106 protein-coding genes and 1 riboswitch (2 of these 107 only partly in view) are annotated in these 113,149 nt (G+C 63.2%); of the genes, 56 read left to right on the forward strand and 50 right to left on the reverse strand.

The features are described 5' to 3' along the window. From AC6JA3_RS01360 to AC6JA3_RS01390, 7 genes are all read left to right on the forward strand, one after another. On the forward strand, positions 1-1,167 hold the 3' portion of the coding sequence (locus AC6JA3_RS01360; protein WP_347782400.1) for a fumarylacetoacetate hydrolase family protein. Its footprint begins 357 nt before the window's first position; 1,167 of the gene's 1,524 nt are visible here — the last part of the coding sequence; the start codon falls outside the window, past its left edge; it ends in the stop codon at positions 1,165-1,167. Beyond that, on the forward strand, positions 1,160-1,843 hold the full coding sequence (locus AC6JA3_RS01365) for a GntR family transcriptional regulator (protein WP_026548514.1): 684 nt from the start codon (positions 1,160-1,162) through the stop codon (positions 1,841-1,843). The genes AC6JA3_RS01360 and AC6JA3_RS01365 overlap by 8 nt, the downstream gene beginning before the upstream one ends. A gap of 28 nt (positions 1,844-1,871) precedes the next feature. Then, the gene (gene hpaE / locus AC6JA3_RS01370) at positions 1,872-3,383 is read left to right on the forward strand and encodes a 5-carboxymethyl-2-hydroxymuconate semialdehyde dehydrogenase (protein ID WP_026543055.1); all 1,512 of its coding nucleotides are present in this window, start codon (positions 1,872-1,874) and stop codon (positions 3,381-3,383) included. A 104-nt stretch (positions 3,384-3,487) separates the two neighbouring features. Beyond that, positions 3,488-4,585: a 3,4-dihydroxyphenylacetate 2,3-dioxygenase gene (gene hpaD / locus AC6JA3_RS01375; RefSeq protein ID WP_091553291.1), complete on the forward strand. Its 1,098-nt coding sequence runs from the start codon at positions 3,488-3,490 to the stop codon at positions 4,583-4,585. Between the two features lie 3 nt (positions 4,586-4,588). Next, a complete protein-coding gene (gene hpaH, locus AC6JA3_RS01380) occupies positions 4,589-5,374 on the forward strand; it encodes a 2-oxo-hept-4-ene-1,7-dioate hydratase (protein ID WP_347782401.1) in 786 nt (261 codons plus the stop codon). Next, positions 5,359-6,162 carry an aldolase/citrate lyase family protein gene (locus AC6JA3_RS01385; RefSeq protein ID WP_347782402.1) on the forward strand — a complete coding sequence of 268 codons (804 nt, stop codon included), beginning with the start codon at positions 5,359-5,361 and terminating at the stop codon, positions 6,160-6,162. The genes hpaH and AC6JA3_RS01385 overlap by 16 nt, the downstream gene beginning before the upstream one ends. A gap of 65 nt (positions 6,163-6,227) precedes the next feature. Then, positions 6,228-6,665 carry a hypothetical protein gene (locus tag AC6JA3_RS01390; RefSeq protein ID WP_155854171.1) on the forward strand — a complete coding sequence of 146 codons (438 nt, stop codon included), beginning with the start codon at positions 6,228-6,230 and terminating at the stop codon, positions 6,663-6,665. Between the two features lie 38 nt (positions 6,666-6,703). On the opposite strand, the gene AC6JA3_RS01395 is transcribed toward AC6JA3_RS01390, so the two are convergent. Both AC6JA3_RS01395 and AC6JA3_RS01400 read right to left on the reverse strand, forming a co-directional pair. Further along, complete coding sequence (locus AC6JA3_RS01395) at positions 6,704-7,060, reverse strand: nuclear transport factor 2 family protein (protein ID WP_347782403.1); 357 nt, start codon at positions 7,058-7,060, stop codon at positions 6,704-6,706. Between the two features lie 276 nt (positions 7,061-7,336). Continuing rightward, positions 7,337-7,906, reverse strand: a complete 570-nt coding sequence (locus AC6JA3_RS01400; RefSeq protein WP_347782404.1) for a hypothetical protein — start codon at positions 7,904-7,906, stop codon at positions 7,337-7,339. A gap of 307 nt (positions 7,907-8,213) precedes the next feature. Here AC6JA3_RS01400 and AC6JA3_RS01405 point away from each other — a divergent pair, with 307 nt between their 5' ends. Then, positions 8,214-9,422, forward strand: a complete 1,209-nt coding sequence (locus tag AC6JA3_RS01405; RefSeq protein ID WP_347782405.1) for an aspartate transaminase — start codon at positions 8,214-8,216, stop codon at positions 9,420-9,422. Positions 9,423-9,444: 22 nt separating this feature from the next. Next, entirely contained in the window at positions 9,445-10,119 is a 675-nt protein-coding gene (locus tag AC6JA3_RS01410) for a 4-carboxy-4-hydroxy-2-oxoadipate aldolase/oxaloacetate decarboxylase (protein ID WP_026548509.1), read from the forward strand. A gap of 337 nt (positions 10,120-10,456) precedes the next feature. Here the strand turns inward: AC6JA3_RS01410 and AC6JA3_RS01415 are convergent, their stop codons facing one another. Further along, a complete protein-coding gene (locus AC6JA3_RS01415) occupies positions 10,457-10,678 on the reverse strand; it encodes a hypothetical protein (protein WP_026543046.1) in 222 nt (73 codons plus the stop codon). A 123-nt stretch (positions 10,679-10,801) separates the two neighbouring features. Next, entirely contained in the window at positions 10,802-11,746 is a 945-nt protein-coding gene (locus AC6JA3_RS01420) for a LysR substrate-binding domain-containing protein (RefSeq protein ID WP_026543045.1), read from the reverse strand. Positions 11,747-12,079: 333 nt separating this feature from the next. On the opposite strand from AC6JA3_RS01420, the gene AC6JA3_RS01425 reads away from it, so the two are divergent. The 5 genes from AC6JA3_RS01425 (at position 12,080) to AC6JA3_RS01445 (ending at position 16,903) form a co-directional block, all read left to right on the forward strand. Then, positions 12,080-12,868 (forward strand): LamB/YcsF family protein, encoded by a 789-nt coding sequence (locus AC6JA3_RS01425; RefSeq protein WP_347782406.1) that lies wholly within the window; start codon positions 12,080-12,082, stop codon positions 12,866-12,868. A gap of 1 nt (position 12,869) precedes the next feature. Then, positions 12,870-13,664 carry a 5-oxoprolinase subunit B family protein gene (locus tag AC6JA3_RS01430; protein WP_347782407.1) on the forward strand — a complete coding sequence of 265 codons (795 nt, stop codon included), beginning with the start codon at positions 12,870-12,872 and terminating at the stop codon, positions 13,662-13,664. Next, positions 13,661-14,674 carry a 5-oxoprolinase subunit C family protein gene (locus AC6JA3_RS01435; protein ID WP_026543043.1) on the forward strand — a complete coding sequence of 338 codons (1,014 nt, stop codon included), beginning with the start codon at positions 13,661-13,663 and terminating at the stop codon, positions 14,672-14,674. Before AC6JA3_RS01430 ends, AC6JA3_RS01435 begins: the two co-directional genes overlap by 4 nt. Before the next feature lie 54 nt (positions 14,675-14,728). After that, a complete protein-coding gene (locus AC6JA3_RS01440) occupies positions 14,729-16,069 on the forward strand; it encodes an MFS transporter (protein ID WP_026543042.1) in 1,341 nt (446 codons plus the stop codon). Between the two features lie 84 nt (positions 16,070-16,153). Beyond that, positions 16,154-16,903: an SDR family oxidoreductase gene (locus AC6JA3_RS01445; RefSeq protein ID WP_026548506.1), complete on the forward strand. Its 750-nt coding sequence runs from the start codon at positions 16,154-16,156 to the stop codon at positions 16,901-16,903. Between the two features lie 224 nt (positions 16,904-17,127). On the opposite strand, the gene AC6JA3_RS01450 is transcribed toward AC6JA3_RS01445, so the two are convergent. The 4 genes from AC6JA3_RS01450 to purB form a co-directional block, all read right to left on the reverse strand. Continuing rightward, positions 17,128-17,562, reverse strand: coding sequence for an acyl-CoA thioesterase (locus AC6JA3_RS01450; protein ID WP_017198826.1), 435 nt, complete (start codon positions 17,560-17,562; stop codon positions 17,128-17,130). Between the two features lie 63 nt (positions 17,563-17,625). Beyond that, on the reverse strand, positions 17,626-18,129 hold the full coding sequence (locus AC6JA3_RS01455; RefSeq protein WP_035761242.1) for a GNAT family N-acetyltransferase: 504 nt from the start codon (positions 18,127-18,129) through the stop codon (positions 17,626-17,628). Between the two features lie 273 nt (positions 18,130-18,402). Beyond that, positions 18,403-19,065, reverse strand: a complete 663-nt coding sequence (locus AC6JA3_RS01460) for a histidine phosphatase family protein (RefSeq protein WP_026543039.1) — start codon at positions 19,063-19,065, stop codon at positions 18,403-18,405. Between the two features lie 183 nt (positions 19,066-19,248). Further along, a complete protein-coding gene (gene purB, locus AC6JA3_RS01465) occupies positions 19,249-20,682 on the reverse strand; it encodes an adenylosuccinate lyase (protein WP_397334607.1) in 1,434 nt (477 codons plus the stop codon). A gap of 140 nt (positions 20,683-20,822) precedes the next feature. Between purB and AC6JA3_RS01470 the strand changes: the two genes are divergently transcribed. Both AC6JA3_RS01470 and AC6JA3_RS01475 read left to right on the forward strand, forming a co-directional pair. Further along, a complete protein-coding gene (locus AC6JA3_RS01470) occupies positions 20,823-21,134 on the forward strand; it encodes a hypothetical protein (protein ID WP_026543037.1) in 312 nt (103 codons plus the stop codon). Beyond that, positions 21,134-22,477, forward strand: coding sequence for a hypothetical protein (locus AC6JA3_RS01475; RefSeq protein WP_347782408.1), 1,344 nt, complete (start codon positions 21,134-21,136; stop codon positions 22,475-22,477). The genes AC6JA3_RS01470 and AC6JA3_RS01475 overlap by 1 nt, the downstream gene beginning before the upstream one ends. A gap of 12 nt (positions 22,478-22,489) precedes the next feature. Here the strand turns inward: AC6JA3_RS01475 and AC6JA3_RS01480 are convergent, their stop codons facing one another. Then, positions 22,490-22,918, reverse strand: coding sequence for a phage holin family protein (locus tag AC6JA3_RS01480; RefSeq protein ID WP_026543035.1), 429 nt, complete (start codon positions 22,916-22,918; stop codon positions 22,490-22,492). A gap of 72 nt (positions 22,919-22,990) precedes the next feature. Between AC6JA3_RS01480 and AC6JA3_RS01485 the strand changes: the two genes are divergently transcribed. The 5 genes from AC6JA3_RS01485 (at position 22,991) to AC6JA3_RS01505 (ending at position 28,895) form a co-directional block, all read left to right on the forward strand. Continuing rightward, positions 22,991-24,109, forward strand: a complete 1,119-nt coding sequence (locus tag AC6JA3_RS01485; RefSeq protein ID WP_347782409.1) for a histidinol-phosphate transaminase — start codon at positions 22,991-22,993, stop codon at positions 24,107-24,109. A 150-nt stretch (positions 24,110-24,259) separates the two neighbouring features. Continuing rightward, positions 24,260-25,453 carry a pyruvate dehydrogenase (acetyl-transferring) E1 component subunit alpha gene (gene pdhA / locus AC6JA3_RS01490; RefSeq protein WP_026543033.1) on the forward strand — a complete coding sequence of 398 codons (1,194 nt, stop codon included), beginning with the start codon at positions 24,260-24,262 and terminating at the stop codon, positions 25,451-25,453. Next, positions 25,453-26,433: an alpha-ketoacid dehydrogenase subunit beta gene (locus AC6JA3_RS01495; protein WP_026548502.1), complete on the forward strand. Its 981-nt coding sequence runs from the start codon at positions 25,453-25,455 to the stop codon at positions 26,431-26,433. The genes pdhA and AC6JA3_RS01495 overlap by 1 nt, the downstream gene beginning before the upstream one ends. A 73-nt stretch (positions 26,434-26,506) precedes the next feature. Next, the gene (locus tag AC6JA3_RS01500; RefSeq protein ID WP_347782410.1) at positions 26,507-28,123 is read left to right on the forward strand and encodes a dihydrolipoamide acetyltransferase family protein; all 1,617 of its coding nucleotides are present in this window, start codon (positions 26,507-26,509) and stop codon (positions 28,121-28,123) included. Between the two features lie 88 nt (positions 28,124-28,211). Continuing rightward, positions 28,212-28,895: a phosphatase PAP2 family protein gene (locus tag AC6JA3_RS01505; protein ID WP_175493486.1), complete on the forward strand. Its 684-nt coding sequence runs from the start codon at positions 28,212-28,214 to the stop codon at positions 28,893-28,895. A gap of 57 nt (positions 28,896-28,952) precedes the next feature. Here the strand turns inward: AC6JA3_RS01505 and AC6JA3_RS01510 are convergent, their stop codons facing one another. The 3 genes from AC6JA3_RS01510 to AC6JA3_RS01520 form a co-directional block, all read right to left on the reverse strand. After that, on the reverse strand, positions 28,953-29,264 hold the full coding sequence (locus tag AC6JA3_RS01510) for a hypothetical protein (protein WP_035761329.1): 312 nt from the start codon (positions 29,262-29,264) through the stop codon (positions 28,953-28,955). 173 nt (positions 29,265-29,437) lie between these two features. Further along, complete coding sequence (locus tag AC6JA3_RS01515) at positions 29,438-29,866, reverse strand: universal stress protein (RefSeq protein WP_026543028.1); 429 nt, start codon at positions 29,864-29,866, stop codon at positions 29,438-29,440. Then, positions 29,863-31,170, reverse strand: coding sequence for an aminotransferase-like domain-containing protein (locus AC6JA3_RS01520; protein WP_347782411.1), 1,308 nt, complete (start codon positions 31,168-31,170; stop codon positions 29,863-29,865). The genes AC6JA3_RS01515 and AC6JA3_RS01520 overlap by 4 nt, the downstream gene beginning before the upstream one ends. Before the next feature lie 111 nt (positions 31,171-31,281). Here AC6JA3_RS01520 and AC6JA3_RS01525 point away from each other — a divergent pair, with 111 nt between their 5' ends. The 3 genes from AC6JA3_RS01525 (at position 31,282) to AC6JA3_RS01535 (ending at position 33,772) form a co-directional block, all read left to right on the forward strand. Continuing rightward, complete coding sequence (locus AC6JA3_RS01525) at positions 31,282-32,130, forward strand: isocitrate lyase/PEP mutase family protein (protein WP_223944030.1); 849 nt, start codon at positions 31,282-31,284, stop codon at positions 32,128-32,130. Between the two features lie 90 nt (positions 32,131-32,220). Next, a complete protein-coding gene (locus tag AC6JA3_RS01530) occupies positions 32,221-33,252 on the forward strand; it encodes a hypothetical protein (protein ID WP_347782412.1) in 1,032 nt (343 codons plus the stop codon). Beyond that, complete coding sequence (locus tag AC6JA3_RS01535) at positions 33,233-33,772, forward strand: hypothetical protein (RefSeq protein ID WP_347782413.1); 540 nt, start codon at positions 33,233-33,235, stop codon at positions 33,770-33,772. Before AC6JA3_RS01530 ends, AC6JA3_RS01535 begins: the two co-directional genes overlap by 20 nt. A gap of 115 nt (positions 33,773-33,887) precedes the next feature. Here AC6JA3_RS01535 and AC6JA3_RS01540 read toward each other — a convergent pair whose 3' ends face one another. Further along, the gene (locus tag AC6JA3_RS01540; protein ID WP_347782414.1) at positions 33,888-34,751 is read right to left on the reverse strand and encodes a hypothetical protein; all 864 of its coding nucleotides are present in this window, start codon (positions 34,749-34,751) and stop codon (positions 33,888-33,890) included. Positions 34,752-34,918: 167 nt separating this feature from the next. Continuing rightward, positions 34,919-35,485 carry an NAD(P)H-dependent oxidoreductase gene (locus AC6JA3_RS01545; RefSeq protein WP_026543022.1) on the reverse strand — a complete coding sequence of 189 codons (567 nt, stop codon included), beginning with the start codon at positions 35,483-35,485 and terminating at the stop codon, positions 34,919-34,921. Positions 35,486-35,605: 120 nt separating this feature from the next. On the opposite strand from AC6JA3_RS01545, the gene AC6JA3_RS01550 reads away from it, so the two are divergent. The 6 genes from AC6JA3_RS01550 to AC6JA3_RS01575 all read left to right on the forward strand — a co-directional run bounded on the left by AC6JA3_RS01550 (position 35,606) and on the right by AC6JA3_RS01575 (position 44,063). Then, positions 35,606-36,211 (forward strand): TetR/AcrR family transcriptional regulator, encoded by a 606-nt coding sequence (locus tag AC6JA3_RS01550; protein ID WP_175493479.1) that lies wholly within the window; start codon positions 35,606-35,608, stop codon positions 36,209-36,211. 527 nt (positions 36,212-36,738) lie between these two features. Beyond that, positions 36,739-37,722, forward strand: coding sequence for an ABC transporter permease (locus AC6JA3_RS01555; protein ID WP_026543019.1), 984 nt, complete (start codon positions 36,739-36,741; stop codon positions 37,720-37,722). Beyond that, on the forward strand, positions 37,722-38,681 hold the full coding sequence (locus AC6JA3_RS01560) for an ABC transporter permease (protein WP_026543018.1): 960 nt from the start codon (positions 37,722-37,724) through the stop codon (positions 38,679-38,681). Before AC6JA3_RS01555 ends, AC6JA3_RS01560 begins: the two co-directional genes overlap by 1 nt. After that, positions 38,678-40,843: a dipeptide ABC transporter ATP-binding protein gene (locus tag AC6JA3_RS01565; protein WP_347782415.1), complete on the forward strand. Its 2,166-nt coding sequence runs from the start codon at positions 38,678-38,680 to the stop codon at positions 40,841-40,843. Before AC6JA3_RS01560 ends, AC6JA3_RS01565 begins: the two co-directional genes overlap by 4 nt. Positions 40,844-40,922: 79 nt before the next feature. Further along, positions 40,923-42,650: an ABC transporter family substrate-binding protein gene (locus tag AC6JA3_RS01570; RefSeq protein ID WP_347782416.1), complete on the forward strand. Its 1,728-nt coding sequence runs from the start codon at positions 40,923-40,925 to the stop codon at positions 42,648-42,650. A 366-nt stretch (positions 42,651-43,016) separates the two neighbouring features. Beyond that, positions 43,017-44,063 (forward strand): Gfo/Idh/MocA family protein, encoded by a 1,047-nt coding sequence (locus tag AC6JA3_RS01575; RefSeq protein WP_347782417.1) that lies wholly within the window; start codon positions 43,017-43,019, stop codon positions 44,061-44,063. Here the strand turns inward: AC6JA3_RS01575 and AC6JA3_RS01580 are convergent. Beyond that, positions 44,035-44,529, reverse strand: coding sequence for a hypothetical protein (locus tag AC6JA3_RS01580; protein ID WP_026543014.1), 495 nt, complete (start codon positions 44,527-44,529; stop codon positions 44,035-44,037). The genes AC6JA3_RS01575 and AC6JA3_RS01580 overlap by 29 nt on opposite strands. Before the next feature lie 35 nt (positions 44,530-44,564). Beyond that, the gene (locus AC6JA3_RS01585) at positions 44,565-45,770 is read right to left on the reverse strand and encodes a WXG100 family type VII secretion target (RefSeq protein WP_139183515.1); all 1,206 of its coding nucleotides are present in this window, start codon (positions 45,768-45,770) and stop codon (positions 44,565-44,567) included. 298 nt (positions 45,771-46,068) lie between these two features. Between AC6JA3_RS01585 and AC6JA3_RS01590 the strand changes: the two genes are divergently transcribed. The 3 genes from AC6JA3_RS01590 to AC6JA3_RS01600 all read left to right on the forward strand — a co-directional run bounded on the left by AC6JA3_RS01590 (position 46,069) and on the right by AC6JA3_RS01600 (position 48,315). Then, positions 46,069-46,788 (forward strand): hypothetical protein, encoded by a 720-nt coding sequence (locus AC6JA3_RS01590; protein ID WP_347782418.1) that lies wholly within the window; start codon positions 46,069-46,071, stop codon positions 46,786-46,788. Between the two features lie 88 nt (positions 46,789-46,876). Continuing rightward, complete coding sequence (locus tag AC6JA3_RS01595) at positions 46,877-47,428, forward strand: RNA polymerase sigma factor (RefSeq protein ID WP_026543011.1); 552 nt, start codon at positions 46,877-46,879, stop codon at positions 47,426-47,428. Then, the gene (locus AC6JA3_RS01600; RefSeq protein WP_347782419.1) at positions 47,425-48,315 is read left to right on the forward strand and encodes a hypothetical protein; all 891 of its coding nucleotides are present in this window, start codon (positions 47,425-47,427) and stop codon (positions 48,313-48,315) included. The genes AC6JA3_RS01595 and AC6JA3_RS01600 overlap by 4 nt, the downstream gene beginning before the upstream one ends. A 125-nt stretch (positions 48,316-48,440) precedes the next feature. Here AC6JA3_RS01600 and ald read toward each other — a convergent pair whose 3' ends face one another. Continuing rightward, positions 48,441-49,559: an alanine dehydrogenase gene (gene ald / locus AC6JA3_RS01605; RefSeq protein WP_347782420.1), complete on the reverse strand. Its 1,119-nt coding sequence runs from the start codon at positions 49,557-49,559 to the stop codon at positions 48,441-48,443. A gap of 206 nt (positions 49,560-49,765) precedes the next feature. Here ald and AC6JA3_RS01610 point away from each other — a divergent pair, with 206 nt between their 5' ends. Continuing rightward, on the forward strand, positions 49,766-50,983 hold the full coding sequence (locus AC6JA3_RS01610) for a PucR family transcriptional regulator (RefSeq protein ID WP_347782421.1): 1,218 nt from the start codon (positions 49,766-49,768) through the stop codon (positions 50,981-50,983). A 220-nt stretch (positions 50,984-51,203) separates the two neighbouring features. Here the strand turns inward: AC6JA3_RS01610 and AC6JA3_RS01615 are convergent, their stop codons facing one another. Next, the gene (locus AC6JA3_RS01615) at positions 51,204-52,694 is read right to left on the reverse strand and encodes a hypothetical protein (RefSeq protein WP_347782422.1); all 1,491 of its coding nucleotides are present in this window, start codon (positions 52,692-52,694) and stop codon (positions 51,204-51,206) included. 2 nt (positions 52,695-52,696) lie between these two features. Further along, positions 52,697-52,841: riboswitch (cyclic di-AMP (ydaO/yuaA leader) on the reverse strand. A gap of 129 nt (positions 52,842-52,970) precedes the next feature. Beyond that, entirely contained in the window at positions 52,971-53,201 is a 231-nt protein-coding gene (locus tag AC6JA3_RS01620; protein WP_026548481.1) for a hypothetical protein, read from the reverse strand. 45 nt (positions 53,202-53,246) lie between these two features. On the opposite strand from AC6JA3_RS01620, the gene AC6JA3_RS01625 reads away from it, so the two are divergent. After that, on the forward strand, positions 53,247-54,311 hold the full coding sequence (locus AC6JA3_RS01625) for an ATP-dependent DNA ligase (RefSeq protein ID WP_347782423.1): 1,065 nt from the start codon (positions 53,247-53,249) through the stop codon (positions 54,309-54,311). Positions 54,312-54,432: 121 nt separating this feature from the next. Here AC6JA3_RS01625 and AC6JA3_RS01630 read toward each other — a convergent pair whose 3' ends face one another. From AC6JA3_RS01630 to ptsP, 8 genes are all read right to left on the reverse strand, one after another. Then, positions 54,433-54,696 carry a DUF6480 family protein gene (locus AC6JA3_RS01630; protein WP_026543004.1) on the reverse strand — a complete coding sequence of 88 codons (264 nt, stop codon included), beginning with the start codon at positions 54,694-54,696 and terminating at the stop codon, positions 54,433-54,435. Positions 54,697-54,856: 160 nt separating this feature from the next. Then, positions 54,857-55,687, reverse strand: coding sequence for an alpha/beta fold hydrolase (locus AC6JA3_RS01635; RefSeq protein WP_347782424.1), 831 nt, complete (start codon positions 55,685-55,687; stop codon positions 54,857-54,859). Beyond that, entirely contained in the window at positions 55,687-56,346 is a 660-nt protein-coding gene (locus tag AC6JA3_RS01640) for a maleylpyruvate isomerase family mycothiol-dependent enzyme (protein ID WP_347782425.1), read from the reverse strand. Before AC6JA3_RS01640 ends, AC6JA3_RS01635 begins: the two co-directional genes overlap by 1 nt. Further along, a complete protein-coding gene (locus AC6JA3_RS01645) occupies positions 56,333-56,725 on the reverse strand; it encodes a hypothetical protein (RefSeq protein WP_347782426.1) in 393 nt (130 codons plus the stop codon). Before AC6JA3_RS01645 ends, AC6JA3_RS01640 begins: the two co-directional genes overlap by 14 nt. Before the next feature lie 3 nt (positions 56,726-56,728). Further along, positions 56,729-56,980 carry a hypothetical protein gene (locus AC6JA3_RS01650; RefSeq protein WP_026543000.1) on the reverse strand — a complete coding sequence of 84 codons (252 nt, stop codon included), beginning with the start codon at positions 56,978-56,980 and terminating at the stop codon, positions 56,729-56,731. A gap of 80 nt (positions 56,981-57,060) precedes the next feature. Then, entirely contained in the window at positions 57,061-57,480 is a 420-nt protein-coding gene (locus AC6JA3_RS01655; protein WP_026542999.1) for a helix-turn-helix domain-containing protein, read from the reverse strand. A 122-nt stretch (positions 57,481-57,602) separates the two neighbouring features. Further along, on the reverse strand, positions 57,603-57,881 hold the full coding sequence (locus AC6JA3_RS01660; RefSeq protein ID WP_026548476.1) for an HPr family phosphocarrier protein: 279 nt from the start codon (positions 57,879-57,881) through the stop codon (positions 57,603-57,605). A 30-nt stretch (positions 57,882-57,911) separates the two neighbouring features. Continuing rightward, positions 57,912-59,612 carry a phosphoenolpyruvate--protein phosphotransferase gene (gene ptsP, locus AC6JA3_RS01665; protein ID WP_347782427.1) on the reverse strand — a complete coding sequence of 567 codons (1,701 nt, stop codon included), beginning with the start codon at positions 59,610-59,612 and terminating at the stop codon, positions 57,912-57,914. 129 nt (positions 59,613-59,741) lie between these two features. Between ptsP and AC6JA3_RS01670 the strand changes: the two genes are divergently transcribed. The 7 genes from AC6JA3_RS01670 to AC6JA3_RS01700 all read left to right on the forward strand — a co-directional run bounded on the left by AC6JA3_RS01670 (position 59,742) and on the right by AC6JA3_RS01700 (position 67,707). Further along, positions 59,742-60,464: a TetR/AcrR family transcriptional regulator gene (locus AC6JA3_RS01670; protein ID WP_014923084.1), complete on the forward strand. Its 723-nt coding sequence runs from the start codon at positions 59,742-59,744 to the stop codon at positions 60,462-60,464. 66 nt (positions 60,465-60,530) lie between these two features. Then, positions 60,531-62,621 carry a PTS mannitol transporter subunit IICBA gene (locus tag AC6JA3_RS01675; protein ID WP_347782428.1) on the forward strand — a complete coding sequence of 697 codons (2,091 nt, stop codon included), beginning with the start codon at positions 60,531-60,533 and terminating at the stop codon, positions 62,619-62,621. Further along, the gene (locus tag AC6JA3_RS01680; protein ID WP_026542995.1) at positions 62,621-63,769 is read left to right on the forward strand and encodes a mannitol-1-phosphate 5-dehydrogenase; all 1,149 of its coding nucleotides are present in this window, start codon (positions 62,621-62,623) and stop codon (positions 63,767-63,769) included. Before AC6JA3_RS01675 ends, AC6JA3_RS01680 begins: the two co-directional genes overlap by 1 nt. A gap of 171 nt (positions 63,770-63,940) precedes the next feature. Beyond that, positions 63,941-64,891, forward strand: a complete 951-nt coding sequence (locus AC6JA3_RS01685) for a siderophore ABC transporter substrate-binding protein (RefSeq protein WP_347782429.1) — start codon at positions 63,941-63,943, stop codon at positions 64,889-64,891. 26 nt (positions 64,892-64,917) lie between these two features. Next, entirely contained in the window at positions 64,918-65,925 is a 1,008-nt protein-coding gene (locus AC6JA3_RS01690) for an ABC transporter permease (RefSeq protein ID WP_347782430.1), read from the forward strand. Continuing rightward, on the forward strand, positions 65,918-66,952 hold the full coding sequence (locus AC6JA3_RS01695; RefSeq protein WP_347782431.1) for an iron chelate uptake ABC transporter family permease subunit: 1,035 nt from the start codon (positions 65,918-65,920) through the stop codon (positions 66,950-66,952). Before AC6JA3_RS01690 ends, AC6JA3_RS01695 begins: the two co-directional genes overlap by 8 nt. After that, the gene (locus AC6JA3_RS01700; RefSeq protein ID WP_347782432.1) at positions 66,949-67,707 is read left to right on the forward strand and encodes an iron ABC transporter ATP-binding protein; all 759 of its coding nucleotides are present in this window, start codon (positions 66,949-66,951) and stop codon (positions 67,705-67,707) included. Before AC6JA3_RS01695 ends, AC6JA3_RS01700 begins: the two co-directional genes overlap by 4 nt. A gap of 83 nt (positions 67,708-67,790) precedes the next feature. On the opposite strand, the gene cycA is transcribed toward AC6JA3_RS01700, so the two are convergent. The 5 genes from cycA to AC6JA3_RS01725 all read right to left on the reverse strand — a co-directional run bounded on the left by cycA (position 67,791) and on the right by AC6JA3_RS01725 (position 71,694). Further along, positions 67,791-69,251, reverse strand: coding sequence for a D-serine/D-alanine/glycine transporter (gene cycA, locus AC6JA3_RS01705; protein WP_347782433.1), 1,461 nt, complete (start codon positions 69,249-69,251; stop codon positions 67,791-67,793). Between the two features lie 175 nt (positions 69,252-69,426). Then, positions 69,427-70,188, reverse strand: a complete 762-nt coding sequence (locus AC6JA3_RS01710) for an ABC transporter permease (RefSeq protein WP_026548472.1) — start codon at positions 70,186-70,188, stop codon at positions 69,427-69,429. Further along, positions 70,185-71,000 carry an ABC transporter ATP-binding protein gene (locus AC6JA3_RS01715; RefSeq protein WP_043433473.1) on the reverse strand — a complete coding sequence of 272 codons (816 nt, stop codon included), beginning with the start codon at positions 70,998-71,000 and terminating at the stop codon, positions 70,185-70,187. The genes AC6JA3_RS01710 and AC6JA3_RS01715 overlap by 4 nt, the downstream gene beginning before the upstream one ends. Continuing rightward, positions 70,997-71,362, reverse strand: coding sequence for a DUF1048 domain-containing protein (locus tag AC6JA3_RS01720; RefSeq protein ID WP_026542987.1), 366 nt, complete (start codon positions 71,360-71,362; stop codon positions 70,997-70,999). The genes AC6JA3_RS01715 and AC6JA3_RS01720 overlap by 4 nt, the downstream gene beginning before the upstream one ends. A 2-nt stretch (positions 71,363-71,364) precedes the next feature. Then, positions 71,365-71,694, reverse strand: coding sequence for a PadR family transcriptional regulator (locus AC6JA3_RS01725; RefSeq protein ID WP_026542986.1), 330 nt, complete (start codon positions 71,692-71,694; stop codon positions 71,365-71,367). A 112-nt stretch (positions 71,695-71,806) separates the two neighbouring features. Between AC6JA3_RS01725 and AC6JA3_RS01730 the strand changes: the two genes are divergently transcribed. The 4 genes from AC6JA3_RS01730 to AC6JA3_RS01745 all read left to right on the forward strand — a co-directional run bounded on the left by AC6JA3_RS01730 (position 71,807) and on the right by AC6JA3_RS01745 (position 75,668). Continuing rightward, the gene (locus AC6JA3_RS01730; protein WP_347782434.1) at positions 71,807-72,313 is read left to right on the forward strand and encodes a GNAT family N-acetyltransferase; all 507 of its coding nucleotides are present in this window, start codon (positions 71,807-71,809) and stop codon (positions 72,311-72,313) included. A gap of 146 nt (positions 72,314-72,459) precedes the next feature. Continuing rightward, the gene (locus tag AC6JA3_RS01735; RefSeq protein ID WP_043433471.1) at positions 72,460-73,908 is read left to right on the forward strand and encodes an HNH endonuclease; all 1,449 of its coding nucleotides are present in this window, start codon (positions 72,460-72,462) and stop codon (positions 73,906-73,908) included. Between the two features lie 34 nt (positions 73,909-73,942). Beyond that, positions 73,943-74,383, forward strand: coding sequence for a MarR family winged helix-turn-helix transcriptional regulator (locus tag AC6JA3_RS01740; protein WP_026548469.1), 441 nt, complete (start codon positions 73,943-73,945; stop codon positions 74,381-74,383). 46 nt (positions 74,384-74,429) lie between these two features. After that, complete coding sequence (locus AC6JA3_RS01745) at positions 74,430-75,668, forward strand: MFS transporter (protein WP_026542983.1); 1,239 nt, start codon at positions 74,430-74,432, stop codon at positions 75,666-75,668. A gap of 97 nt (positions 75,669-75,765) precedes the next feature. Here the strand turns inward: AC6JA3_RS01745 and AC6JA3_RS01750 are convergent, their stop codons facing one another. The 3 genes from AC6JA3_RS01750 to rraA form a co-directional block, all read right to left on the reverse strand. Continuing rightward, complete coding sequence (locus AC6JA3_RS01750) at positions 75,766-77,235, reverse strand: sugar porter family MFS transporter (RefSeq protein ID WP_347782435.1); 1,470 nt, start codon at positions 77,233-77,235, stop codon at positions 75,766-75,768. Between the two features lie 361 nt (positions 77,236-77,596). After that, entirely contained in the window at positions 77,597-79,249 is a 1,653-nt protein-coding gene (locus tag AC6JA3_RS01755; RefSeq protein ID WP_026542981.1) for an MDR family MFS transporter, read from the reverse strand. Between the two features lie 132 nt (positions 79,250-79,381). After that, complete coding sequence (gene rraA / locus AC6JA3_RS01760) at positions 79,382-79,855, reverse strand: ribonuclease E activity regulator RraA (protein ID WP_026542980.1); 474 nt, start codon at positions 79,853-79,855, stop codon at positions 79,382-79,384. Between the two features lie 158 nt (positions 79,856-80,013). Here rraA and AC6JA3_RS01765 point away from each other — a divergent pair, with 158 nt between their 5' ends. After that, positions 80,014-81,318, forward strand: a complete 1,305-nt coding sequence (locus tag AC6JA3_RS01765; RefSeq protein WP_026542979.1) for an MFS transporter — start codon at positions 80,014-80,016, stop codon at positions 81,316-81,318. Between the two features lie 2 nt (positions 81,319-81,320). Here the strand turns inward: AC6JA3_RS01765 and AC6JA3_RS01770 are convergent, their stop codons facing one another. The 6 genes from AC6JA3_RS01770 to AC6JA3_RS01795 form a co-directional block, all read right to left on the reverse strand. Next, on the reverse strand, positions 81,321-82,574 hold the full coding sequence (locus tag AC6JA3_RS01770; protein ID WP_155854657.1) for an FG-GAP-like repeat-containing protein: 1,254 nt from the start codon (positions 82,572-82,574) through the stop codon (positions 81,321-81,323). A 35-nt stretch (positions 82,575-82,609) separates the two neighbouring features. Further along, complete coding sequence (locus AC6JA3_RS01775) at positions 82,610-84,442, reverse strand: FG-GAP-like repeat-containing protein (RefSeq protein WP_162150862.1); 1,833 nt, start codon at positions 84,440-84,442, stop codon at positions 82,610-82,612. Between the two features lie 67 nt (positions 84,443-84,509). Beyond that, positions 84,510-86,657, reverse strand: a complete 2,148-nt coding sequence (locus AC6JA3_RS01780) for an FG-GAP-like repeat-containing protein (RefSeq protein ID WP_051421686.1) — start codon at positions 86,655-86,657, stop codon at positions 84,510-84,512. 213 nt (positions 86,658-86,870) lie between these two features. Then, entirely contained in the window at positions 86,871-88,724 is a 1,854-nt protein-coding gene (locus AC6JA3_RS01785; RefSeq protein ID WP_051421685.1) for an FG-GAP-like repeat-containing protein, read from the reverse strand. Positions 88,725-88,739: 15 nt separating this feature from the next. Continuing rightward, positions 88,740-89,888, reverse strand: a complete 1,149-nt coding sequence (locus AC6JA3_RS01790) for an FG-GAP repeat domain-containing protein (RefSeq protein ID WP_347782437.1) — start codon at positions 89,886-89,888, stop codon at positions 88,740-88,742. A gap of 51 nt (positions 89,889-89,939) precedes the next feature. Then, positions 89,940-91,067 (reverse strand): FG-GAP repeat domain-containing protein, encoded by a 1,128-nt coding sequence (locus tag AC6JA3_RS01795; RefSeq protein ID WP_026542975.1) that lies wholly within the window; start codon positions 91,065-91,067, stop codon positions 89,940-89,942. A 219-nt stretch (positions 91,068-91,286) separates the two neighbouring features. Here AC6JA3_RS01795 and AC6JA3_RS01800 point away from each other — a divergent pair, with 219 nt between their 5' ends. From AC6JA3_RS01800 to AC6JA3_RS01810, 3 genes are all read left to right on the forward strand, one after another. After that, positions 91,287-91,895: a TetR/AcrR family transcriptional regulator gene (locus AC6JA3_RS01800; protein ID WP_026542974.1), complete on the forward strand. Its 609-nt coding sequence runs from the start codon at positions 91,287-91,289 to the stop codon at positions 91,893-91,895. 281 nt (positions 91,896-92,176) lie between these two features. Beyond that, positions 92,177-93,367, forward strand: a complete 1,191-nt coding sequence (locus tag AC6JA3_RS01805; protein ID WP_026542973.1) for an NAD(P)-dependent malic enzyme — start codon at positions 92,177-92,179, stop codon at positions 93,365-93,367. A 196-nt stretch (positions 93,368-93,563) separates the two neighbouring features. Next, entirely contained in the window at positions 93,564-94,067 is a 504-nt protein-coding gene (locus tag AC6JA3_RS01810) for a DUF456 domain-containing protein (RefSeq protein ID WP_026542972.1), read from the forward strand. Positions 94,068-94,177: 110 nt separating this feature from the next. Here the strand turns inward: AC6JA3_RS01810 and AC6JA3_RS01815 are convergent, their stop codons facing one another. Next, positions 94,178-95,137 carry a polysaccharide deacetylase family protein gene (locus AC6JA3_RS01815; RefSeq protein WP_026542971.1) on the reverse strand — a complete coding sequence of 320 codons (960 nt, stop codon included), beginning with the start codon at positions 95,135-95,137 and terminating at the stop codon, positions 94,178-94,180. Next, the gene (locus tag AC6JA3_RS01820; RefSeq protein WP_081733434.1) at positions 95,134-96,729 is read right to left on the reverse strand and encodes a purine-cytosine permease family protein; all 1,596 of its coding nucleotides are present in this window, start codon (positions 96,727-96,729) and stop codon (positions 95,134-95,136) included. Before AC6JA3_RS01820 ends, AC6JA3_RS01815 begins: the two co-directional genes overlap by 4 nt. A 107-nt stretch (positions 96,730-96,836) precedes the next feature. Here AC6JA3_RS01820 and AC6JA3_RS01825 point away from each other — a divergent pair, with 107 nt between their 5' ends. Next, positions 96,837-98,345 (forward strand): PucR family transcriptional regulator, encoded by a 1,509-nt coding sequence (locus AC6JA3_RS01825; protein ID WP_026542970.1) that lies wholly within the window; start codon positions 96,837-96,839, stop codon positions 98,343-98,345. A gap of 98 nt (positions 98,346-98,443) precedes the next feature. On the opposite strand, the gene purU is transcribed toward AC6JA3_RS01825, so the two are convergent. Genes purU through glyA form a run of 7 tightly spaced genes read right to left on the reverse strand, consistent with a single transcriptional unit; the run spans position 98,444 to position 107,412 of the window. After that, positions 98,444-99,343, reverse strand: a complete 900-nt coding sequence (gene purU, locus AC6JA3_RS01830; protein ID WP_347782438.1) for a formyltetrahydrofolate deformylase — start codon at positions 99,341-99,343, stop codon at positions 98,444-98,446. Between the two features lie 2 nt (positions 99,344-99,345). Next, a complete protein-coding gene (locus AC6JA3_RS01835) occupies positions 99,346-100,737 on the reverse strand; it encodes an L-serine ammonia-lyase (RefSeq protein WP_026548457.1) in 1,392 nt (463 codons plus the stop codon). Beyond that, positions 100,737-101,381 carry a sarcosine oxidase subunit gamma gene (locus AC6JA3_RS01840; RefSeq protein ID WP_026548456.1) on the reverse strand — a complete coding sequence of 215 codons (645 nt, stop codon included), beginning with the start codon at positions 101,379-101,381 and terminating at the stop codon, positions 100,737-100,739. The genes AC6JA3_RS01835 and AC6JA3_RS01840 overlap by 1 nt, the downstream gene beginning before the upstream one ends. Then, positions 101,374-104,319 (reverse strand): sarcosine oxidase subunit alpha family protein, encoded by a 2,946-nt coding sequence (locus AC6JA3_RS01845; RefSeq protein WP_347782439.1) that lies wholly within the window; start codon positions 104,317-104,319, stop codon positions 101,374-101,376. Before AC6JA3_RS01845 ends, AC6JA3_RS01840 begins: the two co-directional genes overlap by 8 nt. Positions 104,320-104,321: 2 nt before the next feature. Beyond that, positions 104,322-104,753, reverse strand: a complete 432-nt coding sequence (locus AC6JA3_RS01850; protein WP_026542965.1) for a sarcosine oxidase subunit delta — start codon at positions 104,751-104,753, stop codon at positions 104,322-104,324. Between the two features lie 29 nt (positions 104,754-104,782). Further along, the gene (locus tag AC6JA3_RS01855) at positions 104,783-106,003 is read right to left on the reverse strand and encodes a sarcosine oxidase subunit beta family protein (RefSeq protein WP_026542964.1); all 1,221 of its coding nucleotides are present in this window, start codon (positions 106,001-106,003) and stop codon (positions 104,783-104,785) included. Then, positions 106,000-107,412 (reverse strand): serine hydroxymethyltransferase, encoded by a 1,413-nt coding sequence (glyA, locus tag AC6JA3_RS01860; RefSeq protein ID WP_026542963.1) that lies wholly within the window; start codon positions 107,410-107,412, stop codon positions 106,000-106,002. Before glyA ends, AC6JA3_RS01855 begins: the two co-directional genes overlap by 4 nt. Before the next feature lie 152 nt (positions 107,413-107,564). Here glyA and AC6JA3_RS01865 point away from each other — a divergent pair, with 152 nt between their 5' ends. The 5 genes from AC6JA3_RS01865 to AC6JA3_RS01885 form a co-directional block, all read left to right on the forward strand. Next, positions 107,565-108,236, forward strand: coding sequence for a GntR family transcriptional regulator (locus AC6JA3_RS01865; RefSeq protein ID WP_026542962.1), 672 nt, complete (start codon positions 107,565-107,567; stop codon positions 108,234-108,236). A 1,155-nt stretch (positions 108,237-109,391) separates the two neighbouring features. Then, on the forward strand, positions 109,392-110,750 hold the full coding sequence (locus AC6JA3_RS01870; protein ID WP_223943963.1) for an MFS transporter: 1,359 nt from the start codon (positions 109,392-109,394) through the stop codon (positions 110,748-110,750). Between the two features lie 28 nt (positions 110,751-110,778). Continuing rightward, a complete protein-coding gene (locus AC6JA3_RS01875; RefSeq protein ID WP_026542655.1) occupies positions 110,779-112,035 on the forward strand; it encodes an aminopeptidase P family protein in 1,257 nt (418 codons plus the stop codon). Between the two features lie 85 nt (positions 112,036-112,120). After that, positions 112,121-112,942 (forward strand): IclR family transcriptional regulator, encoded by an 822-nt coding sequence (locus tag AC6JA3_RS01880; protein ID WP_026542656.1) that lies wholly within the window; start codon positions 112,121-112,123, stop codon positions 112,940-112,942. A gap of 203 nt (positions 112,943-113,145) precedes the next feature. Beyond that, positions 113,146-113,149, forward strand: partial view of a sensor histidine kinase gene (locus AC6JA3_RS01885; protein ID WP_081733411.1) — the start only. Its footprint extends 1,322 nt past the window's final position; 4 of the gene's 1,326 nt are visible here — the first part of the coding sequence; its start codon is at positions 113,146-113,148; its stop codon lies off the right edge, out of view.

A 113,149-nucleotide genomic window follows, 5' to 3' on the forward strand; every position in this document is an offset into this window, starting at 1 on the left:
AATGTCCGGTCCAAGGGCGGCGACGGTTTCACTCCCGTTGGTCCCGCGCTCATTCCCGCCGATGCTGTTGATCCCGCACAGCTGCGGATCCGTACCTGGCACAACGGAGACCTCGTCCAGGACGACACCACCGAGGACCTGCTCTTCCCCTTCGCCCAACTCGTCGCGGACCTCTCCCAGCTGCTCACGCTCGAAGAGGGTGACATCATCCTCACCGGCACCCCCGCCGGAGCCTCCGTTGCCAAGCCAGGTGACGTCGTCGAGATTGAGGTCACCGGAGGTGGCTTCAGCAGCGGCCGCCTGGTCACCAAAGTAACGGAAGGCACGACGCCGTTCGCGGACTTCGGTGCCGGGCCCAAGACTGATGACACCCAGCGGGAAGAGGCCTACGGTTCCAGGGAGGCCGCCGGGCTGCCTGCAGGACAGGAGGCTGCCGCGAGCGTGCTGACTCCTGAGCTGAAGGCGAAGCTTGAGTCCGTCGCTACCGCCACGCTCTCTTCCCAGCTCCGCAAGCGCGGGCTCAACAACGTGAGCATTGACGGCTTGCAGGCCACCCGCCCGGACCGCAAGGTAGTGGGCCTGGCCCGGACCCTCCGCTACGTTCCCAACCGTGAAGACCTCTTCAAGACCCACGGCGGCGGATTCAACGCCCAAAAGCGCGCCATCGATTCCGTGAACGAAGGCGAAATCCTGGTCATGGAGGCCCGCGGCGAGAAGGGCACAGGCACGGTGGGGGACATCCTCGCGCTGCGCGCCCAGGTCCGCGGGGCAGCGGCCATCATTACCGACGGCGGCGTCCGCGACTACTCTGCAGTGGCCGACCTGGAGATGCCCACCTACTTCGCCAACCCGCACCCGGCAGTGCTGGGCCGCCGCCACATTCCGTGGGACACCGACATCACCATCGCCTGCGGGGGAGCAACCGTTCAGCCCGGCGACATCATCGTGGCCGACTCCGACGGCATCCTGGTGATCCCCCCGGCCATCGCCGAAGAACTCGTGGATGACTGCATTCAGCAGGAAAAAGAAGAGACGTTCATTTTCCAGATGGTCCAGGAAGGCAACAGCGTGGACGGGCTGTACCCCATGAACAAGGAATGGCAGGCCCGCTACGCGGAGTGGGTAACAGCGGAGTGGCAGAGCAAGCAGGGAGCCTCAGGTGAGTGAAACCGCCGTCGGAAGTACCGCCGTCGACAACGCCGGTGCCCAAAGCAAGTCCCAGCAGGCTTATGCCGCCGTGAAGGCAAGGATCGTGGAGGGCACCTACACGCCGGGTTACCGGCTGGTGCTGGCCAAGATCGCCGAGGACCTGGGCTTCAGCGTGGTCCCGGTCCGCGAAGCGATCCGCCGCCTGGAAGCCGAAGGGCTGGTGAAGTTCGAGCGGAACGTGGGCGCCACGGTGTCCGGGATCGACCCCACCGAGTACCTGTACACCATGCAGACCCTGAGCATCGTGGAGGGCGCCGCCACCGCGTTGTCCGCCCCGCTGATCGATTCAATCTCCATTGCCCGGGCCCGTGCTGTGAACGAAGAGATGCGTGAGTGCCTGGAGCACTTTGATCCCGTGCGTTTCACCGCGCTGAACCAGGACTTCCACAGCGTCCTGTTTGAACACTGCCCCAACCCGCACATCCTGGACCTGGTCCACCGTGGCTGGAACCGGCTGGCCTCCATCCGGTCCTCCACGTTCCGGTTCGTTCCCGGCCGGGCGCAGGAATCGGTGCGCGAACATGAAGCCCTGCTGCAGCTGATCGAGAATGCAGCAGACGCCGACACCATCGAAAAAGCAGCCCGCCAACACCGCGCCGCAACCCTGGACGCGTACCTCTCCACTACCAACTAAAGCTTTGGATAAACAAAGGAAGACAACGATGACGACCTCAGTAGAGACCACCAAGCACTACATCCCCGAGAACCTGCCCTCCCACATCCAGCACTTCATCAACGGCGAGTTCGTTGACTCCATCTCGGGCAAGACCTTCGATGTCCTGGACCCGGTATCCAACGGCAACTACGCCACCGCTGCGGCCGGCCAGAAGGAAGACATCGACCTCGCCGTCGCCGCAGCCCGCGAAGCATTCGTCAACGGTCCCTGGCCGAAGATGAAGCCCCGCGAACGTGCCCGGGTGCTGAACAAGATCGCCGACGCCGTCGAAGCACAGGAAGCCCGCCTGGCCGAGCTGGAAACGTTCGATACCGGCCTCCCGATCACCCAGGCCAAGGGCCAGGCGCTCCGCGCAGCCGAGAACTTCCGCTTCTTCGCGGACCTGATCGTGGCCCAGTTCGATGACGCCATGAAGGTCCCTGGCTCACAGATCAACTACGTGAACCGCAAGCCGATCGGCGTCGCAGGCCTGATTACCCCGTGGAACACCCCGTTCATGCTGGAGTCCTGGAAGCTCGCCCCCGCCCTGGCCACCGGCAACACCGTAGTACTGAAGCCGGCCGAGTTCACCCCGCTCTCTGCCTCGCTCTGGGCGCAGATCTTCAAGGACGCAGGGCTGCCCGACGGCGTGTTCAACCTGGTGAACGGCCTTGGCGAAGAAGCCGGTGACGCGCTGGTGAAGCACCCGGACGTGCCGCTGATCTCCTTCACCGGCGAGACCACCACGGGCCAGACCATCTTCCGCAACGCCGCTGCCAACCTCAAGGGCCTGTCCATGGAGCTCGGCGGAAAGTCCCCGTGCGTCGTGTTCGCCGACGCCGACCTGGATGCCGCGATCGACTCCGCGCTGTTCGGTGTGTTCTCCCTCAACGGCGAACGCTGCACCGCCGGATCCCGCATCCTGGTGGAGCGGGCCATCTACGACGAATTCTGCGAAAAGTATGCCGCCCGCGCCAAGAACATCGTGGTGGGCGATCCCCACGATCCCAAGACCCAGGTGGGTGCCCTTGTCCATCCGGAGCACTACAACAAGGTGGCTTCCTACGTGGAGATCGGCAAGTCGGAGGGCAGGCTCCTCGCCGGCGGCGGCCGACCCGACCACCTGCCCGAAGGCAACTACATCGCACCCACGGTGTTTGCCGACGTCGCGCCTGACGCGCGGATCTTCCAGGAGGAAATCTTCGGTCCCGTCGTGGCCATCACGCCCTTCGAGAACGACGACGAAGCCCTCGCCTTGGCCAACAACACCAAGTACGGCCTGGCGGCCTACATCTGGACCCAGAACCTGACCCGGGCCCACAACTTCTCCCAGAACGTGGAGGCCGGCATGGTGTGGCTCAACAGCCACAACGTCCGTGATCTTCGCACCCCGTTCGGTGGCGTCAAGGCCTCCGGACTGGGCCATGAGGGCGGCTACCGTTCCATCGATTTCTACACCGACCAGCAGGCCGTGCACATCACGCTCGGTTCGGTCCACACGCCCAAATTCGGCGCCTAAACTCGGAGTTTTTGTACAGATAACGCCCCTAATACCCCTTCTAAAGGGCCGTATCTGTACAAAAACTCCATCCAAATGACCCCTTTCAACGAAGAGAGAACCCCATGAGCACCCCCTTCACTGGCCCCATCCCTACTCCCACAGTCCCGGCACCGGACATCGTCCGCTGCGCCTACCTGGAACTCGTGGTCACGGACCTGGCCAAGTCCCGCGCTTTCTATGTGGACCTCCTGGGCCTGCACGTCACCGAGGAAGATGAGAACACCATCTACCTGCGCTCCTTCGAGGAGTTCATCCACCACAACCTGGTCCTCCGCAAGGGCCCGGTAGCCGCTGCTGCAGCCTTCGCCTACCGGGTGAAGTCCCCGGCAGAGGTGGACGCCGCCGAGGCCTACTACCGCGAACTCGGCTGCCGGGTGGAGCGCCGGAAGGAAGGCTTCACCAAGGGCGTGGGCGACTCCGTCCGCGTGGAGGATCCGCTGGGCTTCCCGTACGAGTTCTTCTACGACGTGGAGCACGTCGAACGCCTCACGCAGCGCTATGACCTCTACTCCGCCGGCGAACTGGTCCGCCTGGACCACTTCAACCAGGTCACCCCGGACGTCCCCCGCGGCCGCAAATACCTGGAGGACCTCGGCTTCCGCGTCTCCGAAGACATCAAGGATTCCGACGGCGTCACGTACGCCGCGTGGATGCACCGGAAACAGACTGTGCACGATACCGCCCTGACCGGCGGCAACGGCCCCCGCCTGCACCACATCGCCTTCTCCACCCACGAGAAGCACAACATCATCCAGATCTGCGACAAGATGGGTGCCCTGCGCATCTCAGACCGCATCGAACGCGGCCCCGGACGCCACGGTGTGTCCAACGCGTTCTACCTCTACATCCTTGACCCGGACGGTCACCGCGTGGAGATCTACACCCAGGACTACTACACCGGCGATCCGGACAACCCCACCGTCACCTGGGACGTCCACGACAACCAGCGCCGCGACTGGTGGGGCAACCCCGTAGTCCCGTCCTGGTACACCGAGGCCTCCCTGGTCCTGGATCTCGACGGCAACCCGCAGCCGATCATCGAGCGCGAGGACAAGTCCGAAATGGCAGTCACCGTGGGCGCCGACGGCTTCTCCTACACCCGCCCCTCGGGCGACTCGGATGAAGCTGCCGAGGGCTTCAAGCTCGGAGCGCAGGTCTAAGCCATGCTGGACGCGAAGACGATCGAAGCCATTGCCGACGAGCTCCTTGAGGCCGGACGTTCCCGTACGCCCGTTCCTCGGCTGACCGCCCGCTATCCAGAGATGACGGTGGAGGATTCCTACGCCGTGCAGCAGTTGTGGATGCGGCGGAACGAGGAAGCCGGCCGCACGTTGGTGGGGCGCAAGATCGGCCTCACGTCCAAGGCCATGCAGGCCGCCACGGGCATCACCGAGCCGGACTATGGCGCCATTTTTGATGACATGGTCCTCGAAACCGGCTGCTCCGTGGAGTGGGACAAGTACACGCACCCCCGGGTTGAAGTGGAGTTGGCCTTCGTGCTGAAGTCAGGCCTCAAGGGTCCCGGCTGCACCATTTTCGACGTCCTCAACGCCACCGACTACGTGGTTCCGGCCCTCGAAATCCTGGACTCCAGGATCGAAATGGAGGCCCGGACCATCGTGGACACCATCTCGGATAATGCCGCGATGGGCGCCATGGTGGTGGGCGGCCGCCCAGTGCGGCCGGACGCCGTCGACCTCCGCTGGGTATCGGCCATCCTGTACAAAAACCAGACCGTGGAAGAGACCGGAGTGGCCGCCGGAGTGCTGGATCATCCCGCAAATGGCGTGCACTGGCTGGCCAACAAAATCGCCGCGCACGGGGACTCCATGAAGGCCGGAGATATCATCCTGGCGGGCTCGTTTACCCGCCCCCTCTGGGTGTACAAAGGTGATACCGTGCACGCTGACTACGGACCGTTGGGAGTTGTGACATGCCACTTCAGCTAGGCCCCACTTTCTACTCGGCGCTCACAGAGGCGGGCCGTCCACTCGCCGGCATGTGGGTGTGTTCCGGCAGCCCGCTGGTGGCGGAAATCTGCGCCGGCTCCGGGCTGGACTGGGTGCTGATCGACGCCGAGCACAGTCCCAACGGGCTGGAATCCATCCTTGCCCAGCTTCATGCGGTGAGCAGCTATCCGGTCCAGGCCATGGTCCGGCCTCCCGTGAATGACACCGTGGTCATCAAGCAATACCTGGACCTTGGAGTACAGAACCTGCTCATTCCCATGGTGAACTCGGCCTTCGAGGCAGCATCGGCCGTGGCGGCTGTCCGATATCCACCGCACGGGGTCCGGGGTGTGGGTTCGGCGCTTGCCCGGGCCTCGCGCTGGAACCGGGTTCCGGACTACCTGGCGTCCGCATCGGAATCCATCAGCCTCACGGTGCAGATCGAATCCGAGGCTGCGGCCTCGGCTGTGGAGGAGATCCTGGCCGTCGATGGCGTGGACGGCATTTTCCTCGGTCCTTCGGACCTTGCCGCCTCGATGGGCCTGCTGGGACAGCAGGAAAATCCGCTGGTGAGGGCCGTCGTCGAACATTGCCTCGCTGCCGCCAAAGCGGCCGGAAAGCCCGCCGGCGTGAACGCCTTCAACGAGTCAACCGCCCGCGCCTATCTCGACGCCGGTGCCTCCTTTGTGCTGGTCGGCGCGGACGTTGCTGTGCTGGCCCGCGCCTCCGAAGGGTTCGCCTCCACGTTCATTCCTGTGTCTGAAACGGCGGACCGCGAAAGCTACTGACGGACCCAGCCCGGGGTAGACAGTGGGCTAGGCTCGATTGAACGAGAGCCTGAGGGGGCAGTGCCGTGAATGGTCGTGTTGTAGCTGTAGTTGCCGTTGTTGCTGTGATGGGACTGGCTGGTTGTTCTTCGCCGGTGGGCCCGAAGGTCCTTTCCCGCGAGGCGACAGCGGAGGACGCACTTCCGGGGAACGTAAGCCTCACCGGTGTGGATCTTGAGGTCGAGCCCGGGTCGACACGTCTGTTGGCTGCGCATGACGACATAAAGTACTACGCGGCCAAGAGCAAGACAGGCGGATCCGCTTGCTTGTACGCGGTGCCTGTGGGACTCCCGGAACGATGGAGGGCGGGGTGCGCGGCGTTTGGCACAGGTGAGGAGATTCTCACCCTGACGGTCTTCGACGATTCCCAGGCGAAGCTCATTAACGACGACGTCGACGCCGGCCAGCCGAAGTACCAGGGGTGGACCGAGATCCACCCGAATGTGCTGATCCGTTCCCGCTGACTGGACTGGGTTCTGGCGCTGGGTGGGTTCTGGCCCGCCTACTTGCGAGCCATGTACCACTCGGTGAATTCGCGTGCGCGTCCGTCTTCGGCGAAGCGGATCACCCAGAGGTTGTCGTAGGTGGGCTCGCCGTTCAGGTACGTGGTGAGGCCCTGGACGAATGCGGTGTCACCGTCCTGGCCCAAGAGGGTCCATTCGAAGGTCCAATCCTCGGGCTTGTCGCCGGCGTCGGCCCACGCCTTCACGATCTCTTCGTGGCCGTTCCATGGTTTATCCGTGTTGGGTTTGTCGTAGTAGACCGCATCCTCGGTGAAGAGTGCGCGGACGTCGTCGGGCTCATTCGAGGTCCACGCGCGTTCGTACCGGTCCATCCAGGAGTTCACATCGTTGGTCATTTACCCGTTCTACCCTCCGGGGCCGGTGGGTTCAACGGTGGGCTTGCTGCTTTCACCGAACGTTCCTTCCCAGTTGGTGTGGGGCGTCCTGCGTTCCTTCCCAGTTGGTGTGCGGGCGTCCTGCGTTCCTTCCCAGTTGCCGGTCGGAATGTACGACGACGGCCGGCTGGTTTCCGCTGTTTGCTGCGTTTCGCGGGGGCCGGGTCAGTTCCAGGGAGTGGGTAAATGGGCAGGAACGCTGGCGGGGAGGGCTGTGCAGTTTGGGGGCGGGGCAGATCAGGCCGGGCGGGCGATTCCCCGCGATGACCGGCGGATGTGGTCCGGGGTGAGGCCGGTCAGTGAGGCGAGCTCCAGGTCGTCGCAGACGTGGTTACGGACGGCCATGACAATCAGGGCTTCGCGTCGTTCGGTGATCTGGGTCCGATGACGTTCGGCGGCCCTGAGTTCGTCGCTCTTCTTCTTTACTGCGGACAAGTGGACGCTGCGGGGGAGTCCGCTCGGGTGGAGATCGTCATAAGCCAAAGCGATGGTCCTGACCGCCTTCATGTTCTCCCCTGTAGCCGCCGAAACAGTGGCGATGGTGAGCCCATCCTCAATCGCCTGCGCAATCAGCTCGTTCCTGGCCGCGGTCAGGGTACGGATGGTGCTCGTTGCGTGGGACAGCAGTTGCCGGTGCACTCCGAGGGCATGCGCCAACTTGGCGTGATCCGTGTGATCCGTGCGGTCCTTGGGCTGCGGACGATCCGTGGGCTGCGGTCGCGGAGCCTTGGCCCGGTAGGTATACCGTCCGGTGGCCGAGCGGGCTTGGAGTGAAACAGTGAGGGCTGACCCGGGCTGGGCTGTCATTGGCTCCCTTTCAGTTTCGGAACAGCACTTCTGATCCCTCGAATCTAGGCAGTGTTCAGCGTTCCAAGGAAATACCAATACCGCGTGAACCCATAAGCAAAGTGCATGGAAGAAGTGCCCCAGAGCGTGTCCATGCGCTTTCTGGGCGTCGAAGGGGTGCTGAAAGCCCACTAAGGGGTCCACGTCATAAGACCCCCTTATAGATCCACGCACATTAGGTCTTATCCACAGCGCCCACGGATCCCTAGTCTCGAAAAAGGGGATACGCGAATCCGCGCGTCCCGAGTTCCACATTCCTGGAGGAGACATGTCCGACTATCTGCCGGCGTCGAGGGTCACCCGCATCAAGTCCTCAGCGAGCGTCGCCGCGGCCGCCCGCGTCCGTGAACTTAAGGCTGAAGGCATCCCGATCATCGACCTGACCGTTGGCGAGCCGGACTTCGACACCCCGGACCACATCAAGGAAGCAGCAGTCGCTGCCATCAGAGATGGCGAGACCAAGTACACCTCGGTGACGGGTACGCCTGAGCTGCAGACCGCCGTCCTTCGCAAAATCGAGGGTCATACCGGACACCACTATGAGCGCAACCAACTGACCATTGGCGGCGGCGCCAAGCAAGTCCTCTACGTCGCACTGATGGCCTCGCTCAACCAAGGCGATGAGGTCATTGTCCCGGCACCGTATTGGGTTTCGTACCCGGACATGGTGCTCGCCAACGACGGCACCCCGGTGATCGTCCCGTGCGGTGAGGACACAGGCTTCAAGCTCACCCCGGACGCCCTGGACAAGGCCATCACGCCCAAGACCAAGTGGCTCATCCTCAATGCCCCGTCCAACCCGACCGGCGCGGTGTACACCCGCGAGGAACTCCAAGCCCTTGGCGCAGTCCTGGAGCGGCATCCGCAGGTGTACGTCCTCACCGACGAGATCTACGACGAAATCCACTTCGGTGATGGCCGGGTCACCAGCCTGGTCACCGCCGTGCCAACGCTCAAAGACCGCATCCTGCTGGTCAACGGTGTCTCCAAGGCCTACGCCATGACCGGCTGGCGGCTCGGCTATGGCGTGGGACCGGTCCCCCTGATCGCGGCCATGAACAAATTGCAGTCGCAAACCTCGTCGTGCCCGTCGTCCATCAGCCAGGCCGCCGCCGTCGCGGCACTGAACGGCGACCAATCCTTCGTCCGGGACAGCGTGGAGGTGTACCGCAAACGCCGGGACGCCGCCGTCGAGGGTTTGAACGCCATCAATGGATTGTCCGTTGCGCCGGCGGAAGGCGCCTTTTATGCCTACGTGAACTGCAGCGGCGTGATCGGCAAAACCGCACCTGACGGCACCGTCATCAGCAATGACCAGGACTTCACGCTTTACCTGCTGGACGCTGCCCGCGTCGCTGTCATCCAGGGCTCGGCTTACGGCCTGGGTCCCTACTTCCGGATCTCCTTCGCCACCTCGCTGGAGACCATCAACGCCGGCGTGGACTCCATCCGCGACGCCGTCAACGCCCTGTCCTAAGCCCCACAGAAAGATTCCCACCATGATTCATGTCAAGACCAAATTCGAACGCCCGGACGCCGACGTCGTCAGTCGCCTCGCCGCCTTTTCCTCCGCCACGATCCACGAGGCCCAAGGCCGCCGCGGCGCACTGAGCTCGAAGATCAAGCCGATCGACCGTTCCATGTCCTTCTGCGGCCCGGCCGTCACCGTAGCCTGTGCCCCGCAGGACAACCTCATGCTCCAGGTGGCCATCCACTACGCACAAGCCGGTGACGTGGTGTTGGTCGGTGCGCAGGAAATGGCCGAGGCCGGCACGTTCGGCGATGTCCTGGGCAACGCCATGAAAGCCAAGGGCATCGCAGCGATGGTCACCGACTCCGGGGTCCGGGACACCCAGGACCTGATTGAACTGGGCCTGCCCGTGTTCTCCGGCAGCGTCAGCATCAAGGGCACCGTGAAGGAAACGCTCGGGCCCATCAACCACCCGATCGTCTTTGGCGACGAGATCATCTACCCCGGCGACATCCTCCGCGGCGACGCCGACGGTGTGGTGGTGGTCCGTCGCGAAGAAGCCGAGGAAGTCATTGCCCTCTCACAGGCCCGCGACGACCACGAGCGCGAACTCATCAAGCTCTACCACGACGGCGGCAACACCATTGAGTTGTGTGGACTGACGGAGAAGCTGAAGGAGAAGGGCCTCCTGGTCGAGGACTAGGGCCGCTCCGGGGCCGGCCACCGTCCTGGACGGCGGCCGGCCCTTTGGCGTGCTGTTTGCTTCCTGGGTGGGCGGGGGGTGTGGGCGCGCGGGGGTTGGGGTTTGGTTTCTTGGGTTTGGGATTGGGCACAGGAAAGGCGCCTTGCCGGTGGCAAAGCGCCTTTGGTGCGTGCAACTGTGGGCGGTGAACGACGGCTGTTGCTGGACGACGTCGGCTATTGTTCGACGTCGGCTATTGATGGACGACGACGGGTGTTGATGGTCGACGGCGGGTGGCCGGGTTTGCGGGGCTGCGGTTTGTGCGGAGGTGGCTTGGTCCGGCGGGCGATTGGCCTGCTCAGTCGAGGCCGGAGTGCCCCGGGCGCGTGTCCACCAAGTGCCATTCGATGCTGTTGCCGGCATGGGCCGGCATCATGCTGCCTTCGAAGACGAACAAGGGTTCGCCAATTCCGCCTGAAGGCCGCCAAAAACCATTTCGCGGACAATGAAATCCGGTTCGAGCGCTGATGGTGCCGCGGGTCGGATTCGAAACCCATCCCACTGTGCTGATCTTTTTCACCGTATTCTCCTTTACCCTGCCTGCGGAATCTGCAGGCCGTTATCAAATGTCTTTCTCATTCGATGGTAGGAAATTAAAACGGTCCTGAATAAGACCAAAGCTGTCTGTCCGGATAAGGGATTGTTATGGATGGGCCGGCAGTTGCACGGGGTCGGTCCCGTACTTGTTGATCAGTTGTTGATGCAGCATTTCCTTGACCACCAACAGCACGGCGGACGCGGCCTCGGACAAAGGCTCGTGGTCCGGAGTGCAGAGGGCGATCTTGCTCTGCAGGCCGGGTTCCACGATCCGCAGCACTTTGAAGTCCTGGTCCGGGAAGAGGGCATCGGCGGCGGACTTGGGCAGCACCGTGCCGCCAAGGTTGGCGCGGATGAGCCGGGTCAGCGAAGGGACGGACTCCACTTCGCCCACCAGTTTCAGCGGGAGGTCCTGGTCCGTCAGGCCCTTCTCGATGAGCTGGCGAAGTGTGTGGTTCTTCTCGGGGAGGAATAGTCCCACCGTGCTCGCTTCGGCAAGCGTTATGGTGTCCTTCCCGTGGTTGACGTCGACGTCCGGGTGAACCACCAGGTGGAGGTCCTCCACGATCATGGTGGTGAACTGGACGCCCCGGATCTTTCCGGGCTCGTAAATGAGGGCCATATCGAGGCGGCCGTTCTTGATGGCTTCACTCAACACGCCGCCGAAAATCTCTGTCAGGTGGACCACGATGTCCGGGTAGCGGCGGCCTACTTCCCTGATGATCTGGGGCGTGAGGCTCGAGGCCATGCTGTAGGGCGCGATTGCGATGGATACCCTTCCGGAGGGCGCGGCACCTGAGGAAGCAACATCCTGCCTGGCCTGCTCCACAAGCCTCAGGATCGACTGTGCATGGCGGTACAAGGTGTGCCCGGCTGCCGTTGGTTCCACACCTTGCTTGCTGCGGATGAGCAGGCGCTGCTTGAGGTCGTTCTCCAGTGCCGAGACCTGCTGGCTGAGGGCCGGCTGGGCAACATGGAGGGCGGCGGCGGCCTTGGTGATGCTCCCCGAGTCAACAATTTGCACGAAGTATGAGAGCTTCCGCGTGTCCATGGATGTACCTTCCTGGAGAGCCGTGCCCCACGGGTGGGAAGTTCCCTTCGGTGGCAGGTCCCGATGTTCAAATATAGACGCATCGCCCAGCGGGCAGCTGCTGGGACCCACGCCACAGGGCGTGGTGGTGCAGGTCATAACGGAGACCTATCACGGGATAACTATTAGGTCTTTGTGCGGGGGTCTGTGGGAGTGCGAGACTTTTGGAAAGAACTTCAGGAAACGCTCCGGATTCAATCCAGCGTCCATGAATTTTCGGGAAATTGATTTTCGCCTCCAAGGGGGAGATTCAATATTTCCGCCACTAATTCAAACCCACGGAAAGAGAACCACGTGAACCCGGTTATTGATCTTGTAGCGGATCTTGGAGAGGGATTTGGCGCCTACACCATGGGCGACGATTCCGACCTCCTTGAGATCGTAACAAGCGCCAATATCGCTTGTGGTTTCCACGCCGGTGATCCGGACATCATGGCTGCCACCGTGGCTGAATGCGTCCGCCGCGGAGTCGGCATCGGAGCGCACCCCAGCTTTCCGGACCTGAGGGGTTTCGGCCGACGCGACATGGGCCTTTCTGCAAGCGAGGTTCAGAACGACGTCGTGTACCAGCTGGGTGCACTTAATGGCTTTGCAGCATTCCACGGAACCAAGGTCTCCCACCTCGCGCCCCACGGCCGGCTCGGCAATCTTGTGGCTGTTCGCGCCGATTATGCCCAGGCTGTGGCTGACGCCGGTGCAAGAGTGGACAGCGAACTCATCGTCGTGGCGCAGGAAGGTGAACTGGCCACCGCATCCCGCGCCGCCGGACTGGACGTTGCCATCGTAGGAATCGTGGACCGCGCTTATCAGGAAGACGGCACCCTGGTTCCACGCAGCCAGCCCGGCGCCGTGCTCCACGATCCCTCGGAGATCGTTGAAAGGACCCTGCGCATGGTGGTCGAGGGCAAGATCCGCTGTGCCAACGGCAAGGAACTCGCCATCGACGTCGATACCCTCCTCCTGCACGGAGACAACCCGGGCGCCGTGGAGCTGGCACGCCGGATCCGTTCGGAACTCGTCGCCGCCGGTGTCCACATCGCGCCCTTGGCTGAGGTCATGCACGCAAAGAAGAAGGCGGCCTGACATGGTGCGCCCAACCGTTCCCACCGAGGTCCACGAATCCGGTGACTCCGCACTCCGGGTGGTAGCAATCTCCGAGGTCAGCGAAAGCAATTGGCTCACCGTCCACGGCCTGGCCGACTGGCTGGAAAACTGTGGTGCAGAAGGTCTCCACGGCGCGGTTCCCACGTACGATTCCGTCTTGGTGGAGTTCGATCCCGTCCTAGTTTCTGCACGCCAAGTACGCGCTTTTGTGAAGCTCGGGCTGTTGGAACTCGCCCACGCCGGTGAATCCGCCGCAGCACCACGTGAGTTCGATATTCCTGTTGCCTACGGCGGCGAATACGGGCCTGATCTGGAGCGCGTCGCTGAGCACCAGGGGATTTCCGTGGAGGAGGTCATCCGCCTCCACACCGAAAAGACCTACACCGTTCGTTGCCTGGGTGCGCCCGCTGGATCCCCCATGATGGACGGCCCCGCCTTCCCCAAACCGGTGCCCCGCCTCAAGGATCCCCGGCTCAGTGTTCCGGCAGGTGCCGTGGCAGTTGCCGGTCGCCAGGCAGTCATCGCTCCGGCCACCGCCCCGGGCGGTTGGTGCGTCATCGGCCAAACCCCCTTGTCCCTCCTGAACATCCGCCGCGAACCACTGGTCCCGTACAAGCCAGGTGATATCCTGCGGTTCCGCCGGATCAGCACTGAGGACTTCGGCTTGTACGCCGGTGCCGAACTCGAGCCGCTGGAACTGGATCGCGCGGAACTGGATCGCGCGGAGTTGAGTCCTGCGGCGTCGGGTCCTGTGGATTTGGGAGCGCAGCCATGACCGGCGGCATCCTGATCCAGCAGCCAGGAAACTCGGTGGTCACAGACCTTGGCCGGACCCGCGGCCCCCGCTTCGGCCTTCCCGTCAACGGTGCTTTGGACCAGTACTCGGCCCGTGCGGCCAACATCCTGGCAGGAAACCTGGACAACGATCCCCTGGTGGAGGTCACGGCCCTGGACTTCCGGATGACGGCCACCACCGACATCCTCATCGCCGTCACCGGTGCCCCGCTAACACTTACCGTTGGTGGCCGGCCGGCCACCCAATGGGAACCGGTCTCGGTGCGTGCCGGAGAAACAGTCTCCCTCCGGGGAATCCACCTGGGCCTTCGCGCCTACATCGCCGTCCATGGCTCCGTCGAGGCAGAAACACTGCTGGGCAGCGTAGCTCCGGACACCGTAGTGGGCTTCGGACTTCAGCTCAAAGAGGGCACCTCGCTCCTCACCAGGACGAGCGTCAGCCCGGTCCGCCAGCCCTACTTCGACCTCCCGCTTTTCCGGCTGGGCCTTGAACGCCCCAGCATGGACTCAAACCTGTTGGTCGATGTGACCGACGGGCCGGACGTTGCCGGATTTGGCACGTCCGGTGACCTGCTCTTCACCTCGGAGTACACCGTGAGCGGCCGCAGCAACCACATCGGCCTGCGGCTCGGCGGAGAACTTCCGGAAAGAACCTCAAACGGCGAAGTCCTTTCCCGCGGCGTGCCAGTGGGCGCCGTCGAGGTTCCCTCCAGGGAAGAACTGCTGGTTCTCCACCGGGGACGCGGCGTCACCGCCGGGTATCCCGTTCTTGCAGTAGTCACCAGCGCCGGACTGGATGTCCTGGCCCAAGCGCGGCCAGGGGACAAAGTCCGTTTTCGGAAAACCACAGTGGCAGAAGCTACTGCCGCCCATAGGCGCTCGCGGGCCCAGCTTGAAACACTCCGCGAATCCGTCAACACCGTCTTCGGACTCCTCGGCATCGGATGCCGTCCCCAGTGGCAGGACCTACCGGTTGCGGCATGCAGCTAAACCCTGTCGTCACACCAGTAGGCGTTGCTACGCTCATCCCAGTAAGGAAAAGTCATGACCGCAAGCACCAACGCTGCGCCAGTGCAGCATGAGCGGCTTACGAGCCGCCAAACCCGCAAGGTTGTCACCGCAGGTTGTGTTGGCATCTTCGTGGAACTGTACGACAACGGCATTTTCGCCTTCATGGCGGGAACGCTGGCGCTCGTCTTCCTGGCGCCGGGCAACCCGGACAACGCCCTGCTCTTCGTGTTCGCCGGTTACGCGGTCTCGTTCTTCGTACGGCCGCTCGGCGCGGTGGTTTGTGGCTACCTCGGCGACAGGATCGGCAGGCAAAAGCTCCTCGTCTTTGTCATCCTCCTGATCAGTGTGGCCACTGCCGGTATCGGACTGCTGCCTCCCTACGCGGCCATCGGCATCGCAGCTCCCATCCTCCTGGTCCTCCTCCGCCTCCTTCAGGGCTTCTCCGTTGGCGGCGAGGCTGCCGGCGCCATGACGTTCCTCGCTGAGCATGCTCCCGAAGGCAAGCGCGGCATCATTACCTCCTACGCCCAGATCGCTTCCTTCGCCGCTTTGCTGACCGGTACTTTGGTTGCCTTCTCCATGTCGCCCTGGCTTACCCAGGCAGCGATCGACGGCGGCGGCTTCGGCGCGTTTGCCTGGCGCATCCCGTTCCTGGTCGCCATTCCCATGGGCATCATCGGCTGGTACATCCGCAAGGCCATCAGCGATACCCCCAACTTCGAAAAACTCAAGGAAGAGGGCGGCCTCTCCAAGAACCCGCTCAAGGAAGCCTTCCAGTCCAAGGAGCACCGCCGGGCCATGCTCCTGGCCCTCTTCATCCCGCTGATGAACGGCTCGGGCTACTACGTCCTGTTCTCCTACATGCCCACGTTCCTCAAGGGCAAGCAGCTGAACTTCACCATCGGTGAAGCCCTCCTGGTCACGGCATGCAGCCTGGTGGTCATCTGCATCGCCATCCCGTTCATGGGTGCACTCTCCGACCGTGTTGGCCGAAAGAAAGTCATTGCCGGCTCTGCGATCGCCATGGCTGTGCTGGGCATCCCGTCATACGCACTCATTGCCACGGGCCAAATGGGCCTGGCAATCCTGGGCGCTTGCATCATGGCCATTGTCTTCGCCGGTCACACAGCAGTTATCCACATCCTGATCGTCGAACTCTTCCCCACCCGCGTCCGCTACTCCGCTTACGGCCTCGGCTACAACATCTCCTCCGCGCTGTTTGGTGGCACCGCCCCGCTGCTCATGACCTGGCTGATCGGCAGCACCGGAAACATCTACATGCCCGCCTTCTACGCAGTGATCACGGCGCTTGGCACCCTCATCGCGGTCAGCACGGTCAAGGACCGCGCCCACGAACCACTGCGCGACGCCTAGCCTCCACCAACCTCCGGCAAGTGCGCCGGGCTTCCAAGCCTGGCGCACTCTGCCCCACCGATTCCCCACCTTTTGGAGAACCCAATGTCTTTTTCTGACTACACCACCGCCCTCGTCACCGGAGCATCAACCGGTATGGGCGCAGCCATTGCCGAGCGGCTTGCCAAGCGCGGACTGACCGTTCACGCCGTGGCCCGCAACGAGGAACGCCTTGCCGAGTTGGCCGACCGCACCGGAGCCATCCCGCACGTAGTGGACCTGACCGACACCGCCGCGCTGGCCGCCGTCGTGAATGACCTCAAGGTGGACGTCCTGGTCAACTGCGCCGGGGTTTCCCGGCCGGGCAACATCCTGGACTCGTCCGAAGAGGACATTGACGAGCTGGTGGACGTGAACCTCCGCGGCCTGCTGCAGCTCACCCGTCTGGTCCTGCCGGGCATGGTGGAGCGCGACCTCGGGCACGTCATCAACATCAGCTCCATCGCCGGCGTGTACAACTTCTACGGCCACACCGTCTATCACGCCACCAAAGCCGCCGTGCACCAGATCTCCCGCCAGCTCCGCAATGACACCGTGGGCAAGCGCATCCGTGTCACTGAGATCTGCCCCGGACGCGTGGAGACCGAAATTTTTGGTCGCAACCTGGGTGGAACGCCCGAGGCCATGGAAGAAGCCTGGAAGACCTACTACGAGGGCTACGAATCCCTCACTACCGACGACATCGTGAACGCCCTGGACTACGCCATTGAAACGCCCCGCCACGTCAACGTGGGCATGCTTGAGCTGATGCCCACATTCCAAGTCCCCGGCGGGCTGACGTTCGACCGGCGCTGACGTCCCACCGGTGCCGGTTTTCGGATCGGCACCCCACAGATTCCGGTGGCATCACTCCCGTCACCGGAAATACAAGCCGGCGGCCGCTTTACGCGGCCGCCGGCACCCGCGCAAGGCCACGTTCAGCGCCCGGCATGCCTCAGGCTGCCGCCTGAAATCCCGTACCTGGACCGTCTTCCGGTACTTGCAGTAGCGTCCGGATAAAGCGCACGACGCCGGCTGGTTCAGTCTTCGTCGAGCGTTTCAGTCAGGTGATGCGTGGGGATCCGGTCCCGGTCGTACGTGATTTCCGTGTAACCGTGTGGTTGCGGACGTCCGTCGGCCCCGAGGTTGACGAAGACAATCTCCTCGATGGTCAGGATGGCCTCGCGGGTGATCATGTTGCGGACCTCGGCGCGCATGGTCAAGGACGTGCGCCCGAAGCGTTTCGCCGTCAGGCCCATCTCCACCAGGTCGCCCTGAACCGCGGAGCTGACAAAGTTGATCTCGGAAATGTACTTGGTCACGGCGCGGCCGTTGCCCAGTTGGAGGATGGCGTAGATCGCGGCCTCTTCATCGATCCACTTCAGCAGGCTGCCACCGAAGAGTGTGCCGTTGGCGTTAAGGTCCTCGGGCCGCACCCATTTACGGGTGCGAAAGGTGATGTCTGCTTTTTCCATAATCCGAGATTATCGAACTGTGGCGGCCCGCGCTTGATGTTTCAGGGGAGAGATCATGCGCCATCACGCCATAGCGGTGTGCGACGCGCTGTGTGAATCGATCCGCTTGGAGTAGCAATACGATTCCTCCACGCCGATGTAGGGGCCAAAATTAGGAACAAGGGCGAAACCGGAACTCTCGTAGAAACTCCGGCCATCCGACTGTGCGGAACCTGCCTCCGCCGCGATGACGCTGAACCCGTGGGAATGCGCCTGGGCTTCCAAGGCCGCCAAAATGGAGCTCGCCACTCCTGAACCACGGGCATAAGGGACCACGTAGAGCCTTTTGATTTCTGCTGTCTTCTCATCGAGCATCCTCAGGCCACCGCAACCCAGCGGTTGTCCGGAGCATTTCTCATAGGCCACCACGAACACAGCAGTGTCCGCTTCCGAGGGAGACGGCCCGGGCTCATGGTCCGTGCTGCCGAACCGTGCATCCAGTTCGGCCTGCTGTGCGGCACGGAGGTCAGAGCCCACGGGGTTGGCCCAGGTGACCTGCCGGATGTTGAGCCGTGGATTGGTCTGCATCGTGCCTCGTTTCGCCGCGTTTCCCAGGAGGTGTCTATGCCTCTCAAGCCTAGTGAGCTGTGGTTACCGCGGTGTTTCCTGCGCGTAAGCGTCGGGAGAATTAGCAAGCGCGACCAGCGTTGCAGAGGCTCCGATACGTTCCCGGGGCCTCCCCGCAGCCTCCCTGTCCTCGTCCTCGCAAGACCGTAAGTGAACCCGGCGTCGCGGGGCTTTGCTCCGGAGTTGGGGTGCAGAGCGGCCCGGCTAAGTCCCGGTTTAACGTTTCTCCGGGGTTCAGGGCTGAAGTGCCTCGCCCGTGGGGTCTTCTGCGGTTTGGTCTGCCAGGGCCATGCCGCCCACAGGAACCTGGTCCCAGTGCAGGACCTTCCAGCCGTTCGCGGGGTCGCCTTCCAGGGCCACAATTCCGGTGTTGGGCAGCTGATGGGTCTCGGCGAACACGGTGTCGATGTCGGTTGCCCGGCGGCCTGCCCAACACCGGATGGCTGCGCCGTGGCTGACAATCGCGGCCGTCCGGTGTCCTGCCGCCACTACCTGTTCAACCGAGGCATCGAACCGGGCAAAGAAGTCGTGGCCGTTGAAGGCCCCAGGCATCCGAACGTCCAAGTCGCCGTCAGTCCACGCAAACACTGTGCTCATGTACCGGAGATGTGACTCGTGGTCGGTCTTCTTTTCCAGCGCACCCGCCTCGATTTCGTGGACCCCATCCAGAATCACCGGCTCCAAGGCCGTAGCCTTCGCCAAGGGAGCGGCAGTCCGCTGGGTACGCAGCAACGTTGAGGTGTAAAGAGCTTCAATGGCTTCATCGGCCAAAGCGTCCGGGAGGGCCGATGCCTGGCGCTCACCTAGTTCCGTCAGCCCCGGGCCTGGGTAGGCGGTGTCGAGTTGGCCTGCCACGTTGCCCGGTGTTTGTCCGTGCCTGATCAACAGGAGCTTCATGGCCGCTCCACTCCTTACGTCGTTGGGATGCTGTCCAACCGCCGGGCGTGGGCGATCACTCGTGCCCGTGTTTCGCTGCCCTCGCGTCCGTGATGTCCCATCCAGCTTAAACGCCGACGGCGGGCCGAGGCACCCAGCCCCGGCCCGCCGTCGTCGGGCATTTGATCCTGCTGCAGGTGGTTGTTACCGCAGGTGGTCCACCAACTTGTCGGCGATGCCCGTGTACTTGCCAGGGGTCAACGCGAGCAGGCGTGCTTCGGCGTCGGCGGACAGGCCGAGTCCCTGAACGAATTCCTGCATACGGGCTCCATCCACGCGCTGGCCGCGGGTGAGGTCCTTCAGCCGCTCGTAAGGGTTTTCCATGCCTTCGACGCCGGCAATGGCTTCTGCGCGCATCACCATCTGGATGGCTTCACCCAGGACTTCCCAGTTGGTGTCGAGGTCGCCGGCAAGGACTTCCTCGGCGACGTCCAAGGCTTTGAGGCCCTTGGCTACGTTGGAGATGGCCAGCAAAGAGTGGCCGAAGGCGACGCCGATGTTCCGCTGGGACGAGGAGTCCGTGAGGTCGCGCTGCCAGCGGGAAGTAACCAGGGTGGCACCCAGAGTGTCCAGGAGGCCGTTGGAGATCTCCAGGTTGGCTTCCGCGTTCTCGAAGCGGATCGGGTTGACCTTGTGCGGCATGGTGGAGGAACCCGTGGCACCGGCAACCGGGATCTGGCGGAAGTAGCCGATGGAGATGTAGCTCCAGATGTCAGTGCAGACGTTGTGCAGGATGCGGTTGAAGCGGGCGATGTCCGCGTAGAGTTCCGCTTGCCAGTCATGGCTTTCGATCTGTGTGGTGAGCGGGTTCCACGTGAGCCCAAGGCCTTCTACGAATGTCTTGGCTACGGCTTCCCAGTCAGCACTAGGGACGGACGCTACGTGTGCCGCGTAAGTGCCCGTGGCGCCGTTGATCTTGCCCAGGTATTCGGTCTTGGCGATGCGCGCCAGCTGGCGGTTCAGGCGGTGCGCAATGACGGCCAGTTCCTTGCCCAGCGTGGTGGGTGTGGCGGGCTGGCCGTGCGTGCGGGACAGCATGGGGACAGCGCGGTTCTCCTCCGCCATGGCCTCGATCTGCTTGACGAGGGCGGCAGCGTTGGGAAGCCATACGTCTTCCACGGCGCCCTTGATGCCCACGGCATAGGAGAGGTTGTTGATGTCCTCGGACGTGCAGCCGAAGTGGACCATGGCCGTCAGGTTCTCGATCCCAATGGCCGGCAGGCGACGGCCGATGTAGTACTCCACTGCCTTGACGTCGTGGACAGTGACGGCTTCGATCTCGGCGAGCTCATTGACCGATGCGGCGTCGAAATCGGTGACGATGGCCCGCAGCTGGGCAATTTGTTCCTCGGACAGCGGGCCGGCGCCGGGCAGCACGGACTGGCTGGTCAGGTGGATGAGCCACTCCACTTCAACGTGTACGCGATCGCGGTTGAGGGCAGCCTCGGACAAGTAGTCAACGAGGGGTGCGACGGCGGCACGATAACGCCCGTCGAGGGCGCCAAGGGCGAGAGGTTCGGAAGCGAGGGACACGCGAGGGGATTCAGCCATGGTGCCTATTCTTTCATGTTCCGGCATAGGGCCCGAGTCGATGACGGCGGCTATGTGGACATGGTCCTGCGTTATCCACATACGCGACAACGACGCTTCCTTGGAGGTCTACGGCTCCGTAGCGTCGGACCTACCGATCAGCAGAACAACCAACGGAGTAAACGGACATGAGCGTCGGCTTGATGCCTGCAGCCAACCCGCCCACTTTCGACCCCCTGGAGTGCGCTTCCCGAAGCCACGACGTCCAACGGCTCGCCTGGCGTATCAAAACGTGCGTGGACCAAACAGACGCCGTTCTCGCGTCCTTGCGCAGAATCCAATTGGACGATTGGCAGTCTCCCGCAGGTCGGGCCTACCGGACCACAGTCGCCCTGCACGCCTCTGCGCTGATGCGTGCCCGTCAGTCCCTGGATGCTGCGGCTGCCTTGATCCTGCGCCATTCCCAGAGCGTTTCAGTTTCCGCAGGGAAGGGGCAGTAATGGCCGATGCAGCTCCCGTGGGAGCCGGAGGAGCGCCCCGGCCACTGCCGCCGGCGGCGGACGGAATTCTCACGATACGCGGCGGCGTGGGAGGAATGTCATTTCAGTTGGAAGAGCTTCTACGGGGCGTCGCGCAACTGGATGACGTGATTGAGCAGCTTCAGGGAATCGAGGACGAAACCCGCCGCGTCCAGGACGAGCTCGAGTCGTTTCTCTACGACTCCTACGAAACCGGCTGCAATGCCTTCAACTCCGTTGCAGAGAGCGGCAAGGGCGTGGCCAGGGTGCGGCAGGATCTGGTGGAGGTCAGCGCGGGTGTCCGCGCCAGCCATCGTGACTACCAGCTGGTGGAGGCGCGCAACGGGCTCCCGCAGAAGCTGGGTTTCGATCAGCTGCGGCTCTCCGGGGTTGGGTTGCTTCCCGGCCGTGACATGACGCACAACTTCCTCAGGGGAGTCCTGGTTCCACCTTGGGCGGAAACAAGGGACATTCTTCACGGCATACTGGAGTCGCCGCTCCTTGGAGCGCTTCAACCCCGGAACGTCAGTATCGGTGGAATGGAGCAATCCACTGAATATGTGGATCCCTCCATGGCGGAAAGCCTGAGGCGTCTCGAGGCCCTGCACGCCCGCAACAGCGGTGAGATCGAGGTTATTGAGTTCGAACAAAACGGTGCCTCCTCCTGGATGGTGCTGATACCCGGCACCCAACCGAACTCGCCCAACACCAACCCCCTCGACGTCCCTGGCATCGGTGACGCTGTTGCCTACGACTCCGAAGAAGTCGTCCAGGCGGTTGGCGAGGCCCTCCATGCGGCCGGAGCGGAAGCTGGAGACAGTGTGGTGGCGGTAGGGCACAGTCAAGGAGGCGTCCATGCCATGAACCTCAGCCGGAACAAGGCGTTCCTCAGCGAATTCGACCTCAAATACGTGCTGACGGCCGGAGCCCCTGTTGGTGGAATTACCCCGGAACCGGGCATCAGTTCACTCCACTTGGAACATGTTCAGGACTGGGTCCCCGGAACGGACGGCCGCGTGAACAGTGACACGAAAGACAGGGTGACGGTATCGCTGACAAACGAGGTCAGGACACCCGAAGGTCAGGATCCCGGCCTGGGCCCGGGCCACGATCAGGAGAACTACGCCGAAGGGGCAGAACTCGTTGCCGCAAGCCATGACGAGTCACTCGTTGCTTCCACGGCTGTCTTCACAGGTGTGGTTGGTGCCGGTGGGGTAGCCACAATTTCCCGGTTCAAACTGGAGCGGGTGCCATCGCCGCCTTCTCCGCCGGCCCTGGAAGCTCCAAGCGTCCGGGAAACCAAGCGGGATGCTGGAACGCGGTAGGGGCCGCTGCTCCTACCTCTTCCGGGTTCCAGGGATCAGCCCGGCCACCATCGAGATGATGCTGATAATGAGCGATGCCAGGATGGCCGTCCAGAAGAACGAGTCGAGGGTGAGGTGTACGGGCGTGAATGAGCTCAGCCAGGCGGTGAGGTACAGCATGGCTGCATTAATCACGATAGTGAACAGGCCAAGCGTCAGGATGGTGACCGGAAGGGACAACAGCCGGACCAAGGGACGCACCACTGCGTTCACAACACCGAAGATCAGGCCGATAAACAGATACGCCAGGATGATTCCCGCCGTGTCTGCGCCCTGGGTCAGTCCTGCATTGGTGGCGGCTTTTTCGGTGGCGCTGGTGGTGATGTCCATGCCTTGCAGCAGCCAGGTGGCCACCCACAGGGCAAGGCCGTTAATGAGGACGCGAATGATGAATGAACCCATGGGCCCATGGTTACACACGCACCTGATAATCAGCCCAGCGGCAGGCATGGACAGGCAAGTAGGCTTGAAGCCATGACTACTACTGACAACGCACCGGAGGGCGTACTCCCTCGCCCGGTCGTGGACAGGCTTCCTAAGTATGCGGCTGGCAAACCCCCCGCTGCGATCGAGGGCCTCACCAGCTACAAATTGTCGTCCAATGAGAACCCGCTGCCGCCTATTCCTGCAGTGTTGCAGGCAATTGCCGACCAGTCCGATATCAACCGCTACCCCGATCCCCTCGCCACCAAGCTGAGGACGGCTTTGGCCGGCTTCCTTGATGTCCCCGCTGACGACGTCGTCACCGGAGCAGGCAGCCTCGGTGCGTTGAACCAGATCCTCGCAACCTTTGCCGGACAGAATGACGACGGCAAACAGGACGAGGTCATCTACGCGTGGCGTTCGTTCGAGGCATACCCCATCTGCGTCGGTCTTGCAGGGGCCGCCAGCGTCCAGATCCCGTTGCTGGCCGACGGGCGCCATGACTTGGCGACCATGGCCGCGGCAGTCACGGTGCGCACCAAGGTAATCCTCCTCTGCACTCCAAACAACCCCACAGGGCCGATTCTCACTGCGGAGGAAACTGAGCGCTTCATCCAGTCGGTTCCCCCCAACGTGGTGGTGGTTATCGACGAGGCTTACCAGGAATTTGTCCGGGACGATGCTGCAGTGGACGGGATCAAGCTTTACCGCACGTATCCCAATGTCGTGGTGCTGAGGACCTTCTCCAAGGCCCATGGGTTGGCCGGACTGAGGGTCGGATACAGCGTCTCGGGTCCGTTGCTCACCCAGCACCTCAGGGTTACCGCCACCCCCTTCGCCGTTTCCCAGATCGCTGAACGCGCCGCCGTAACCTCCATCGAGAATTTTGATCAGGTTGTGGAAAGGGTACAAAGCCTCGTGGACGAAAGAGACCGCGTGACGGCTGGCCTTCGGGAGCTTGGATGGTTCGTTCCAGAGGCGCAGGGAAACTTCATTTGGCTGAACCTCGGACAGCACAGCGGCGAGTTTGCGGCCTTGGCAGCGGAACGCGCGCTCTCAGTCAGGGCCTTTGCCAATGAGGGCGTCAGGGTAAGCATCGGCGAGGTGGAAGCCAACACAAGGTTCTTGGAACTCTGTGCAACTTATACAAAGGCACCGCTGCGTTCCTAGCGGTTAACAAATGCGCCAACCCAACTTACTGCCGATAAAGTAAGGGACGAAAGCCAATAATATGCCCGTTCCGGAATACATTCCGGAACGGGCATATATCCCAGCGACAGACACTGCCCGGCGCCCCGCCGCGGTAAGCAAGGAGACGGAATGGGCTCGACACAACTGCCCCCCGGGACGGAAGAAACTCTCGCGGCAACCTCCGCGGCAGCAGCCGCGCCAGGGGAACCGGTGGAAATGGTTCAGTTGCTGGGCCCTGACGGAAAACTGGGCTCGGATCCTGTCTTCTCGGACTATGCCAAGCGCATCGACCCGGAGAAGCTGCGCGTGTTCTATACGGACATGGCCAGGATCCGTCGTTTCGATCAGGAAGCCACCGCCTTGCAGCGTCAGGGTGAGCTCGCTCTCTGGGTGCCGTTGACCGGCCAGGAGGCGGCCCAGATCGGTTCGGGGCACGCCAGCCAGGCCCAAGACTATATCTTCCCCACCTACCGTGAACATGGCGTTGCACTTGTCCGCAACGTAGACCTCGCTGAGCTCCTCAAGCAGTTCCGGGGTGTCTCCAACGGTGGCTGGGATCCTCGCGAGAACAACTTCCATTTGTACACGCTGGTCCTGGCGGCCCAAACGCTCCACGCAGTTGGCTATGCCATGGGCATCCAGAGGGACCAGAAGCTGGCAGCGGCCACCGATTCCACGGATCCCAAGGCCGCCGTCATCGCATACTTCGGAGACGGTGCCAGCTCGGAAGGCGACGTCCATGAGTCCATGGTCTTCGCTGCTTCCTACGACGCGCCTGTGGTGTTCTTCTGCCAAAACAACCACTGGGCCATTTCGGTACCCACCGAAGTCCAAACCAAGGTTCCACTGGCCAACCGTGCCAAGGGCTACGGATTCCCGGGAATCCGCGTTGATGGGAACGACGTCATCGCCGTCCATGCCGTCACCGAGTGGGCTCTGGAGCACGCCCGTGAGGGCCGCGGTCCTGTCCTGATCGAGGCCTACACCTACCGGGTTGGCGCGCACACCACTGCTGACGACCCCACCAAGTACCGCGAATCCGCCGAGGAAGCTGCCTGGCGCGAGAAGGATCCGCTGGACCGCCTGGAGAAATACCTGCGCGCCGAGGGGCTGGCGGACGAGGCCTTCTTCGATCAAGTCAAGGCCGACGGCGATGAGCTGGCCAAGTACGTCCGCAGCACCACGCATGGCCTTGAGGTTCCCGACATCAGGGATGCCTTCGCCAGTGTTTATGCCGAACAACACCCGCTGATTGCGGAGGAACTGGCCTGGTTCGAGGAATACTCGGCCGGCTTCGAAAGTGACGAGGAGACAGCTCACTGATGGCAACCATGACCATTGCGAAGGCCATCAACGAAGGTCTCCGCGCATCGCTGACCAACAATCCCAAGTCACTGCTCATGGGCGAGGACATCGGGCATCTTGGTGGTGTCTACCGCGTTACCGACGGACTCATCAAGGAGTTTGGTGAAGAGCGTGTCCTGGACACGCCCTTGGCGGAATCGGGCATTGTGGGCACCGCAATCGGCTTGGCCCTGCGTGGGTATTCCCCCGTATGCGAGATCCAGTTTGATGGCTTTGTCTACCCGGCTTTCAACCAGATCACCACCCAGCTGGCCAAGATCCATGCCCGCAGCCTCGGCAAACTCACCGTTCCGGTCGTCATCCGCATTCCCTATGGTGGCGGTATCGGCTCGATCGAGCACCACTCCGAGTCGCCGGAAGCACTGTTCGCCCACACGGCGGGATTGCGCATCATTTCCCCGTCCAATGCCCACGATGCCTATTGGATGATCCAGAAAGCCATTGAGTGCCAGGACCCGGTCATCTTCTTCGAGCCCAAGCGCCGCTACTGGCTCAAGGGTGAAGTGGATGTCCAGAATGCCGGCCTGTCCGAGGATCCCTTCAAGGCACATGTAGTCCGCGAGGGCACGGATGCCACCATCGTGGCCTACGGACCGCTGGTTCCCGTAGCCCTGGCCGCAGCCAACGCTGCTACGGAGGACGGCCGGAGCATTGAGGTCATCGACCTCCGCTCCATCTCGCCCCTGGATTTTGACACCGTGGAAGCCTCGGTCAAGAAGACAGGGCGCCTGATCGTCGCCCACGAGGCACCCACGTTCGGCGGCATCGGAGGCGAGATCGCGGCTCGTATCAGTGAGCGGGCGTTCCTTCACCTCGAGGCCCCCGTGATCCGCGTTGGCGGGTTCCACATGCCGTATCCCGTTGCCAAGGTGGAAGAGGACTACTTGCCGGACATCGACAAGATCCTGGAAGCACTCGACCGCTCGCTGTCCTACTAGCGCCTGCTGGCCCACTCAACCGCCCTGATCCTGCCCGGCTTCGTTGCCTGGTAACCGGAAATCGAGGACCACTGTGACTGTAAAGAAATTCAACCTGCCGGACGTCGGCGAAGGCCTGACCGAGGCCGAGGTAGTGGCTTGGAAGGTCAAACCGGGCGACGTCGTAGCAATCAACGATGTCCTGTGTGAGATCGAAACGGCCAAATCCCTGGTGGAACTGCCATCTCCCTTCGCCGGCACAGTGACTGAGTTGCTGGTGGAAGAGGGCATCACTGTGGAGGTCGGCACGGCGATCATCGCTGTGTCCGAAGGTGCGGAAGGACCTGCGGCTTCAGGCAGTTCCGGGGGTGCGGTGGCCGAAGCGGCTCCGGCGGCTACCGCCGTCGAGATGCCGTTGTACGGCAAACTGAGCGTCGACGAGGACCATGATGACAACCGTCCTGCCGGCGGTCCGCTGGTCGGTTCGGGTCCGAAGGCCGACGCCGTCAAGCGCCGCGCCCGGAAGCGTCCGGCCGGTTCGGTCGAAGCGGCCACGGTCGCCGAAAACGCCGAGGGCACGGTCCAAAACCACCAAGCGGTAGTGGAAGCCAAAGCGGACGAAGTGCCCGTTTCCCACCGCACGACGCCGGTGCGCCCCACTGCTGCACCCGGCAGCCAGCCTCCGGCTGCCCAGGTGGCAAGCACCCAGGTGCCGGCTGCTTCGGCTCCTGCCTCAGCAAGCAACGCCGCGGGTACGCCGATTGCAGCTTCCCGGGGTGCGGCCATCAGCGGCACCATCAGCGGCTTGGTCAACAAGGTTTTGGCCAAGCCCCCTGTTCGGAAGTTTGCCCGCGATCTGGGAATCGACCTCGCGGACGTCGTGGCCACGGGCCAGCGGGGCGAGGTCACCCGCGAGGACCTTGTGAGCTACCAGGCGCAGCGCGATGCCGAGCACGATCAAGCCGACTCCTTCTGGGGCGCCTCCAAGAAACCGCAGGACCAGCGCATCGAGCGCCTTCCAGTAAAGGGGGTTCGGAAGGCCACCGCCAAGGCAATGGTGGAGTCGGCATTCTCCGCGCCGCACGTCAGCATCTTTGTGGACGTCGATGCCAGCCGCACGATGGAGTTCGTCAAGCGGCTCAAAGTCTCCCGGGACTTTGAAGGAATCAAGGTCTCGCCGTTGCTGATCCTGGCCAAGGCCGTGATCTGGGCGGCGGCCCGAAACCCCAGCGTCAACGCCACGTGGGTGGAGAACGCAGACGGAAACGGAAACGCTGAGATCCAGGTCAAGCACTACATGAACCTGGGCATCGCAGCTGCGACTCCCCGGGGCCTCATGGTCCCCAACATCAAGGACGCCCAGGACCTGTCCCTCAAGGAATTGGCCTTGGCCCTGAACGATCTGGCCACTAAAGCACGTGCAGGCAAGACCCAGCCGGCGGAGATGCAGGGCGGAAGCCTGACTGTCACCAACATTGGTGCACTTGGCATCGACACCGGAACCCCCATCATCAATCCGGGTGAGGTCGCAATCATTGCGTTCGGAACCATCAAACAGAAGCCATGGGTTTTGGACGGTGAAGTCATTCCACGCTGGATCACCACCCTTGGCGGATCCTTCGACCACCGGGTGGTTGACGGCGACTTGTCGGCCCGCTTCATGGCTGACGTAGCGGCCATTCTTGAAGAACCGGCGCTGTTGCTTGACTGACCGGCAAACAACCCCGGGTCCCGGGACGGATTCCCACCCGGAAGGTGCCTCCCGCGCGGCAGGCGCCCCTAACTCGGGTGGCGCTTCGATGGCCGGACCGGACGGTGCTTCCGCGGCTGCACCGGCCGGGGCTGGGCTGGCGGTTGCCGATGCCGGCCATGTTCCCCCGCAGCTTGTAACGGGCCACTGGCGCACGTTTGCCCGGGTTCTGACGGAAGTATTCCAGCCGCCGGTTGTGGTGATGGTGCTGCTGTTGATCAGCCCCGCAATCGAACCCGGGTTTCCTGGAACCATGTGGTTCGGACTCCTGGCCGCAGTGTTCGTCTGCGTCTTGCCGCTGGCCTACGTGCTGGTGATGGTCAAACTGGGCAGGATCACAGACCACCATGTCAGCGACCGACGCCAGCGCCCGGCGTTGCTGCTGATGGCCCTGGTCTCAGTGGTGGCCGGGCTGGGCGTATTGGAGCTGTTGAACGGCCCTGCCAGCGTCTCGGTGATGATCATTGCGCTCATCGGAGGCATCGCCATCTTGGCCGTGGTGAGTGCCTTTTGGAAGATGAGCGGCCACGCCTCTGCCCTGGCCGCGGCGGCTGTCATTGTGGTGGCCATGTTCGGAGCTGCCTGGTGGCCGGTGTTGCTTCTGGTCCCGGCAGTGGGCTGGTCGCGGTTGGTCCTGCGCGCTCACACCCTGGGCCAGGTCATTGTGGGCTCGCTGTTCGGCGGAGTGGTGATCGCCGGATTGTGGTGGCTGCTGCGCGAGTGGATGCTGTAGCGGCACAGCGGCACAGCGGCACAGCGGCACAGCGGCACAGCCGCGCAGTTTCGGCGCCTAGAACGCCGGGTAGCTGACCAGAAGAGCCTGGAGTTCGGTGGTGGACATGTTGTTTGCCATCTCCACGCTGATGCCCATGGCGACGGCGGCGATGGTTACCATGGCCACGCACGCCACGGACAGGAAGCGCCAGTCCTTGCGGAACACGCTGCCGAAAGTCTCGGGCATGTCCAGGCCTGGGGTGATCATGTTGGGCGCGCTGTCCCAGGAGCCGTCGTCGAGCATCGCGATGACGCGGTCGTTGCTGCGGTCAAAACGCATGGTGCTGATGTTGTTGCCGTGGCGGGCAAGAAGGATGTCGTGTCCCACGCGCTGGCGCGGCTGCAAAGTAAGCAAGAAAATGATCCCCTGAAGTCAGTAAGTGGAGGTGGCACGCGCCATTGGGGGCATTTCGATTTTATAACGATGACTTCAGGAGCCCGGCCCAAAAGACGCCAAATGCCGGGTGAGGCTCCCCACCCGGCGGCGTGATTCAGCTCGCTTTACGGCTGGTCGGTCTTGGCGATGTAGACGTCGCAGGGGGCCGTGTGCGCCACTGTGTTGGCTACGCTGCCAAGGACGCGTCCCAGGCCCTGCATGCGCCGGTTACCCACCACGATCAAGCTGGCGTCCTGCATTTCGGCTTCCTTCACCAGTGCTTCACCAGGCTTTCCGCGCGCCGCGGAGTAGGTGATCTCGAGGCCTTCCTGCGCCAGGCGTTCTGCCACGGTGCGTGCCACGGTTTCTGCTTCGGCGGCGTCGGACACGATCCACTTGTCGGTGCCGATCTCCACCACTTCTGTGCGGTTGCTGTCGAATGCACTGACAACGCGCAGGCTGGCTCCGAGGCCAATGGCCAACTGCCGGGCGGCTTGGGCTGCCCTCATTGCCGTCTCGCTGCCGTCTACTCCGACAATCACAACTCCGGTCATTGTGTTGCTCCTTCATTGATGGCTGTGATGGCTTCTGCCAAAACTGGTGCCAGGCGGCGGACGCCTTCGGTAATGGTATCCGGCGGTACCGCGCTGAACGCCAGGCGCAGCTTGTTGGAGGGGCTGTCCGCGGGTGAGAAGGCTGCTCCGGGAATGAAGACGACTCCGGCGTCGATCGCTTTGCCCAGCAGGGGATAGGTATCCACGCCGTCGGGCAGCGTGACCCACACGAAGAAGCCGCCGTCCGGCCGCGTCCAGGTCAGGCCTGCCGGCATGTACTCCTCAAGTGCCGAGAGCAAGGCCTGGCAGCGCTCAGCGTAGAGCGTGCGGTAAGTGTCGATCTGGCCTTGCCAGTCGTATTCCCGGAGGTATGCCGAGACCAGCATTTGGTTCAGTGGCGGTGGGCAGAGCGTCACTGCCTCGGACGCGAGGTAGAAACGGCGCTGGAGGTGGGCAGGAACCAGCGCCCAGCCAATCCGTAGTCCGGGAGCGAAGATCTTGGAGAACGAGCCGAAATAGATGACGTCGTCCGGGTTCGCGGCACGCATCGGTGCGATGGGATGCCCGTCGAAGCGAAGGAGTCCGTAGGGGTTGTCTTCCAGGACAATAATATTCGCCTTGCGGCATATATCGACGATCCGTTGCCGGCGCTCTGCTGCCAACGTGATGCCGGAGGGGTTGTTAAAGTTGGGAATGGTGTAGAGGAACTTGATGTTCTTGCCCTCGGACTGGAGCGCCGCGATCCTGGCCTCAAGAAGCTCCGGCACCAGGCCGTCGCCGTCCATGTCGATCGGCTCCACCTCAACCTGGTACGCCTCGAACGTGTTCAGCGCGCCGACGTAGGTGGGGTTTTCCACCAAGACCACATCACCGGGGTTGCAGAAGACCTTGGTGGCTACGTCCTGCGCCGACTGCGAGCCTGCGGTGATGACGACGTTTTCCGGCAGGGCGTCGGTAATGCCCTCGGCTGCCATGACATCGCAGATCTGCCGGCGGAGTTCCTCTGTACCTTGGCCTCCGCCGTATTGCAGGGCGGTCATGCCTTCCTCGGCGATGATCCTGGCGGCGGTCTGTCCCAGCTTTTCCAGGGGCAGCGACTGCAGGTACGGGTTGCCTCCGGCAAGGGAGACGAGCCCCGGGCGCATGGAGATGTCGAAGACATCCCGCACGGCGGACTGTTTGATATTGGCGGCCCGCGCGGAGAAGAGTTCCTCGTGCGGGTGGGCGGCCGTGGCGGCACGCTCAATGGCGTCGATGGCTTCAGCGGGCAGCGTTGCGCCGGCATCCAATGTTTCGTGGGTCACAGTGACAGGATACTCCTCGATGTTGCTAAAGAGGCAACATCTGTTTCCCAAATTCTTCGAGTGTGGCTCTCCGCGCTTTACGCATCCATCCGGAACGGCTGGAATGTAGCTATGACAGCGCATCAGGCATCCGTGACCAAGGCCGAACAGTTCCACAAACTCCACGACGCCGGGCCCACGCCGCTGGTGCTCGTCAACGTTTGGGACGCGGCGTCCGCACGTGTGGTGCAGGAAGCAGGAGCGACGGCGATCGCCACGTCGAGCTCCGCGGTCTCCTGGAGCCTGGGGTTCCGGGACGGCGACCACGTTCCGTGGGGTCTGGCCATGGCTGCGCTTGGCCGCGTCGTGGGCGCTACAACGCTGCCCGTCACCGCAGACATAGAAACCGGTTACGGGCGCACCGACGACGAACTGAGGGCCACCGTTCACGCCGTCCTTGATGAAGGCGCCGTAGGCATCAATATCGAGGACTCCGGCGAGGAACCACTTACCGACACCGCCGAACAGTCACGCAGGATCGCCCTCATCCGGGCCGCTGCCGACGACCGCGGGATTCCGCTGTTTATCAATGCCCGCACCGATACGTTCCTGTCGGGACGATTCGGGGACTCAGCTTATGAGGAGACGCTGCGTCGTGCGGACTCCTATGTCGCCGCCGGTGCCGACGGCGTCTTCGTGCCCGGCGTCGTGGATCTCCATGTCCTCCATGAACTGTCAGGCCGGATACCGGCTCCGCTGAATGCGCTGGCGGGAGTCGGTGCGCCGTCGCCGTTGGAACTGCACGACGCCGGAGTGCGTCGCGTCAGCATCGGCGGCAACACTGCCAAAGCCGCATACGCCAAGGTCGCCCGGGTGGCGACGGAGATTCTGGGGGACGGCAACTGGGCAGGGCTGGCAGGCACGCGCAGCCACGACGAGATGGACGCACTCTTCGAGGAGGGGCCTCGTTACGGCGGGTGAACCATGCGACGGCGGCGCCCGCCTCAAAATGTCGGACCCCGCCGGTAGCTTGGGATCAGAAACAAAAGCCACCACGGCAGGGGAGTACGGATGGCACGACGCAGTGTGCAGTTCTGGCGCATCGAGCAGCTGAACGGTGAAGGGCTGAACCGTCCATTTCCTGCGCGCCGCGTCGCGGAGGTCCTGAAGAAGGCCCAGGACTCCGGGATTGACCGGCATTTCACCAGCGTGGACGGAACTGTCTTGCTGGCGCAGGCCGTGGCGTCCTCGCCCTTTCCCGTGGTGTTGCTGGACCGGGTCCGGGACACCAACCTGCCAAGTGTCGGCGACGCCCTTGGCCGGCGTAAACCGCTCCCGTTGGCTCCCGGTGACCACCTTCTGGAAACCACATACTTCGCGTTCCTGAAGAGGAACGTCGTTGCCGTGCTCACCAGCGGCAACGGTCCCCGGGCGTCCCGGATGGGGGATTACCTCGGTGGAATGCTGGGGCTCGAGCCTGTCCTGGTACCTGTGGTGAGGGAGGACATCGAGGAAATTCTTGCCAGGCTCGAAGTGAGCCGTTTCGAATTCGCCCTTCCCGCTGAGCGTCTCACGGGAAAGCTGATGGAGGGCGAGTGGGCTGACGTCCTGGACAGTGCCTCGCGCCTGATGAATGAGGGCACGTTCCGCATTTCGCTCAGTGTTGGGCGGGCAGGAAATGCCGAGGACAAGCAGCGGATCAGGGACCGCATCCAACACCTCATCGACCTCTTCCGCAGGGCCGGTTCCGTGGAGCACTTTGACTACGTGGTGGCCGAGGGCAAGGATTCCCTGACGGGGGACAGGGAAGTGGTCGATCTGCTCAAGGAACGTTTCATCTCGCACATCGAGGTTGACCCGGATGTTTTCAACGATCCCCAAAAGTCGGTGGCCGAGGCCGTTGCCATCCTCAACAAGCAGGCCAGGGACAACGAGGCATTCTTCGCCAGGACCCTCCCGGACGTCAAAGGCTCTCCTGACAGCGGCCTGGTGCCGGACATTGTCGCCGGCGGAATGGCCGCCGTACGGGAAGCCCTCGCTGCGGCCATAGCCTCTGAGGAAGCCACAGCAGGCGGTGCGGGCCATGAGCTTGTACGAGGTTGATATTGAACGCCCCGGGCGGCGGCGGACTGTCTGGCGCTGGTTCCTTCTCCATCCCACTGCCGATTATCTGTGGGCAGCGCTCGCCGTCCTGATCTGGCTGGGGATCGCGCTGCTGGCACATCAACCCTTGATGCTTGAAGGGGCCGACGCCGGGACCCGCCGCGCTCTCTTCCAGACTCTCGCCACCTTGGCAGGAGCAACGGCCGGTCTGACCCTCACCAGCGTTTCCATGCTCATCAACGTGCTGGGCAAGAAGGCCGCGCCGGGTCAACGCGAGCTCCCGCTTGAGAGACTCTCGGCAACGCATCGGCGGCAGATCGGTGAAGTATTCCTGTTTGCCATCCCGGGGTTGGGCCTGCTGGTGGTCGCTGCGCTGGTCACGATGGTACTCGAAGGAGGCGGACCTACGGGGCTGTGGATTCCTGAAGCAGTGGTTTTCGTACTGGCCTTCGCCTCCGTGCTGGCCCTGTTGCGGGTGGCGTGGGCCTTGCGGCGGGTGCTGGCCATCGCGACAGCGTGAGCAGCTCCGGGCTCGTCATGCGGCGTTCTCCCACGTTGTTCCCCATCGTTTCTCTGAGTCATTCTGCCAAGCTGCCGTGACGTTGCCGGTCGGCAACGGAATGGCAATCGTGAGCTCACCTTACGCTCAGGGCCTCCGTCAGGGTCCTGCCATTGACGTAGATTTCAGCGCGCGACGCACCGCTGGCCGCGACGATTGTCTGGGTCAGTTGAGCCTGGATGCGCGGGATGTCGCATACGCCTCCGGGCCGCAGAGATCCGCTGAGGTTCACTATCACCGTGGAACCGCTCATGTAGCCCGAGAGATAGCGCAGCGAAGAGTCAGCCAGTGCGTCGTAAAGGGCGGCATTACTGTCCACAGGGATGCCGGCTTCCAAGAGCCGTCCGAGGGCGACGCTCAAGGGGTCCCCGGGCCCGGCCACGCCGCGGACAGGAACCAGGCTGTCGTTGCAGCCGAACCGCACGCCGCGCGAGCCGCCGTCGTCGATTGCCACGTAGTAGACCGCGGGACCGGAGGTATCCACTGTCACCACCGTGCCGGTTTCGGAAGGCTCCGGAGCGCTGGTCCCCGGTTCGGGGGAAGGCGCGACGGCGGTGCGCGCCTGCGTGGGGACCGCCTCGGAGGGAGCCGGGCTGGCGGAAGGCGCGGCACTGGGTGCAGAGACTATGGGTGCCGGGTAAGAAGAAGCGGAGGCCGGCGTGGAAGTGGGCGAGGGGTCGGCGATCGACGGAGTGCCTTGGGCGGAAGGTGTCGGGGCGGCAGACGTGGAAAGAGGCGAAGCGGCCGGTGGGCTGACGAAAACGGTCGGCAAAGGAGCCGCGCTTCCGGCTTCGGTTCCCGTGGGACTGCCGGTGCCACCAGGACCGGCAGTGCAGCCAACCAGCCCCAATCCGAAGACGAGGCAGACAGCTGCGATCGTCGTCGTGCCCTTGATTCCCCGTCCGGCATGCATGACAGCCCCGCGCTCCTGTCCGTCCACCTGTATCTCCAACGTTAGGACGGGTTGGCCCCGGACAACATCCCGCTTGGGTGACGGTTCGGACAAGAGTTGATCACGCCGGGACCGTCAAGCGATTAGGAAGGTGCCGGATACGCGAATGCCCCCGCCCCGCGGAAAGCGGAACGGGGGCATGGGCGGCGAAATGGCTAGGCTGCTGCTTCTTCGTCCTGGACGGCGGTCAGCGGCTCAAAGATGGCCTTGATCTGCTCTACGACCTCGGCGTCGTCCTTCGGGTGCAGTTCAGCGAAGCGGATCATGGAACCCGGAACGGCCAGCTTGACGTCTTCGAGGACCTTGGCGCCGGCAATGCCGGCAGCCTTGCGGGCCTCGTCCTGGGCCCATACGCCACCGAACTGGCCAAAAGCGGTACCGACGACGGCGGTCGGCTTGCCGGAGAGGGCGCCGGCGCCGAACGGGCGGGACAGCCAGTCGATGGCGTTCTTCAGCGATGCAGGCATGGTGCCGTTGTGCTCGGGGGTGACCAAGAGGATGGTGTCGGCATCGGCTGCTGCGGCGCGGAGGGCGGCGGCTTCGGCGGGGACCTGGCCTTCGACGTCGATGTCCTCGTTGTAGAACGGGATGGTGCCCAGTGAACCGTGGATCTGGACGTCAACGTTCTCCGGAGCGTTCAGCTGGATGGCCTCGGCGAGCTTCTTGTTGTGGGAATCGGCGCGAAGGCTGCCGACGAGGGTAAGAACGGTGCTCTTGGACATGGTGTCTCCTTGTGTCTGGCCGGTAGTAGTGCCGGCCGTTCGATGTCTTGGCTTTGTGGCCTTCATCGATACTAAACGGACTATGGTCCGCTTTCTATTCCCGGGGTCTAGAATATTTCTGTGAGCTCGATCCCCATGAGGCCGGACGTGCCCCTAGGCGCCCCCCATGAGCGCAGTGACGCAGCGAGGAATCGCGAGCGCCTCCTCGTTGCTGCCCGGGATCTTGTGGCCGAGTTCGGCGCCGAGGCGCTGACCATGGACGCGCTCGCCTGCAAAGCGCAGGTGGGCAAGGGAACTGTCTTCCGCAGGTTCGGCAGCAGGGCCGGGCTCATGATGACCCTGCTCAGCGACTCCGAGTCAGAGTTCCAGCGCGGCTTCATGTTCGGGCCGCCGCCGCTGGGGCCCGGTGCTACGCCGAAAGAACGCCTCATTGCTTTTGGCGAGGGGCGGATCTACTTCGTCCTGGAAAACGGCGAACTCCTGAAAGCGGCCGGCGCCGCCACCCGCAACCGCTTTGATGTACCGGCCACCAAGCTTTCGCACCGCCATATGGAAATCCTGCTCCGGGAGGCTGGAATCGCAGACCCGTGGGTCATGGCCATGTCCCTGACCTACGCGCTGGACCCCGAGCGGATTGTGGACGACGTCCGGGTCCGCGGCATTTCGCCTACGCGGCTGAGCGACTCCTGGCGTGAGCTGATCACCCGGCTGCTGCCCGCGGCCTAGCGGCACCCCTGGTGGCGCCCGGATGCTAGCCGCGGCCTTAATGGCACCCGAAGGCTGCCCGCGGCCTAACGGCACCCCCTGGCGGCGCTCGGATGCTGCCCCGCCTGTCGGAACAGCCCCGCCTGTCGGAACAGCCCCGCCTGTCGGAACAGCCCCGCCTGTCGGAACAGCCCCGCCTGTCGGAACATCCCCCGCTGTGCCTCCCGCCGTTCCCGCGCCACTGTTAGCGCCCCCATTCCCGTCATTGACGCCGCATTAGTACCCTTGGCGTCCGCATCGTGACGCAGTCTGCACATAACAATCTGGCTGCAAGGCGCGAATCTGGAGGCCAGCTGGCAAAACGTGAAGCAGTTATTGTGGTAGTTTCCTCTTGAATGTGACGCATGCCATACACGGCTGGTGATCACTGAATGGGTGCGGGGGACCCAACAACCCACTGCATCAATTCGTAGCTGACGCCGGCCACAGCCGGGAACCGCGGAAGGACGAGCTTTGAGTTTTGCCACGATTCGGGGCAGCCACCCGACATGCTGAAATATCTGATGAAGCGGTCGGGCATTTACCTGATCATGATCTTCCTGACCACAAGTGCCGGCTACTTCCTGGCGGTCTCATCGCTCAAGCCCGCAGTTCTCGAGCAAGAGAAGATTCCGCGGCCAACCCCTGAACAGGTCAACGCCTCGTTCCGGGGGCTGGGCCTGGACCCGGAGAAGAATGCCTGGGAACGCTACATTGAATGGCTCGGTGGCATCATCACCCGCTGGGACTGGGGACGCAGCCCTAACGGCGCCTTCGTCAACGCCGAGTTCGCCGACCGCGTCTTGGTTTCCACCAGGCTGTTCATCGCCTCGATCATCCTGACCCTGGTCATCGGCGTCGCCCTTGGTGTCTATTCCGCCGCCCGGCAGTACAAGTTCCAGGACCGGGTCATCACGTCCTACAGCTACCTGGTCCACATCCTTCCCGCTCCGATTGCCTACTTCCTGGTGCAGCTGGGCGCGATCAGCATCAACGAAAGCGTCGGGCAACGGATCTTCTTCGTGACCGGAATTTCGACGCCGGGAATCGAGCCAGGCTGGCCGGCGTTCATTGACCTTGTGGCCCACTACGCCGTGCCCACCTTCGCGATGACCATCTTCGGTTGGGCCGGTTACCAGATCGCCCAGCGCCAGTACCTGCTGGACAACGTCAATGCCGACTTCGTCCGCACGGCACGGGCCAAGGGACTGACCCGGAACCAGGCCATCAGGAAACACGCATTGCGCGTCTCCTTCATTCCGGTGGCCCAGAGTATTGCCTTCACCATTCCGGCGATCTTCACCGGCGGCTTCTTCGCTGAGGCCATCTTCGCCTGGCCCGGCATCGGCCTCTGGAGCATCCAGGCCATCAGCCTTCAGGACGTCAACGTCGCCACCGCAACGCTTGCGTACGGCTCGGTGATCTTCGCGATCGGCGCCATCCTTGCCGACTTCGCCACCACACTGGTCGATCCACGAGTGAGGGTCCAGTAATGACCAACATCATCGATCCCATCGCGGAAATCGACGAGTCCCGGGTGGGCGACCAGGACGTCGTCATCGGGAAGTCCCGCATCATCTTCCGTCGCTTCATGCGGAACCGGACCGCCGTCGCAGGTTTGTTCATCTTCGTGGCGTTGTTCCTCTTCTCGATCTTCGGCGGGTTCCTGACGCAATGGGACAAGGACACCCTTGATCCCTTGAATATCGGCATGCCGCCATCACCGGACCACCTGCTCGGAACCACGCAGGCCGGCATCGACCTCATGGCGCTCATTGTGGACGGTACCCGGACATCGATCCTGATCGGCCTGATCGTTGGCGGCCTGTCCGTGCTGATCTCCGCTGTGTACGGCTGCACCATGGCCTTCTTCGGGGGCAAGGTGGATGCCACCATGCTGTTCATCCTCGAAGCCCTCATCATGATGCCCGCCATCCTGGTGGTTGCCGTGGCAACCAGCGGCAGCGGAGGCCTCAAGAACCTTCCCAGCTGGCTCCTCCTGGTGGTTGTCCTGCTGTTCTTCAGCTGGATGGGAACCGCCCGCCTGGTGCGCTCGCTTTCCATGTCCCTCATGCAGCGCGACTACGTCAAAGCCGCCAAGTACATGGGTGTCCCTTCCCGCCGCATAGTATGGCGCCACCTGGTTCCCAACATCGGCTCGCTCCTGGTCCTGGACTTCACCCGCGGCATCACCGGTGCCATCCTTGCCGAAGTTGCGTTCTCCTTCATCGGTATCGGAATCAAACTGCCGGACGTCAGCCTCGGTGTCCTCATTGGCCAGGCAACGGGCCAGGTGTCCTCCTTCCCATGGATGTTCTGGGTGCCGCTGACCGTCATGTTCCTGCTGACCGGCTCGCTCGCCATGATGAACGACGGACTCCGTGACGCCTTCGACCCCAGCTCCAGCTCCATTGGGCGGGCCAAGACCAAGACCGCAAAGGCTGGCAAATGAGCACCAACACTTCCCAGACTCCCGCCGAACGGCTCCGAGATGCCGGACTTTATGCCCCCGGCGAAGCAGTCCTCAGCGTCCGCGACCTCAACGTCCGCTTCAACTCCGAGAATGGCGTGGTCCACGCCGTCCGTGGCGTGGATTTCGATCTCATGGCCGGCAAAACCCTGGGCATCGTGGGTGAATCCGGGTCCGGCAAGTCCGTGACCTCCATGGCCATCATGGGCCTCCTGCCCGAGACCGCTGACATCACCGGCTCCGTCAGGTACAAGGGCAAGGAACTCCTGGGCCTCAGCGACAAGGCCATGTGCAAGCACCGTGGCAGCGATATCGCCATGGTGTTCCAGGACCCGCTGTCCTCGCTGACGCCCGTCTACACGGTAGGCACCCAGATCATCGAGGCGCTGACCGTCCACAATCCCACCATGAGCAAGCAGGCCAAAGAAGCCCGCGCCGTCGACCTCTTGCGGATGGTGGGCATCCCCAGTCCCAAGGACCGGCTGAAGGCCTTCCCGCACGAATTTTCCGGCGGCATGCGCCAGCGCGTCATGATCGCCATAGCGATCGCCAACGATCCGCGGGTCCTGATCGCTGATGAACCCACGACGGCGTTGGACGTCACCATCCAGGCACAGGTACTGGAAGTCCTGCACACCGCGCAGGAGGAGACCGGCGCCGCCGTCGTGATGATCACCCACGACCTCGGCGTAGTGGCAGGCATGGCGGACGACATCATGGTGATGTATGCGGGCAAACCGGTTGAAACCGGCACTGTGGAGGACATCTACTACAACCCGCGGATGCCCTACACGCTGGGGCTGCTCGGTGCCGTTCCCCGCGTCGACACCGCCACCAGGCAGTCGCTGGTGCCAATCGAAGGAACCCCGCCCAACCTCGCCCTGCCCGTCACCGGATGCTCCTTCGCGGCCCGCTGCCCCATGGTCAGCGACGCCTGCCTGCACGGCGAGCCGGAACTGTTTCCGGTGCCAGGAGTTGAGGGCCAGACTCTGGGACACAAGGCTGCCTGCATCAAGGCGGAGGAACTCTCCGGCAACGCCGACGCGCACAAGATCTTCCACGCGCCGCCCAAGCCGGTTTCAAAGTTCGACGGCGTCCCCCGCGTCGAGCGCGACAAGGTCCTGGAACTCAAGGACGTGAAAAAGCATTTCCCGCTGCTCAAGGGTGCTTTGATCAAGCGGCGGATCGGCACGGTCAAGGCCGTGGATGGTCTGAGCTTCGACATCCGCGAAGGCGAGTGCGTCTCGATCGTGGGCGAGTCCGGCTGCGGCAAGACCACCACGCTCCTGGAAATCATGGAGTTCCACCCGGACCAGGTGGGCGAAGTGGTGATCGGCGGCGTCAGCAACAAGGTAGCCACGGACCACAAGACCAAGATGGCCATGCGCAAGGAAATGCAGATGGTCTTCCAAGACCCCACCGGAGCCCTGGACCCGCGCTTCACCGTGTACGAGGTCCTGGCCGAGCCGCTGGAAAACCTGGGCATGCCCAAAGCGGCCATCCGGAAACGCATCATGGAACTCATGAAGCTGGTGGGCTTGCAGCCGGACCACGTGAACCGCTTCCCCAACCAGTTCTCCGGTGGCCAGCGCCAACGCATCGGCATCGCCCGGGCGCTCGCGGTCAACCCGAAGCTGGTGGTTCTGGACGAACCGGTCTCTGCACTGGACGTTTCCGTGCAGGCCGGAGTCATCAACCTGCTGGACAAGCTCCGCGCCGAGTTGGGCCTCAGTTACCTCATGGTGGCCCACGACCTCTCCGTCGTCCGGCACATCTCGGACCGCGTGGCCGTCATGTACCTCGGCAAGATCGTGGAAACCGGCCACGTGGACGACGTCTTCGATAACCCGCGCCACCCCTATACCCGGGCCTTGCTGTCCGCGATTCCGGTGCCGGACCCCCAGCTTGAACGCACCCGTGAACGCATCATCCTGCAGGGTGACCTTCCAAGCCCGCTGGATGCTCCCAAGGGATGCAATTTTGCCACCCGCTGTCCTGTCTTCGCCGCGCTACCTGCCGCGAAGCAGGAGAAGTGCCTTACTCTGGAGCCGCCACTGGCTTCCGAGAAGGAAGGCGCACAGGATTTCGCGTGCTTCTTCCCGGACGGAGAGATAGACGCCGACATGCTGGTGGTGCATGCCTGACGACATATGACGCATTTGAAATGAATCCCTGGTCTCAACTCGCAAATGAATTTCCAGTCGTAAACATGAAGGGCAAACCATGAAGAAATACACGACGATCGGTGGCGTAGCACTCGCAGCAGCGCTCATGCTGACCGCTTGCGGCGGGGGAACGCCGTCGGGTCCGGCCTCACAGAAGGCCGAAGAAAGCGGAGGCGACATCAGCAAGCTGATCAGCGTCAACGCCAAGGAAGCAAAGGATCTTGAGCAGGGTGGCACACTCACCCTGGGCGTGGGCAGCATTGGACCGGACTTCAATGGTTTCTCCAATGTCGGCAACAGCGCGGATACTTCCGCCCTGCTGACACCGGTCAACCCGGCTGCCATCAGCAGCGGCGGCATCGGTGGCTGCTGGAAACTGGACTTCAGCGGCAAGGCCGAGCCCAACAAGGACTTCTGCGAAGAGGTCAAGAGCGAAGTCAAAGATGGCAAGCAGACCATCACCATCAAGGTCAATGACAAAGCCACCTGGAACGATGGCACACCCATCGACGTGAAGACGTTCCAGAACACCTGGAACATGCTGAAGGGCGAAGACAAGGCCATCGACATCGTCACGGCGGGCAACTATGCCTTCGTTGACTCCGTCAAGGCAGGCGCCAATGACAAGGAAGTCATTGTCACCACCACCCAGCCCGTCTACCCGCTGGACTCACTCTTCTTCGGTCTGATCCACCCCTCCAACAACTCCGCGGAGACCTTCAACACCGGTTTTGCGGGCAACATGCACCCCGAGTGGATGGCCGGCCCGTTCAAGGTGGAGAACTACGACACCACCGCAAAGACCGTCACCATGGTTCCGAATGAGAAATGGTGGGGCCAGAAGCCGGTCCTCGAAAAGGTCATCTGGCGCCAGATGGAGCCGAGCGCAACCATCGCTGCTTTCAAAAACGGTGAAATCGACGCAGCCAACGGCCGCACCCTGGGCCGCTACAAGCAGCTCGAAGGTACCACCAACTCCGAGATCCGCCGCGGCCAGCGCCTGTTCGCCGGTGGCTTGAACCTGAACGCCAAGCGCCCTGCCCTCACTGACGTTGCCGTACGCAAGGCGATCTTCACCGCCGTCGACCGCAAGGCTATCCGCGACGTCCGCTTCAACGGCCTGAACTGGTCCGAAGAGAGCTCGGGCTCCATGATGCTCATGCCGTTCTCCGAGTACTACCAGGACAACTACCCCGTGAAGGACACCGGCGCCGAGGCTGCCAAGAAGGTCCTGACCGACGCTGGTTACGCAGCCAACGACAAGGGCATCATGGCGAAGGACGGCGTCCCCGTCTCCTTCAAGATCACCAACTTCGGTGACGACCCCACCACAGCGGCAACCACCCAGACCCTGCAGAAGCAGCTCCAGGCCGCCGGCATGGATGTTGGCATCGATCAGCGCGGTGACGCTGACTTCGGCAAGGTTGTTGGCTCCCGCGAGTTCGACGTCACGATCTCCGGTTACACCGTGGGTCCGGATGCTACCGACGCTGTGAAGCAGTACTACGACTCCGAGACCAACGAAAACGGCCTCGGCGACGCTGAACTCGACGCTGAAATCAAGCGCCTCTCGTCCATCGCCGATAACGCCGAGCGCAACAAGGCCGCCATGGAGGTAGAGAAGAAGCACATGGAGAAGTACTTCTCCATGGGCGTCGTGATGAACGGCCCGGAGATCCAGTTCGTGCGCAAGGGCCTGGCCAACTACGGCCCGTCCCTGTTCCAGAGCCTCTCCAACGTTCCGGACTGGACCACCATAGGCTGGGAAAAGGGCGCCAAGAAGTAGCCCCTCAGCTGTAAATTCCCAAGAGTAGTTTCCTGAAGGCCGGGAGCTTCCCTGAACCTGTTGATCGGTTCACGGAGGTTCCCGGCCTTCGCCGTCCCAACCATCTCTCACATCCCCCGGCGTTCACGCGTACGCTCGCGCAGATCCCCCCGCGTTCACCCGCACGCTCTCTCACATCCCCCGGGCGTTCACGCGCACGCTCGCGCAGATCCCCCCCGCGTTCACGCGTACGCTCGCGCACATCCCCGGGCGTTGACGCGTACGCTCGCGCACATCCCCGGGCGTTGACGCGCACGCTCTCTCACCGGTGATAGAGGGTTCGCGTGAAAGGGCTGTTACGTGAGAGGGGATCGGTAGCCTAGGGTCATGACTTCCCAGCCGATCCGTACCGCCGTTGCAGGTTTTGGCCTTTCGGGCAGCGTCTTTCACGCCCCCTTCATCGCCAGTAATCCCGCCTACGAACTATCCGTCATTGCCACCTCGGACGCCGGCAGGCAGGCGAAAGCAAAGGCGCGCTACCCGCAGGCCACCATCGTCAACACGCCAGGGGACATCCTGGCCCTCGCTGATCAGTTGGATCTGATCGTCCTGGGCACACCGCCCGCAACCCATTTCCCGCTTGCCAAAGCCGCGCTGGAAGCCGGCCTCGACGTCGTCGTCGATAAGCCGTTCACGGTCCGCAGCACCGAGGGCGAGGAACTGATCCGATTGGCGGCGCAACTTGGCCGTGTCCTCACCGTGTATCAAAACCGGCGCTGGGACGGCGACTCGCTCACCGTCAGGAAACTGCTCGACGCCGGGACGCTGGGGACAGTGACCCGGTGTGAGGTGGGCATGGAGCGCTGGGCTCCGGAGATCGCCAAAGCCTGGAAAGCCGGTGCTTCGGCGGAAGACGGTGGCGGCGTACTGTTCGACCTCGGCACCCACGTCCTGGACCTGTGCCTGCAGTTTTTTGGTCCCGCCACAGTCACTTACGCGGAAATCCAGGCGCGCCGTCCCCAGGAATCAGCCGACGACGACGTCTTCCTGGCACTCCAGCACCAGTCGGGCGTTATCAGTCACGTCCGCATCAACCTGACCAGCCACTTGCACGGGCCACGTTTCCGGATTCTGGGTACTGAAGGCGGCTTCGTGAAGTTCGGCAGCGACCCGCAGGAACCCTATGTGCTCGGTGGTGGGCTGCCGACGGATGACGGGTACGGCGTCGAACCTGCCGAAAACCACGGCACGCTGGAACTGAACGGGCAGCGCACCGCGGTGGCCACGGAGCGTGGCGCTTACCCCGAGTTTTACCGGATTCTGGCGGACAAACTCGACGACGGCGGCTCGGCCTCCGCTTTTCCCTTGCCCGTGGATCCAGCCGACCCGGTTGCTGTCCTGAAACTCATTGAGCAGGCACGGTCTCTGGCATAACGTCAGCGCTGGCCACCACTGCGTAAATGGATTTGAGGTCCTGGTTGCCTTCAGTGGGTTGGCAACTGCCGGTCAGCTGGACAATGTCCGCAGCGGCCTGATGGTGAACCACCGTCACGGCGGTGAATTGCGCCAGGGGTCCGGCCTGCGGGTGCGTGTAGCGGGCTTCGCGTACGTGCCAATCACGGCCATTGATCACCACCGGCTCTGTGCCCAGCAGAACAGCATCGGGCAACGCATCCAGGAATGAGTCCACGGACGCGGCGATGTCGGCGAGCTGGTAGCCGGACAAACGGCGTGACACGGAAATCACCACATTTGCTGTGTAGCGGCCTTCCACGGTGGGGGCCATCAGGGCACCCACCGCGTCCGGAACCACCTGGCGTGTCCAACCCGCGGGCGGATCGAGCTTGATTGCGGGGTAGGCGGGAAAAGCCTCGGAGGGGAAAACCTGGTGCGATGTCATGGGAGCCCTTTCGGAGCACTGTCAGTACAGGAAAGCTATTTGCTGAGGAAGTCGACGAACCCGGTCACGGAATCCACAAAGCCGGACGGGCTGATGGTGATCTGGCCCCCGGCTCCCAGGCCAAGCTCCGCGGTGATCTTGGCACCGGCGCCGAGGGTGAGTCCGTCTTCGTCCATGGAAGCTGTGAAGAAGTGGCTTTCGCCGGCTCCGGCAGCGACTGTTGCGTTGAGGGTCAGGGTCTGGCCCAGGACTTCCACGTAGCGGCTTCCGGTCAGTTCCGCTCCGGCGCCTGCGCTGAACGCCGTTCCGGTGGTCTCGCCGCCTTTGACGGTCACCTCTCCTTCGCCGGCACTGGCCCAGGCCCCTGCCCGTATTTCTCCGCCCTGCCCCAGGGAGAACAGGCCGCCTGCGAAGTCGGTCTTGTTATCCATGGTGAGCTTTTGACCGGCAAAGCCCTCACCACCGGCGGAGAACAGGAACGGGCTGCTGGCGTTGGCGTGGGCACTGGCCTCCACTCCCGTCATCATTCGGGTGGTTGAGGTGTTGGTGACCCATCCGTCGAAGAAGTCCGATCGGGTAGTGGTTACGTTCTCTGCGCCTGCGAATGCTTCGCCCGTGGCGTGGGCGTTGGGAAGTCCCAGCCCGAACGGCACGCTGGCCCCGAACTCACCCTCGGCCCGTGCGCCAACAAAGGTTTCGTTGGTGACAGTGGTTTTGACGGGCCCGAATTCGGACTCCGCCTTCCAGGTCATGTCCCCTCCAGTGGAAGCCTCTCCGGAACCTCCCACCTCGATCCCGCCCGGACCAAGCGAGCCGTGCGTTTCGCCCTTTGCCTGGCTGTCAAAGGAGCCGCTGCCCTCCACGGTGACAGGGCCATAGCTGGTGGGATCAAAAGTGAACCCAAGCCCGTCTGGAGTAAACCTGAAAGGACCGTCCGAGGGCCCTCCCTTGGTTGATCCTCCAGCGCCGCCTGTTGAGGCCTGCTCCTGCTGGTCTGCATTGCGCTTAAGGGCGCGGGCGTTGTCCTTGAGGCAAACCGCTGCGGCACTCAACCGGCCGTGGAGGTCGCTCTGCCACCTGCTGCGGAACTGCTCGGCGTCGTTCCCGCGCCAATACGTTCCGTTCTGAATCATGGCGGTGAGTTGCCGTTGAAGATCCGTGATCTTCTCTGCCTCAGCATCCATCACGGCCGATAGACGACGGAGGTCTCCGACATCTGCGCCAACCAATCCCTGTCCCATTAGGTACCCAGTCCCATCACGTATCCCCTGAACGTAGTGACATACAAATGCCAGGAAACCAACGGCCCAAGCATTTTCCTGAGCATAGTTGGCTGCAGCCGGCCCGGCCATGGGGACATCTAGCCAGTGTGGACAACTGAGCGGGACGCCGCGCGCTGACAATCAGTTTCTGACAAGGCGTAACCTCGCCGCACCCAAGAACGATGTAAGGGGAGTGCGGGCCACACCCGCGCGCTGATCATCCGGCAGCGACCCAACCGCTGCCGGGGCAATCCCAAGTATTTTGTCGGAGGGTTTTATGTCCTTGTTCACTGTCCTCGCCACCAGCAAAGTCGCCGCGGGCGTCCTGGCCGCCGGAGCTGTAGCTGCCGGTGGAACCGGTGTAGCTGCCTTCAACGGTGCGCTTCCCACCGGAATCCAGCAGACCGCACATGACCTCGTTGGCGCGCCCGCTCCAGTTGACGGCAAGGCCGCTGAAGCAGCTGAGACCGCCCGGACCGCCACCACCAAGGCGACTGACGCCGTCGGGGCCGCGCAGGCAAAGGCGACAAAAGCCGCCGAAGCCGGCCAGGCAAAGGCTGCCGACGCTGTTTCCGCTGCGAACGCCACTGCCAACGAGGCCACATCGCCGGAGACTTTCGGACTGTGCACCGCGTTCCTCAACGGCGGCCTGAACTCTGATGCAAAGGTCCCGGGCTTCGAGTCCCTGACCATTGCTGCTGGCGGGGAAGCGAAAGTGGAGGCGCACTGCGAAGCAGTAGTTGACGCCGGCAAGGCCGCTAATGCGAAGGCGAACGGTTCGGCCCAGGCAGACGCCGACGCCGATGCTTCCGTGACGTCGGTACTCCCGTCAAGGCCGGCGGTACCGGCCGTCCCCGCCAAGCCTGCAGTGCCTGCGACGCCGGACGTGCCGGCCACCCCCGCAGTCCCGGAAAAGCCTGCTGCTCCGGGTCTCCCGTCGCAGGTTCCGAGCGACGTTCCGGCGGCACCGGGCGCGCCCCTCGATTCTGTCCGCTAAACGCGCAGCGGCTACGGTTTAACGGCGGGGTTCCTTGGCTTAGGGCAAGGAACCCCGCCCTCGTAACGCGGGATGGAGGCGTCCACGGGTGCTTGACCCTTTGGCTGACGAATATTTGCAGGCGGATCATGATGACCCCGCGCTGCTCTTTACGGCTGCCTACAACAGCTTCTCCGGGCCGGTCTTCGGCTATCTCCGGGCCCGCGGCGTGGATGATCCCGAAGCCGTTACCCAGGACGTGTTCCTGGCCTTGTATCCAAAGCTTGAAACCCTCCACGGCGGGCTTGAGGGTGCCAAGACGCTGCTGTTCTCCATCGCCCACGCCCGGATGGTGGACCACTACCGCAAACGCGAACGGACGCCTGACTCCACACCTTACGAGTCGGAACTGGATTCGCGGTGTGCGCCGTCGGCGGAAGAGCAAGCCTTCGGACGGGCCTCCGGTTTGGGTGTCACGGAACTCCTGAACGACCTCGCGGACGACTACCGGGAGGTCTTGGCCCTACGCGTCATCGCCGACCTGTCCGTGGAACAAACAGCGGACATCATGGGCAAATCCCAAGGCGCCGTGAAGCAGTTGCAGCGCCGGGCCTTGGGCGCACTAAAGAAACGTGCACAACGAACGAACGGCACATCATGAGCGAACACTTTCCGCCGCGCGGACCCAGACACCAGCAGGCAGCACACCAGCAGGCCGTAGACCGCCTGCTGTCCGACTCCGGTTTGGACGGCGACGCCGAACTCCGCACAGAACTCCTGGAACTCCGTTCGCTGGCGGACACTGTCCCTGCACCGTCCGAGGCTGTTCGTGCGCTCATGGTCAGCGGCCAGGTTGCAGCCACCCAGGAAATCACGACGACGGATGGTCCCGTTGCGTCGTCGGGCTCGCCGACGACGGTACTCGCCACGGTTGAAGACCCGGCCCGTGTGGCTGACCCGGCGCCTGCGTCCGATCCGGCGCCTGCCTTCGACCGCCCTGCCGACGAACTTGCTGCGCGGCGGCGGACAAAGCGACGCGCTGCTGTCGCAAGTCTTGTTGTTGTGGTGTCCTTGGCCGGTGGTGCTACTGCTGCGGCCGCGTCCGACGGCGGAATTCCGGGTACCTTCCAGCATCTGGGCGCAGCCATAGGCACCGTTGTCTCACAGCTCGCGCCTGGTTCCGGCAATGCTCCAAAGCAGGATGGCCCGGCCGGCGCCACCCCGGCCCCGACTGTTGAGGAAAAGCCTGCAATTCCCGACCGGAACCAGCCCGCCCCGGCACCTGCTTCCCCGAATTCCGGCGGCAGCCCCGTCCCGGATTCCCATCAGCCGCCCCGTGGGGGAGCATCGCCTCAACAACCCAAGGACCCGTTACCCCACGAACCTGGGAACGGCGGCATCCCCACGCCGGTCGTCCCCGTAACACCGCCGGGGATCGACCCCTCGGGGATTGATCCGGCCAAGCTCCGACCCTCGGACATCCCTGTGACTGTTCCTACCCATGTGGTTCCCTCGCCGCCGGCCAACCCCGGCATCCCCGCGAAGTGACAGTTAATGCCAATGTTTGACGGAAACATTGGCATTAACTGCCACATTGGCGCGGGTTAAACCACGACGGCGGGGTGCGGCTTCGTGTGGAAGCCTCACCCCGCCGTCGTGCTTGGCGGTTCAGGTTACGCGGTAACCAGGCTGTGCCAGTCGTTGACGAGGGGCAGGTTGTGCGCCTCGGAAACGGAGTGGTGTGCCACGTGGCCTGCGGCGATGTTGAGGCCGGCGGCGAGTGCGGGGTCGCGGTCGAAGGCTGCCTTGACGCCCAGGTTGGCCAGTGCCACGGCGTAGCGCAGGGTGACGTTGGTCAGTGCGTACGTGGAGGTGTTCGGGACGGCACCGGGCATGTTGGCAACGCAGTAGAAGATCGAGTTGTGGACCTTGTACGTCGGTTCCTGGTGCGTGGTGGGGTGCGTGTCCTCGAAGCAGCCGCCCTGGTCTACGGCGATGTCCACCAGGACCGAGCCGGGCTTCATGCGGGCGACGAGCTCGTTGGTGACCAGCTTGGGTGCCTTGGCGCCCGGGATCAGGACGGAGCCGATTACGAGATCTGCGTCGATAACCGACTTCTCGATCTCGTAGGCGTTGGAGGCAACGGTCTTCAGGCGGCCCTGGTGGAGGGCGTCGAGTTCGCGCAGCCGGTTGATGTTGATGTCCATGATGGTGACATCGGCACCGAGGCCCAAGGCCATGGCGGCGGCGTTGGTTCCGGCAACACCTGCGCCGAGGACAACAACCTTGGCCGGACGGACGCCCGGTACGCCGCCCAGGAGGACGCCCTTGCCGCCGGCGGGAGCCATGAGCGAGGAAGCGCCGACCACGACGGACAAGCGGCCTGCTACCTCGGACATCGGGGCGAGCAGGGGCAGGGTGCGGCCTTCCTGCACGGTTTCGTAGGCGATGGCCGTGACGCCGGAGTTGATGAGCTCTGCGGTGAGCTCGGGCTCTGCGGCGAGGTGCAGGTAGGTGAAGAGGATGAGGCCCTTGCGGAAGCGGTGGTATTCGGCCGCGATGGGTTCCTTGACCTTCATGACCATGTCCGCGCGGCCCCAGACGTCGTCGGCCTCGTTGACGATTTCAGCGCCGGCGATCGAGTATTCCTCGTCCGTGATGCCCGAGCCGAGGCCTGCGCCGCGTTCAACCAGAACAGTGTGTCCGTTCGTGCGGAATTCGTGGACACCTGCGGCCGTGATGGCTACGCGGAATTCGTTGTTCTTGATTTCTTTGGGGACGCCGATGATCATCTGTGGGCTCCATCGTTAGCGGCCTCTTCGGCCGAAAAATGTGTTGCGGGCTGTGATTCCAGAATAAATCCGGCTGTGAGGCAGGCGACATGGGCTCCAAGGCGGGCGCAAGTAAAACTCCCGGAAATTCAAGGATCTGAGCTGCCGCAGCTCGACATTTGTCGAGCCATGGAGCGTCAGGTGTCGCCTGCTGTTGGTACGCTTCTGTGATGCAGCAAGACGTGGAACAGATCGTCGAGCGGGTGGCGTTGAAGCTGGGCCGCGGCCTCTCCTTGGAAGACCTCGACGGCGTCCTCCTCGCCTACAGCTCCAACCAATCCCACGCCGACCGCGTCCGCGTGAACTTCCTGCTGAGCAAACGCGTCCCCGGCGATGTCAGCCTCTGGCAACTGTCCCACGGCATCGCCACGGCTGTGCGTCCCGTAGTGGTTCCCGCAAACGAGGAACTGGGGATGTTGGGCCGGGTCTGCGTGCCGCTCCTGGTGCGCGGATTCCGCGTGGGCTACTTGTGGGTCCAGCTGGACCTTGAAGAGCAAAGCGCGACGGCGATACTCGCCGAGTTGCCCGGCGTGCGTGACGAGCTGGACCTGTTGGCGGGGTTGCTCCTTGATTCCAATACGGCAGAGTCGGAGTTCCGGCGCAGGCGTGAGCAGGAGTTCCTGTCGGCCTGTAGTGGTGAATCGAATGCCGTGGCAGCCGTGGCCGGGTGGAAGGAAATCCAGGGCCGGGGTCCGTGGCAACTGGTGACCATCCTGGACGCGGAAGGTGCGAGGTCCGACGTCGATCCTCTCGCCGCGACCCTGACCCACCGTTCGGCCGCCCTGCAGTCCACCATCGGTGTCAACGCCGCGTTGTTCAGCGCAGGAACCGAAACGCATTCAGTGGTGCTGTTCCGCGAGTCCGGTGGCCGGGCGGACCATGCGCAGGTGCTGGTGCACTACCAACTGGAACTCGCCAAGCGCGCCGGACGGACTGTGGACCGCGTGATCCTGGGCATCAGCGAGCCGTTCCAAGTGATACGTCAACTGGCGGGGGCGTACCGGCAATCGAAGGTTGCGGCGCAGGCGGCAGCTGTGGACAGGCCTCTCGGTGAGCTCGTGGACAGCCGGAACGTGGGTGTCTATCAGCTCTTCGACCGACTCCTGGCGCCGGGCGGCTGGGATGACACCGGCTCCGTGCACTTCCGGACCCTGGAGGACCAGGACAAGAACGGCGAACTCCTGCCTGTCCTGGAACTGCTATATGACAGCGACGGTTCAGTACAGGACGTCGCCGCCAAGCTTCACCTCCACAGGAGCAGCATCTACAACAGGCTGGGACGGATCCGCCAGCTGATCGGTGCTGACCCACTCAGCGGCTCGATCCGCCTCGAACTGCACGCCGCCTTGAAAGCCCGCCGATGGGCCGGCCGGCCGCGGATCTGAGCACTGAACGGGGCGCTGAACGGGGCGCTGAACGCGATTGAGGCAGGCACCCATTGTGGGTGCCTGCCTCAGTGAACTGCGCTAAACCGTGCCCGTTACGAGCGCCCCAAGCGCTGGCAGCTCCAACGGCCCAACCGACGCCGGAACGTGGCCGTGCGGCTGCTGCTGCAGTACCGGCTGTGCCATCCGGCGTGGGTGGTGATGCGGGGCAGGCGCGTGCTCATTTGAGGGCGTCCTTTGCTGCGTCAAGGATCTCGTCGAGCGCAGACTGCGTGGGCGCCGGCGTGGACGCGCCGGGCTTGCCCGTTGGCTTGGGCTTGGAGGTCTGGGTGGGGGTAGGGGTTGGTGTTGGCGTGGGCGTCGAGGTAGCCGGAGGGGTGGTGGGTGCCGGGGTGGTCGGCGCAGGCGTGGCCGGCGGCGTAGTGATGGTGTCCGATGGCACGTCGGACGGTGCCGGTGCAGGCGCCGAGGGCGTGGGTACCTGACTGGTGCCCGGTGCCGCAGCGATGGTCGCCGGCACTGCGGATGGGACCCAGACGGGGTCAGCCAAGGAAACCTTAGGCGTGGGAACGGACGACGGCGACACTGGCGCAGGTGCCTCCGGAACCGTGGCCGGTTGGCCGGCCGCTGACGTCGCAGCAGCTGAGGCAGACGGAGAAGAAGCCCTGGAGTAGGAAGCACTGGGGGCTGGTGATGCGGAACCCGAATTCCTGTCGGCACCGCTGGCTTCCTGGGCGGGCGCCTCCTGGCCGAAGAACGGCAACTCAAGGGCCTGCCCCACAGTGCCGGCCGTCAGGACCAGGCCGAGCGCGCCTGCCACTACGGCCATGCGCTGGCTCATGTGCTTGACCGAAGCCGCCTTCTGCAGGACTGCCTGGGGCTCCCGGCCAAGCGGGGACCCGCCCAGCCCTGATCGTGAACCCTGCCCGGAGCGTGAACCAGCGGTGACGCCGGACTGTTCCCTAACATCCTTTCGGCTTGCCAGGAAAGCCGATGCCGTGGCTGCCGCAGCAACCCGCGCCGGGGATGTGGCGCGAGCCTGCAAAGCAGGTGCAGCCGAGACGGGTACAGGCACTGTGTGGGATTCGGGGGTGGCTTCAGGCGCCGGATCTGCGGACACCAGTGGAATGGCGGTTGTGGCCGGCTCCGGTGTGGTGGGCAGGGGGTTTGCCGGCTGCTTGGGAGCGTTGACGGTCGGAATGGCGGCTGTGGCCGGCTCCGGCGAGGTGGTCAGGGGGTTTGCCGGCTGCTTGGGAGCCTGGACGATCGGAATGGCGGCCGTGGCCGGCTCCGGCGAGGTGGTCAGGGGGTTTGCCGGCTGCCCGGAAGCCTCGACGATGGGAATGGCGGCTGTGGCCGGCTCCGGTGTGGTGGTCAGGGGGTTTGCCGGCTGCTTGGGAGCCTGGACGATGGGAATGGCGGCTGTCGGAGGCCCGGGCGTGGTGGATGCGCGGGCTTCTGCTTGCGCGGCCCGTTCCCGCTCGGCTGCACGCGCAGCCGCACGCGTGGTGGGCGTCGCGATGGTAGGCGCCGCCGCAGCGGGGGCGTCCGGCGTCGTGCCTGAAATTTCGGGTGCGGCAGTCCTGGTCGTGCCGGAATCCGGCTGCAGGCTGATACCGGATCCGCTGGGTTGGGCCCGACGGCGTCCGGTTGGCTTGGTGCGCTCGCCGTCAATTCGGGCGCGGCGCGGCTGATCCATGGTTGGGGACATGGTGGTTGCCTCTCAACGCCTTCGAGGTTAGCTGTCGGGTTCGGACGAGGCCGTCCGGCCGCAGTAGCGGCTTCACCCCAAGGACTTGGAAAAGTCCGGGAACTTGTGGGTCCCCCGCCTCTGCCGCGGGTCTGGCGGATTCCGGAGTGCGGCAGAGCTCGGCGTCATTCCGGAAGCGGCCCAGCGGACATACGGGTCGCCCTACGACGGTACATGAGCAGGAAAGTAAAGTCACATTAATATAACGGACGGTAGGTCTCTGCAGGCGGGAGGGCCTTAGCCCTTAGGCTTCGGGGCCGGAGCGGGCGCCGGGAGCTCGTGCTGGATCCTTTGGATCTGGTGGGCCTGGTGCGTTTCCGGTCGGAAGATCTCGTCGGCGATTCCCAGCATCCCGCCGGCTGCGGCACGCCTGACACCCCGGCGGTTCTGCCGGGAAACCCAGTACCAAGCCATGGCCAGGAGGGCGGGAACTCCAAGTACGGCCGCCAACACGGCCAAGATATCCATCGCCTAAGACTAGCTTCGGCGTGCACCGGCAGGTAGACATTGTTTATGGACCTGCCCGTGATGCCACCCGTCTCGCCCATGCTTGCCAAATCCGTCCCCGCCATCCCGGACGTTGGGCACTACGAGCCCAAATGGGACGGCTTCAGGACCATCGTCTTCAAGGACGGGGATGAAATCGTCCTGGGCAGCCGCAACGAGAAGCCCATGACCCGCTACTTCCCTGAACTGGTGGAAGCTCTGCGGAAGAACCTCCCGGACAAATGCGTGATCGACGGCGAGATTGTCCTGATCGAGGGCAGCCGGCTTGAGTTCGAGGTCCTGCAGCAACGGATCCATCCCGCGGACAGCCGGGTGAGGATGCTGGCCGAAAAGACTCCGGCGTCGATGGTTGCGTTCGACATCCTTGCCCTCGGCGACGACGATCTGATGGGCAGGCCGTTCTCGGAGCGTCGCGCCATCCTTGAGCGTGCGCTCAAGGCAGCAGAGCCGCCCGTTTACGTCACTCCCGCAGTCAACGACCTCGACCGGGCGCAGGAGTGGTTCGTGCAATTGGAAGGCGCAGGCCTGGATGGCGTCCTGTCCAAGCCGTTGGATGGGACATACCAGCCCAACAAGCGCGTGATGTTCAAGACCAAGCACGAGCGCACCGCCGACTGCGTGGTGGCCGGATTCAGGTGGCACAAGACCGCTAAGGTCGTGGGGTCCATGTTGTTGGGTCTTTATAACGACGCCGGCAAACTCCAGCACGTCGGGGTGGTTGCCTCCTTCCCCATGGCGAGGAGGGAAAGCCTGGTGGCAGAGCTTGAGCCTTACCAGGTGGACCTCAGCGAGCACCCGTGGGGCGAGTGGGCCAGCCAGGGTGAGGGTGTTGCGGGGTCCAGGATGCCGGGCGCCCAAAGCCGGTGGAGCGGAGGCAAGGATTTCTCCTTTGTGCCATTGCGTCCCGAACTGGTGATCGAGGTGGCGTACGACTACATGGAGGGGGACAGGTTCCGGCACACCACCCAGTTCCGCAGGTGGCGGCCGGACCGGACCCCCGAAAGCTGCACCTACTCACAACTGGAAGAGCCGGCTGCGTACGACCTCGGGGAGATCCTGAGGTTGCCGTAGCTGGCCTGCCCGGACTGCGCAGCCGACCCGCTCAGCCGACCTGCATGGACGTTCCGCTTGGCTGGCCTGCATGGACGTCCCGCTTGGACTTTCAGCCTGGCCGTTCAGCCGAGGCGGAGCGTTACTCTTCGTGTCCTTGATCGCTGCTCATGCTGCCCTCGGCCGGCGGGGTTTCTCCCGGCGGCACTCCACCGCCAGGTTCCAGGCCGGTGACGTTCCCATCGAGGGGATCGGGGTTGGCAGAGGCGGCGGGATCGTCGTCCTCGTCCTGGCGCATGTCAGGATCCTCGTGGATGCTATCGGCGTCGGCGGTCGTGTCGAACGGCCCTGTAGCGCCGGTTGCTCCGAAGCCCTGGGTTTCCTCATTTGAGTCTTTATCAGTCACAATCAGCCCTTTCGTAAGCAAACTTACTAATGCGCTTGCTTTGCCAGCCTAGCCGGGAGGAGCGGACTCAACAAGCACGCCCAAGCCAGGCGCCGGCGTCGTGGGTCAGTGCATTAGCGCGTCAGCGCATTTGAGCGATAGAGCATCAGCGCGTCAGCGCTTAGCGGTGCGGCGTTGTGGCGGCGACGAAACTCCGGATGGCGTCGGCCACGGCTTTGGGTCGCATGTGTTGGGCCACATGGCCAACGCCGGGAATCTCCACCAATCGCCCCTGCGCAACTGCCCTGGAAAGCCGGAGCGACCACTCCGGCCCAGCCACGTGGTCGCGGCTTCCCCGCAGGATCAGGACGGGCACCTTGATGCCGGTCAGCCGCTTCTCCGTGGGGTAACCCATCATGACCGGAAGCTCCGTGAGGTACCATCGCGGACCACACTTGAAGTAATCGGAGATGACAATCCAATTGGACGACGGGCTCTCCCGGAGCAGTCCGTCCAGGAAGAGCGCCAAGGACTGCCGGCGAACGTTCTTGTGCCGGGAATCCACCACCGGCCCCATGAGCACCACCTGCCGTGCCTGCTCAGGCGAGTGCAGTGCCGCTGCGATGGCAAACTGCACGCCCATGGAGTGCCCCACCAATACGTAGGAACTGATACCGCAGGATGCCAGGGCCCCGGCGATGAAGGCGCCGTAGTCCTCCACGGAGAGCTGCCTCCCGGGCTTCGGGGTCCCGGCGAATCCGGGCAGGTCCAGCGAGTACGTGGGTGCACCCGCTGCCAGGACGGTGTGGAGCCGGGCCAAGTACCGGTGCGAAACTCCGATCCCATGGATCAGGATGTATACGGGCTCGTCGGGACTGGACACCGGTCCGGTGCCTGCATCAAGCCCGGACCCTGGAGGCGGTGTTCCCTTGGCCCAGAGGATCCGCCCCTTCAGGCCCAAAGCCTCGACGTCGGCAGAGAGCAAAGCCTCCGCAGTTGCGTGCGTTTTCATCAAGCCTGCCGCTGCAGGAATACCGGAGCGCCGGGGCCGCTAAGCTCGTCCGTCCCGATCGGGCGGCCGGACACGGCAAGCAACAGGGCTATGGCTGGTCCTTCAACGGCCGGGCCCTCTCCGTGATCGAAAGCCGCGTCATTGGCCACCAGGCGCCAGCCCTCGGCCACTTCCTTGCCTCCGCCCATCTTGGTGCTGGTCCGCACTTGGTATTCCAGGGCAGTGGCCACGTGCGCCGCCGGGTAGTGTCGGCGCAGCCCCAACGGACGACGAATGTCTTCGCCGTGGACGAATGCTTCCACCAGCCGGGTAGCCAGACCTGCCGGGGGTCCGGAAGTGCGGGAAACCACTGCCTGGAACCGGACCAACGTGGTGCCGGGGTCAAGGGTCCGTTCGCGCTCAACTCCCACGGCGTTGTCGCGGTCGAAATCCATCCGGGCGGCAATCATGCGGCGGATGAAGCCCAGCCGGGTGGTCTTGGCACTGTCGATCACGTGCGCCAGGACGTCATGGACGTCCCAGCCGGGGCAAAGGGATGGCGTCTTCCATTGGAAGGGCTGAAGTGGTTCGAGATCCCGGATCAGTGCACGACGTTCCTCGTGCACCACGGGCCACACGTCGGAGGGTGAGGTCAGGGCCATACCGCTATTGAACCCCATGGTCCGGCTTGGAGCTGCCTCTGTGTCCGGTGGTTCCAGGAAGCCGCTGCTCAGGGAGGTGCGGTTCAGGAAGGCGCGGTTCAGGGAAAACCCGGTCCCGGGAGGGCTTGCGGGAATACCGCAGCGCCTTGCCCAGCCCCACGAGGCTCCAGGCAAGGAACAATGCCATGGCTGCCGTGGCAGTCCAGGTCACCGGATAACCGAGGAACGGAGCGGACTGGCAGGAATCGAATTCCCCGGTTCCCACCGCTTGGCCGCAGCCTCCCGTGTACATCCAGATCGTCCCGAGGAGCAGGCCGGTTGGAGCGATGAAAAGGAGCCAAGGCCAGGGGCGGTTCCAGGGCCACTCGGAGTACTTTGCGCTTTTCCCCGACGGCAAAGGCTATTCCCTGGTGGCGTCGTCGGATTCGCTGGGGTCTGCCGCCGGCTGCGCAGCCTCAGGCGCGGCGGAAGCGTTGGCGGCGTCCCGGCGTCGTGCGATTTTTGATTCCGTCCACATGGCTACTGCCACGAAGACTGTGCAGGCAAACATGAAGGTTGCCACGAAGTTCAATCCCATCGCAGAGCCCAAGGGTGCGGCAAGGGCCATGGCGGCCAACCCGGCCACGATATGCCACCCCTTGAAATTGCCCACCGATCAAGCGTAACCCCGGCTTTAAGGGGTGCTGGTCCGTTGGCTGGGATCGTTGCTTGATCCTTATCACTCCGCAACCATCAGTCGGCGCTGGAGTCGTTCTCCCCGGGCTGGCCGGCTGCTGCTTCGGAGTGTTTCGCCTTCTGCGTTTCCAGCCACGCCATGATGGCCGCCTGCCGGATCCGTCGGTGCGTCCCACGGTATTCCACGGGGATTTCGCCGCGATCGGTCATATTGCGCAGGTAGGTATGGGAGATGCCGGCGAGCTCCGCGGCCTGCGAAGTGGTGAGCATTTCCTCCACGCTGCTGACGGTCACGGTTTCGCCGCGGCCCAGCCGCGCAAGGAGGTCGACGACGGCGTCCCTCGCCTCATCGGGGAGGCGGTGGACCGTGCCGTCCACGAACACAGTGATGTCGTTGCTGTCCTGGAGGGAGCGCGCCAGGTTCCGGGCGTCGTCGGCGGGGAGCCCTGCTGTGATGCGGGGAGCTATCAATGCCATGGCAGAAGCCTAGCGTGCGCGGCCGCCCATTTCGGGGGTTCCCTGCTGGCCATGCCGTGCGCGCGGCATTGCTGGCAGGGAACCATCGAAACGTGCGGCCCAGGGGCAGCAACGAGCCCCCGCTACTCCGCGTCCAGGTCCGTCTCCAGGAGCTTCACCAGTGCGTCCAGCGCGTCGTCCGCGCCGTCCCCCTCGGCCCGCAGCACCACCACATCGCCTTTCGCAGCGCCAAGTGTCATGAGCGAAAGGATGCTGGCGGCGTCGAGGGCGTCTTCGGCAGGTTCACCCTGCATGGCAATGGTGACTTCCACGGGCTGTTCGCCGGCGGCCTCGGCAAACAAGGCGGCCGGGCGGGCATGCAGTCCGGAGCGGCTGGCGATGGTGGCTGTGCGTTCGGGCATGGTTTCTCCTTCGACGGAAACAAACAGAGGTTAGAGGCCGAGCTCTTCGAGCACGGGGAGTTTTGCGCGGACCCAATCGCGGGCCTCAAGAGCACTCGGCGCAGACAAAGCGAGCTGCGCGAGTTCCTGCGCCTGCTCCAACGTCACAGTCTTCAGCACGGTCCCGACCGCTGCCAACGAGCGAGCGGTCATGGACAAGGTGGTGACGCCCAGACCGGTAAGAACGACGGCGAGTGCCGGGTCCGCGGCTGCCTCACCACAGACGCCGACCGGCTTCGCATCACCTTCCCGGCCCGTGCTCTCCTGGGAAGCACCTTCAACAGTGAGCTGCACCAGCCGAAGCACGGCCGGCTGCCACGGCGTGTTGAGCTCGGCGAGGGGGCCGAGTTGGCGGTCGGCGGCCATGGCGTATTGCGTGAGGTCATTGGTTCCCAGCGAGGCAAACCCGACTTCCCGCAACACGGTGGCGGCAGTCAGTGCAGCGGAGGGAACTTCCACCATGACGCCGGGCGTCTGGATTCCAGCGGCGGCACAGAGCGAGGCGAAACGTCCGGCTTCGGCAGCCGTGGAGATCATGGGGGCCATGACCCACACATCGGCCTCGGATTCCGAAGCAGCCCGGGCAATTGCCTCCAGTTGGCGTTCCAGGACGCCGGGCGTGGTGAAATCGGTGCGATAGCCGCGAACGCCCAGTGCAGGGTTGGGTTCGGTGGCATCGGTGAGGAAGGGGAGGGGTTTGTCGGCGCCGGCGTCGAGGGTGCGCAGGACAACCTTCTTGCCCGGGAATGCATCGAAAACGGCCTTGTAGGCTGCCGCTTGCTCATCCACTGACGGCTCGGTGTCGCGTTCCAGGAAGCAGAATTCCGTGCGGAACAGGCCCACTCCCTGGGCGCCCAAACCGGCTGCGGCTACGGCATCCTTGGCCCCACCGACGTTGGCGAGCAGCGGCACCAGGTGGCCGTCCGCCGTCGTGCCGTTACCGTCGAAGGATGCAAGGGTTGCGGACGTTTCCGCCCAGGCCGTAGCGGCAGTGCGGTGCTCTTCGGTGGGCGAGACGGCCACGAAACCTGCCGCGCCGTCCACGTAGATCTCTGTTCCGTCCGCAATGTCATCAACACCGTGCGCCGCAACCACTGCGGGCAGGCCGAGTGAGCGCGCGATGATGGCTGTGTGGGACTGCGGGCCGCCTCCGGAGGTGACCAGTGCCTGAACCACCGCGGGGTTCAGCGTTGCGGTGTCGGCGGGGGCGAGGTCTTCGGCCACCAGGATGAAAGGCGTGTCCGAGGCGGGGATGCCGGGAGCAGGAACTCCGCGGAGCTCGGCCACGATCCGGGCGCGCACATCCAGGACGTCCGTGGCGCGCTCGGCCATGTAGCCGCCAAGGTTGTGCAGCATCTCGGAGACCGAGGCGCCGGCTTCCCAGATGGCCCGCTCAGCCGAGGATCCGGCGTTGATGAGTTTGCTGGCCGATTTCAGGAGCATGGTGTCCTTGGCCATGAGCGCGGTGGCCTCGAGGACGGCTTTGCCGTCGCCCGAAGCGCTGTCCGCACGTGCCTTGAGCTCGTCGTGGACTGACTGCGCGGCGGCTTTCAAGCCGGCGACGGCGTCCTCCGGACTGACGTCCGCACCCAACCGCTCGCCCGACTGCGGTTCGCTCACCGGCTTGGGCATCTGGCGGACGGAACCAATGATGCGGCCAGGGCTTACCCCTACTCCTTGGAAATTCTGCACTGAATCCTCTGTTCCTGCTTGTTGGTTCAGGCCCGCCGGCGACGGCACCGGGAGCCTCGAAAACTAGCCTACAAAATTCCTTTGTGAGCCACTTCATATAGCAACGCTATAGGTGCTAGGGTAGCGGTTATGAGTTTCGATGACCAGCTTCCGCCTAAAATTCGGTTGCTTCGCGCAGCTGCCGAGTTGCTGGCGAACTCGGAGGGGTCAGCGGTCTCAACGCGCCAGATCACCAAGCTTGCCGGGGTCACGGCGCCCACGCTCTACCACCACTTCGGAGACAAAGAGGGTTTGTTCGACGCCGTCGTATCAGCCGGATTTGAAGAGTATGTGGCGGGGGAGCGGGATTTTGCACCGTCCGGGGAGCCCTTGGAAGACGTCCGGCGGATGTGGGACAACCACGTCCAGTTTGGGCTGAGCCAACCCCATCTGTATCTGGTGATGTTCGGCAACATCAGGCCGGAAAGCCGCCCAGCGATCGTGGCCGATGCTGAAGCGCTTCTGGAAGAGATGCTGAACAAGGCCGCTATCTCCGGCCAGATCAACGTGCCGCCCCGCGAAGCGGCACGCAGCATTCTGGCCGCCAACGTGGGCGTCACGCTCATGCTGATCGCTGAACCGGTGGAAGAAAGGAACCTCGAGCTCTCAACGATGACCCGGGATTCCATGATTTTTGCTGTCTCCACGGACACTGCCCGTGGCGCCGCGGCGGACGATTCCGGTAAATCGTCCGTGGTTGTTGCGGCAATCGCCCTGAATGCGGCACTGCAGGCCTCACATTCAGACCAACTTTCCAGCTCTGAATTGAAGCTGTTCCTTGAGTGGCTTCACCGCATTTCCAGCAGCTCCTAAGGCTGTTCTCTCTCGATCTATATCGACTGACCCCGCGCCGCAGCGGGACACACGTTAGGAATTCACATGGCAACAGAGACCGTTGCGAAGCCCCGCACCAGCGCCCGTGTTGGTGTCCAAAAGTTCGGGACATTCCTGTCCGGCATGATCATGCCGAACATTGGTGCCTTCATCGCCTGGGGCCTCATCACAGCCCTGTTCATCGAAAAGGGCTGGATTCCGGTCCCGGAGCTTGGCGGTTATGGGACCAACGCCGAAGGTGTTGGCCACGTGGGCCTTGTGGGCCCCATGGTCAACTACCTGCTTCCGCTCCTGATTGCCTACACCGGCGGCCGGATGGTCTACGACGTTCGCGGCGGCGTGGTGGGTGCCATCGCCACCATGGGCGTGATTGTCGGTACCGGCATCCCCATGTTCATTGGCGCCATGATCATGGGCCCGCTGGGCGGCTGGACCATGAAGAAGATCGACGGCATTTGGGACGGCAAGATCCGGCCCGGTTTTGAGATGCTGGTCAATAACTTCTCTGCCGGTATCTGGGGCGGAATCCTGACCCTGCTCGGGTTCTACGGGCTGACGCCCGTGGTCAAGGCCTTCACGGCCGGCGCCGGCTCCGTGGTCCAGTTCCTGGTGGACAACGGCCTCCTGCCGCTGACCAGCATTTTCATCGAACCAGCCAAGGTCCTCTTCCTCAACAACGCCATCAACCACGGTGTGCTGACTCCGCTGGGCATCCAGCAGTCGCTGGACCAGGGCAAGTCCATCCTGTTCCTGCTCGAAGCCAACCCCGGCCCGGGCCTGGGCATCCTGCTGGCGTACATGTTCTTCGGCCGTGGAGCTGCCCGTGCTTCGGCACCCGGTGCCGCGATCATCCACTTCCTCGGTGGTATCCACGAGATCTACTTCCCGTACGTCCTGATGAAGCCCATCCTCATCCTCGCCGCGATCGGCGGTGGCATGACGGGCATCGCCACCTTGGCCATCACCAACTCCGGACTCGTGGCACCTGCTGCTCCGGGTTCCATCATCGCGGTCATTGCCCAGACCTCCCGCGACAGCTACGTCGGCGTCATCCTGGCGGTTGTCCTGGCCACTGCCGTGTCCTTCCTGATCGCTTCGCTGATTCTGCGGACGTCCAAGAACAAGGGCGAGGATGACCTCTCCGCCGCCACATCCCGCATGGAGGCCATGAAGGGCAAGAAGAGCTCGGTCTCTTCAGCATTGGTAGGCGACAGGGCTGCAGCCCAGGGTGAGGGCACCGTCCTCACCCGCCCGGTCCGGAACATCGTGTTCGCTTGCGACGCCGGCATGGGTTCAAGTGCCATGGGCGCCTCGGTGCTGCGCAACAAGATCAAGGCGGCCGGCTTCCCGGACGTCAAAGTCACCAACTCGGCCATCGCGAACCTCAGCGACAGCTACGACGTTGTGGTCACCCACCAGGACCTGACCGAACGAGCCCAGCCGAGGACGGCCAGTGCCATCCACTACTCGGTGGACAACTTCATGAACAGCCCCGAGTATGACGACATTGTTGAGCTGGTCCGCAGCAGCAACACTGACGCCACAGCGTCAGGCACGACGGCGGAACCCGCAGCCGCTGCCCAGCCCGCCAGTGCAACTGCCTCCGCAGCAGCCGCGACGCACGGTGCGCATGCCGCTGAACCGGTTGTCGGCGTCGGGGGGCAAGCAAACGGCGCTCAAGCAGCAGGCGCTCAAGCTGAAGGTAAAGGTGTCCTGCTCCGCGAAAGCGTGGTCCTGAACGGAACCGCAACGGACCGTGATGCTGCGATCGACGAGGCGGGCAAGCTCCTGCTTGACCGCGGTGCCGTGGATGTCAGCTACGTCCACGCCATGCACGAGCGCGAGGAATCCGTGTCCACATACATGGGCAGCTTCCTGGCGATCCCTCACGGCACCAACGATGCCAAGGAGCACATCAACCACTCGGCCGTGTCCATCATCCGCTACCCGGAGGGCATCGACTGGGGCGGCAAGCAAGTGAAGTTCGTGGTTGGCGTGGCCGGCCTCAACAATGAACACCTCCACATCCTGTCCTCGATCGCCAAGATCTTCACCAACAAGGCCCAGGTGGCCCAGTTGGAGGAAGCAACCACGGTTGATGAAGTGTTGGAGCTGTTCGGAAAGGTCAACGCATAGTGAAGGCAGTCCATTTTGGGGCAGGCAACATCGGGCGTGGCTTCGTGGGGCTGCTGCTTCACGAAGCCGGCTATGAGGTGGTGTTCGCCGATGTCGCGGACGCGCTGATCAGCCAGCTCGCGGCGGCAAGCAGCTATGACGTCCACGAGGTTGGCGAGAACCCGGCGGTCAAGACCGTCACAGGTTTCCGCGCCCTTAACTCGGGTTCGCAGGAAGTCGCCGTTGTGGAGGAAATCTCGACGGCGGATGTGGTCACCACTGCGGTGGGACCGCACATCCTGAAGTTCGTGGCACCGGTGATCGCCAGGGGACTGGCCGCCCGCTCCCCGGAGTTGCCGCCATTGCAGGTCATGGCCTGCGAGAACGCCATTAACGCTACGGATCTCCTGCACACGGAAATCCGTGCGGCCTGGGACGACTCCGCGGGCGACTTGGACGCGCTCGCAGTCTTCGCCAACACGGCGGTGGACCGCATTGTCCCCAACCAGGCGCCGGGCCAGGGCCTGGACGTCACGGTGGAGACGTTCTACGAGTGGGTCATTGACCGGACTCCGTTTGGTGGCAACGCGCCGGTGATCCCGGGCGCCACGTTCGTGGACGAGCTTGGTCCATACATTGAGCGCAAGCTGTTCACGGTCAACACCGGCCATGCTTCGGCCGCGTACTTCGGGTACCAGGCCGGGCTTGAGAAGATCTCCGATGCCATGGCGGATCCGTCTGTTGCAGCGAAGGTCCGCGCAGTGCTGGAGGAAACCAAGGAACTGCTGGTTGCCAAGCATGGGTTTGTTGAGGCGGAGCAGGAGGCCTATGTCCAGAAAATCCTTTCCCGCTTCACCAACCCGCATCTGCCGGACACGGTGAACCGCGTGGGCAGGGCGCCCTTGCGGAAGCTCAGCCGGCATGAGCGCTTTGTTGGTCCTGCCGCGGAGTTGGCCGAGCGTGGCGTGACACCGGTGGCACTTCTTGAGGCGATGTCGGCTGCCCTCCGCTTCGACGATGCCAACGACGACGAGGCCGTAGAGCTCGCAAAGCTGCTCTCCGCGCTGGACGCTGCGGCCGCCGTCGAACGCATCACGGAACTGACGGCCTCGCACCCACTGTTCGCTGCCGTCCAGAAGCTCGTGGAGGATCGGCAGGCAGAGTCCTGATCTCCACGATCGAAAAGTAACAAAGGCTCTCCAGCGGGAGAAAAACGCGTGACTTCGGTCACTTTCACCCGCTGGAGGGCCTTTCGGTTTTGAAGTTAGCCTCACCTTACTAATAGAGTCAAAAGCAATTAGGTAACACATGTATGACTTATTAGTGAGTGGAGTACCGGCGTGAAAAAGAGGCTGTCGAGCTACATTGGGGCACTGGCTGCAGGCGCTGCCTTGCTGACCGTTACGGCGTGTGGAGGCGGGGCGACGGCGTCTTCGCAGCCCGGGGAAGCCGGCACCATCACGATTGAACACGCCCAAGGTTCAACGTCCAACGTTCCCGTGAACCCGGCCAAGGTTGTTACTTTCGATCTCGGCGTTTTGGACACCATGACCGCGCTCGGCGTCGAACCCACCGGCGTTCCCGAAGCCAGCTACCCGGAAGCGCTCAAGAAGTTCTCCGACGCCAAGTACGCCAAGGTTGGCTCGCTGAAGGAGCCCGATTTCGAAGCCGTCAGCTCAGCAGCTCCGGACCTCATCATCGTCTCCGGCCGCACCGCCGGCGCCTACGAGGAACTGAGCAAGATCGCCCCCACCATCGATCTCTCCGTTGACGCCGCCAAGCCGATGGAAAGCTTCAAGGCCCAGACCGAGAAGCTCGGCAAGATCTTCAAGAAGGAAGACGAAGTCGCCTCCAAGCTTGCAGAGGTAGATAAGACGGTGGCTGAGACCAAGACCAAGGCCACCTCTGCCGGCAAGGGCCTGATCGTCCTGACCTCCGGTGGCGAAGTCACCGCGTACGGTGCGGGCTCACGCTTCGGCATCATCCACGACGTCCTGGGCGTCCCCACTGCGGCCGACGTCAAGGCCGAGGGCTCCCACGGTGAGGCTGTTTCCTTCGAGTACATCAAGGAAACCAACCCGGACATCCTCTACGTCATTAACCGCGATACCGCGATCGGCACCGCCGGCTCCACAGCCAACCCCATCCTGGACAACGAGCTCGTGAAGTCCACCAACGCCGCCAAGAACAACAAGATCGTCAACCTCGATCCCGCTGGTTGGTACATCGTTGGCTACGGCCTGAACAACGTCCAGGCCATGGTCACCGCAGTGGCCGACTCCGTCGCCTGACCTTCCGCTTCACCTGAAATCCTGACGTGACAACTACGGCCGTGCGCCCCACGGCAGCAGGAAGCCGCAACCGGACTGGCGAAACCGCCCGCCTGGTTGCGGCTGCCGTCGTTGTGCTGGTGATTGCGGTGGGTAGTATCTTCGTCGGGGTCAGCGACGTTTCGTTGCCGGCCCTGCTGGCGAACGACGCCGGTGCTTGGGAGATCTTCTGGGTCTCCCGGGTGCCACGCACCTTGGCTGTGGTGCTGGCCGGGATGGCCGTCGCCGTTGCCGGGTTGATCATGCAGCTCATGGCCCGGAACCGCTTTGTTGAGCCGTCCACTGTGGGCACGGTGGAATCGGCCACTCTCGGCATCCTGGTGGTCACCGTGCTTGCCCCGGACTCACCGATTCTGACCAAGATGATCGTGGCATCCGTGTTCGCCGTCCTGGGCACAGCCCTGTTCCTGGCGATCCTCCGGAGGCTTCCGGCCCGGAATACCCTGCTGATTCCGCTGGTAGGCATCATGCTGGGCGGCATCATCGCGGCCGTCACTACGTTCTTCGCCTACCGTTTTGACCTGTTGCAGACGCTCAGCAACTGGATGATCGGCGACTTCTCCGGGGTGCTGCGCGGCCGGTACGAACTGCTGTGGATCGTGGCTGTCCTGGTGTTGGTGGGCCTCCTTGCCGCCGACCGCTTCACCGTGGCCGGCATGGGCCAGGACTTCACCACCAACCTCGGCCTGAACTACGCCCGCACCATGCGGCTCGGCTTGATGATCGTCTCGCTGATCTCAGCGGTTGTGGTTACCACTGTGGGCGCTGTGCCGTTCCTCGGCCTGGTGGTCCCCAACATTGTTTCCCTGCTGTTCGGCGACAATCTCCGCCGTGCCGTTCCCTGGACCGCGCTTTTCGGGGCGGCGTTCGTGCTGGTGTGCGACATCATTGGCCGGACCATCCGGTTCCCCTATGAGGTTCCTGTGGGCATGGTCATGTCCGTCCTGGGTGCCATCTTGTTTCTCTTCCTGCTGTTGAGGAAACGCAATGCCTGAAACTTCCGTGACGCCGGCGCCCCTGAAGCCACTCGCGCCCGTTTCCGTGGTGGCCCGCCTGCGCGCAACCGTACGAAGCACCCCGCCGGGACTGGTGATCGCCATCCTGGCGATTGCCGCCGTCGTGCTTGTTGCTGTTTTCCTGACCACCGACCTCAAAGGCAACATCGCATACATCCTGCCGCGCCGGGCCATCAAGGTCTCAGCGATGCTGCTGGTAGCCGTGGCGGTTGGAGTGTCCACGCTGCTTTTCCAGACCGTGACGGCCAACCGGATCCTGACGCCGTCCATTATGGGCTTCGACTCCCTGTACATCCTGGTGCAAACCGCGCTGGCTTTCGTTGCCGGGGCCGCGACGTTGGCCACCGCGCCGTCCACGCTCAAATTCGGTGTGGAGATCCTGCTGATGGTGGGATTCAGTGCGTTCCTTTACCGGTGGATGTTCACCGGGGCCACGAGGTCCCTGCATCTGCTGTTGCTCGTGGGGATTGTGCTTGGCACGCTGTTCCGTGGTTTCTCCTCGCTGTTGCAGAGGCTCATGGAACCGAGCGAATTCATCATCCTCCAGGACCTGTTCTTCGCCAGCTTCAACAACGTGGACCCGGGGCTGCTGGGTGTTTCCGCGGTGCTGGTTGCGCTGGTATGCGTCGGGGTGTGGCGCATGCGGCACACCCTGGACGTGCTGGCGCTGGGCCGGGAAGTGGCCATCAACGTCGGCGTGGACCACAAGCGCGTGGTGATGCGGGTGTTGCTTGCATGCTCACTGCTGGTTGCCATCTCCACGGCCCTGGTGGGTCCCGTGACGTTCTTCGGGCTCCTGGTGGTGAGCCTCGGCTATCAGCTCTGCCGTGGTTTCCGGCATGCCTGGTTGCTGCCGATCGTGGTGTTGATCGGTGCCATTGCGCTGGTGGGCGGTCAGTTGCTGCTGGAGCGCGTGTTCGGCTTTGCCACTGCCCTGAGCGTCATCATCGAGTTCTCCGGCGGCATCCTCTTCCTTTACCTGTTGCTGAAAGGCTCGCTGAAATGATTACCGTCCGGAACGTGACCAAGCGCTACGGCGGCACCACCGTGCTGGACGATGTGACCTGCGAGATTCCCCGCGGCGGCATCACGTCCATCATCGGCCCCAATGGCGCCGGCAAGTCGACGCTTCTCTCCCTGATCAGCCGGCTGCAGCCCATGGATGCCGGGGGAGTCTCAGTTGCCGGACTGGATGTCACGGCCACCCCCAGTAAGGAACTGGCCAAGACCATGGCCATCCTGCGGCAGGAAAACCACCTGACGATGCGGCTTACCGTACGCGACCTGGTGGCTTTTGGGCGCTTTCCCCACAGTGGCGGCCGGCCCACCGTGGAGGATCTTGAGCGTGTGGACGAAGCGATCCGCCAGCTGGACCTCACATCCATGGCCGACAAGTTCGTTGACGAGCTCTCCGGCGGTCAGCGTCAGCGTGCCTACATCGCGATGGTCCTGGCGCAGGACACTGAATACCTGCTGCTGGATGAGCCCCTGAACAACCTGGACATGAAGCACTCGGTGGAGATGATGCGGTTGCTCCGGCGTTTGGCTGACGAACTGGGCAAGACCATCGTGCTGGTGGTCCACGACATCAATTTCGCGTCCTGCTACTCGGACACCATCCTGGCCATGAAGAACGGCAGGCTCATCCATCAGGGCACGCCGTCGGAAATCATGCGCGCGGGGATGCTGCACGACGTCTATGACATTGATATCCGGATTGAGGAGATCGACGGCAACCGCATCGGAGTGTACTTCGCCTGACGGGTTTCTGTCCCTGCTGCAAGAAGAGCGCGACGCCGGCACCCAAGCTGGGTGCCGGCGTCGTTCACTCTCTATTCTTGCGGTTAGCGCGCTGCCGCGGTTTCAGCTTCAGCCATCGCCTTCCATTCGGCCACGCGGGCCTGATGCAGGGGCGACCTGCGGACCACTGCGTAAGCGACGCCGAGGATGGCGAACCAGATGGGCGTTACCAGCAGGGCTGTGAGGGTGTCCGGCTGGGTGGTCAGCGCCCAAACCAGGAACGCGAAGAATGCGAAGACAATCCACACCATCGGGATGCCGCCGGGCATCTTGAAGGGTGAGGCCGCGTGCTGCTCGGGGCGGCGTTTGCGGTAAACGAGGTAGCTGGCCAGGATGATCGACCAGACGAACATGAAGCAGACCGCGGAAACGGTGGTCACCATGTCGAAGGCAACTCCAACGTCCTTGCCCGCATAAAGAAGCGCGACGCCGGCCAGCAGCAGGACGCAGGACAGGAACAGGGCGTTCTGGGGTACTTTGCGGCTGGAGAGCCGACCGAAGAGCTTGGGCGCATCGCCGTCGTTGGCCAGGCCGTAAACCATGCGGGACGTGGAGTAGATGCCCGAGTTGGCCGACGACATGGCCGAGGTGAGCACTACGAGGTTGACCACGGTGGCTGCCATTCCCAAACCGGCGAGGGAGAACATGGCGATGAAGGGGCTCTGGCCCGCCTTGAACTCGGTCCAAGGTGTGACCGACATGAGGATGATGAGGGCGCCGACGTAGAAGAGCATGACGCGCAGGGGGATGGCATTGATGGCGCGGGGGAGATTGTGCTCCGGGTTCTTGGTTTCAGCCGCTGCGGTGCCCACCAGTTCAATGCCCACGAAGGCGAACACGGCGATCTGGAAACCGGCCACGAAGCCCATGAATTCCTTGGGGAAGAAGCCGCCATGGCTCCAGAGATTGGTGAAGCTTGCGGTTCCCGCGTTGGACTGGAAGCCGGTGAAAATCATCACCAGGCCCACCACGATCAATGCCACGATGGCAACGATTTTGATCAGGGCGAACCAGAACTCTGTCTCACCGAAGGCCTTCACAGTGGGAAGGTTCAGGAGGAGCAGGATGATGATGGTTGCCAGGCCCGGGATCCAGAGCTGGATTCCCGGCCAAAGTTCGTCGGCGTAGCCCGCGATCGCGATGACGTCCGCCACGCCGGTGACCACCCAGCAGAACCAGTAGGTCCAACCGGTGAAGAAGCCCGCCCACGGGCCCAAGAGGTCGCCCGCGAAGTCGCTGAAGGACTTGTAGTTCAGGTTGGACAGCAGGAGCTGGCCCATGGCCCTCATGACGAAGAACAGCATGAAGCCGATGATCATGTACACAAAGATCACGGACGGGCCGGCGACGGAGATGGTCTTGCCGGAGCCCATGAACAGGCCGGTGCCGATTGCGCCGCCGATTGCCAGGAGCTGGATGTGGCGGTTGCTGAGCGAGCGTGACAGGTGGGGCTCGCTGTCCCTGCTGGAGGCGCGGAGCTGCCCCTGTGTTGTCTGATCGGACATTAGTTCAAGAACCCTTCGAAGGACCCGCCACAATAGTGACGGCCGTTACAAATGTGTTCGATAAAGCTATAGCCAATGCCTGACAAATGGCGAATCGGTCTGCATGGCGAAAGCTCCTCTTGTGGGAAAGAGGAGCTTAGGCCGTGGTTTGGTGCTGTTTCTGATGCCGCGGCGCCTAGGCGATCTGGCGCTTGTAGGCTGCCGTGGCAAAGGCGTAGGAGACAACGAGGATCCCGAGGCACCACGCCAGGGCCACCCAAATATCGCCACCCACCGGACGCTGGGCGAACAGGTCCTGGATGGTGTTCACGATTGAGGTCACCGGCTGGTTTTCAGCGAACCAGCGCACCGGGCCGGGCATGGTTTCCGTGGGGACGAATGCCGAACTGATGAAAGGCAGGAAGATCAACGGGTAGGAGAATCCTCCCGCCCCGTCCACCGACTTTGCTGAGAGGCCAGCGATGATGGCAATCCACGTCAGCGCCAGGGTGAAGAGTGCCAGAATGCCCGCCACGGCCAGCCAGTCCAGCACATTGGCCGAGGTGCGGAAACCCATGAGGAGTGCCACCCCCACGATGATCACCAGCGAGAGGCCGTTAGCCACCAGCGAGGTCAGTACGTGGGCCCAAAGAACCGATGAACGTGCGATCGGCATGGACTGGAACCGCTCGAAGATCCCACTCTGCATGTCCGTAAACAAGCGGACGGCCGTGTAAGCGATGCCGGACGCGATCGCAATCAGCATGATGCCCGGGAGCAGGTAGTTGACGTAGTTGTCCGTGTCCGTCCTGATGGCCCCGCCGAAGACGTAGACGAACAGCAGCATCAGGGCGATCGGGGTGATCGCGGTGGTGATGATGGTGTCCACGCTCCGGAAGATGTGCCGCATGGAACGGCCCAGCAGGACAGAGGTGTCTGCGAAGAAGTGGGTGTTCATGACCTGTCCTTTACTGACTCGGGGCTGGCAGCTTGGGTGCCGGTGCCTGCGCTGGTGCTGGCGCCGGTGCCTACCAGTGCCAGGAAGATGTCCTCCAGGCTCGGCTGTTTCTCGACGTATTCGATTTTGGCCGGCGGCAACAGGCGCTTGAGTTCGGCCAGGGTTCCGTTGGCGATGATCCGCCCCTCATGGAGGATGGCAATCCGATCAGCAAGCTGTTCGGCTTCGTCCAGGTACTGCGTGGTGAGGAGGACTGTGGTCCCCTGTTGGGCGAGATTCTTGACGATCTGCCAGACCTCAAGGCGGGCTTCCGGGTCGAGGCCGGTGGTTGGCTCATCCAGGAAGATCACCTTCGGATCGCCGATCAGGCTCATGGCGATGTCGAGGCGGCGACGCATACCGCCCGAGTACGTTCCCACCTTGCGGGGACCGGCCTCGGTGAGGCTGAACCGGGCCAGCAGGTCATCTGCTATTCCGCCCGGATTCTTCAAGTGCCTGAGTTTCGCCACCAGGATCAGGTTCTCCTTGCCGGAGAGGACTTCATCCACTGCGGCGAACTGACCGGTGAGGCTGATGGACTGCCTCACCTGGAGCGACTCGGCGGCAACGTCAAAGCCTTCGACGGCGGCCGAGCCGGCGTCCGCTTTCAGCAGCGTAGAGAGGATTTTCACCATGGTGGTCTTGCCCGCTCCGTTGGAGCCCAGCAGGGCAAAGATGCTGCCGGGGGCTACCTCGAAATCGACTCCACGGAGTACATGGAGGTCCTTGTAGGACTTTTCGATGCCCTTTACTTGTATTGCCGCAGCAGTCATGATTCCGCTTCTTTCGCCTTGTCGATTGCCTTGTTCAGGCGCTCGCGTTCCTTGTCGATCCAGCGCTTGCCGCCGTACGCCTGGGCGAAGGTTTCGGCAAATTCGATCGGATCTTCGCCCACCATTTCGGTCACCGGCGTGCCTTCAATAGCAGCCCTTTCCCATAGGTCTGCCAGGTCCGTGAACATCTGGACCATGGTGTCGCCGTCGGTGACGCCGCCGTAGTACATCAGGTACCGGTTGAAGGCCGACGCTACGGTCCGGTAGGGCTCGGGCAGTGCATCCATGCGGCCCTTGGCTTGCTTGTACTGCTTCTTCTGCTCGAGTGATCCGGTGACCAGCTCGATCCATTTTGCTGCCATGGTTACTTTCCTTCCTTGCGGAGCTCTTCAATCCGTCCGGACAAGAAGCTCCAGGTGTTCCAGAATTCGTTCAGTTCTTTTTGGCCCTGCGCGTTGAGCGTGTAGACCTTGCGGGGCGGCCCTTTTTCGGACGGACGCTTCTCAACGTCCACTAGCCCCTTTTGCTCGATCCTGACCAGCAGCGCGTACACGGTGCCTTCAGCGATCTCGGTGAATCCTTGCTCCCGGAGCAGTGTGGTGATCTCGTATCCATACGCTGCCTTGCCGGTCAGGAGGGCCAGGACTATGCCCTCCAATGTGCCTTTGAGCATCTCTGTCATCTGCTTGCCCATCGGACACCTCCCTCGCTACTCAGTATTACTAGCTACCACTACATAGTAAAACTAAGTACCGGTACTTAGCAACACTGAGTTCTGAAATTATTTTGCCAAGTGGCATGCTGGGGTGGTGACTACTCCATCCGGTACCGTGCCCGCCTTGTTCACCGCCGCCGTCGAGGGTGGAACCTTCACCCTTAGGCGGGCGCATAAAGGCGACCTGCCCCGGATCCTTGAACTGCTGGTGGACGACCAGTTGGGTGCCACCCGCGAAAACACTGAGGATCCAGTGCCCTACCAGCAGGCTTTTGACGCGATCGACGCCGATCCCGCCCACCTTCTGGTGGTGGGCGAATTCGCTGGCGAGGTGGTGGCCACGTTCCAGCTGAGCTACCTACCGGGCTTGTCGCGCAAGGGATCCTGGCGTGCGCAGATCGAAGCCGTCCGGGTGGCTGATGCGCTCCGGGGCCAAGGTGTTGGGGCGCTCATGATCCAGTGGGCCGTTGACCAGGCGCAGGAGCGGGGCTGCTCACTGGTGCAGCTGACCACGGACAAATCGCGGGTAGCGGCGCACCGTTTCTACGATCGGTTGGGGTTTGTCGCCAGCCATGAGGGCATGAAGCTGACGCTGTGACTATCTGCGTCGCTTGCTTGTGAACCACCGCTTGCTTGTTTTCCACGGCGCCCGTTTTCCATGGTGCCCGTTTTCCATGGTGCCCGTTTTCCACATAGGGAGATTCCGCCCTTATGGGGCCGGAGGCCCGCTGGAAGGGTTGGGGCATGGAGAAGATTCAAGAGCGGCAAGGAGTGGACCCCGGTTCAATTGCCTCCGGGGTGGGGAACGAGGCCGGTGAAACGGTGCTCGGCGTCCCAGCCCTCATCGCACTGTTGGGAGGCGTTCGCCTTGGTTCTTCCAGCGTTCAACTGATTGATCAGCTGCGTGGGTTGGAGGATATGAAGTCTGCCATCGCCGGAGTCCAAGCCCGTGCCGCCGTGGCCTTCGACCTCGCTCAACGCCGCGAGCAGGCGCTTGCCGGTGTTCCTTCTTCGGAGCAGGGGCAGAGTTCAGGAGCCCAGATTGCCTTGGCGCGTCGTGAGTCGCCAAGCCGGGGATCCCGTCTCCTTGGCCTGGCGAACGCGCTGGTGACAGAAATGCCACGCACAATGGCCGCCTTGGAATCTGGCCAGCTCAACGAGTGGCGGGCCACTTTGCTTGTCAAAGAGACGGCGTGCCTCTCGGTGGAGGACCGGCGCTCCGTAGACGAGGAGCTCGCCCCTGATATGGGTACTTTCGAGGGCGCCGGCGACAAAGCCATCATCGCTGCCGTGAAAGCCGCCGCCTACCGGCGCGATCCCCGTTCTGTCGCCCAACGCGCAACTCAGGCTGCCACTGGGCGGATGGTCAGCCTCCGGCCGGCACCGGACGCCATGACCTACCTCACGGCATTGCTTCCCGTTGCCCAAGGGGTGGCCATCTGGGCCGCACTCAGTCGAAAAGCCGACTCTTCCCGCTCCGGTGGCGAGTCCCGGACCCGGGCCCAGGTTATGGCAGACGCCCTCGTCGAGCGGGTCACCGGGAGACGTGGTGGGATCGCCGGCGTCGACCTCGAGCTCATCATGACGGACCGCACCCTGTTGCAAGGTGACAGCGAGCCTGCCCGACTCAAGGGCTATGGAATAGTGCCGGCAGCCTGGGCCAGAGCCCTGGTTGGCGCCGGCGAAGCTGCCTCGGAAGCGGTAGGGAAAATGACGCGCGTGACCAACGAAGGGCATACAGCGCGGGCCAGTGAGCCGGGTGGCCGTGTGCTGCCACCCCGGATGGCACCCCCGGCCCAAGATGCGGAATTTAATGTGTGGGTTCGCCGCCTCTATACGGCCCCGTCCTCGGGTGAGCTGCTCACCATGGACTCGAAGGCTCGACTGTTCCCGCCGAGACTGAGGCGTTTCGTTGAAGTCCGCGATGACATATGCCGCACGCCCTACTGTGACGCTCCCATCCGGCACATCGATCACGTCGTCCCGTGGCATTCAGGAGGGACCACCACCGTGGGCAATGGCGCCGGGCTCTGTGAAGCCTGCAATCACACCAAGGAAAACCCTGGATGGATGGCAAAGCAGGTGTCCGGAGAAGTTCACACGTTGGAGGTCAGGACGCCCACCGGGCATGGGTACCGTTCATCGGCACCGCCGCTCCCGGGGCACGGTGGGCAGCAGGGGCCCGTCGCTTGATATTTAGGTACCCTAACTGTTAGGCTACCTAAGTATGAACTCCTTTGATCCCCGGCTACTGGAACTCGCGCAGGAATTCCGTGAGTCACTGCGGCTTGGCGTTTACATGTTCCGCCGCCTTGATCCTGAAGGTGACCTTACCGCTGCCCAACTCAGCCTGCTGTCCATGACTTCAGATGGTGGCCTTCGCGTTGGTGATATCGCCAAGAACCTGGGCATCAAAGTTCCCAGTGCTACCGAGCAGATCATCAAGCTCGAGCGTGCCGGCCTGGTCACCAGACAGCAGGATCCCGATGATTCCCGCGCAGTCCAGGTAGTCATCACCGAGGCAGGGACGGCCGCCGTCGGGTTTGCCAACCAGCGGCGCAACGCCATGGTGGCAGAACTGCTCAAAGGCCTCAGCGGCGACGAAATCGAGCATCTCGCCGCAGCATTGCCAGTCATCGCCAAGCTCAACAGTTCATTCCAGAACTGAGTAATCCATCACGACTAGAAAAACCCAGCACGCAAGGAGCCATTGAATGTCACGCCAGTTGGCTGACGCTTCAGCAAGCGCCGAAACAACAATCGAAACCACGCTGGAGGCTGAGAAAGCTTCCTTCCTTAAGCAGCCGAAGGCAGTGTGGGCCACAGCGCTCGCGGCCGTCTTCGCGTTTATGGGCATCGGGCTCGTGGACCCCATCTTGCCCGCGATCGCCAAGAACCTTGAAGCGTCCACCAGTGAGGTCTCCCTTCTCTTCACCAGTTACTTCCTGGTGACAGCCATTGCCATGCTGATCAGCGGCTTTGTCTCCTCAAGGATCGGGGGCAAGAAGACCCTGTTGATCGGGTTGGCGATCATCGTGGTGTTCGCGTCGTTGTCGGGGCTCTCCGGAAGCGTCGAACAATTGGTGGGCTTCCGCGCAGGGTGGGGTCTCGGCAACGCCCTGTTCGTGGCCACGGCCCTTGCCGTGATCGTTGGTGTAGCCAGCGGTGGGACCGGCACGGCCATCATCCTCTATGAAGCAGCCCTGGGCCTTGGCATCTCACTCGGCCCATTGCTTGGTGCGCTCCTTGGCGGCTGGCAGTGGAGGGCGCCCTTCTTCGGTACGGCAGTCCTCATGGCCGCTGCATTCATCGCCCTGCTGGCATTGTTGCCAAAAACGCCCGCTCCGGCCAAGAAGTCCCGTCTCCGGGACCCGCTCCTGGCGCTTGGACATAAGGGCCTTCGCACCACCGCAGCCAGCGCGCTTTTCTATAACTACGGCTTCTTCACCATCCTCGCTTTCACGCCCTTCATCCTGGGCATGGATGCCTACGGTATCGGGGGAGTGTTCTTTGGCTGGGGTGTGGCCGTGGCCGTCTTCTCGGTATTCGTTGCTCCCGTTCTGCAGAAGCGCTTCGGTGCCGTGAAGGTCCTGACGGGTACGTTGGCCGTCCTCATGCTCGACCTCGTGGGGTTGGGACTGGCCGCAGGGCACTCGGTGACTGCCGTCGTCGTGTTCGTCATCGTGGCCGGTGCCCTGCTGGGCATCAACAACACGGTCTACACAGAACTTGCCATGGGTGTCTCAGACTCACCGCGACCTGTTGCTTCCGCAGGCTACAACTTTGTGCGCTGGATGGGTGGAGCTTTGGCCCCGTTCGCTGCGGCGCAGCTCGGCGAGCACTTCGGACCCCAGGTTCCGTTCTTTGCCGGCGCTGTTGCCATGGTCATCGCCATCCTCATCGCTTTTGGAGGGCGGGCATACCTGAAATCGCACGAGCCGCACTTGGTGTGATCACTGCGGTGAGGCCCTGCATCCGAAGCAGGACTTAGAACACAACCCTTAAACAAAACGAAGCCCGGCGGAATCAATCCGCCGGGCTTCGTTTGCTTTACTTTGGTTCGTCGGAGGCTACCGGCAGCGGAGCAACAGGCGCCCCCTTGGCAACGAACAGTGTCTCGGCTTGCTCCAGGGACATGCCGTTGGTCTCGGGAACCTTGAACATCACGAAGAAGAACGACGCCGCCGCGAATGCCGCGTACATGGCGTACGTCAGTGGCAGCGAACCAGCCGCCATGATGGGGAAGCTAAGGGTGATGGCGAAGTTGGCGATCCACTGTGCAGCGGCGGCCAGGCCCAGGGCGCGGGCGCGAATGCGGGACGGGAAGATCTCGCCCAACAGAACCCATACGAGCGGACCCCATGAGGCGCCAAAGCTGATCACAAATACGTTGGCGGCCACCAAGGCAACAGGGCCCCAGGCGCCGGGAAGGGTGATTTCCGATCCCGTCCCGGTGGCAGACGAGAAAGCCAGCGCCATGACGCCAAGTGAAACGGCCATGCCGATGGATCCGGTGAGCAGAATGGGCCGCCGGCCAATGCGGTCCACCAGTGCGATGGCTACGAGAGTTACCAGGATATTGGTGACGGACGTGGCCACAGAGATGGTGAGTGAGTCCTTTTCCTGGAACCCGACAGCCTTCCACAGGGTGGTGGAGTAATAGAAGATGACGTTGATTCCAACGAACTGCTGCAAAACGGAAAGGATAATGCCGATCCAGACCACAGGCAGCAGGCCGAATCGGTTGCCACGCAAGGAGCCCTTCTTGGTGGACAACTTTTCCTGCTGGATGGATTCGCGGATCTCGCGGATGTGCCGTTCTATATCGTCACCGGGGATGAGCTTGTTGAAGATGGTGCGGGCTTGGTCTTCCTTACCGTTGAGTACCAGGAAGTGAGGGGACTCGGGCAAGCGGAAGGCGATCCATCCGTACACTGCTGCAGGTATGGCGCAGGCGATGAACATCCAGCGCCACGCCTCGGTGCCGAACCACAACGTACCTCCCGCGCCGCCGGCCGAGTTCGCCAGCACTGCATCGGAAAGGAGTGCGGCAAAAATACCGGTGGTGATCGCAAGCTGCTGGAGTGAAGCCAAGCGGCCGCGGACGTGTCGGGGCGAGATCTCGGAGATATAGGCGGGAGCAATGACAGAGGCGAGGCCGATGCCCAGGCCGCCGACGAGCCGCCAGAAGATCAGGTCCCACACGCTGAAGGCAAGGCCTGTGCCGATGGCGCTCACCAGGAAGAGCAGGGCGCCGATCTTCATGGCCGGGATGCGTCCGTAGCGGTCGGCAATCTTGCCGGCAAAGTAGGCACCGGCAGCACAGCCCAGCAGTGCGACAGCTACAGCAAATCCGGTCAGGGCCTCGCTCATGACGAATTCGTCCGCCATCGCATCAACGGCACCGTTGACCACAGAAGAATCGAAACCGAAGAGGAAGCCGCCCACTGCGCCGGCGACGGCCAGGCCGATCACCTTCCGTGAAACTGGGGGCGCGCCTTCGGTGCTGGAACTGGACATGGGTCTCCCTTGGGGAACGGTGGTGTGGGAGCGAAGTGCGGGACGTCGTCGGCTGTCCGACAGGGACGCCGGTGCACTCGCGCTACACAGTGTGGCACGTCATATCGCCACAGTTCCAGTCAAGTGACGGACGCTACATGCATTCAGGTTATGAACACAACAGCGCCTGTTCGGCAGCTGAGAGCCGGCTGAGAGCCGACTGCAGCTCTTCGCCAAGGGAGACAGCGAGCCCGTCGTGTAAGTACTTGAACGCAGAAGGGGTGCGACAAGCCGGGTGTGAAGACGGCAGGCAGCCCGAGGGCTGCCTGCCGTTGACTTCAGCACCGGAAAAGGCGCCGAGGGTAAATCGCTTTTAGTTTTGCTAGTGCGCCGGTACTGAATCCTTGGCTGCGGCCTTGGGATCCGTGAGCTTCTTATTGGGCAATGCAAAGCTGATCAGGAAGGCAACAATCATGAGCCCCGCGGCGGTAAGCATCACCACATCGATGGCCTGGGCGAAGCCTTCCGTGATTGGCCGGGTGAGTGTGCTGTTCGCCGAGTGGAGCCAACTGGTGTCGTTGAGGGACTCGTTGTTGGCGCCGTTCTTGAAGAAGTCAAAGAGCTTGGCGTTGGCGGGGTCCGAAGCCACGGCAGGGTCACGCATGACCGCTTGGTAGTCCGGGCTGGCTGCTGCGGTCTTCATGCCGTCGGCGATCTTGTCAGCCGCGGTGCTGAACAGCATCGAGATGAACACGGCTGTGCCTACCGCGCCGCCCATGGAGCGGAAGAACGCAGCCGTGGAGGTGCCAACGCCCATGTCCTTCGGTGGAACGGAGACCTGCATGGCGAGCGTCAGCGGCTGCATGCAGAAGCCCAATCCGACGCCGAAGAATACAGCGATCAGGCCGGGGACCCACAACCCTGTATCGACTCCCAGAACCAGCCCCATGACGGTAGCCGCGCCAGCCAGGATAGCCGTGCCCAGGATCGGGAAGATCCTGTAAACACCCGACGAGGAGATGGTGCGGCCGGCAGAGATGGACCCGAACAGGATGCCCACAGTAAAGGTGATCATCATCAGGCCGGCCTCGGTGGGTGTGAGGCCCTTGACCAGCTGCAAGTACATGGGAAGCATGGCGATGGCGCCGAACATGCCGATGCCGATGATGAAGTTCAGCAGGGAAGAGAGCCCAAACGTGGTGTTCTTGAAGAGCCGCAACGGGATCAGCGCGTAGTCTCCGGCACGCTTCTCAGCGAGCAGGAATGACACGATGCCGATGACGCCCAGTCCGTAGCAGAGCCACGATCCGGCGGATGACCAACCCCAGGTCCGGCCTTGTTCTGCCACCAACAGCAGCGGAACAATAGCCAACGTGATTGCGGCAGCACCCCAATAGTCGATCTTTTGCTTTACATGCCTGGCGGGCAGGTGCAGATACATGAAGACCACTACAAGGGCAGCCAGCCCGATGGGCAGGTTAATGAAGAACACCCAGCGCCAGCCGTCGAAGCCGAGGATATTGGAGGATCCTGCGAAGGCACCGCCGATCACCGGGCCCAGCACGGAAGAAATGCCGAACACCGACATGAAGTAGCCCTGGTACTTGGCCCTATCCTTCAAAGCAACGATGTCGCCGATGATGGTCAACGCCAAGGCGAGCAAACCACCGGCGCCGAGTCCTTGGATGCCGCGGGCAATCGCCAACTCGGTCATGGAGTGAACCGATCCCGCGTAAAGGGAGCCTGCCAGGAAGATGACGATAGCCACGAGGTACAGCGGGCGACGACCGAAGATGTCGCTCAGCTTTCCGTACAGGGGCGTGCTCACTGTTGAAGTGATCAAGTACGCAGTGGTTGCCCATGCCTGAAGCGAAAGGCCATCGAGGTCGTTGGCAATGGTGTAGATGGACGTGGACACGATGGTCTGATCCAGCGAGGACAGGAACATGCCGAGCATGAGTCCCACCATGACGGTGAGTGTCTGACGATGGGTCAAGACCTCACCGGCGGCCCGAACGGGCGTGGTTTTGGACATATCTTCTCCAGAGGTGGCAGAAAAGTGGATTAAGCAGGATAGTTGCTTTCAGTAACTATCTTACTGCCAGGTTGATTCCCGCTGGGAGAATATTTCTTCAACTTTCCCTCTAAGTCGGAGTCCGCGGAAGAGTCAGCGCTCGATCAGGATGCCGTCCGGATCGCAGTAGATCATCACCCCGGGTTGGATGCGGACGCGATCAATGATCAGCTCCACGTCCACCTCTCCAACGCCTGTCTTGGCACTCTTCTTGGGGTTGCTACCCAGTGCCTTGACGCCCAGTGGCAGGCGGGCGATGGCTTCCCGATCCCTGATGGCCCCGTTGATCACTACGCCGGACCAGCCGTTTTCTACAGCACTGGCGGCGATGAGGTCCCCCATAAGCGCCGTGCGGAGTGAAGCCTGGCCGTCAACGACCAGCACGGCCCCTTCGCCGGGGGTGTTGAGGACGGTCTTCACCAAGGCATTGTCTTCGAAGCACCGGATAGTGCGCACCGGGCCACTGAAGTGGGTATGGCCACCCAGGTTCTGGAACTGGACCGCTATGGACTCCAGTTCCTCTCCACGCTCGTCGTAGAGATCGGCTGTATTTACTTGATCACTCACGGTGCTTCTCCTCAATCGCTGTGAGGCCACACTAACGCGCACCCGGGGGCTAAAGCAGGGCTTTACAGGCCTATGTGGATAAAGAGCCCGACGGCGACCCAGTGACGCTTTGCCGCGTTAGGCTGAATCCGAACATCCAAAATGAGGGGGAACCTGCCATGAGCTTGTCCGACTTGCCGGGTCCGGTGCCGGATCCTGCCGTCGTCCGTGGCGGTACCACTACGGCGCTTGCCGAACCGGTGGTACCAGTGCGGCCGCTCTGGGTCACAGGAGTGGTGCTGGTCAACCTCGGCATTAACGCTGCATTCTTCGGCCCCCTGCAGGTTCTGCTGGGCCAGCAGGCAGCCCACTTTGATGATGGCCAGAAGGAAGCGATCCTGGCATTGGTCACTGGCTGTGGTGCGGCAGTTTCCATGGTGGCAAACCCCTTGTTCGGCGCCTTCAGCGACCGCACTACTTCACGCTTCGGCCGCCGTGTGCCCTGGGTCCTGATGGGTGCCATCCTTGGAGCAGTCGCGCTGGTTGCCCTTGCAGGGGCTCCCAACGTTGCCGTCATGACATTGCTTTGGTGCCTGGTGCAGGCCGGAGCCAACGCCATGTACTCGGCAATTACGGCGGCCGTGCCGGACCGGGTTCCGGTTCCCCAGCGCGGAACCGTTGGCGGTTTGGCGGCCATGGGCCAGACAGTAGGTATCCTCGTCGGCGCAGTGATCGCTGCCGTCGTCGCAGGTAACTTCGCTGCTGGTTACTGGGTGTGCGCAGCAGCGCTGCTGGCCGGCGTCGTGCTTTATCTTTTCAAGAGCGATGACCAACCCCTGTCGCCAGGCGACCGCTCCGCGTTCAAGCTGGCTGAATTCCTCAAGGGCTTCTGGGTTTCGCCCAAACGTTATCCGGACTTCGCCTGGGCGTGGCTGACCAGGTTGTTGGTCAGTACGGGCAACCACATGGTCACGCTGTATCTGCTCTTCTTCCTCAGCGATGCTGTACATCTGGAGGAGACCGAGGGTATCAAGCCTGAGTTCGGCGTTCTCATTCTCACCGGCCTGTATGCAGTCACCGTCATCATCACCAGCGTTGTGGGTGGGCGGTTGAGCGACAGGATGGGCAAGCGGAAACCTTTGGTCATCGCCTCATCCGTCATCATCGCTGCAGCGTCGCTGATCCTCGCTTTTGCTCCCACTTGGATCGGCGGACTTGCCGGTGCGGCGGTGCTGGGAATCGGGTTCGGAGCCTACCTCGCCGTGGACTTCGCGCTGATCACACAGGTCCTGCCGACAGCATTGGACCGGGGCCGGGACCTGGGCATCATCAACATCGCGAACTCGCTGCCCCAAGTGATAGCCCCATTGATTGCGTTCCCATTTGTGGCCTACTGGGGCGGCTACATCTCGCTGTACGTAGCCGCCGCAGTCATCGGGCTTTTGGGTGCCGTGTTCGTGGTGAAGATCAAGAGCGTGGATTAGGCCTAGAACACGGCGGTGAAGCCACCCCAACCCCAGCCGACCGTGGATTGTCCATACCATCGGATCCAAGGTTGACCGCTGTTCAAGTAGTCGGAGCCTTTGCTGTAGTACATAGTGAGTCGTCCTGCGGTGTCGACGCTGTAAACATCCACGTTGCCGTCACCGTTGAAGTCGCCCGCCGAACCCACAAACGGGAAATCACCAAATCCCCAGCCAATGTCCGAAGTGCTGCCGTCCAACCGGCCACTCCGGCTCGCCTCGCGAAGCCTGAGGTAGCCATAATTGCGGGAGACGATCCCGAGGTTGTTCTTCCCGCCGAAGTGGCCCACGGTAAAGACCGGATCATTGTTAATCCAGTAGGTGTCCACGCCGTAGGCCTGAAGGAATCCGCCGTGGCCGTTGCCAGGGTAGAGGATGGCTTGATGCCATTGATCCACCACTATGAGGTCGTTACTTCCGTCTCCGTTGAAGTCTCCCGCAGCAGAGACGGTCTTGAAGCCCTGCCAGCCCTGGCCGATCTGGAATGACTTCTTCCAGCCACCTGTCCCGTTGCCTTGGTAGAGGAAAAGTCTTCCCTGGGAGTCACGACCTATGACATCCACGGTGCCGTCACCGTCAAAGTCGCCGGGAGAGAACAAGATATTGAAGACGTTCCATCCGGTACCAAGTATTTGGGCTGAACGCCAATTGCCCCGGCCATCAGTGGGATACAGAAGGAGTCGGCCCGCGGCGTCGCGGGCAAAGATATCCAAAGTGTCATCGCCATTGAATCCCCGGGCCCGGGGTTTCGCCGCAATTCGCAGCGGATAGTCTGCTTGCAGGGTGAGCCGGGATTCGGCGTCGTAGGAGACAGTGACAAAAACGGCGATCACGCGGCCGAGGTCCGCAGCTGTGGCCCGATATGTTGAGCCGGTGGCTCCGGGGACGGTTTGACCGTCCCGGGTCCATCTATAAGAGAAGGACGGCGTGCCACCCGCCGGAACAACAAATGGAGCGTACCCGCCTAGCTCCGCCTTCAGGAGGCCACCAACTGTGGGATCGCCATTGAGCTGCGGTTGTCCCATGTAAACCGGCCGGACCGCAGCCGAAAGCGCAGTCGATGCGCGGTCACCGGCATTCAAGGGGAGCGCAGCCTGGGCAGGGGCAGCGAGCATAGGAGCAGACATGACCGCTGCCAGCACCGTTGCGGTCACCATGCGCAGGAAACGCTGCTGGCGGCTGGCCTTGGACAGTGGAAGGGCAAGTGCAAGGTTCAAGATTCCCCCCGGGGACGGATAGTCGGTAAACGGGTTTAGAACACGGCGGTCAAGTAGCCCCAGCCGGTTCCGGGCTCTTGAGTTTGGCGGTAGTAGCTATATTGTTCCGTGGTCATTTGCTCGGTTTTGAAGACACCTTGGTCGGTGACGCTAAAGAAGTAATTAAAGCGATCGGACGAGTTGAAGCCGCCCAGGCCGCCCATGAAAAGACTGGAGGCGTAGTTCCCCTGCAATACCTTCGAAGATAGCCAGCCCCCCTTGCCATCCGGGTAGTAGGCGAGCAGCCTGCCGTCCGTTGCGCGCCCAAGGAAGTCCGAGACGCCGTCTCCGTTGAAGTCGCCAGGGGTGAACACCTTGTTGAAGCCCTGCCATCCCTGACCCACCTGTGCCGCAGCCAGCCACCCGCCTCGTCCGTTGCCTGGGTAAAGGAAGAGCCGGCCTTGGGTGTCGCGGGCCAGGACGTCGCTGGTGCCGTCACCATTGAAGTCACTGGCGGGGATGATTTCACTGAAACCGGCCCACCCGGTTCCAATGACCGAGGAACCAAGCCAGCCCCCGCGCCCGTCTCCCCGGTATAGCCATAGCTGTCCCGACTTGTCGCGGGCCATAACGTCCATGGCGCCGTCCCCGTCGAAGTCGCCAGGAGAAACCAATGAAGTGAAGCTTCCCCATCCCCAGCCCACGTCCTTGCTTCCGTTCTGGAAGGTGCCGTAAGAGCCACCGGAGAAGAGGGTGAGAGTCCCATTAGGTTTCCTGGTGAAAACATCGGGCTTCGCATCACCGTCGAAGTCCCTCATCAACGACTGGTACCTTACGGGCACCGGGTTGCCGCTGGGGGATATTCCTACAATGCTTCCGTCGTAACTGATGATCGCCGCGACCCCGAGTTGTTTGCCTGCGTCCGAGGGTTTAGGTGTGTACGTGGCTCCCGTCGCTCCAGGGATAGCTTCGGTATAGTTCAGCAGCCACTGATAGCTCACAGTCGGCTTAGCACCCGCTGGCAACCCTTGAATGGTGGTCGGGTCAAATACAGCCTTTGAGGTTGTCTTAACAGCGGGGAAGCCAACGATGGAGGGGCTTGCGGCCGATGCCAGGAAGAACGGCCTGCTCTCTACAGTTTCGGCATGATGGCCTTGCACCAATGCGGTCAGTTTCAGGGTCAGGCCCGAGCCCGTGCCGGCGAGGCCCCGGCTGACGTTGAACCAGCCGTTTATCCCCTCATAGGAGCTGTCGAGGACACCGTCGCGGTACCAACTGAATACGTAGGAGGTAGGCTGGACCGCCCACGCCCCGTAGCCGACTTCGTAATTCCATCTGTCAAACCCCGAGCCCTTCTGGATTCCAAGGGTTGGAAGCGAGATGTTGCTGTTCGGTGCCAGCTTCTTGACTGGATTGCTCACAGTGAAGTCAAGCGTTTCCCACGAAACGGGCAACTTGTAAGTGCCCGTGAAGTTCCGGGAGTAAGTCCACGACTCCGAACCGTAGGTGACACGGACCTCTTGGAGTTTGTGTGGTCCGTCGAAGAACGCATCTCCCGTGACTGTCAGCGAAGCTGTTGCGTTCAAAGTTCCGGCAGCCGGCGTTCCGGACCACTCGACGTCGTGTTTCGTCACCAACGATTCGTCCGAATAGGTGAAAACCACTCGCTGAGCCCGCTGTGACAGGGTGAAGTTGATCTGCACTTTGGCTCCTGGAACCACGGAGGCCGGAGACAGGGGCTTGATAGAGGTAAACAGCGGTACTGGCTCCTCGGCGGCGGCCGCCGGAGCAGCCGTCAGTGCAACTGTGGGTGCAAGCATGGCTGCTGACATGGCCAATCCCATCAGCAGGGCAAGTAGCCGGCGCACTGTGCGCTTTCGTCCAGGCATGGCTGCCTTGGTTGTGATCAATTGGTCCCCCGGGGATGTGAAGTGAATATCAGCATGAGGTCGTTGCCTAGAAGACAGCAGTGAATGCATTCCAGCCCCAGCCAATGGTGGCCTGACGCTTCAATGCGATATGGCCTAAGCCATAGAACATGGTCAATCGCCCATCCGGGTGAATCCCGTACACCTCCGGGACCCCATCGCTGTCAAAATCCCCGGGTGCTCCGATGCGGCTGAAAGTCTCCCAGCCGTGGCCTGCGTAGGCACTGAAGGCATTCGGAGTCCAACTGTTGTCGTAGAAGTATCCGTTGCCGGATCCGCCGTAGGCTCTGAGCTCCCCGCGGTTGTCGCGGGCAAAAATTGATCGTGACGACGGTGAGACAAAAGTATCGAACTCGCTCCAACCACCACTAAGCGTGTAGGGGGTCAGGAAGCCACCACGTCCGTTCCCGGGATACATCACCATCGTGTTCGAAGCATCCCGGGCAATCAGGTCTGCGGTGCCGTCACCGTTGAAGTCGCCCGGCGCCACGATATCCTTCATGCCACCCCAGCCTTGGCCGATCTGGAACGAGCGCAGCCAGCCACCCTGTCCGTTGCCTTGGTAGAGGTAGAGTCGCCCTGCTCCATCGCGCGCAATGACGTCCACGTTGCCATCCCCGTCAAAGTCGCCCGGTGAAAGAAGGGAGTTGAACCCGTTCCAGCCCTGACCTATTTTCTGCGCTGTCAGCCAGCCGCCTTGTCCATTGCTGGGATAAAGCCAGAGATTGCCGCCACCATCCCTGGCGAAGATATCCCCTGTGCCGTCCCCGTTAAAACCCTTTCCCCGCGTTTTATTTGCGAGTGTGCCAACCAGGTCCACCACCGAGCTGCCTGCAGAGCCGGCGTCGAACCGGGCAGTGACTCCGGCTGTGATGATGGTGCCCTTGTCGGCAAGGCTCGGTCTGTAATCCCGGGACGTCGCGCCAGGAATTGGGGTGCCGTTGCGCTTCCAGACATAGGTGTAGCTCGCTTGTCCTCCAACAGGGTCCACGCTGGCGGGGCCATGGTCCAGCCAAAGATGGCCTCCCACGGACGCATCACCGGTGATGTGCAGGTTCAATATCGAGACGTTTCGGGGCATCGGCCCGAAAGCATGGGTAGCGGCAGCCGTAGGCAGGTAGCCCGGGGCCCGTACCAACATGTTCGCCCAGATCATGTTTGCGGGATCGGAATACATGTTGGACTGGTACTCATCTTCGATTTCGTAATCGATGGGGGAACCGTTCCGGTACCACTGGAAGTTTGAAAAGGTTGGTTCGGCCGGCCAGGTGCCCCGTTGGATGCGGAGGACGGTGTTGGGAACCAGATCCCCCGATATACTCGGCGCTACCGTTGGGACCAGCTTCTGGAGTACCTTCGCTGGGTTGTTCACTGTGAAGTCACCGGTAGAAAGTGCCGCCCGCGCGGCGGTTCCTAACGGAACGGTCGAGGTCCGCTCCAGTGAGCCGTCACGTATGTAGCTGTCTTTAGCTAAACCGTCGAAGTAGGAAACCTCCACGCGCTCCAGGGTGTACTTACCGGATGCTTGGGCAGCAGTGACCGCTCCGGTAGCCGTGACGGTCTGGGGGCCCGGGGCGGGATTGCCGGCCCACGCGAGTTCAAAAGTAGTGACTTCGGAAGCATCCCGATAGACCAGCCGGACCGCCTGGGCAAGTTGGGAGAGCTTGACCTGCACCCCTGCGGTCTGTCCTGGTCCGAACGTGGCTTTGGCCGGCAGGAACGATGTAGGAACGGGCGCTATGTAGGGCAACATCGGGTTCTTGATCTTGAAGTCCTGTGTTGCTGGATCACCGAAGGGGGAGGTTCCTGTGCCAGGTGGGTAGACACTTCCGCCTCGGTAATAGACCTGCGACGCCCCTACGGTGGTGATCACCTGGACGTAGCTGACCTCGATCGTGCCATTGGGCCAAGAGGAGGCTGCAGCGACGCCCGCCACCGTGCCTGCTCTGGCACCCGCGGGAGCGGTCCACGCAAGAGTGTGCGTTCCCGCAGTACTCCGAAGCCCCACCTCAACACGCTTGACCGCCACGGAAGTCGTGAAGTTGAAACTGACTGGTGCACCGGCGTCGACCGTTGCAGGGGAGGTCCGCGCAAAAGTCGAGAGGATAGGCGTGGCCGCCACGGCGGGCGAAATGGGGGTCAAGACGACGAATGCCAACGTAAAAACCAGCGCCATGAGGAGCGCTCGCACCACCGAAGACGCAGCACGAAAGCGCAGAGCAGAATGAGACCCCAAAATTCCCCCAATTGGTGCAGACCAGAGCGGCCTGTCGAGGCCAATTGAGATGAGGATACAGCCCGGCTCCACCGGGTACAGCTATTGGGATTGGATTATCGTTATTCGCTCAAATGTGTCGTGCGTCAAACCCCAAACTCAACCAATTTCGGCTTAGAACACCGCAGTGAACCCGCCCCAGCCCCAACCCACAACGCCGGCACCTTTCCAGCTGCCGCTGCCGTTGCCGTAGTACATGTTCAGTTGGCCGGCGGAGTCGATGGCCCAGACGTCGTTGACGCCGTCGCCATTGAAGTCGCCCGCACCGCCGATGCGCGGCATGACGTTCCAGCCGGTGCCGATGGCCCGCGCGGTGGTCCAGCCGCCGCTGCCGTTCCCGCCGTAGAGCCTGAGGTTGCCGGCACTGTCGCGGCCCATGACGTCGGGGTTGCCGTCGCCGTCGAAGTCGCCGGGGGAGAAGACCTGGCTGAGGGCATCCCAGCCTTGGCCCACTGCGCCCGGGGAGCGGAAGCCGCCGGATCCGTTGCCGGGGTAGAGGACCAAAGCTCCTGCCGGTGTGCGTGCCAGGAGGTCGTTGGCGCCGTCTCCTGAGAAGTCACCGGCAGCGATGACGGAGTCGAAGACGTCCCAACCCCACCCGACTGCCTTGCGGGGAAGCCATCCGCCGGTACCGTTGCCCGGATAGAGGAAGAGTGTGCCTGAATCGTCGCGTGCCAGGACGTCGTTGAACCCGTCCCCGTTGAAGTCGCCGGCGTTGAGCACAAGATCGAAGACGTCCCAGCCGTATCCGATGGTTTTCGCCGTTTGCCAGCGTCCGGCGCCGTCCGTCGGGTACAGCAGAAGGTTCGCCGCGGCGTTCCGGGCGAACAGGTCAAAGGAGGTACCGGCGTCGAATCCTGCAGTGTGGGCCTTGTTCCGCACCACGGTCCGGCTGTACACGGTAAAGGGCCGCGTGGCAGTGGCCGGATTCCCGGCCTGGACCAGTGCACGGAAGCCGACGACGGCGCCACGGTCGGCCGCGGTCAACGTATAGGTTTTGGCGGTGGCGCCATTAATGGGGGTACCGTTGCGCACCCATTCGTACTTGACGCTGGCGGTGCCGCCGGCTGTTCCGGTGGAGACGCTGGCCTCGTTGAAGACACCCGTGAGTTTCTCGCCGACGGTCAGCTTGCCTTGGAGCGCGGGGGCAGTGGCGGTGATGGGGGAGGTGGGCGTGAGCGGCAGGGAGGATGCCGACACGGCCCGGTAGCCTGCCCGGGTGGCTGTGACCCGCACGGACAGTGTCTGGTCCAGGTCGGCTTCGGCTACCCGGTAGCTGTTGGCGGTGGCACCGGAGATGGGTTGGCCGTTCCGCAGCCACTGGTAGGCGAATCCTGTGGGAGGGTAGGTCCACGCGCCGTTGTCCGTGGTGAGAACCTGGTCGTAGCGGGCCACCCCGGATACCACTGGCGGCTTGGTGTTGGGGTTGTCCACGAGCGGGAATCCGGGGTTGTTGACGGCGAAGTCAACGCCGTCCAGGGCCCCCGGCCGCTGTGTCGGCGCTTCGAGGCCTTGGCTGATGGAGAGGATGTTGCCATCGCGGCCATAGCGCACGGAGCCCTGCCCGGCGGGAAGCACAATATTGACGCTGAGGAGCTTGTACCGGCCGGTTCGTTTAAAGGCACTTCCGTTGACCGGAACTTTGGCCTGTGCACTGTAGGGTCCTGGCGCCTGGCTGGTGGGGCCGTACAGGATGGCCTGCTCCAACGTGTCCTCGTTGACGTAGGCGAATCCGACTTCCTGGGCCGGACCGCTGAGGGTGAAGGACAGGGAGATGATATTGCCGGGAACCACGGTTGCCGGTGATGTCCGCGTTACGACGGTGGGGAGGGGTGCCGGACCTGCTGCACGGGCACCCGGCGGCGGAACCGCTATGGCAAGGGCGGCGCACAGGAGTACTGCCAGCAGGAGATGGAAACCACGCCGCATGGGCTGCTGTGAAGAAAGAACGGCAGAACGAAGTGTCATGGAATCCCCCAATCCTTAGAAGACTGCGTTGAACCCGCCCCAGCCCCAGCCGATGGCAGCGGCACCGTTCCAGCCGCCGTCGCCGTCGCCGTAGTAGGCGAGCAGTTGACCCGAGCCGTCCACCGCGTAGACGTCTACGTTGCCGTTTCCGTCAATGTCGCCGGCCGCGCCGATGGTGGACATGGCGCCCCAGCCCTGGCCAACCACGCTCATGCCGGCCCAGCCGCCTGCTCCGTTGCCTTTGTAGAGGCGCAAGGCCCCGGCGGCGTCCCGTGCCAGGATGTCGACGTTGTGGTCGCCGTTGAAGTCGCCGGGGGTGATGATGTTGTTGACGGCGTTCCAGCCGCTGCCCACTACGGAACGGCTGAGCCAGCCGCCCTTGCCGTTGCCCGGGTAGAGGTACAGGAGGCCGCTGGAGTCGCGGGCCAGGACGTCGTTGGTGCCGTCACCGTTGAAGTCGCCGGGTGCAACGATCGAGGTGAAGGCGTTCCAGCCGCTGCCTGCCTGGCGGCCGGCGAGGAAACCGCCGTCGCCGTTTCCTGCATAGAGGAAAAGGTTGCCTGCGGAGTCCTTGGCAAGGATGTCGTTGGCCCCGTCACCGGTGAAGTCGCCGGGGGAGACCACCGTTCCGAAGCCGTTCCAGCCCGGCCCAACGGTGCGCGGGGCTTCCCAGGCATTGTTCAGGCGCGGATACATCATCAGGGTGCCGTCGGTGCGGCGGGCGAGCAGTTCGTAGGCGCCCCGCCCCGTGAAGCCGTTCGCCCTGTTGGAAGCGGAGATCGGGGCGGTCTCTTCGCTGGAGACTTCCAGCGGCTCGCACCCGTTCTGGCTGGCCACCACGTGGGCGGCGATGGTCTTGCCGCGATCGGATTCATCGAGCGTGTAAGTCCACCATGCCGAGTGGTCCTGGGCCCGAACGCCGTCGCGGGTCCAGTAAATGCCGTAGTCCGGGCCTGCGGCGGCGCCGCAACCACGGTAGGAGGCGGGGTCGATCTCAAGCGTGAGCGTTGAGCCGACAAACGGCGCTCCATGAATTACGGGATCCGAAGGGTCCATGGTTGCCATGGCTGGTGCCGGCGCGAAGGCGATTGCGGCGACGACCGCCGCTGCTATGCCAGCCACAACCCGGCGCACACCTGACGTAGGGCGCGTTGGTGCGTTCATGATGTCCTCCCCAGACTTTATGCGGCCAATTCTACCGCGGCTGGGATTTCTCTAGAAGATGGCTGTGAAAGCGCCCCAACCATTACCGACGACCTCGGAGGTCCGCCATCCTGTCCGCCCGTTGCCGTAGTAGATCACCAAACGGCCTTGCTGGTCCACGCCGTAGACATCGTTGAAACCGTCGTTGTCGAAGTCGCCGGCGGCACCCGCTGCTTTCAGCGCGTTCCATCCAACCCCGATCAGCCATGACCTGGTCCAGCCGCCGGCACCGTTGCCCCCATAGAAGTAGAGGTAACCGCTGCGGTCCCGTGCCAGCACGTCCACGTTTCCGTCGCCGTTGAAGTCTCCCGGCGTCAGCAGCGCATCCATCATCTGCCAGCCCTGCCCGACGGCGGTACGCGCCAACCAGCCTCCGGAACCATTTCCCGGGTAGAGGTACAGGGCGCCGCCCGGTTCACGGGCCAGGACGTCATTGTTGCCATCGCCGTTGAAGTCGCCGGGGCTGACGATGGTGTCGAACACGTTCCAGCCCTTGCCGATGGTTTGGGCCGGTTTCCAGCCGCCGGTTCCATCCCCGGCGTAAAGGTACAGGGTTCCTGCAGCGTCCCGTGCGATCACATCGCCCTTGCCGTCGCCGTCGAAGTCGCCCGGGGAGAACGTCAGGTTGAAGATGTTCCATCCCCAGCCAACCGTCCGCGCCGCCTCCCAAGCGGTGCCCTTGCGGCCGTAAAGCTGCAACGCGCCGTCGGTGCCGCGGGCCAGCAGCTCATAGCTCCTGCCCGTGAACCCGGCTGCCCGGTTGGCCGCGCCAACGGGTTTGGTTTCGTCGCTGTGCAACGATTCGCCGCCGCAGGCCGTCTTGCTGGCGGTCACGTGGGCAGCCATCCGGGCGCCGGTGTCGTCGGGCTGGAGGGCATAGGTCCGTGCCGTCTCGCCGGCCACCAGGAATCCGTCCCGGGTCCAGTAGATGGTGAAGTCAGGGCCTTTCCCGCCCCCGCATCCGTAGAACGTGTACGGGCCGATGTCGGCTGTCAGCTTCTCGCCGACGAACGCTTTTCCGCTGAGGACGGGATCGGGTCCGCTGTTTTGGGCGGCCGACGCCGGCAGGGGACCAAGTGCCATGGCCGCCACAGCGGCGGTCAGCAGCGCCGCTGCCATCCGGCGTCGAAATGTCCCCATATGTGCGTTCCTCCCGTGTGTGCCCGGTTGGGCTCCAGACCTGCATGCAGTGTATGTGCGTGGAGTGCCAATGGGTGGGAGCGGCGTGGGTGCTTTCGTGGGTGCCGGGCTCTCAGGAAACGATCATTTAGCTCCCGTATCATTGATGCGATCGGCCAGCCGCGGGTCCTTGACCCCAGCCGGCCGTTTCCTTGTCAGCCTGCCAGGAGATCGCCGGAAATGCCCGCCTCAAACTCACTGGAACCGTATTCCCTTGACCTGACCTCGGGGTTGCCCCGTATGGCTGCCGCGCCTACCACCCCGCGGCAGCAGCTGCGCTATGCCCGCATCCTGAAAACGGCGGAAGGGTTTGCCCAGCGGCAGTTTGATACCTTGAGCCTCTCCGACGTCGCGGCCCGGGCTGACATACCCCTTGGCACGCTCTACCGCTACTTTCCCTCAACAGCCCATTTGATGCTGGCCGTGTACAGGCAGCAGTTGCGGGAGCTCCGGGATGGCGTCCGTCGCCGCGAAGGCAAAGGGCATGCGCTGGCCGGTTTGATGATGGAGATCTTCCACCTGAGGGTCATGCAGCCCGGTGTGGAGCACTGCCTCATCCGTCCTGCCGGCAAGGACGATGACACGGCGCAGCTTTTGCGGGAGATTGATGCGCTGTCCGAGGAAGTGGTGGGCTCGCTCAGCAAGGACCCCGGCAAGGACTCCGTGCGTGCCCGTATCCTGCTGCACCTGGTCAGTGGGTTGGTCCAAGCGGTGCGGTGCCGTCGCCTCTCCCTTTTTGAGGCTGAGAAGGATCTGAAGAAAGCCTGTTCCCTGCTGACCGGCGAATGAGGTCCGGCGCCTGCTGGTCTAGACCGGAAGTTGCCAAGAACACGCTTTTTTGCATGACGTAGATCACATTTGGTGCTGGTTGAACGTTTTACTCTCGAATCGTCTCTCTTGGTATTGAATCTTGTACCCCTTCACGCTCCTTAGGCTGGAAACACCGAAGCGGCTAGCAGCCCCCTATCTGCAGAAGCAACGCCGGACCAGCCATCCTTGGTCCGCAACAGCAGTTCTGTTCCTGCCCGAACCATGCCGTGGGTCCACGGCTAGCCTGAGGAGACAAAGACGTGTCCATCGAGACAATTGCTACAGACAACGACGCCCTGGTACTGACCGAAGAAGAGATCTTCGCAGCCCACGAAGGCGGCAAGCTGACCATCTCCAGCACCGTACCGCTGAACAACAAGCGCGACCTTTCCATCGCCTACACCCCCGGAGTTGCCCAGGTCAGCCGGGCGATCCACGCAAATCCCGAGCTTGCCCGCACCCACACCTGGGCCGAGCGCCTGGTTGTTGTGGTCAGCGATGGCACCGCCGTTCTTGGCCTTGGCAACATTGGCCCGAGCGCCTCCCTTCCGGTCATGGAAGGCAAGTCCGCCCTGTTCAAGTCCTTCGGGGACCTCGACTCCATTCCCCTGGTGCTCAACACCACCAACGTGGACGAGATCATCGAAACCCTCGTCCGCCTTCGCCCCAGCTTCGGAGCCGTGAACCTCGAAGACATTTCGGCTCCGCGCTGCTTCGAACTCGAAGAGCGGCTCATCGAAGCCCTCGACTGCCCGGTCATGCACGATGACCAGCATGGCACCGCCGTCGTAGTTCTTGCAGCCCTGACCAACGCCGCCAAGGTGACGCAGCGCGAACTCGCCGGGCTCAAGGTTGTGGTGTCCGGCGCAGGTGCCGCGGGCATCGCCATTGCCGAGATTCTTCTTGCTGTTGGCGTCAAGGACGTCATCCTGCTCGACTCCAAGGGCGTGGTCAATGCCGACCGCGCCGACCTCGTGGCCGATCCCGGCAGCGTCAAGGCCCGCATGGCACAGCGCACCAACCCCCGTGGCGTCACCGGTGGCCCGGGCGAGGGATTGACGGGCGCGGATGTGTTTGTTGGTGTTTCCTCCTCCAAGCTGGACGAAGAACACTTGAAGCTCATGAACGATCAGTCGATCGTGTTCGCCCTGTCCAACCCGGATCCGGAAGTGCTTCCCGAAGTCGCCCGGAAGTACGCAGCCGTTGTTGCCACCGGCCGCAGCGACTTCCCGAACCAGATCAACAACGTGCTGGCCTTCCCCGGCATTTTCCGCGGCGCACTCGATGCCCGGGCCCGCCGCATCACGCCCGCCATGAAGATCGCCGCTGCCAACGCCATCGCTGAGCTGGCCGCGGAAGACCTCTCCGCCGATTACATCGTGCCGAGCCCGCTGGATGCCCGCGTGGCACCGGCTGTCACCGCGGCGGTTGCGGCCGCCGTCGCAGAATAGCGTTACTGGGTAGCGGCTACTACTGCTGGACCGACGACGGCGACGCCTCCCGTGCTGGGGAGCGTCGCCGTCGTTTGTGGTTAAGCGGTGCGGAAGCAGCCCAGGGTCACTACTGCACCCCTGGGCGTTACTGCGCCCCTGGGCGCGTCAAGGGGGCCACAAGTGACCCCGCGTTGCTGCTCATAGACTGGTGGACATGAACGCCGAACTTATCGTGACCATCCTGTGCGGCCTGGCCATTGCGGTAGGCGTTGCCGGGACCATCATTCCTGTACTCCCGGGCAGTATCCTCATTGGTGCCAGCCTGCTGGCCTGGGCCATTTGGGGTGGTGCCGGTCCGGTTGGCTGGGTGATCTTCGCCATTGGAATGTTGTTCGTGGTGGCGGGCATGGCAGCAAGTGCCGTACTTACCGGTCGGAAACTGAAGCAGCATGGCATCCCCAACCGGTCAGTGCTGATCGGCGTGGTGTTGGGCGTGGTGGGCATGTTCGTGATTCCCGTGGTGGGGCTCTTTGTGGGCTTCGCCGTCGGCCTCCTCCTCAGCGAGGTCCAGCGGACCCGCAACTTCCGCACTGCCGTCCGCTCAAGCGGCGCAGCGCTCAAAGCCACTGGTATTGGCATCCTGGTGGAGTTCGGGCTGGCGTGTGCTGCGGCGAGTACCTGGATCATCGGTGTGTGGATCAACGCCGTGAACGGCTAAGGCCGGGTTGGCCCCCCCAGCCCTCTTAAACCCGTCCCGGGATGGCAAAAAATGACAATCCCGGGCTCCGGGATTGTCATCTTTTGCCATCTGGGCGTGAAGCAGGGGAGCTAGTGACGGGCCGGGGCTCCAAGCGGGACCTGGACCCGTGCGGGGCGGAAGCTTGCGCCGGCGCCGGGGAACAGCGGGATGTCGATCCGTGCGTGCGTGTGGATTTCCTGCACGGTGTCCTTGGTGTGTTGGGCAATGGAAGCCAGTGTGGTGACCCACATGCCGTCCAAATCCTTGACCCGCTCCATCAACTGTTCCAAGGCAACGGCACGGGATGGCCGGCCTGAGATGAACGGGTGGTTGGTCAGGACGAAGCAGCTTCCCTGCGAATGGTGGGCCTGTGCCTCCAAGGTCCACATTTCCAAGGCCTTGGCCGGGCTCTCGATGACCCCGCTGCCGGTGACTCCGGGGTAGAACCCGTACTGCTCCCAGTCATCGAGCGCCCAGTCCACGGGAATCTCCACGATGTCCCGGGAGTCATCCTCGGCCACCGACATGCGGTAGGGGGCGTCGCCGTCGAGCAGGCTTGAGTCGTAGAGGAAGCCGCGGTCCGCCAGCAGTGCCGGGGACTGCCAGTTCAGCTCCCACCAGGGCGCCCGGTAACCAACGGGCCGGACGCCCGCAACCTTCGCCAGGGCCTCGAGGCCCCGGTCCAGGTAGCTGGCTTCAGTGGCGGCGTCGATGCCCTGCATGGGCTCGTGAAGGTAGCCGTGGTGCGCGATCTCATGCCCGCCATCGGCGATCCTGCGTACGACGTCCGGGTAGCTTTCCGCCGTGAAGCCGGGAATGAAGAACGTTGCCTTGATGTCCTGGCGGTCCAGGAGCTGGAGCAGTCGCGGTACAGCGATCTTGGGGCCGTATGACTGGTGGCTCATGAGGGACATGCGCTTGGTGCTGGCAGGGTCATGGGCGATGGTGCAGGACTCGGCATCGACGTCGAAGGTGAAGGACGCAGCTGCCCGGTAGCCCTCGGGCCAGGTGATCGGGTGGAGCGAATCAGCGAAAGCGGGCTGGTTCATGCTGTGGTCCTTTCGGGAACTGCGGGTGCGGGTGCCGCCGGGTCGGAGGCGGCGGGCGCTGTAGCGACGGGGTCCGTGGCGGAGGGCGCGGAGGCGGCGGGCGCCATGGCGGAGACATGGTTGGTTTCGGCCAGGAGGTATTTCTTGTGGGCCCGTGGGCCGAGGATTGCGTAGGCGGCCGCGCTGGTGAGTCCGCCGGCCAGCCAGGAGAGGTCCCAGCCGCCCAGGGCCACGGCGATGGGTCCCTGCATGGCGGGAACAAGGCCGTACATGAACAACCAGGTGGAGAAGATGCCTACCAGCAGCGAGACGATTCCGGCCCAGTTGATGACGGGCAAGCGGCGTGTTCCTACTGGATCAAAGAGGCGGTCAACCTTGGCGGGCCAACGCTTTTCCAGCCAGAAGTAGTGGACCAGCATGACCCCGCCCCACGCCGCAACCCAGGCAACCAAACCGATCAGCCAGGCATCGAGTACGGCAGCGAAGTCCTCTTGGAAGATGAAGAACACGACAGCGATGAGCGAGAAGGCGCCCACGAACAGGTTCAGCTTGCGGCGGCTGATCTTGATGTCCAGGGCCTGTGTTGCCACGGAAAAGGTGTAGATGTTCAGGATGTTGGTGGCGATGGGGCCGTGCAGCACCATGAGCAGGACAGGCAGGGCCATGACGCCGAAGTTCTGGACGATCAGTTTTCCGGGGTCGATCTCGCCGCTGTTGGTAGCAAGGCTGGCACCGAGCACGCCGAGCCACACCACCGGGATGAACTGGCCCAGGACCGAGGCAAGGTAGACCTTGCGCTTGGGAACGGAGGTGCTGACGAAGCGGGAGTAGTCGGCGGCGTAGGTGAACCAGGTGATTCCCCAGCCGATGCCGATGGCCGTCATCACAGCGCTCATGGCGGCAATGCGCTCGGAGCCTTCCAGGATGTTGCCGGCCGGTCCTGCGTAGCCCCAGTCGATCTTCATGCCGAACCAGGCCACGCAGGACATGACCGCCAGGATGATGATGGTGGGCGGGACGGTCCATTTTTCAAAGGCCGCTATGGCTTTGTAGCCGAACCAGGCGATGGCAACCTGTGCTGCCATGATGGCCGTGGCCACGCCGATCTTCCAGGCGTAATTCTTGGCGTCGGGATCTACCCAGCCAAGGGTGCCGAAGAGGGCCATGACCAGATCCAGGATGATCCAGGTGTTGACTGCGCACCAGCCGATCACCAGGAGGGCCTGGATGGCGGCCGGCAGGTAGTTGCCGCGGCGGCCAAAGGCGGCGCGGGCCAACACCATTCCGGTGGCGCCGGTCTTTTGGCCAAGGAGGACGAAGCAGCCGAACAGCAGCATGCCGATCAGGTTTCCCAGGACCAGCACAATCACTGTGTCAGCGAAGCCGAGGCCCAAATGGATGCCAAGGGCGCCGAGCACCCAGTTGATGGGGGCAAGGTTGGCGCCCGCCCAGATCCAGAACTGTCCGGATACTTTGCGCGTACGTTCTGCCTCGGGAATTGGTTGAAGCCAGGCTTCGCTGTCATGGGCCGGCTCCGTTGCCGGTTTTGACAGCGCTGGACTGGAAGGCGAAGGGGAGAGGTTGTCTTGCATGGGAGAGCCTCCGTGTATGAAAGGGACTCCTTCAGCGTATGTGCCTCAAATCACAGCGACAAGATACGATGTGTCTAAACAAATCCTCGAAATCCGTACGGAGTGTCATGTCGATCCTGCTGGGTGCCGCTTTGGAGTACGAAAGCCTGAAAGCCGCTGCTCCACGGCTGCTTAATCAGGTTCCGGAAGCCATGAACCGCGCGGTCCGCTGGGTCCACTCCAGCGAGGTCCTGGACATCGCCCCGCTCCTCAGCGGCGGTGAGTTGTTGTTGAGCGGTGGGCAGGCGCTCGCGGGCGTAGCCCCTGAACGGCAGGCAGACTATGTCCGTGAACTGGCGGCCCGGGGGATTGCGGCGCTGGCGTTGGAAACCGGTTCTGCGCTTCCGGAAATACCCGTCGCCATGCTGGAGATAGCCGAGGCCGCCGGCCTGCCGGTCATCGAGTTGCGTCAGGTTGTCCCTTTTGTGGGGGTGATGCAGGAGATCAACTCGCTCCTGGTCAGTGAATCCGTGGAGCACCTCCAGCGCGGCGACCAAGCCAGCCATGCCATGGCCGCCGAACTTGCCCATGGTGGCGGGCTCGACCAGCTCCTGGCTGTCCTGTCAGAAAAGACGGGCGCCGGCGTGCGCCTGGTCTCCCCGTCGGGGCTTACGCTGGGCGCTGCCGGCGGCGCGTTTCCGGCCGGCACCTCTCCCCTTGACGGCCGGGGCGCCTCTGCCCTCAACGGCCAGGGCACTGTCGCCACGGTGGACGTGCCGGTCCGCGGCGTTCTGGCGGCGCGTCTGGAACTGCACATATACGACGGCGTTGATGGTGGCCTCGCGCGGGTGGCCGGCGAGCGATCCGTGGACATCCTCGGCTTGGCGTTGTTGCAACGGATGCCGCCAGGGCTGAAGGAGTTGGCGGGCATTGAGCTCATGCGTGCCATCAATTCGGGGAGCCAGCGCTGGCAGCTGCAGCAACTCGGGCCGGCGTCGGGATTTCCTGTTAACGGCGCAGTGGCCGCAGTGGTGATCCGCTCAACGGGTGCGGGGCATTTGCGCCCGGCAGTGGATGCGCTGCTCCGCACCTGCGTGACGCACAGTGCGAGCTATGCCAACAATGCTGAGCTGATGGCCCTGGCCGCTTTAAGCGATGGAGCAGCCACGCGCCGTTTCCTTGTGGACGCACTGCGTGAGCTGGAAGTACCGGCCGGTTCGGTGGTGGCCGTGGGGCCGTTGGGTTCCGGAATCGATGATGCGCCGTGGTCCCTGGCCGAAGCGCGGCGGGCCCTGGACCTGCACCCCATAGCGGGGGAGGTGGTGGATGCTGAGACGTTGGCTGTTGAGCTCCTTGCGGAGGAATCGCTGGACCCGGCCACGCGGGAAGGGTTCGTGCAGCGGCAGCTGGGTGCCGTCGTCGAGCATGACCGCCTGAAGAAGTCCGAACTGATGCTGACGCTGGCCGTTTGGTTGGATACCGGCTGCAACACTGCCCAGGCCGCACGTGAGCTGCACTTGGAGCGGCAGTCCTTGCATCACCGGCTCCAGCGGATTTTTGAGTTGTGTGGCGGTGATCCACGGGGAACGGGACGGTTGGCTGCACTGCACCTGGCAACCCGGCTGGCTCGTTTGTAGGGCCCCCGTTAAACGCCAATTCGATGGTTCCCTGCACACGGTGCCGTTCGCAACAGCGTATACGCAGGGAACCATCGAAATGGTTGCTTTGCAGAGCCCTACTTCAACACGATCGTCCTGTTCCCATTCAGGATGATCCGCCCCTCGCAGTGCCAGCGAACGGCGTTGCTGAGGGCCTTGCATTCGGTGTCCCGGCCGGCGGCTACGAGATCGTCCGGCCCGAACGTGTGGTCCACTTCCACTACCTGCTGGGCGATGATGGGACCTTCGTCCAACTCGCCGTTGACGTAGTGGGCCGTGGCGCCCACAGTTTTCACCCCACGCGCGTAGGCCTGGTGGTAGGGCTTGGCGCCCTTGAAACTGGGCAGGAACGAGTGGTGGATGTTGATCGCGCGGCCGTCCAGCTTGCGGGCGAGGTCGTCGCTGAGAACCTGCATGTACCGGGCCAGGACAATGAGTTCCACGTCCAGTTCATCGATGATCTCCAGCAGGCGCCCCTCGGCAGCCGGCTTGGTGGCGGCGGTGACAGGAACGTGGAAGAACGGAATCCCGTGCCATTCCGCCAGGCCCTGGTGGTCGGTGTGGTTGGACACCACGCCCACCACATTGATGGGCAGCTCGCCGATTCTTGCCCGGAACAGGAGGTCGTTCAGGCAGTGCCCGAACTTGGAGACCATGATCAACACGCGTCGCTTGTAGCCTTGGCGCTCCAGCTCCCAGTTCATGCTGTATTTCTTCCCCACCGGGGCGAAAGCTGTCCGCAATGCATCAACTGTCGAGGTGTCGCCGGACGAAGCGAAGTGCACCCGCATGAAGAAGTGGCCTTCGGGGCGGTCGCCGAACTGCTTGTTGTCGATGATGTCGCAGCCGTGCTCCAGCAGGAAGCCGGACACCGCGTGCACGATTCCCGGTCCTTCGGGGCAGTCGAGGGTGAGGACGTGTTCCACGGTGGTCTCAGGTGAGGAGACGGACGTGGTTTCGGTTTGCATGGCAGTCATGGCTAGCACTCCACTACGTTGACGGCGAGGCCTCCACGGGAGGTCTCCTTGTACTTGGATTTCATGTCTGCGCCGGTCTCGCGCATGGTCTTGATGGCTTTGTCCAGCGACACTTTGTGGCTGCCATCGCCATGCAGGGCAAGGCGCGCGGCATTGATGGCCTTGACGCTGGCGATCGCATTGCGTTCGATGCAGGGAATCTGCACCAGCCCGCCCACGGGATCGCACGTAAGGCCCAGGTTGTGTTCGATGCCCACTTCAGCGGCATTCTCCACTTGCTCCGGTGTTCCACCCAGGACTTCGCAGAGCCCGGCGGCGGCCATTGAGCAGGCGGAGCCCACCTCGCCCTGGCAGCCCACTTCGGCGCCGGAGATGGAGGCGTTGATTTTGAACAGGATTCCGACGGCGGCCGCCGCCAGCAGGAACCGCACGACACCGTCGTCGTTGGCTCCCGGAACAAACTTGGTGTAGTAGTGCAGCACGGCGGGCACAATCCCGGCGGCACCATTGGTGGGCGCGGTGACAATCCTGCCGCCCGCGGCATTTTCCTCGTTCACAGCCAAGGCGAAGAGGTTGACCCATTCCATGGCCAGGAGGGGGTCCGCTGAACTTGCTCCGTTCAGCTCGGCGTCCGTTTCGGAAAGCTTCTTGAACAACGACGGCGCCCGTCGCCTGACCTTCAGGCCTCCCGGGAGGATTCCCTCGGCAGAGCAGCCGTTCTCCACGCATTCCTGCATGACGGCCCAAATGCTGAGCAGCCGTTCGCGGAGCTCGTCCTCGGTGCGCCAGACGAGTTCGTTGGCCAGCATGATGTCCGAGATCGACTTGCCTTCCCGGACGCAGATGGCCAGCAACTCGTCCGCCGTGGTGAAGGGGTAGGGCAGGACGGTGTCATCGGCTACTACTTTGTCGGCTCCGGAGACGTCCCCGTCCACCACGAAGCCGCCCCCGATGGAGTAGTAGCTGCGTTCCCGGAGCACGGTGCCCGTGTGGTCCAGGGCGCGGAAGGTCATGCCGTTGGGGTGGGCCGGCAACGACTTGCGGCGGTGCAGGACCACGTCCTCGTCCCAGTTGAAGTCCACCCGGTGGTTGCCGCCCAGCCGGAGTTCGGCGTCGAGGGCCGCGGCGGCCACCTGGTCATCGGCGGTATGGGTGTTCACGGTTTCGGGTGAGTGGCCTTGCAGCCCCAGAACCACGGCTTTGTCTGAGCCGTGGCCCCGGCCGGTGGCGCCCAGGGAGCCGAAGAGCTCAGCCTGGACGCGCACCGTAGCCGGGAGTTGGCCGGAGGATTCAAGTCCGTCCGTGAACTGCTTTGCCGCACGCATGGGGCCGACCGTGTGGGAAGAGGACGGCCCGATGCCAACAGAAAACAGGTCAAGCACACTCAGTGCCATCAGGGGACCTCTGGGGAGGCGTACTCCCGCATGGCGTCAAGGAGCCAGCGTCCCAGGAAGTCGGCAAAGGAAGCCCGGGGAAAGATCCGGTAGGACTCCTCAGAGGTCTTCCACAGCATCACCGGAATGTGCGCGAGTTCAGTGGAGACGGCGGTACCGGCCTTGAAGACCCGGGGGTGCAGGTCCAACGCGCAGGTCTTCTCCAACACTGCCCGGGCGTGGCTGCCGGAGAGCTCGAACGTGGTGCGGTTGGCGGACAGGTCCACCACCTGGCCTGCGTCGTTGCCCAATGCCGAGGTCAAGTCGCCGACCAAGGAGCCGCCCAAGGAATCGTGTGCTTCCTCCGGAGCTACCACCAGGAACTCGGTGGGGCCGAGCCACAGGGTGTTCACGGAACCGGTCCCCGTCACGGCGCCGCACGTGGCAGGCAAGCCGCCGGTGACGGACGCAACCCGGGTGCCGGCGTCGGACGTTGGGTGAACCCTGATACCCACCATGGTTTGGTACGGGATTTCGGTGAGAGTCACCGTTCCCGGCACGGAGCCGGAGGTGAAAGCGTCAGCGAGGTGTTCGGCCGGGCTGCGGCGGGCGCCCCGGACGCGGTTGACGTGTGCGGTTTCTGCTGGTGTTGCTGTTTCAGCCATCTTTGCGGGTCCCTTCAGCATCGAAAAGTACGGTTTCGCCAACAACCACGTCCACCAATTGGTCTCCCAGCGAGGCCACCAGGGTCTCGCCGACGCGGTTGCGGCCGTTTTGAATGAGGGCCAGGGCGAAGGAACGGCCCAGTGCGGCGCTGTGGTAGCTGGAGGTCACGAAACCCTCCATGGGTACGGGTCCGTTAGCCGGGTTGACCGGGATGCCCTTTTCCACCAGCTGCGTGCCTTCTGGCAACCGCAGCGAGTGGTCCACGGGAAGGACGCTCACCAGGTGCTTGCGGTCCTCGCGGCTTGCATCCTGCCGGAGGTAGGAGCGCTTGCCGATGAAGTCCTTGGCTTTGGAGACGATCCAGTCCATGCCGGCGTCCTGCGGGGTGACCGTGCCATCGGTGTCCTGCCCCACGATCGGGTAGCCCTTCTCGGCGCGGAGGACGTGCATGGTTTCGGTGCCGTACGGGGTGATGTTGAACTCGGCACCTGCGGCGGCAACTGCTTCCCAGGTGTTCAGTCCGTACCAGGACGGGATGTTGATTTCGTAGGCCAGTTCACCGGAGAAGGAGATCCGGCAAACGCGTGCCTGCACTCCGGACGCCAGGGTGGTCTCGCGGAACGTCATGAACGGGAAGTTTTCGGCATCCAGTCCACCGTCTTCGGCGAGCTGGGGAGCAACCTTCGCGATCACGGCGCGGGATTTCGGGCCGACGACGGCAATGGTGCTCCATTGTTCGGTGACGGACGTGCAGACCACATCGAGCTCGGGCCACTCCGTCTGGTGCCACTCTTCCAACCAGTCCAGCACCTTGGCTGCGCCGCCGGTGGTGGTGGTCATGAAGTAGCGGTCATCGTCCAGGCGCAGGGTCACGCCGTCGTCGAAGATCATGCCGTCCAAGGTGCACATGACGCCGTAGCGGGCGGATCCCGGGGCGAGCTTCTTGAACGCGTTGGTGTAAACCCGGTTCAGGAATTCTCCGGCGTCCTTGCCACGGATCTCGATCTTGCCCAGGGTGGTGGCGTCCATGAAGCCCACGGAGTCGCGGACGGCTGCGCATTCACGCAGGACGGCCGTGTCCATGTCTTCGCTGCCCTGCGGGTAGTACCAGGGGCGCTTCCACTGTCCAACATCTTCGAACAATGCGCCCTGGACAACGTGCCACGGGTGGATGGAGGTGACGCGGGCGGGATCGAACAGTTCCCCACGCTGGCGGCCGGCCAATGCTGCGAAGGCCACGGGCGTGAACGGAGCACGGTATGCCGTGGTTCCGATCTCGCCAACACCGGGGATATTCTCTGCTCCGCCGAACTTCAGGGCTGCGGCGATCACACCGATTGCGTTAACGCCGGAGGTCTTGCCCTGATCATTGGCCGTGCTGATGGAGGTGTACCGCTTGACGTGTTCCACGGACCGCATGCCTGCCCCGGTGGAGCGGAGGACGTCGGCTACGGACTGGTCGCGTTGGAAGTCAACGAAGTGGTGGTGCCATTCGCCGGGCTCACCCGTTTGGCCGGGAACCAGCCACAGCTGGCGGCTCGGAGCGCTTGCCTTGGGTGCCTGGAGTTCCACCGGAGTGGTTTCGGACTCAAAGCCGGCGGCGATGGATGCTGCCGCTCCCGCCGAGATGCCCTCTGCCAGGCAGTCCTGGAGTTCAAAGCTGCCACGGCCTGCGCCCACAACCTGTTGGTCACGAACGGGAGCGGCGGGGATGAACGCTGCGAGCTCGTCATCCCAACGCAGCTTGCCCTGGCGCTGGCTGTGGAGGTGGACCACGGGGCTCCAACCACCGGAAACTGCAAGGAGATCGGCAGCCAGCTGTTCGACGCCCGAGGTGAGTTCGCCGTCGTCGTTAATACTGCGGACGGTCACCCCATTCAGGCGGCCGTTTTCATCCGCGGACGTATCAGCCACGGCGCTGCCGATCAGGACCCGGATACCGGACTCGACGGCGGCGGCGGCCTTCGCGCTGATCTGCGGACGGGCATCGACGACGGCGGCAACCGCCACGCCTGCTGCCTGCAAGTCCGCAGCCAGGGCGTAAGCGGAATCATTCGTGGTGCTGATGACCACGCGCGAACCGGCTGCCACGGCGTAACGGTTGAGGTAAGTGCGGGCCGCTGAGGCGAGCATGATGCCGGGGCGGTCGTTGTTCTCGAACACCAGCGGACGCTCGTGCGCGCCGGGGGCCAGGACAACCTGCTTGGCACGGATGTGCCAAATACGCTGGCGGGAGACGCCCGAAGCTGCCGGAACACTCAGGTGGTCCGTGCGGTTCTGGGCGGCGATGAAGTAGTTGGAATCGTAGGAACCGAACGCAGTGGTGCGGTTCAGCACCGTGCATTCGCCGGCCGACACCAGCTCGGCCTCAACGTCGGCAACCCATTCCAGGGCCGGCTTGCCTTCGATCTGCTCGGCCAGTTCCGGGGCTGTGGAACCGGACAGCAGGGAGCCGCCAAGTTCAGGCTGATCGTCAATGAGGATGACGCGGGCCCCGGTGCGGACAGCTTCGCGGGCTGCTGCCAGGCCGGCAACTCCGCCGCCAACTACCAGGACGTCGGTGTGGACGTATTTCTTGTCGTACTCGGCCTTGTCCTCGTTGGGATCCAACTTGCCAAGTCCGGAGAGGAGCTCAATGTTCATGCCATCCACCAGCGAAACTGCGGTGGCGGGAAGCATGGACTCGGCAACGTGTCCGCGGAAACGGGGAGCGATCTTGACCAAGGCGTTGGACTCTTCCACGCCTGCGGCCATGATGCCGCGGGGGCGGTCCTCGTACAGGGAGTTGCCGGCGTTCATGTGGCCGTTGGCCAGAAGCGCCGAAGCGATGGTGTCACCCGGGTGGCCGGTGAATTCCCGGCCGTCCACGGTGAAGCGCCAGGAGATGCTGCGATCGATGCGTCCGCCGGTGGCGAGGCGTGCGTTCTTGCTGGTCACTTCTAGACTCCTTCCGAGGAGGTGGGTGCTGTGGAGCCGGAGATGGGGACGCCGGTGGTTGGGGCGCCGGGGGCGAGGCCGGGTTCGGTTTGGCCGAATTCCCCTGTCTGGGTGAACTCGCCCGGCTGGGTGGTTTCACTCTTGCTGGTCCCGGCGCCTGGGATGTCCGGGCGGGCCTGGCCCATCCCGTAAATGGAGTGGATCTCGTAGCTCACGGTGTCGCGGAGCATGTTGAACCACTGACGGCAGCCGGTGCTGTGGACCCAACGCTCTGCGAAGGTGCCCTTGGTGTTCTCGCGGTAGAACAGGTATTCAGCCCATTCGCGGTCCGTGAGCTCGTTGGGGCTTTCGGGGTAGGCAACGTGTGCTTGGCCGCCGTAGTGGAATTCGGTTTCGTCGCGTGGCCCGCAGTTGGGGCATGAAATGAGGAGCATGTCTTGTCCTGTCCTGTCCTGGGTGGGCGCTAGTGGGCCACGGCTGCGGCGCCGTGTTCGTCGATCAAGGCGCCGGTCTCGAAGCGTTCCAGAGCAAAGGGCTTGTTCAGCTTGTGGGGTGCACCCGTTGCAATGGTGTGCGCGAAGGTCAGGCCCGCGGCCGGGGTGCCCTTGAAGCCGCCGGTTCCCCAACCACAGTTGACGAACATGTTCTCCACCGGGGACAGACCAACGATCGGCGAGGCATCCAAGGTGGTGTCCACGATGCCGCCCCAGGTCCGGAGCACATGGGCCCGGGCGAAGATCGGGAAGAGCTCCACGGCTGCTGCCATCTGCTCCTCGATCACATGGAATGAGCCACGCTGGCCGTAGCCGTTGTAGGAGTCGACGCCGGCGCCCATCACCAGTTCGCCCTTGTGGGCCTGGGAGACGTACACGTGGACGTGGTTGGACATGACCACCGTGGGGTGGACAGGTTCGTGAAGCTCGGACACCAAAGCCTGGAGCGGGTGGCTCTGGATCGGCAGGCGGAAGCCGGCCATTTCTGCCAGGACCGAGCTGTGCCCGGCGGCGCAGAGGCCCACCTTTTCGGTGTTGATGGTGCCGCGGGTGGTCTTGACGCCGGTGACCCGGTTGCCGTCCTTGATGAAGCCGGTGACTTCGCAGTTCTGGATGATGTCCACACCGAGTTCGTCGCACTTGCGGGCGAAGGCCCAGGCCACGTGGTCGTGCTTGGCGATGCCTGCACGCGGCTGGTACGTGGCGCCCATGACGGGGTAGCGGATGTTGTCGCTGATGTTCAGGATGGGGCAGAGTTCCTTGACCTGCTGCGGGTCCAGCCATTCTGCGTCCACGCCGTTGAGACGGTTGGCTCCTACGCGGCGAACGCTTTCGCGGACGTCACCCAGGGTGTGTGCCAGGTTCATCACGCCGCGCTGGCTGAACAGGAAGTCGTACTCCAGCTCTTCCGGGAGGATCTCCCAGAGCTTGAGGGCGTGCTCGTAAATGGCAGCGCTCTCGTCCCAGAGGTAGTTGGAACGGATGATGGTGGTGTTGCGGGCCATGTTTCCACCGGCCAGCCAACCCTTTTCCAGGATGGCGATGTTGGTCATGCCGTGGTTTTTCGCCAGGAAGTACGCAGTGGCCAGGCCATGCCCGCCACCACCCACAATCACGGCGTCATAGCTTTTCTTCGGGTCCGGGTTACGCCAGAGGAAGTCCGGGTGTTCGGGGAGGTGGTCGGCACTCACTGGGCTGCTCCAATCAGTTCTGTTTCGTTTACGGCGCCATTGCCGTTGTTGTTCAGGTGGGGGTAAAGCGGGAACTTCTCCGCCAGGGCGGTTACGCGGCGGCGGAGCTCGACGGCGGTGGTTTCGTCCAGGGACACGTCGGCTTCGGTGCTGGCTGCTTCGGTGCCTGCCTCAGCGCCTGCTTTCGTGCCGTCGGCTTTGGTGCCGCTGTTCGCTGCGGCGATCAACGCCGTCGCAATGATGTCCGAGACTTCAGTGAAGTCCTCGGCACCGAAACCGCGGGCGGCGAGGGCGGGAGTGCCGATGCGCAGGCCGGAGGAAACCATGGGCGGGCGGGGGTCGAAGGGGACGGCATTGCGGTTGACTGTGATGCCGATCCGGTGCAGGGTGTCTTCTGCCTGCTGGCCGTTAAGGACGGAGTTGCGGAGGTCGGCCAGCACCAGGTGGACGTCGGTTCCGCCGCTGACAACGGAGATGCCGGCTGCCGCAACGTCGTCCTGGAGGAGGCGCTGGGCCAGGATCTTGGAGCCTTCAAGGACGCGGACCTGGCGTTCCTGGAATTCCGGCTCGGATGCCATCTTGAAAGCCACGGCCTTCGCGGCGATGACGTGCTCCAACGGACCGCCCTGCTGGCCCGGGAAGACGGCAGAGTTAACCTTCTTGGCGATGTCGGCGTCGTTGGTCAGGATCACACCGCCGCGGGGACCGCCGAGGGTCTTGTGGGTGGTGCTGGTGACGATGTGGGCGTGCGGCACCGGGCTCGGGTGGAGCCCTGCAGCGACGAGACCCGCGAAGTGGGCCATGTCCACCATCAGGTAGGCGCCCACCAGGTCCGCGATCCGGCGGAATTCAGCGAAGTCCAACTGGCGGGAGTAGGCCGACCAGCCGGCGACGATCAGTTGGGGCTTGCTCTCAAGTGCCAGGCGTTCAACTTCAGCCATGTCCACGGTGTGGGTGTCCTCGCGGACGCCATAGGGAACAACTTTGTACAACTTGCCGGAGAAGTTGATGCGCATGCCGTGGGTCAGGTGGCCGCCGTGGGCGAGGTTCAGGCCCATGATGGTGTCGCCCGGGGTGATCAGTGCGTGCATGGCCGAGGCATTGGCCTGGGCTCCGGAGTGGGGCTGGACGTTGGCGAACTCCGCGCCAAAGAGTGCCTTCAGACGATCAATGGCGAGCTGTTCGATCACATCAACGTGTTCGCAGCCGCCGTAGTAGCGCTTGCCGGGGTAGCCTTCGGCGTACTTGTTGGTCAGCACCGAGCCCTGGGCCTCCATGACGGCCGTGGGAGCGAAGTTCTCAGAGGCGATCATTTCCAGCGTCGACTGCTGGCGGATGAGTTCCTGGGCGATCGCCTGATCAACCTCCGGGTCCGCCTGTGCAAGCGGGCGGATCAGCGGTTCAACCATGGTGTTCTCCTTCAAAAGCTTGGCTAGTGGCCGACTGTTAGGCAACTGATATATTAGAACTATTGCCATAGTATGTTGGAGATCACATAGTCGTCAACAGGTCCGCCGTAACTCATCCATCAGGCTGGGAGTGCGACTACCGGGAGAGAGCAATGAGCGCAGCACTGGAAGCACTGGAATCAGCTCCACAGGGTACGTCCCTCGCGGAGAACGCCTACCTGCTGTTGCGCGACAGGCTCATCATGCTGGACATCAAGCCGGGCGACCCCATCAATGATGGCCAAATAGCCGCTGAGCTAGGCATTGGACGCACCCCTGTGCGCGAGGCCATCAAGCGCCTCGAAAGCGACCACCTCGTGGTGTCTTACCCCCGGCGAGGCACGTTCGCCACCGGCGTGGACATCACCCAGCTCGCCGAAGTCTCCGAAATCCGCGAGCTCCTGGAACCCCTGGCCTCCCGGAAAGCCGCCCGCATGGCCAGCCCTGCCATGCGCTCCGAACTGAGGGCCGTCGCTGCCGCCATTCGTGATCTCGAAGGCCAGGAGAATTCCTCGCAGGAACTCATGCGCTACGACATCCAGGTCCACAGGCTCATCTACAAAGCCTCCGCCAACGCCCACCTCGAAGACGTCCTGATCCGGTACGACAACCTCGCCACCCGAATCTGGTGCCACATGCTCGAGAAGATGCCCTCCGTCTCCGGCCACATCTCCGAGCACGCCGACCTCCTCACGGCCATAGCCGACGGCGACGAAGACCGCGCCGCCGACCTCGCCCTGCACCACGTAGTGAGCTTCGAAGAGACCATCCGCAAGGTCCTCTAAGCCCTCCTGCCCCACCCCCTCCCTACGCTCTTTCACATCCCCCCGGCTTGAGCGCCTCGCTCGCTCACTTCCCCCCGGCTTGAGCGTGATCTTCTCTCGTGTCGCCCGGTGGTGGCGTCATCCTCTGCGCGCTCGCTCGTTCCTCGCTTGGACGCGCGCTGCCGGATAACCCCACCCCCTCCCGACGCTCTTTCACATCCCCTTGGCTTGGGCCCGACGCTCTTTCACATCCCCCTGGCTTGAGCGCTGTCGCCTTCCGGTGGTGGCGTGATCCTCTGCGCGCTCGCTCGTTCCTCGCTTGGACGCGCGCTGCCGGATAACCCCACCCCCTCCCGACGCTCTTTCACATCCCCCTGGCTTGAGCGCGTCGCTCGCTCACTTCCCCCTGGCTTGAGCGCGTCGCTCTCTCACATCCCCCTGGCTTGAGCGCGTCGCTCGCTCACTTCCCCCTGGCTTGAGCGTGATCTTCTCTCGTGTCGCCCGGTGGTGGCGTCATCCTCTTCGCGCTCGCTCGTTCCTCGCTTGGACGCGCGCTGCCGGATAACCCCACCCCCTCCCGACGCTCTTTCACATCCCCTTGGCTTGGGCCCGACGCTCTTTCACATCCCCCTGGCTTGAAAGCGCCGCCGACTGGACGGGGAATCCGCACTTCGTTTGCCCGCGGCCTTTCTACCGCGATCTCAAGGCGTGAGTCGGGCCGACCTTGGTGTCCGTGCTGGAGGCCCTCGCGGTCAACTTTCTTCAAGGGAGTGAGAGAGCGACGCGGGGAAGGGGTGGGGATGTGAGCGAGCGATTCCGTGGAGGCCGGGGGATGTGAGAGAGCGATTCCATGGAGGGCGGGGGATGTGAGCGAGCGATCCTGTGGAGGCCGGGGGATGTGAGAGAGCGATTCCATGGAGGGCGGGGGATGTGAGCGAGCGATCCCGTGGAGGCCGGGGGATGTGAGAGAGCGACGGGTATTGAGCCGCTTCTGGCGCAACTGGGTCGCTGTGAATGCAACTTTGGGAATGTGGACCAGGGTGGCGATCAGATATCCAGGGACTCGCAGAACTCCGAAAGTAAAGTTTCCCCCGCCTCTTGACCGTGGCGCCGCTCACACATACTCTGGTGCAACAGCGTTGCATTGAATGCAGCCCCAATGATTTTGGTGGACACATGAGCAATGAATCCTCTGTGGCAGCCGAGCAAGGCACCTCATCCGCCTCCGGCTCCAACCACATCCCAGGCCCCAACACTTCAGTCAGCAAGGACACTCGACGGCGAGTGGTCACTGCCAGCTTCATCGGCAACTTTGTTGAGTGGTTCGACTACGCCGTCTACGGCTACTTGGCCGGCATCATCTCCACGGTCTTCTTCCCGGAGTCAGACCGGCAGACGGCCCTGCTTGCGACGTTCGGTGTCTTCGCCATCAGCTTCTTCGTGAGGCCCCTCGGCGGCTTCGTCTGGGGCCACATCGGCGATCGACTGGGACGAAAGCAGGCGCTGTCCCTCTCGATCGTGTTGATGTCGGTAGCCACTTTCTGCATCGCACTGATCCCGGGCTACGCCACCATCGGCGTGATGGCCCCTGTCCTGCTCCTCCTCGTACGCGTGGTTCAAGGATTCTCCGCTGCGGGGGAGTACGCCGGGGCGTCCGCTTTCCTGGTGGAGTATGCGCCGGCGAACCGCCGCGGACTGTATGCCGCCGTCGTGCCTGCAAGCACCGCAGCGGGACTGTTGCTGGGCTCCTTGCTGGCCGCCCTGCTGACTTCAGTACTCAGCGCGGAGCAGCTCAACGAGTGGGGCTGGCGGTTGCCGTTCCTGCTCGCCGCGCCCATGGGCCTGATCGGAAGGTACATCCGCACAAAACTGGAGGACACGCCGGCCTTCCGTGAACTCGCTGCCAAGGACAACAACGTCAAGGCACCGGCCCTGGCAATGTTCAGGACCTATCGGAAGCAGCTCATCATCGCCACGGGCGCTGTGTTGCTGAACGCCGTCGGCTTCTACGTGATCCTCAGCTATATGCCCACGTACCTGTCGGAGGAGTTGGGCTTCGGCGCCACGGAGTCGTTCCTGGCCACCACCATTGCCCTGGCCAGCTACATCGGGTTCATCTTCCTGACGGGCATCGCCTCGGACAAATTCGGCCGCAAACGCATGCTGATCACTGCATCGGTCCTCTTCATCCTGCTGACGGTGCCGGCGTTCATGCTCCTGGACACCCGCAATTTCCTGGTCATTGTCCTTGTGCAGATCCTGCTGGGCGGCATGCTCACCCTCAACGACGGCACGCTGCCCAGCTTCCTCGCCGAACTCTTCCCCACGAAGGTCCGGTACACGGGCTTCGCCGTCAGCTTCAACCTCTCCAATGCCCTGTTCGGCGGCACCGCTCCGTTCATGGCCACCCTCCTGATCGGCATGACCGCCAGCAAACTGGCCCCCGGCTGGTACCTCGTGGCCGCCGCCATAGTTTCCCTCATCGCAGTCCTGTTCGCTACGGAGACTTCCAAGAAGCCTCTGCTGCAGGACTAGTACAACCCACCCATTGAAAGGAACCACCATGACCATCACGCAGAACGAGGCCGTCAACGATGTCGCCAAGCTCGAGCGCACCAAAGTCCTCAACAACGGCGAAAAGGTCTCGCTGACCTTCTCCGACGCCGAGTTTGAACGCCGCCTCAGCGGCCTGCGCAGCATCATGGCCGAGAAAGACCTCGACGCCGTGGTCCTCACCAGCTACCACTCCATCAAGTACTACTCCGACTTCCTCTTCACCTACTTTGGCCGCTCCTACGGCATGGTGGTTACCAAGGACGACACGGTCACCATTACGGCAAATATCGACGCCGGGATGCCTTGGCGCCGCAGCTACGGCGACAACCTGGTGTACACGGACTGGCGCCGTGACAACTACATCCACGCCATCCAGGAAGTTCTGCGGACCCGCGGGATCAACCCGCGCCGTATCGGCGTCGAAGATGATTCGCTGCCGCTGGACAACCGCAACAAGATCCAGGCTGCCTTCTCCGGAGCAACGCTGGTGGACGTGGCGCAGGCTGCCATGCGGCAGAGGATGATCAAGTCGGCCGAGGAAATCGCGGTGATCAAGCACGGTGCCCGCATCGGTGACCTCGGTGGAGAAGCCATCCGCAACGCCATCACAGCCGGCATCACCGAGTATGAGGTTGCCCTGATCGGCACAGAAGCGATGGTGCACGAGATCGCCCGGACGTTCCCGGACTCCGAAATCCGCGACACCTGGGTGTGGTTCCAGTCCGGCATCAACACTGACGGCGCCCACAACTGGGCCACCACGCGCAAAATCCAGGAACACGACATCCTGTCGCTGAACTGCTTCCCCATGACCAGCGGTTACTACACCGCATTGGAACGGACCCTGTTCTACGGTGAACCGGACGCCCGTTCCTTGGAACTGTGGAACATCAACGTGGAGGTCCACAAGCGCGGCCTCGAACTCATCAAGCCCGGAGCCGTCTGCAAGGACATCGCCGCCGAGCTCAACGAGATCTACGTCAGCCACGGGCTCCTGGCCAATCGGACGTTCGGCTACGGCCACTCGTTCGGCGTGCTGAGCCACTACTACGGCCGTGAAGCTGGATTGGAACTCCGCGAGGACATCGACACCGTCCTGGAACCGGGCATGGTGGTTTCCATGGAACCGATGATCACCGTGCTGGACGGCCAGCCGGGTGCCGGCGGTTACCGCGAGCACGACATCCTGGTGGTGGGCGAGGACGGTGCGGAGAACATCACCAAGTTCCCGTTCGGCCCCGAGTACAACATCATCGGAGCCTAGTGACCCCGGCCGGTGGACACAGCGTGGTGTCCACCGGCCTTGGCCCTGTCCGAGGGATTGTCTCCAAGCGAAATATAGTGAACCCATGACCCCCACTGAATCCAGCGAAACTCCTGAGAGCAGCAACAGCAACGGCAATGGTGACAGCAAAAGCACGTCGGTGATCGTCAATGCCATTGCAGTACTGAGGAGTTTCACCGCTGAGGAGCCTCTCCTTGGAGTCACCGAAATCGCTGGGCGCATTGGTCTTCACAAGAGCACTGTTTCCCGCATGCTGGCGACGCTGGAACAGGAAAACCTGGTAGAGCGCGACGTCGATTCGCGCAGGTTCCGCTTGGGGCTGGGGATGATCGCCATGGCGGGCCCCCTCCTGGCGGAACTCGAAGAGCGTCGCGTGGCCTACCCCGTGCTGCGCGAACTGACAGAACGCACGGGGGAGACGAGCGCGCTCATGGTGTGGAACGGCAACGAGTCCATGTGCGTGGAACAGATCCCCAGCCGGCACCAGGTCAAGCACTTGGCTCCCTTGGGTGCCCGCTACAACGAGGCCCTGAGTTCATCGGTGCAGGTGTTCCTCGGCGCGGAGGACAAAGATCGTGTGCGGCAGCTCCTGCGCAGCGGGTCGATCAGCCTTCCAGGCCTGGACGGGGATGCCATTGAGGCGTACCTGGCCAGGGTTGAGGAATCCGTGGAGCGCGGCTGGGCAGTGAACTTCGGGGAGACGTCCATTGAAGAAGTCGGAGTGGCATCGCCCGTTTATGACCATCGCGGCGACATTGTGGCCTCGGTCCTGATTCCGGCTCCCAAGTTCCGGGTTTCCCAGGACACCTTGGACAGCCTTGGTGAAGCCTGTTCCGCAGCAGCAGCCAAGGTCACAACGAGGCTGGGTGGGCGCGCCCCGCGCTAAGGCGGGTACCCGCCGTCGAGCGCTTAAAACGCGCGCCGACATGGCAGCTGGTGACAATCCGGAGCGCAAACAATGCCCTTAATTGGCACCTAGGCGAGGCGCGGAATTCCTGGAGGATGATTGTGCTGGCTTTAAGGTGGAGATCGCCGGCGGAATCGGGTTTTGGTCCGATTCGCATCTAAGCCGTGGATACCCTGACTGGCATGG

It is taken from the genome of Arthrobacter sp. TmtSoilC79 (assembly GCF_059739405.1).

Excerpts from the sequence above, each read along its gene's own strand:
- ald (WP_347782420.1), bottom strand. The coding sequence starts at position 49,559 with ATGATCATCGGCGTCCCCAAAGAAATCAAGAACAACGAATTCCGCGTA.
- AC6JA3_RS01755 (WP_026542981.1), bottom strand. The coding sequence starts at position 79,249 with ATGTCCAAAACCACGCCCGTTCGGGCCGCCGGTGAGGTCTTGACCCAT.
- AC6JA3_RS01615 (WP_347782422.1), bottom strand. The coding sequence starts at position 52,694 with ATGTCCCCAACCATGGATCAGCCGCGCCGCGCCCGAATTGACGGCGAG.
- purB (WP_397334607.1), bottom strand. The coding sequence starts at position 20,682 with ATGCCGGAACATGAAAGAATAGGCACCATGGCTGAATCCCCTCGCGTG.
- AC6JA3_RS01635 (WP_347782424.1), bottom strand. The coding sequence starts at position 55,687 with ATGAAAACGCACGCAACTGCGGAGGCTTTGCTCTCTGCCGACGTCGAG.
- AC6JA3_RS01400 (WP_347782404.1), bottom strand. The coding sequence starts at position 7,906 with ATGACAGCCCAGCCCGGGTCAGCCCTCACTGTTTCACTCCAAGCCCGC.
- AC6JA3_RS01485 (WP_347782409.1), top strand. The coding sequence starts at position 22,991 with ATGACTACTACTGACAACGCACCGGAGGGCGTACTCCCTCGCCCGGTC.
- cycA (WP_347782433.1), bottom strand. The coding sequence starts at position 69,251 with ATGTCCGATCAGACAACACAGGGGCAGCTCCGCGCCTCCAGCAGGGAC.
- AC6JA3_RS01385 (WP_347782402.1), top strand. The coding sequence starts at position 5,359 with ATGCCACTTCAGCTAGGCCCCACTTTCTACTCGGCGCTCACAGAGGCG.
- AC6JA3_RS01750 (WP_347782435.1), bottom strand. The coding sequence starts at position 77,235 with ATGTCCAGTTCCAGCACCGAAGGCGCGCCCCCAGTTTCACGGAAGGTG.
- AC6JA3_RS01875 (WP_026542655.1), top strand. The coding sequence starts at position 110,779 with ATGACCATCACGCAGAACGAGGCCGTCAACGATGTCGCCAAGCTCGAG.
- AC6JA3_RS01560 (WP_026543018.1), top strand. The coding sequence starts at position 37,722 with ATGACCAACATCATCGATCCCATCGCGGAAATCGACGAGTCCCGGGTG.
- AC6JA3_RS01850 (WP_026542965.1), bottom strand. The coding sequence starts at position 104,753 with ATGCTCCTCATTTCATGCCCCAACTGCGGGCCACGCGACGAAACCGAA.
- AC6JA3_RS01530 (WP_347782412.1), top strand. The coding sequence starts at position 32,221 with ATGGCACGACGCAGTGTGCAGTTCTGGCGCATCGAGCAGCTGAACGGT.
- AC6JA3_RS01825 (WP_026542970.1), top strand. The coding sequence starts at position 96,837 with ATGTCGATCCTGCTGGGTGCCGCTTTGGAGTACGAAAGCCTGAAAGCC.
- AC6JA3_RS01430 (WP_347782407.1), top strand. The coding sequence starts at position 12,870 with ATGGTGCGCCCAACCGTTCCCACCGAGGTCCACGAATCCGGTGACTCC.
- AC6JA3_RS01470 (WP_026543037.1), top strand. The coding sequence starts at position 20,823 with ATGAGCGTCGGCTTGATGCCTGCAGCCAACCCGCCCACTTTCGACCCC.
- AC6JA3_RS01745 (WP_026542983.1), top strand. The coding sequence starts at position 74,430 with ATGTCACGCCAGTTGGCTGACGCTTCAGCAAGCGCCGAAACAACAATC.
- AC6JA3_RS01505 (WP_175493486.1), top strand. The coding sequence starts at position 28,212 with ATGGCCGGACCGGACGGTGCTTCCGCGGCTGCACCGGCCGGGGCTGGG.
- AC6JA3_RS01575 (WP_347782417.1), top strand. The coding sequence starts at position 43,017 with ATGACTTCCCAGCCGATCCGTACCGCCGTTGCAGGTTTTGGCCTTTCG.
- AC6JA3_RS01840 (WP_026548456.1), bottom strand. The coding sequence starts at position 101,381 with ATGGCTGAAACAGCAACACCAGCAGAAACCGCACACGTCAACCGCGTC.
- AC6JA3_RS01715 (WP_043433473.1), bottom strand. The coding sequence starts at position 71,000 with ATGACTGCTGCGGCAATACAAGTAAAGGGCATCGAAAAGTCCTACAAG.
- AC6JA3_RS01675 (WP_347782428.1), top strand. The coding sequence starts at position 60,531 with ATGGCAACAGAGACCGTTGCGAAGCCCCGCACCAGCGCCCGTGTTGGT.
- AC6JA3_RS01450 (WP_017198826.1), bottom strand. The coding sequence starts at position 17,562 with ATGGAAAAAGCAGACATCACCTTTCGCACCCGTAAATGGGTGCGGCCC.
- AC6JA3_RS01590 (WP_347782418.1), top strand. The coding sequence starts at position 46,069 with ATGTCCTTGTTCACTGTCCTCGCCACCAGCAAAGTCGCCGCGGGCGTC.
- AC6JA3_RS01435 (WP_026543043.1), top strand. The coding sequence starts at position 13,661 with ATGACCGGCGGCATCCTGATCCAGCAGCCAGGAAACTCGGTGGTCACA.
- AC6JA3_RS01405 (WP_347782405.1), top strand. The coding sequence starts at position 8,214 with ATGTCCGACTATCTGCCGGCGTCGAGGGTCACCCGCATCAAGTCCTCA.
- AC6JA3_RS01600 (WP_347782419.1), top strand. The coding sequence starts at position 47,425 with ATGAGCGAACACTTTCCGCCGCGCGGACCCAGACACCAGCAGGCAGCA.
- AC6JA3_RS01395 (WP_347782403.1), bottom strand. The coding sequence starts at position 7,060 with ATGACCAACGATGTGAACTCCTGGATGGACCGGTACGAACGCGCGTGG.
- AC6JA3_RS01810 (WP_026542972.1), top strand. The coding sequence starts at position 93,564 with ATGAACGCCGAACTTATCGTGACCATCCTGTGCGGCCTGGCCATTGCG.
- AC6JA3_RS01565 (WP_347782415.1), top strand. The coding sequence starts at position 38,678 with ATGAGCACCAACACTTCCCAGACTCCCGCCGAACGGCTCCGAGATGCC.
- glyA (WP_026542963.1), bottom strand. The coding sequence starts at position 107,412 with ATGGTTGAACCGCTGATCCGCCCGCTTGCACAGGCGGACCCGGAGGTT.
- AC6JA3_RS01780 (WP_051421686.1), bottom strand. The coding sequence starts at position 86,657 with ATGGCGCTGGTTTTTACGTTGGCATTCGTCGTCTTGACCCCCATTTCG.
- AC6JA3_RS01865 (WP_026542962.1), top strand. The coding sequence starts at position 107,565 with ATGAGCGCAGCACTGGAAGCACTGGAATCAGCTCCACAGGGTACGTCC.
- AC6JA3_RS01545 (WP_026543022.1), bottom strand. The coding sequence starts at position 35,485 with ATGTCCAAGAGCACCGTTCTTACCCTCGTCGGCAGCCTTCGCGCCGAT.
- AC6JA3_RS01495 (WP_026548502.1), top strand. The coding sequence starts at position 25,453 with ATGGCAACCATGACCATTGCGAAGGCCATCAACGAAGGTCTCCGCGCA.
- AC6JA3_RS01410 (WP_026548509.1), top strand. The coding sequence starts at position 9,445 with ATGATTCATGTCAAGACCAAATTCGAACGCCCGGACGCCGACGTCGTC.
- AC6JA3_RS01785 (WP_051421685.1), bottom strand. The coding sequence starts at position 88,724 with ATGACACTTCGTTCTGCCGTTCTTTCTTCACAGCAGCCCATGCGGCGT.
- AC6JA3_RS01700 (WP_347782432.1), top strand. The coding sequence starts at position 66,949 with ATGATTACCGTCCGGAACGTGACCAAGCGCTACGGCGGCACCACCGTG.
- AC6JA3_RS01735 (WP_043433471.1), top strand. The coding sequence starts at position 72,460 with ATGGAGAAGATTCAAGAGCGGCAAGGAGTGGACCCCGGTTCAATTGCC.
- AC6JA3_RS01535 (WP_347782413.1), top strand. The coding sequence starts at position 33,233 with ATGAGCTTGTACGAGGTTGATATTGAACGCCCCGGGCGGCGGCGGACT.
- AC6JA3_RS01640 (WP_347782425.1), bottom strand. The coding sequence starts at position 56,346 with ATGGGGTTCAATAGCGGTATGGCCCTGACCTCACCCTCCGACGTGTGG.
- AC6JA3_RS01480 (WP_026543035.1), bottom strand. The coding sequence starts at position 22,918 with ATGGGTTCATTCATCATTCGCGTCCTCATTAACGGCCTTGCCCTGTGG.
- AC6JA3_RS01870 (WP_223943963.1), top strand. The coding sequence starts at position 109,392 with ATGAGCAATGAATCCTCTGTGGCAGCCGAGCAAGGCACCTCATCCGCC.
- AC6JA3_RS01460 (WP_026543039.1), bottom strand. The coding sequence starts at position 19,065 with ATGAAGCTCCTGTTGATCAGGCACGGACAAACACCGGGCAACGTGGCA.
- AC6JA3_RS01555 (WP_026543019.1), top strand. The coding sequence starts at position 36,739 with ATGCTGAAATATCTGATGAAGCGGTCGGGCATTTACCTGATCATGATC.
- AC6JA3_RS01740 (WP_026548469.1), top strand. The coding sequence starts at position 73,943 with ATGAACTCCTTTGATCCCCGGCTACTGGAACTCGCGCAGGAATTCCGT.
- AC6JA3_RS01820 (WP_081733434.1), bottom strand. The coding sequence starts at position 96,729 with ATGCAAGACAACCTCTCCCCTTCGCCTTCCAGTCCAGCGCTGTCAAAA.
- AC6JA3_RS01440 (WP_026543042.1), top strand. The coding sequence starts at position 14,729 with ATGACCGCAAGCACCAACGCTGCGCCAGTGCAGCATGAGCGGCTTACG.
- AC6JA3_RS01710 (WP_026548472.1), bottom strand. The coding sequence starts at position 70,188 with ATGAACACCCACTTCTTCGCAGACACCTCTGTCCTGCTGGGCCGTTCC.
- AC6JA3_RS01880 (WP_026542656.1), top strand. The coding sequence starts at position 112,121 with ATGACCCCCACTGAATCCAGCGAAACTCCTGAGAGCAGCAACAGCAAC.
- AC6JA3_RS01695 (WP_347782431.1), top strand. The coding sequence starts at position 65,918 with ATGCCTGAAACTTCCGTGACGCCGGCGCCCCTGAAGCCACTCGCGCCC.
- hpaD (WP_091553291.1), top strand. The coding sequence starts at position 3,488 with ATGAGCACCCCCTTCACTGGCCCCATCCCTACTCCCACAGTCCCGGCA.
- AC6JA3_RS01670 (WP_014923084.1), top strand. The coding sequence starts at position 59,742 with ATGAGTTTCGATGACCAGCTTCCGCCTAAAATTCGGTTGCTTCGCGCA.
- AC6JA3_RS01525 (WP_223944030.1), top strand. The coding sequence starts at position 31,282 with ATGACAGCGCATCAGGCATCCGTGACCAAGGCCGAACAGTTCCACAAA.
- AC6JA3_RS01515 (WP_026543028.1), bottom strand. The coding sequence starts at position 29,866 with ATGACCGGAGTTGTGATTGTCGGAGTAGACGGCAGCGAGACGGCAATG.
- AC6JA3_RS01775 (WP_162150862.1), bottom strand. The coding sequence starts at position 84,442 with ATGCCTGGACGAAAGCGCACAGTGCGCCGGCTACTTGCCCTGCTGATG.
- AC6JA3_RS01420 (WP_026543045.1), bottom strand. The coding sequence starts at position 11,746 with ATGGACACGCGGAAGCTCTCATACTTCGTGCAAATTGTTGACTCGGGG.
- AC6JA3_RS01720 (WP_026542987.1), bottom strand. The coding sequence starts at position 71,362 with ATGGCAGCAAAATGGATCGAGCTGGTCACCGGATCACTCGAGCAGAAG.
- AC6JA3_RS01660 (WP_026548476.1), bottom strand. The coding sequence starts at position 57,881 with ATGCCCGAACGCACAGCCACCATCGCCAGCCGCTCCGGACTGCATGCC.
- AC6JA3_RS01585 (WP_139183515.1), bottom strand. The coding sequence starts at position 45,770 with ATGGGACAGGGATTGGTTGGCGCAGATGTCGGAGACCTCCGTCGTCTA.
- AC6JA3_RS01800 (WP_026542974.1), top strand. The coding sequence starts at position 91,287 with ATGCCCGCCTCAAACTCACTGGAACCGTATTCCCTTGACCTGACCTCG.
- hpaH (WP_347782401.1), top strand. The coding sequence starts at position 4,589 with ATGCTGGACGCGAAGACGATCGAAGCCATTGCCGACGAGCTCCTTGAG.
- AC6JA3_RS01790 (WP_347782437.1), bottom strand. The coding sequence starts at position 89,888 with ATGAACGCACCAACGCGCCCTACGTCAGGTGTGCGCCGGGTTGTGGCT.
- AC6JA3_RS01625 (WP_347782423.1), top strand. The coding sequence starts at position 53,247 with ATGGACCTGCCCGTGATGCCACCCGTCTCGCCCATGCTTGCCAAATCC.
- AC6JA3_RS01725 (WP_026542986.1), bottom strand. The coding sequence starts at position 71,694 with ATGGGCAAGCAGATGACAGAGATGCTCAAAGGCACATTGGAGGGCATA.
- AC6JA3_RS01815 (WP_026542971.1), bottom strand. The coding sequence starts at position 95,137 with ATGAACCAGCCCGCTTTCGCTGATTCGCTCCACCCGATCACCTGGCCC.
- AC6JA3_RS01795 (WP_026542975.1), bottom strand. The coding sequence starts at position 91,067 with ATGGGGACATTTCGACGCCGGATGGCAGCGGCGCTGCTGACCGCCGCT.
- AC6JA3_RS01455 (WP_035761242.1), bottom strand. The coding sequence starts at position 18,129 with ATGCAGACCAATCCACGGCTCAACATCCGGCAGGTCACCTGGGCCAAC.
- AC6JA3_RS01620 (WP_026548481.1), bottom strand. The coding sequence starts at position 53,201 with ATGGATATCTTGGCCGTGTTGGCGGCCGTACTTGGAGTTCCCGCCCTC.
- AC6JA3_RS01445 (WP_026548506.1), top strand. The coding sequence starts at position 16,154 with ATGTCTTTTTCTGACTACACCACCGCCCTCGTCACCGGAGCATCAACC.
- AC6JA3_RS01765 (WP_026542979.1), top strand. The coding sequence starts at position 80,014 with ATGAGCTTGTCCGACTTGCCGGGTCCGGTGCCGGATCCTGCCGTCGTC.
- pdhA (WP_026543033.1), top strand. The coding sequence starts at position 24,260 with ATGGGCTCGACACAACTGCCCCCCGGGACGGAAGAAACTCTCGCGGCA.
- AC6JA3_RS01655 (WP_026542999.1), bottom strand. The coding sequence starts at position 57,480 with ATGGCATTGATAGCTCCCCGCATCACAGCAGGGCTCCCCGCCGACGAC.
- AC6JA3_RS01835 (WP_026548457.1), bottom strand. The coding sequence starts at position 100,737 with ATGGCACTGAGTGTGCTTGACCTGTTTTCTGTTGGCATCGGGCCGTCC.
- purU (WP_347782438.1), bottom strand. The coding sequence starts at position 99,343 with ATGACTGCCATGCAAACCGAAACCACGTCCGTCTCCTCACCTGAGACC.
- AC6JA3_RS01475 (WP_347782408.1), top strand. The coding sequence starts at position 21,134 with ATGGCCGATGCAGCTCCCGTGGGAGCCGGAGGAGCGCCCCGGCCACTG.
- hpaE (WP_026543055.1), top strand. The coding sequence starts at position 1,872 with ATGACGACCTCAGTAGAGACCACCAAGCACTACATCCCCGAGAACCTG.
- AC6JA3_RS01580 (WP_026543014.1), bottom strand. The coding sequence starts at position 44,529 with ATGACATCGCACCAGGTTTTCCCCTCCGAGGCTTTTCCCGCCTACCCC.
- AC6JA3_RS01570 (WP_347782416.1), top strand. The coding sequence starts at position 40,923 with ATGAAGAAATACACGACGATCGGTGGCGTAGCACTCGCAGCAGCGCTC.